Source organism: Betaproteobacteria bacterium, from assembly GCA_016720855.1.
In the GTDB taxonomy this organism is placed as follows: domain Bacteria; phylum Pseudomonadota; class Gammaproteobacteria; order Burkholderiales; family Usitatibacteraceae; genus FEB-7.
Genome location: JADKJU010000001.1, coordinates 693,394 through 808,736 on the forward strand (window position 1 = coordinate 693,394; position 115,343 = coordinate 808,736).

The 115,343-nt window shown below is 67.0% G+C and carries 97 protein-coding genes, 5 pseudogenes and 1 CRISPR repeat array (2 of these 103 only partly in view); of the genes and pseudogenes, 41 read left to right on the forward strand and 61 right to left on the reverse strand.

From position 1 onward, the window contains the following. Positions 1-136, reverse strand: the 5' end (the start) of a protein-coding gene (locus IPP91_03040) for a (Fe-S)-binding protein (GenBank protein ID MBL0141048.1). Its footprint begins 1,841 nt before the window's first position; 136 of the gene's 1,977 nt are visible here — the first part of the coding sequence; its start codon is at positions 134-136; its stop codon lies beyond the left edge, outside the window. Positions 137-348: 212 nt separating this feature from the next. Here IPP91_03040 and IPP91_03045 point away from each other — a divergent pair. From IPP91_03045 to IPP91_03115, 15 genes and pseudogenes are all read left to right on the forward strand, one after another. Further along, a pseudogene (locus IPP91_03045) lies at positions 349-1,988 on the forward strand (electron transfer flavoprotein-ubiquinone oxidoreductase). A 50-nt stretch (positions 1,989-2,038) separates the two neighbouring features. After that, positions 2,039-2,470, forward strand: a complete 432-nt coding sequence (locus tag IPP91_03050; protein ID MBL0141049.1) for a CBS domain-containing protein — start codon at positions 2,039-2,041, stop codon at positions 2,468-2,470. Between the two features lie 37 nt (positions 2,471-2,507). Next, a complete protein-coding gene (locus tag IPP91_03055) occupies positions 2,508-2,645 on the forward strand; it encodes a hypothetical protein (protein ID MBL0141050.1) in 138 nt (45 codons plus the stop codon). A 13-nt stretch (positions 2,646-2,658) separates the two neighbouring features. Beyond that, entirely contained in the window at positions 2,659-3,318 is a 660-nt protein-coding gene (locus IPP91_03060) for an ABC transporter ATP-binding protein (GenBank protein ID MBL0141051.1), read from the forward strand. After that, complete coding sequence (locus tag IPP91_03065) at positions 3,315-5,828, forward strand: FtsX-like permease family protein (protein MBL0141052.1); 2,514 nt, start codon at positions 3,315-3,317, stop codon at positions 5,826-5,828. Before IPP91_03060 ends, IPP91_03065 begins: the two co-directional genes overlap by 4 nt. After that, positions 5,821-6,876: a carotenoid 1,2-hydratase gene (locus IPP91_03070; GenBank protein MBL0141053.1), complete on the forward strand. Its 1,056-nt coding sequence runs from the start codon at positions 5,821-5,823 to the stop codon at positions 6,874-6,876. Before IPP91_03065 ends, IPP91_03070 begins: the two co-directional genes overlap by 8 nt. Beyond that, positions 6,873-8,087: an acyltransferase gene (locus IPP91_03075; protein MBL0141054.1), complete on the forward strand. Its 1,215-nt coding sequence runs from the start codon at positions 6,873-6,875 to the stop codon at positions 8,085-8,087. The genes IPP91_03070 and IPP91_03075 overlap by 4 nt, the downstream gene beginning before the upstream one ends. A gap of 366 nt (positions 8,088-8,453) precedes the next feature. Beyond that, positions 8,454-9,305 (forward strand): alpha/beta fold hydrolase, encoded by an 852-nt coding sequence (locus IPP91_03080; protein MBL0141055.1) that lies wholly within the window; start codon positions 8,454-8,456, stop codon positions 9,303-9,305. Between the two features lie 134 nt (positions 9,306-9,439). Beyond that, entirely contained in the window at positions 9,440-9,880 is a 441-nt protein-coding gene (locus IPP91_03085; GenBank protein ID MBL0141056.1) for a GNAT family N-acetyltransferase, read from the forward strand. 25 nt (positions 9,881-9,905) lie between these two features. After that, complete coding sequence (locus tag IPP91_03090) at positions 9,906-10,568, forward strand: dihydrofolate reductase family protein (protein ID MBL0141057.1); 663 nt, start codon at positions 9,906-9,908, stop codon at positions 10,566-10,568. Positions 10,569-10,607: 39 nt separating this feature from the next. Then, a complete protein-coding gene (locus tag IPP91_03095; GenBank protein MBL0141058.1) occupies positions 10,608-10,982 on the forward strand; it encodes a hypothetical protein in 375 nt (124 codons plus the stop codon). Positions 10,983-11,126: 144 nt separating this feature from the next. Then, positions 11,127-11,534, forward strand: coding sequence for a DUF2087 domain-containing protein (locus IPP91_03100; protein ID MBL0141059.1), 408 nt, complete (start codon positions 11,127-11,129; stop codon positions 11,532-11,534). Between the two features lie 21 nt (positions 11,535-11,555). Then, the gene (locus IPP91_03105) at positions 11,556-12,113 is read left to right on the forward strand and encodes a DNA-3-methyladenine glycosylase I (GenBank protein ID MBL0141060.1); all 558 of its coding nucleotides are present in this window, start codon (positions 11,556-11,558) and stop codon (positions 12,111-12,113) included. After that, the gene (locus tag IPP91_03110) at positions 12,110-12,919 is read left to right on the forward strand and encodes a glutathione S-transferase family protein (GenBank protein MBL0141061.1); all 810 of its coding nucleotides are present in this window, start codon (positions 12,110-12,112) and stop codon (positions 12,917-12,919) included. The genes IPP91_03105 and IPP91_03110 overlap by 4 nt, the downstream gene beginning before the upstream one ends. Continuing rightward, positions 12,802-13,572, forward strand: a complete 771-nt coding sequence (locus IPP91_03115) for a methyltransferase domain-containing protein (GenBank protein MBL0141062.1) — start codon at positions 12,802-12,804, stop codon at positions 13,570-13,572. Before IPP91_03110 ends, IPP91_03115 begins: the two co-directional genes overlap by 118 nt. Before the next feature lie 15 nt (positions 13,573-13,587). Here the strand turns inward: IPP91_03115 and IPP91_03120 are convergent, their stop codons facing one another. After that, on the reverse strand, positions 13,588-14,103 hold the full coding sequence (locus IPP91_03120) for a MaoC family dehydratase N-terminal domain-containing protein (protein ID MBL0141063.1): 516 nt from the start codon (positions 14,101-14,103) through the stop codon (positions 13,588-13,590). A 115-nt stretch (positions 14,104-14,218) separates the two neighbouring features. Continuing rightward, positions 14,219-15,433 (reverse strand): MFS transporter, encoded by a 1,215-nt coding sequence (locus IPP91_03125; protein MBL0141064.1) that lies wholly within the window; start codon positions 15,431-15,433, stop codon positions 14,219-14,221. 296 nt (positions 15,434-15,729) lie between these two features. On the opposite strand from IPP91_03125, the gene IPP91_03130 reads away from it, so the two are divergent. Then, positions 15,730-17,727 carry a DUF1631 family protein gene (locus tag IPP91_03130; GenBank protein ID MBL0141065.1) on the forward strand — a complete coding sequence of 666 codons (1,998 nt, stop codon included), beginning with the start codon at positions 15,730-15,732 and terminating at the stop codon, positions 17,725-17,727. Positions 17,728-18,229: 502 nt separating this feature from the next. Further along, the gene (locus IPP91_03135) at positions 18,230-20,536 is read left to right on the forward strand and encodes a tetratricopeptide repeat protein (GenBank protein ID MBL0141066.1); all 2,307 of its coding nucleotides are present in this window, start codon (positions 18,230-18,232) and stop codon (positions 20,534-20,536) included. Positions 20,537-20,554: 18 nt separating this feature from the next. Here the strand turns inward: IPP91_03135 and IPP91_03140 are convergent, their stop codons facing one another. After that, positions 20,555-22,129: a wax ester/triacylglycerol synthase family O-acyltransferase gene (locus IPP91_03140; protein MBL0141067.1), complete on the reverse strand. Its 1,575-nt coding sequence runs from the start codon at positions 22,127-22,129 to the stop codon at positions 20,555-20,557. Between the two features lie 164 nt (positions 22,130-22,293). Between IPP91_03140 and IPP91_03145 the strand changes: the two genes are divergently transcribed. Further along, on the forward strand, positions 22,294-23,874 hold the full coding sequence (locus tag IPP91_03145) for a wax ester/triacylglycerol synthase family O-acyltransferase (GenBank protein MBL0141068.1): 1,581 nt from the start codon (positions 22,294-22,296) through the stop codon (positions 23,872-23,874). 965 nt (positions 23,875-24,839) lie between these two features. On the opposite strand, the gene IPP91_03150 is transcribed toward IPP91_03145, so the two are convergent. The 6 genes and pseudogenes from IPP91_03150 to IPP91_03175 all read right to left on the reverse strand — a co-directional run bounded on the left by IPP91_03150 (position 24,840) and on the right by IPP91_03175 (position 29,805). Beyond that, positions 24,840-25,001 (reverse strand): hypothetical protein, encoded by a 162-nt coding sequence (locus IPP91_03150; GenBank protein MBL0141069.1) that lies wholly within the window; start codon positions 24,999-25,001, stop codon positions 24,840-24,842. A 196-nt stretch (positions 25,002-25,197) separates the two neighbouring features. After that, positions 25,198-26,455: a CRISPR direct-repeat array (repeat unit 37 nt; unit sequence GTTTCAATCCACGCCCGGCTCGCGAGCCGGGCGATGC). Positions 26,456-26,633: 178 nt separating this feature from the next. Beyond that, positions 26,634-26,924 carry a CRISPR-associated endonuclease Cas2 gene (cas2, locus tag IPP91_03155; protein ID MBL0141070.1) on the reverse strand — a complete coding sequence of 97 codons (291 nt, stop codon included), beginning with the start codon at positions 26,922-26,924 and terminating at the stop codon, positions 26,634-26,636. Positions 26,925-26,969: 45 nt separating this feature from the next. Then, positions 26,970-28,004, reverse strand: a complete 1,035-nt coding sequence (gene cas1c, locus IPP91_03160; GenBank protein MBL0141071.1) for a type I-C CRISPR-associated endonuclease Cas1 — start codon at positions 28,002-28,004, stop codon at positions 26,970-26,972. Continuing rightward, positions 28,004-28,399, reverse strand: coding sequence for a CRISPR-associated protein Cas4 (gene cas4 / locus IPP91_03165; protein MBL0141072.1), 396 nt, complete (start codon positions 28,397-28,399; stop codon positions 28,004-28,006). Before cas4 ends, cas1c begins: the two co-directional genes overlap by 1 nt. Next, positions 28,396-29,476: pseudogene (locus tag IPP91_03170) on the reverse strand (IS3 family transposase). Before IPP91_03170 ends, cas4 begins: the two are co-directional and overlap by 4 nt. Positions 29,477-29,544: 68 nt before the next feature. Next, positions 29,545-29,805: pseudogene (locus IPP91_03175) on the reverse strand (Dna2/Cas4 domain-containing protein). A 59-nt stretch (positions 29,806-29,864) separates the two neighbouring features. Here IPP91_03175 and IPP91_03180 point away from each other — a divergent pair. Both IPP91_03180 and IPP91_03185 read left to right on the forward strand, forming a co-directional pair. Continuing rightward, complete coding sequence (locus tag IPP91_03180; GenBank protein ID MBL0141073.1) at positions 29,865-30,107, forward strand: addiction module protein; 243 nt, start codon at positions 29,865-29,867, stop codon at positions 30,105-30,107. Beyond that, positions 30,104-30,388, forward strand: coding sequence for a type II toxin-antitoxin system RelE/ParE family toxin (locus tag IPP91_03185; GenBank protein MBL0141074.1), 285 nt, complete (start codon positions 30,104-30,106; stop codon positions 30,386-30,388). The genes IPP91_03180 and IPP91_03185 overlap by 4 nt, the downstream gene beginning before the upstream one ends. A 15-nt stretch (positions 30,389-30,403) precedes the next feature. Here IPP91_03185 and cas7c read toward each other — a convergent pair whose 3' ends face one another. The 22 genes and pseudogenes from cas7c to IPP91_03295 all read right to left on the reverse strand — a co-directional run bounded on the left by cas7c (position 30,404) and on the right by IPP91_03295 (position 52,071). Continuing rightward, positions 30,404-31,285 carry a type I-C CRISPR-associated protein Cas7/Csd2 gene (gene cas7c, locus IPP91_03190; protein ID MBL0141075.1) on the reverse strand — a complete coding sequence of 294 codons (882 nt, stop codon included), beginning with the start codon at positions 31,283-31,285 and terminating at the stop codon, positions 30,404-30,406. Further along, entirely contained in the window at positions 31,282-33,075 is a 1,794-nt protein-coding gene (gene cas8c, locus IPP91_03195) for a type I-C CRISPR-associated protein Cas8c/Csd1 (GenBank protein MBL0141076.1), read from the reverse strand. Before cas8c ends, cas7c begins: the two co-directional genes overlap by 4 nt. Then, positions 33,072-33,734: a type I-C CRISPR-associated protein Cas5 gene (gene cas5c / locus IPP91_03200; protein ID MBL0141077.1), complete on the reverse strand. Its 663-nt coding sequence runs from the start codon at positions 33,732-33,734 to the stop codon at positions 33,072-33,074. The genes cas8c and cas5c overlap by 4 nt, the downstream gene beginning before the upstream one ends. Positions 33,735-33,743: 9 nt before the next feature. After that, a complete protein-coding gene (gene cas3, locus IPP91_03205; protein MBL0141078.1) occupies positions 33,744-35,993 on the reverse strand; it encodes a CRISPR-associated helicase Cas3' in 2,250 nt (749 codons plus the stop codon). A 110-nt stretch (positions 35,994-36,103) separates the two neighbouring features. Then, complete coding sequence (locus IPP91_03210; GenBank protein ID MBL0141079.1) at positions 36,104-37,870, reverse strand: hydrogenase maturation protein; 1,767 nt, start codon at positions 37,868-37,870, stop codon at positions 36,104-36,106. Between the two features lie 5 nt (positions 37,871-37,875). After that, on the reverse strand, positions 37,876-38,925 hold the full coding sequence (hypE, locus tag IPP91_03215) for a hydrogenase expression/formation protein HypE (protein MBL0141080.1): 1,050 nt from the start codon (positions 38,923-38,925) through the stop codon (positions 37,876-37,878). Beyond that, positions 38,922-40,109: a hydrogenase formation protein HypD gene (hypD, locus tag IPP91_03220; protein ID MBL0141081.1), complete on the reverse strand. Its 1,188-nt coding sequence runs from the start codon at positions 40,107-40,109 to the stop codon at positions 38,922-38,924. The genes hypE and hypD overlap by 4 nt, the downstream gene beginning before the upstream one ends. Beyond that, positions 40,106-40,336, reverse strand: a complete 231-nt coding sequence (locus IPP91_03225) for a HypC/HybG/HupF family hydrogenase formation chaperone (protein ID MBL0141082.1) — start codon at positions 40,334-40,336, stop codon at positions 40,106-40,108. The genes hypD and IPP91_03225 overlap by 4 nt, the downstream gene beginning before the upstream one ends. 1 nt (position 40,337) lies before the next feature. Continuing rightward, positions 40,338-42,593 (reverse strand): carbamoyltransferase HypF, encoded by a 2,256-nt coding sequence (hypF, locus tag IPP91_03230; GenBank protein ID MBL0141083.1) that lies wholly within the window; start codon positions 42,591-42,593, stop codon positions 40,338-40,340. Positions 42,594-42,665: 72 nt separating this feature from the next. Continuing rightward, positions 42,666-43,535, reverse strand: a complete 870-nt coding sequence (gene hypB, locus IPP91_03235) for a hydrogenase nickel incorporation protein HypB (GenBank protein ID MBL0141084.1) — start codon at positions 43,533-43,535, stop codon at positions 42,666-42,668. Between the two features lie 26 nt (positions 43,536-43,561). Next, complete coding sequence (gene hypA / locus IPP91_03240) at positions 43,562-43,903, reverse strand: hydrogenase maturation nickel metallochaperone HypA (GenBank protein ID MBL0141085.1); 342 nt, start codon at positions 43,901-43,903, stop codon at positions 43,562-43,564. Next, positions 43,896-45,011 carry a hypothetical protein gene (locus IPP91_03245; protein MBL0141086.1) on the reverse strand — a complete coding sequence of 372 codons (1,116 nt, stop codon included), beginning with the start codon at positions 45,009-45,011 and terminating at the stop codon, positions 43,896-43,898. Before IPP91_03245 ends, hypA begins: the two co-directional genes overlap by 8 nt. Continuing rightward, positions 44,995-45,513, reverse strand: a complete 519-nt coding sequence (gene hybE, locus IPP91_03250) for a [NiFe]-hydrogenase assembly chaperone HybE (GenBank protein MBL0141087.1) — start codon at positions 45,511-45,513, stop codon at positions 44,995-44,997. Before hybE ends, IPP91_03245 begins: the two co-directional genes overlap by 17 nt. Then, the gene (locus IPP91_03255; GenBank protein ID MBL0141088.1) at positions 45,506-45,706 is read right to left on the reverse strand and encodes a rubredoxin; all 201 of its coding nucleotides are present in this window, start codon (positions 45,704-45,706) and stop codon (positions 45,506-45,508) included. The genes hybE and IPP91_03255 overlap by 8 nt, the downstream gene beginning before the upstream one ends. Then, positions 45,703-46,566, reverse strand: coding sequence for a hydrogenase expression/formation protein (locus IPP91_03260; GenBank protein ID MBL0141089.1), 864 nt, complete (start codon positions 46,564-46,566; stop codon positions 45,703-45,705). Before IPP91_03260 ends, IPP91_03255 begins: the two co-directional genes overlap by 4 nt. 11 nt (positions 46,567-46,577) lie before the next feature. Continuing rightward, positions 46,578-47,033 carry a hydrogenase gene (locus IPP91_03265; protein MBL0141090.1) on the reverse strand — a complete coding sequence of 152 codons (456 nt, stop codon included), beginning with the start codon at positions 47,031-47,033 and terminating at the stop codon, positions 46,578-46,580. Next, positions 47,030-47,341 carry a HypC/HybG/HupF family hydrogenase formation chaperone gene (locus tag IPP91_03270; protein ID MBL0141091.1) on the reverse strand — a complete coding sequence of 104 codons (312 nt, stop codon included), beginning with the start codon at positions 47,339-47,341 and terminating at the stop codon, positions 47,030-47,032. Before IPP91_03270 ends, IPP91_03265 begins: the two co-directional genes overlap by 4 nt. 3 nt (positions 47,342-47,344) lie before the next feature. Further along, on the reverse strand, positions 47,345-47,968 hold the full coding sequence (locus tag IPP91_03275; GenBank protein ID MBL0141092.1) for a HyaD/HybD family hydrogenase maturation endopeptidase: 624 nt from the start codon (positions 47,966-47,968) through the stop codon (positions 47,345-47,347). Between the two features lie 164 nt (positions 47,969-48,132). Continuing rightward, entirely contained in the window at positions 48,133-48,450 is a 318-nt protein-coding gene (locus tag IPP91_03280; GenBank protein ID MBL0141093.1) for a HigA family addiction module antidote protein, read from the reverse strand. Between the two features lie 38 nt (positions 48,451-48,488). Next, positions 48,489-49,178 (reverse strand): Ni/Fe-hydrogenase, b-type cytochrome subunit, encoded by a 690-nt coding sequence (gene cybH, locus IPP91_03285; protein MBL0141094.1) that lies wholly within the window; start codon positions 49,176-49,178, stop codon positions 48,489-48,491. A gap of 11 nt (positions 49,179-49,189) precedes the next feature. Beyond that, positions 49,190-50,983, reverse strand: a pseudogene (locus tag IPP91_03290) (nickel-dependent hydrogenase large subunit). Positions 50,984-50,985: 2 nt separating this feature from the next. Then, positions 50,986-52,071 carry a hydrogenase small subunit gene (locus IPP91_03295; GenBank protein MBL0141095.1) on the reverse strand — a complete coding sequence of 362 codons (1,086 nt, stop codon included), beginning with the start codon at positions 52,069-52,071 and terminating at the stop codon, positions 50,986-50,988. A gap of 275 nt (positions 52,072-52,346) precedes the next feature. Between IPP91_03295 and IPP91_03300 the strand changes: the two genes are divergently transcribed. From IPP91_03300 to IPP91_03335, 8 genes are all read left to right on the forward strand, one after another. Then, the gene (locus IPP91_03300; GenBank protein MBL0141096.1) at positions 52,347-53,318 is read left to right on the forward strand and encodes a TRAP transporter substrate-binding protein; all 972 of its coding nucleotides are present in this window, start codon (positions 52,347-52,349) and stop codon (positions 53,316-53,318) included. Between the two features lie 3 nt (positions 53,319-53,321). Continuing rightward, a complete protein-coding gene (locus IPP91_03305; protein MBL0141097.1) occupies positions 53,322-53,825 on the forward strand; it encodes a TRAP transporter small permease in 504 nt (167 codons plus the stop codon). Further along, positions 53,822-55,105, forward strand: a complete 1,284-nt coding sequence (locus IPP91_03310) for a TRAP transporter large permease (protein MBL0141098.1) — start codon at positions 53,822-53,824, stop codon at positions 55,103-55,105. The genes IPP91_03305 and IPP91_03310 overlap by 4 nt, the downstream gene beginning before the upstream one ends. 3 nt (positions 55,106-55,108) lie before the next feature. Next, positions 55,109-55,888 carry an enoyl-CoA hydratase/isomerase family protein gene (locus IPP91_03315; GenBank protein ID MBL0141099.1) on the forward strand — a complete coding sequence of 260 codons (780 nt, stop codon included), beginning with the start codon at positions 55,109-55,111 and terminating at the stop codon, positions 55,886-55,888. A 295-nt stretch (positions 55,889-56,183) separates the two neighbouring features. Next, the gene (locus IPP91_03320; protein ID MBL0141100.1) at positions 56,184-57,383 is read left to right on the forward strand and encodes a CoA transferase; all 1,200 of its coding nucleotides are present in this window, start codon (positions 56,184-56,186) and stop codon (positions 57,381-57,383) included. A gap of 56 nt (positions 57,384-57,439) precedes the next feature. Further along, a complete protein-coding gene (locus tag IPP91_03325) occupies positions 57,440-58,192 on the forward strand; it encodes a TSUP family transporter (protein ID MBL0141101.1) in 753 nt (250 codons plus the stop codon). A gap of 49 nt (positions 58,193-58,241) precedes the next feature. Next, a complete protein-coding gene (locus IPP91_03330) occupies positions 58,242-59,072 on the forward strand; it encodes an alpha/beta hydrolase (protein ID MBL0141102.1) in 831 nt (276 codons plus the stop codon). Positions 59,073-59,086: 14 nt separating this feature from the next. Further along, positions 59,087-60,094, forward strand: coding sequence for a pirin family protein (locus tag IPP91_03335; GenBank protein MBL0141103.1), 1,008 nt, complete (start codon positions 59,087-59,089; stop codon positions 60,092-60,094). 9 nt (positions 60,095-60,103) lie between these two features. Here the strand turns inward: IPP91_03335 and IPP91_03340 are convergent, their stop codons facing one another. From IPP91_03340 to IPP91_03350, 3 genes are read right to left on the reverse strand one after another with little or no spacing between them, the layout of a single operon-like run. Next, on the reverse strand, positions 60,104-60,787 hold the full coding sequence (locus IPP91_03340) for a methyltransferase domain-containing protein (GenBank protein MBL0141104.1): 684 nt from the start codon (positions 60,785-60,787) through the stop codon (positions 60,104-60,106). Between the two features lie 41 nt (positions 60,788-60,828). Beyond that, a complete protein-coding gene (locus tag IPP91_03345; protein MBL0141105.1) occupies positions 60,829-62,577 on the reverse strand; it encodes a thiamine pyrophosphate-binding protein in 1,749 nt (582 codons plus the stop codon). Between the two features lie 10 nt (positions 62,578-62,587). Next, positions 62,588-64,282 carry an AMP-binding protein gene (locus IPP91_03350; GenBank protein ID MBL0141106.1) on the reverse strand — a complete coding sequence of 565 codons (1,695 nt, stop codon included), beginning with the start codon at positions 64,280-64,282 and terminating at the stop codon, positions 62,588-62,590. Positions 64,283-64,442: 160 nt separating this feature from the next. Between IPP91_03350 and IPP91_03355 the strand changes: the two genes are divergently transcribed. Then, on the forward strand, positions 64,443-65,408 hold the full coding sequence (locus IPP91_03355; protein MBL0141107.1) for an NAD-binding protein: 966 nt from the start codon (positions 64,443-64,445) through the stop codon (positions 65,406-65,408). 74 nt (positions 65,409-65,482) lie between these two features. Beyond that, the gene (locus IPP91_03360; GenBank protein MBL0141108.1) at positions 65,483-66,337 is read left to right on the forward strand and encodes an amino acid ABC transporter substrate-binding protein; all 855 of its coding nucleotides are present in this window, start codon (positions 65,483-65,485) and stop codon (positions 66,335-66,337) included. 85 nt (positions 66,338-66,422) lie between these two features. Here the strand turns inward: IPP91_03360 and IPP91_03365 are convergent, their stop codons facing one another. Then, a complete protein-coding gene (locus IPP91_03365) occupies positions 66,423-66,650 on the reverse strand; it encodes a DUF1161 domain-containing protein (GenBank protein ID MBL0141109.1) in 228 nt (75 codons plus the stop codon). Positions 66,651-66,737: 87 nt separating this feature from the next. After that, the gene (locus IPP91_03370; GenBank protein ID MBL0141110.1) at positions 66,738-67,061 is read right to left on the reverse strand and encodes a hypothetical protein; all 324 of its coding nucleotides are present in this window, start codon (positions 67,059-67,061) and stop codon (positions 66,738-66,740) included. A gap of 192 nt (positions 67,062-67,253) precedes the next feature. On the opposite strand from IPP91_03370, the gene IPP91_03375 reads away from it, so the two are divergent. From IPP91_03375 to glgX, 5 genes are read left to right on the forward strand one after another with little or no spacing between them, the layout of a single operon-like run. After that, complete coding sequence (locus IPP91_03375) at positions 67,254-69,680, forward strand: glycogen/starch/alpha-glucan phosphorylase (GenBank protein ID MBL0141111.1); 2,427 nt, start codon at positions 67,254-67,256, stop codon at positions 69,678-69,680. A gap of 11 nt (positions 69,681-69,691) precedes the next feature. Next, a complete protein-coding gene (gene glgB, locus IPP91_03380; protein MBL0141112.1) occupies positions 69,692-71,872 on the forward strand; it encodes a 1,4-alpha-glucan branching protein GlgB in 2,181 nt (726 codons plus the stop codon). A gap of 32 nt (positions 71,873-71,904) precedes the next feature. Further along, a complete protein-coding gene (gene glgC, locus IPP91_03385; protein ID MBL0141113.1) occupies positions 71,905-73,248 on the forward strand; it encodes a glucose-1-phosphate adenylyltransferase in 1,344 nt (447 codons plus the stop codon). Then, on the forward strand, positions 73,245-74,702 hold the full coding sequence (gene glgA, locus IPP91_03390; protein ID MBL0141114.1) for a glycogen synthase GlgA: 1,458 nt from the start codon (positions 73,245-73,247) through the stop codon (positions 74,700-74,702). Before glgC ends, glgA begins: the two co-directional genes overlap by 4 nt. A gap of 3 nt (positions 74,703-74,705) precedes the next feature. Continuing rightward, the gene (glgX, locus tag IPP91_03395) at positions 74,706-78,821 is read left to right on the forward strand and encodes a glycogen debranching protein GlgX (GenBank protein ID MBL0141115.1); all 4,116 of its coding nucleotides are present in this window, start codon (positions 74,706-74,708) and stop codon (positions 78,819-78,821) included. Between the two features lie 33 nt (positions 78,822-78,854). On the opposite strand, the gene IPP91_03400 is transcribed toward glgX, so the two are convergent. The 8 genes from IPP91_03400 to IPP91_03435 form a co-directional block, all read right to left on the reverse strand. Continuing rightward, on the reverse strand, positions 78,855-79,181 hold the full coding sequence (locus IPP91_03400; GenBank protein ID MBL0141116.1) for a hypothetical protein: 327 nt from the start codon (positions 79,179-79,181) through the stop codon (positions 78,855-78,857). Beyond that, the gene (locus IPP91_03405) at positions 79,171-80,133 is read right to left on the reverse strand and encodes a DnaJ domain-containing protein (GenBank protein MBL0141117.1); all 963 of its coding nucleotides are present in this window, start codon (positions 80,131-80,133) and stop codon (positions 79,171-79,173) included. Before IPP91_03405 ends, IPP91_03400 begins: the two co-directional genes overlap by 11 nt. A 34-nt stretch (positions 80,134-80,167) precedes the next feature. Next, entirely contained in the window at positions 80,168-80,569 is a 402-nt protein-coding gene (locus IPP91_03410) for a hotdog fold thioesterase (protein ID MBL0141118.1), read from the reverse strand. A gap of 39 nt (positions 80,570-80,608) precedes the next feature. Beyond that, positions 80,609-82,459 carry a gamma-glutamyltransferase gene (locus tag IPP91_03415; GenBank protein MBL0141119.1) on the reverse strand — a complete coding sequence of 617 codons (1,851 nt, stop codon included), beginning with the start codon at positions 82,457-82,459 and terminating at the stop codon, positions 80,609-80,611. 32 nt (positions 82,460-82,491) lie between these two features. Continuing rightward, the gene (locus tag IPP91_03420) at positions 82,492-84,282 is read right to left on the reverse strand and encodes a DUF885 domain-containing protein (GenBank protein ID MBL0141120.1); all 1,791 of its coding nucleotides are present in this window, start codon (positions 84,280-84,282) and stop codon (positions 82,492-82,494) included. A 70-nt stretch (positions 84,283-84,352) separates the two neighbouring features. Continuing rightward, positions 84,353-84,973 (reverse strand): class I SAM-dependent methyltransferase, encoded by a 621-nt coding sequence (locus tag IPP91_03425; GenBank protein ID MBL0141121.1) that lies wholly within the window; start codon positions 84,971-84,973, stop codon positions 84,353-84,355. A gap of 138 nt (positions 84,974-85,111) precedes the next feature. Beyond that, positions 85,112-86,314: an EAL domain-containing response regulator gene (locus IPP91_03430; protein ID MBL0141122.1), complete on the reverse strand. Its 1,203-nt coding sequence runs from the start codon at positions 86,312-86,314 to the stop codon at positions 85,112-85,114. Positions 86,315-86,340: 26 nt separating this feature from the next. Next, on the reverse strand, positions 86,341-89,196 hold the full coding sequence (locus tag IPP91_03435) for a PAS domain S-box protein (GenBank protein ID MBL0141123.1): 2,856 nt from the start codon (positions 89,194-89,196) through the stop codon (positions 86,341-86,343). Between the two features lie 178 nt (positions 89,197-89,374). Here IPP91_03435 and IPP91_03440 point away from each other — a divergent pair, with 178 nt between their 5' ends. Continuing rightward, positions 89,375-89,539: a hypothetical protein gene (locus IPP91_03440; GenBank protein MBL0141124.1), complete on the forward strand. Its 165-nt coding sequence runs from the start codon at positions 89,375-89,377 to the stop codon at positions 89,537-89,539. Between the two features lie 71 nt (positions 89,540-89,610). Here the strand turns inward: IPP91_03440 and IPP91_03445 are convergent, their stop codons facing one another. Next, positions 89,611-90,588 carry a helix-turn-helix transcriptional regulator gene (locus tag IPP91_03445; protein MBL0141125.1) on the reverse strand — a complete coding sequence of 326 codons (978 nt, stop codon included), beginning with the start codon at positions 90,586-90,588 and terminating at the stop codon, positions 89,611-89,613. Further along, on the reverse strand, positions 90,588-92,363 hold the full coding sequence (locus tag IPP91_03450) for an HD domain-containing protein (GenBank protein MBL0141126.1): 1,776 nt from the start codon (positions 92,361-92,363) through the stop codon (positions 90,588-90,590). The genes IPP91_03445 and IPP91_03450 overlap by 1 nt, the downstream gene beginning before the upstream one ends. A 236-nt stretch (positions 92,364-92,599) precedes the next feature. Between IPP91_03450 and IPP91_03455 the strand changes: the two genes are divergently transcribed. Beyond that, the gene (locus IPP91_03455) at positions 92,600-94,360 is read left to right on the forward strand and encodes an acyl-CoA dehydrogenase family protein (protein ID MBL0141127.1); all 1,761 of its coding nucleotides are present in this window, start codon (positions 92,600-92,602) and stop codon (positions 94,358-94,360) included. Here IPP91_03455 and IPP91_03460 read toward each other — a convergent pair. Genes IPP91_03460 through IPP91_03470 form a run of 3 tightly spaced genes read right to left on the reverse strand, consistent with a single transcriptional unit; the run spans position 94,347 to position 97,121 of the window. Next, on the reverse strand, positions 94,347-95,264 hold the full coding sequence (locus IPP91_03460) for a DnaJ domain-containing protein (GenBank protein MBL0141128.1): 918 nt from the start codon (positions 95,262-95,264) through the stop codon (positions 94,347-94,349). The genes IPP91_03455 and IPP91_03460 overlap by 14 nt on opposite strands. An 11-nt stretch (positions 95,265-95,275) precedes the next feature. Further along, positions 95,276-95,947 (reverse strand): glutathione S-transferase, encoded by a 672-nt coding sequence (locus IPP91_03465; GenBank protein MBL0141129.1) that lies wholly within the window; start codon positions 95,945-95,947, stop codon positions 95,276-95,278. Positions 95,948-95,951: 4 nt separating this feature from the next. Then, positions 95,952-97,121 carry an NnrS family protein gene (locus IPP91_03470; GenBank protein MBL0141130.1) on the reverse strand — a complete coding sequence of 390 codons (1,170 nt, stop codon included), beginning with the start codon at positions 97,119-97,121 and terminating at the stop codon, positions 95,952-95,954. A 300-nt stretch (positions 97,122-97,421) separates the two neighbouring features. On the opposite strand from IPP91_03470, the gene IPP91_03475 reads away from it, so the two are divergent. Then, a complete protein-coding gene (locus tag IPP91_03475) occupies positions 97,422-97,925 on the forward strand; it encodes a hypothetical protein (protein MBL0141131.1) in 504 nt (167 codons plus the stop codon). 31 nt (positions 97,926-97,956) lie between these two features. On the opposite strand, the gene IPP91_03480 is transcribed toward IPP91_03475, so the two are convergent. The 7 genes and pseudogenes from IPP91_03480 to IPP91_03510 all read right to left on the reverse strand — a co-directional run bounded on the left by IPP91_03480 (position 97,957) and on the right by IPP91_03510 (position 105,910). Continuing rightward, positions 97,957-98,679, reverse strand: coding sequence for a hypothetical protein (locus tag IPP91_03480; GenBank protein MBL0141132.1), 723 nt, complete (start codon positions 98,677-98,679; stop codon positions 97,957-97,959). After that, positions 98,676-100,265: an anion permease gene (locus IPP91_03485; protein ID MBL0141133.1), complete on the reverse strand. Its 1,590-nt coding sequence runs from the start codon at positions 100,263-100,265 to the stop codon at positions 98,676-98,678. Before IPP91_03485 ends, IPP91_03480 begins: the two co-directional genes overlap by 4 nt. A 12-nt stretch (positions 100,266-100,277) precedes the next feature. Next, positions 100,278-100,751, reverse strand: a complete 474-nt coding sequence (locus IPP91_03490; protein ID MBL0141134.1) for a CYTH domain-containing protein — start codon at positions 100,749-100,751, stop codon at positions 100,278-100,280. Positions 100,752-100,836: 85 nt separating this feature from the next. Continuing rightward, positions 100,837-101,812: pseudogene (locus IPP91_03495) on the reverse strand (manganese-dependent inorganic pyrophosphatase). Between the two features lie 179 nt (positions 101,813-101,991). After that, complete coding sequence (locus tag IPP91_03500) at positions 101,992-102,762, reverse strand: inorganic diphosphatase (protein MBL0141135.1); 771 nt, start codon at positions 102,760-102,762, stop codon at positions 101,992-101,994. Between the two features lie 40 nt (positions 102,763-102,802). Continuing rightward, positions 102,803-104,629, reverse strand: coding sequence for a hypothetical protein (locus IPP91_03505; protein MBL0141136.1), 1,827 nt, complete (start codon positions 104,627-104,629; stop codon positions 102,803-102,805). Between the two features lie 90 nt (positions 104,630-104,719). Then, a complete protein-coding gene (locus IPP91_03510) occupies positions 104,720-105,910 on the reverse strand; it encodes a porin (protein ID MBL0141137.1) in 1,191 nt (396 codons plus the stop codon). Positions 105,911-106,162: 252 nt separating this feature from the next. Between IPP91_03510 and IPP91_03515 the strand changes: the two genes are divergently transcribed. Next, positions 106,163-107,086, forward strand: a complete 924-nt coding sequence (locus IPP91_03515; GenBank protein MBL0141138.1) for a LysR family transcriptional regulator — start codon at positions 106,163-106,165, stop codon at positions 107,084-107,086. Between the two features lie 10 nt (positions 107,087-107,096). Here IPP91_03515 and IPP91_03520 read toward each other — a convergent pair whose 3' ends face one another. The 3 genes from IPP91_03520 to clpB all read right to left on the reverse strand — a co-directional run bounded on the left by IPP91_03520 (position 107,097) and on the right by clpB (position 112,839). Continuing rightward, positions 107,097-109,295: a cyclic nucleotide-binding domain-containing protein gene (locus IPP91_03520; GenBank protein ID MBL0141139.1), complete on the reverse strand. Its 2,199-nt coding sequence runs from the start codon at positions 109,293-109,295 to the stop codon at positions 107,097-107,099. Between the two features lie 105 nt (positions 109,296-109,400). Further along, positions 109,401-110,039 (reverse strand): hypothetical protein, encoded by a 639-nt coding sequence (locus tag IPP91_03525; protein ID MBL0141140.1) that lies wholly within the window; start codon positions 110,037-110,039, stop codon positions 109,401-109,403. Positions 110,040-110,238: 199 nt separating this feature from the next. Next, positions 110,239-112,839 (reverse strand): ATP-dependent chaperone ClpB, encoded by a 2,601-nt coding sequence (gene clpB, locus IPP91_03530; GenBank protein ID MBL0141141.1) that lies wholly within the window; start codon positions 112,837-112,839, stop codon positions 110,239-110,241. Positions 112,840-112,948: 109 nt separating this feature from the next. Here clpB and IPP91_03535 point away from each other — a divergent pair, with 109 nt between their 5' ends. Both IPP91_03535 and IPP91_03540 read left to right on the forward strand, forming a co-directional pair. Beyond that, positions 112,949-113,809 carry a carboxylating nicotinate-nucleotide diphosphorylase gene (locus IPP91_03535; protein MBL0141142.1) on the forward strand — a complete coding sequence of 287 codons (861 nt, stop codon included), beginning with the start codon at positions 112,949-112,951 and terminating at the stop codon, positions 113,807-113,809. Beyond that, positions 113,809-114,507, forward strand: a complete 699-nt coding sequence (locus tag IPP91_03540) for a VacJ family lipoprotein (GenBank protein MBL0141143.1) — start codon at positions 113,809-113,811, stop codon at positions 114,505-114,507. The genes IPP91_03535 and IPP91_03540 overlap by 1 nt, the downstream gene beginning before the upstream one ends. 304 nt (positions 114,508-114,811) lie before the next feature. Here the strand turns inward: IPP91_03540 and IPP91_03545 are convergent, their stop codons facing one another. After that, on the reverse strand, positions 114,812-115,343 hold the end of the coding sequence (locus IPP91_03545; GenBank protein MBL0141144.1) for a threonine synthase. Its footprint extends 890 nt past the window's final position; the window shows 532 of its 1,422 coding nt (coding positions 891-1,422); its start codon lies off the right edge, out of view; its stop codon occupies positions 114,812-114,814.

Sequence of the window (115,343 nt, forward strand, 5' to 3'; positions counted from 1 at the left end):
ATTGCAGGAATCCCATCGTGGCCACGCGCCCGAGACGCCCGGCGGGATGGTCCCAGCGCACTTCCGGCTGCAGCGCGCGGAAGATGGCGACCTTGCGCCAGGCCAGGACGGCGAAGCCGCCAAACCCCGCTATCATTAACACCGTAATCGCCCAGGGTCCCATCGTTCTCCCAGTCTATCTTTCCCGCTGCGCGGCCATCCCACCCCGATTCGGGGGGTGCCCGAGGCACTGTCCCTTGAATACGCTTCGGCCTGCCTCCCGGGCATTCCCGGTATTAGAAAGACGTCCCGTTATCCCAACATGAGCCATATCAATAGTTCCCGATGCGACCGGGTACGGAGCCCCGAATGATCCGCGAATCCATGGAATACGACGTCGTCGTGGTCGGCGGCGGACCTGCGGGGCTCGCTACCGCCATCCGCATCAAGCAGCTGGCCGCCGAGCGGGGAACGCAGGTCACCGTGTGCCTCCTCGAGAAGGGGGCCGAGATCGGGTCCCACATCCTCTCGGGTGCGGTCATCGATCCCAAGGCGCTGGCGGAACTCTTCCCCGACTGGAAGGAGAAGGGCGCCCCCCTCAACCAGCCGGTGACCGAGGACCGGTTCCTGTTCCTGTCGGAAACCGGCGCCACGAAGGTGCCCGACTGGCTCCTGCCCTCGTGCTTCACGAACCGGGGCTACTACGCCGCGAGCCTGGGCAGCCTGTGCCGCTGGCTGGGCAGCGAAGCCGAGGCTCTCGGCGTGGAGATCTACCCGGGCTTTGCCGCGGCCGAGGTGCTCTTCGACGATGAAGGCCGCGTCTTCGGTGTTGCCACGGGCGATGCGGGAATCGGCAAGAACGGCGAAAAGACCGCGCGCTACGCCCCGGGCATGGAACTGCACGCGAAATACACAGTATTCGCCGAGGGCTGCCGCGGTCACCTGGGCAAGTCGCTGCAGGAGCGCTTCAGGCTGCGCGAAGGCCGCGACCCGGCTGTGTACGGCATCGGCGTGAAGGAACTCTGGGAGATCGATCCGGCGAAGCACCAGCCTGGCCTCGTGATCCACGGCGCCGGCTGGCCCCTGGAAAACGACACCTATGGCGGCTCGTGGATGTACCACCTCGAGGGCAACCAGGTGTCGGTGGGGCTCGTCGTCGGGCTGGGCTACACGAACCCCTACCTCTCGCCCTTCGAGGAATTCCAGCGCTTCAAGACGCATCCGGCCATCCGCGGCTTTCTCGAGGGCGGCAGGCGCGTGTCGTATGGAGCTCGCGCCCTCAATGCCGGCGGGCTGCAGGCATTGCCGAAGCTGGTCTTCCCCGGGGGCGTGCTGGTGGGCGACAACGCGGGGTTCCTGAACGCTGCGCGCGTCAAGGGAACCCACGCCGCGATCAAGTCCGGAACGCTCGCTGCGCAGGCGGCGTTCGAGGCCCTTGCCGCCGGTCGCTCCCGCGACGAGCTGCAGGCGTTCCCGGAGGCCTTCGAGAAGAGCTGGCTGCACGAAGAGCTGCACCGCGCGCGCAACTTCAAGCCCCTCATGTCGCGGGGTCTCGTCGCGGGATCTCTGCTCGTGGGCATCGACCAGGTGGTCTTCGGGGGAAGGCACCCTGGACCCTGCACCACCCTGGCCCGGACCACGAGGCGCTGCGCCCCAAGGACGAGTGCGCCCCCATCGCGTACCCGAAACCCGACGGCGTGCTCACCTTCGACCGCCTTTCCTCCGTTTTCGTCTCGAACGTCGCGCACGAGGAGGACCAGCCTGCGCACCTGACCCTCAGGGACCCTTCGGTCCCCATCTCCATCAACCTCGCCCGTTACGATGCCCCGGAAACGCGCTATTGCCCGGCAGGCGTTTACGAGATCGTCACGGACGGGCAGAATCCCCGATTGCAGATCAACGCCCAGAACTGCGTGCACTGCAAGACCTGCGACATCAAGGACCCGACGCAGAACATCCACTGGGTCGTGCCCGAGGGCGGGGGCGGTCCCAACTATCCCAACATGTAGCCGCGGCAGGCACCACTCGCTTCCGAACAGACCCACGAGGAGGAAACGCGATGAGAAACGTCACGGACCTGCTGAAAACCAAGCCTTCGCGCATGGTGTCGGTCAAGCCCGAGGACTCCGTCCTCGAAGCGATCATGGTGATGGCGCGCGAGAATATCGGCGCCGCCATCGTGATGTCGGGCGATCGCCTCGTCGGCATCCTCTCGGAGCGCGACTACGCGCGCAAGGTCATCCTCAAGGGCCGCTCCTCGGAGACGACCCGCGTCGAGGAGATCATGACGGCCAACGTGGTCTGCGTGAGCCCTCGCGCCAAGAGCCGCGACTGCATGGCCCTCATGTCGGAAAAGAACATCCGCCACCTTCCGGTGCTGGACGAAGGCCGCGTGGTCGGCATGGTGTCCGTCCGCGACATCGTTTCCGACATCATCGCCGACCAGGATTTCACCATCTCGCAGCTCGAGAGCTACATCAGCGGGCAGTAGGCCCGCGCGACACCCTCCAGGAAGGGAAGCACCCCGCATGTCCGGACACGGCGTACACGTGCATGGCCCCAACGGCCACGAGGTCGAGCACCAGTCGCAATGGGGGGGCCTTGGCCAGCAGATGGCGATCTTCACGGCGATCCTCGCGGCCATCGGCATCATCGCCTGGTTTTAGCGCGTCCCCGTCCATGCTTGAAGTCCGGGGCCTAGCCAAATCCTGGCCGGGGGGCGCCCCGCTCTTCGAAGCGATCGACCTCGCCGTCGCTCCGGGCGAGCTCGTCGCGATCCTGGGCGAATCCGGGGCGGGCAAGTCAACGCTCCTCAACATCGTCGCGGGCCTCGACCGCGCCGACGCGGGCACCGTCGTGGTTTCAGACACCGTGGTGACTTCGCTCGACGACGACGCCCTCGCCCGCTGGCGCCGGCGCCATGTCGGCTTCGTCTTCCAGTCCTTTCACCTACTGCCCTACCTCACCGTCGAGGAAAACGTGGGGCTCCCGCTGCTCCTGAACGGCGTGGCCGCACCGGAACGCAAATCGCGCGCGCTCGCTGCTCTCGATGCGGTGGGGATGGCCGACCGGGCACAGCGCCGGCCCGCCTCGCTTTCGGGCGGCGAAATGCAGCGCGTGGCCGTCGCGCGCGCCGTCGTGCACCGGCCTTCCCTCGTGCTGGCCGACGAGCCCACGGGCAATCTCGACGAGGCCAATGCCGCCGGGGCGCTCGCCACGTTGCAGGCTGCGGTGAAGCGCGAAGGTGCCGCGGGCTTGCTCGTCACGCACTCCGAGGTGGCGGCTTCCTGCGCCGACCGGGTCCTGCGCCTCACCGGCCGCCACCTCGGGCCCGCATGAACGCCGCGCTCGCCATTACGCTGCTTCGCGGCTCCCTCGCGGGCAACCGCTGGCGCTCGCTCCTGGCCGTCGCCTGCATCGCGCTCGGCGTGGCGCTGGCCGGTGCGGTCCACACGCTGCACGCCTCGGCCCTGGACGAAATCGACCGCGCGGCGCGGCTCCTCTCCGGGACGGCGGATTTGCAGGTGCGCGGCCCGCGCAACGGTTTCGACGACGCCGTGTACGCGGCAATCGCGACGCATCCCGCCGTCGCCGTAGCCTCCCCTGTGGTCGAGCTCGACGTGCGCGCGGCCGGTGCCGAGGAAACCATACGCGTGCTCGGCATCGATCCCTTCCGTGCCGCGCGCCTGCAGCCCGGGTTCCTGGCGCAGGGCGCGACCCTGCGGCCCGAGGGCGTGCCCACCGTGCTCGATGCAAACGCGGCCTTCCTCACGCCCGCGGCCCTCGGCAAGCTCGGTGAAATCAAGAACGACGAGGTCGTCCTGCGCGGCCCCGACGGCGGCGTGAAGCTGAGGATGGCGGGCACGCTGCCAGCCCTGCAGGGGGCAGGCGCCATCGCGGTCGTCGACATCGCGACCGCGCAGCTCGCCTTCGGCCGCCTGGGGTTCATCCATCGCATCGACCTGCGGCTTCGTCCCGATGCGCCCCGGGAGCAAGCCCTGCGCGAACTCGCCGCACTGTTGCCGCCGGGAGTCATGCTCTCGCGCCCGGATGAAGCCGCCACGCGAACCGCGGGGCTGACCCGCGCCTATCGCGTGAACCTCACGGCGCTCGCCCTGATGGCGCTCTTCACCGGCGGCTTCCTCGTTTTTTCCACGCTCGCGCTCCAGGCGGCACGCAGGCGGCAGGAGTTCGCGCTGCTTCGCGCGATGGGCGTCACCGCGGGAGGAGTGGCGGCGTTCCTCGCTCTCGAGGGGGCCGTCCTCGGCGCCGCGGGCGCGGCCGCCGGCACCGCCCTCGGGCTGGCCGCGAGCCGCGCGATGCTGCAGCGGTTCGGATACGACCTGGGCGCCGGCTTCTTCTCCGGGTCGGGCGGGACTTTTGCGCCGGACGCGCAGGCGCTCGCCGTCATCGCATTGCTCGGGGTCGCCACGGCGGTGGCCGCGGCCCTGGCCGTTTCGCGTCCCCTCGCCCGCCTCGATACCGCCCAGGCGCTCAAGGACCGCCACCATGACCTGCCCTCGCCTCCCGGGGGCTGGTCCTGGCCGGCCGCCTTCGCGATCGCCGCCGCCCTCGCCGCAATCCTGCCGCCGGCAGGCGAGATCCCGGTGGGCGGCTACCTCGCCATCGGGTTGGCCCTCGCCGCGGGCGTGATGGCCGTGGGACCCGCCGCGCGCATCCTCCTCGACTGGTTCCCCGCCAGCGACGCGCCGCTGCGAACGCTCGCCCGTGCCCAGGTGCGCAGCCTCCCCGGCCACTTGTCGGCAATGGTGTCGGGCATCGTGGTGAGCGTGGCGCTCACCGGGGCCATGGCCATCATGGTCTTCTCGTTTCGCGTGTCCCTCGACGGCTGGGTTTCCGGAGTGCTCATCGCGGATCTCTTCGCGCGCGCGGCGCCGCAGGGCGAGGCGGTGGTGTTCGGACCCGACGCGCAGGCGAAGATCGCCGCCGTCCCCGGCGTGGCAAGGATCGACCCGATCCGCTTCGACCGGCTGGTGCTCGACGGATATTCCTCTCCCCTTACGGTGATGGCGAGGCCCGTCGACGCGGCGCTGCTGAAGGGCTTCCAGGTGGACCCACCCACCGTCCCGGCGCGCGACGGACTCACCCCGGTGTGGATCTCGGAGGCATCGGTGGACCTGTTCGGCTGGCGAGTGAGTCAGGAGATCGAGGTGCCCATGGCGGGACGCCGGGCATCCTTCCGCATTGCCGGCGTCTACCGCGACTACACGCGCACCTGGGGCGCCCTGATGCTAGACCTGCGCGATTACCGCGCCCTGACGGGAGACCTGCTCGCCAACGACGTCGCCATCCACCTCGTGCCAGGCACGGACGCCCGCGTGGTCGAGGAGCGCCTCGCCACGGTGATCGCGCAGGTGCCGGGTGCCGAAATCCACGACGCGACCTTCATCCACGCGCGATCGCTCGCGATCTTCGACCGCACCTTCGCCGCCACCTACGCGCTGGAGGCGGTGGCCATCCTCATCGCGCTGGCGGGCATCACCTCGAGCTTCGCCGCGCTCGCGTGGTCGCGCCGCCGCGAGTTCGGCGTGCTGCGCCACCTCGGACTCGCGCGCGGCGAGGTGCTGCGGCTGCTCGCGCTGGAGGGAGGCGCGGCGGGATTCGTCGGCGCTACCCTGGGGCTCGTCGCCGGCGCCGCCGTGAGCGTGGTCCTCGTGCGCGTCGTGAACCGGCAGTCGTTCCACTGGGGCATGGAAATACACTGGCCTTGGCTGGCGCTCGCCACGCTGGCCGGCACGGTGATCGCCCTATGCGCGCTGGGCGCGGCGGCGGCAGGCCGGGCGGCCGTGGCGCGCGAAGCGGTGCATGCGGTGAAGGACGATGCGTAGGCTCGCGGTCTTCCTCACCCTCTTCGCTTTCGCCGCAGCGGCAAATACGGCGGACTATGCGCGCGTCCTTCCGGGGCTCAAGCTCGCGTTCCCCGCCGACTACGGCGCGCATCCCGCGCATCGCATCGAGTGGTGGTACGCGACCGGTCACCTCGACACGCCGCGCGGGCCGCTGGGATTCCAGGTGACGTTCTTTCGCCTGCGCAACCGGCAGGCAGACGCGAACCCCTCCCGCTTCGCGCCCAGGCAGCTGCTCTTCGCGCATGCGGCGCTGGCCGACCCTGCCTACGGGAAGCTGCGCCACGACCAGCGCATCGCGCGGGCTTTCCCGGCGCTGGCCGAGGCCCGCGAGGGCGACACGGATGTCTTCATCGACGACTGGTCGATCAAGCGCGTGGACGGGCGCTACCTCGCGCGCATTCCCGGCGAGGGTTTCGCGCTGGACCTCGTGATGACACCGACGCAGCCCGTGCTTGCGCAGGGCGAGGCGGGCTACAGCCGCAAGGGCCCGCAACCTTCGCAGGCGAGCGCGTATTACAGCGAGCCCCACCTCGCGGTGTCGGGCACGGTGACCATCGCCGGTGAGCGCACCGAGGCGAAGGGCTCCGCGTGGCTCGACCACGAGTGGTCCAGCGAGATCCTCGCCGGAGATGCGGTCGGCTGGGACTGGGTGGGACTCAACCTCGAAGGCGGCGGCGCGCTCATGGCGTTCCGCCTTCGCGACGCGGCGGGCGGGACGGCCTGGGCCGCGGCCACGATGCGCGATGACGGCAGGGTGCGAACCTTCGCCCGCAACGAGGTGAAGTTCACGCCGCGGCGCTCGTGGCGATCGCCGCGCACCGGCGTCACCTGGCCCGTGGAAATGACGATCGACGTCGCGGGAGCCACCTGGACCGTCACACCGATGATGGACGACCAGGAAATGGATGCCCGCGGCTCCACCGGCACGCTCTACTGGGAAGGCGCCGTCGATGCCGCTTCGACAGACGGCGCGAAGGGGCGCGGCTACCTCGAGCTTACGGGCTATTCGGAAAGGATCCGCTTTTGAGCGCCGTCGTCGCCACGCCCGTCGCGGCCTGGACCGCCCCCGCGGAATCCGTGCGCTCGGAAGTGGGCCAGATCCCGGCGGTGGAGGGCCTGCGCGGCGTGGCCGTGCTGTGGGTCATGGTCTTCCACTATGTCGTCCTGCGAGACGGCATGCCCGGCGACGCGTTTGTGGCTGCGATGAAGTCCTGGCCGCCGCTGGAGGCCTTCGCCTTCAACGGCTACCTGGGCGTGGACCTCTTCTTCGTGATCACCGGCTTCCTTCTCACGCTGCCCTGGTTCCGCCATGCGCGGGCGGGGCTGCCGGCACCCGCCTGGCGAACGTTCTATTTCCGGCGGGCGCGCAGGATCGTCCCCGCCTACTACGTGCAGTTGGTCATCCTGTTCTTCGTGGTCCTGCCCCTCGTGTACCCGCGGATCTGGATGGAGTCCACGCCGTTCGTGATGGGCAACCTCGGGGCGCATTTCACGTTCCTGCACTACACCTCACCCCTCACGTCTTCCTCGATGACCGTGAACGGGGCGTTGTGGACGCTCGCGATCGAGGTGCAGTACTACCTGCTGCTGCCCATGATCGCCCCGCTCTTCGTGCGCTGGCCGTGGAGGAGCTTGCTTGCCGCCGCGGTCATTGCAGCCGGATGGCGGTGGCTCGCATGGAACGACCTCGATTTTCTCGCCGCCGCGTACCTGAAACTCGGGGCGAAGGCGGGCGTGACGGAGAAGGCGGTGCGCCACCTCATCGAGACGCAGCTTCCGGCCTGGTCGCTGCACTTCGCGCTGGGAATCCTGGCCGGGCGAGCGTGGATGATGCGGCGGCGAACCGTTTCCTCGGGCATTGCCGCGTGGATACCGATCGCGATCGCGGCAGGCGCCGTGTCCGGTCTCGGCGTCATTCTTCGGTACGGCACCTCGACCCTCGGTTCGCTGGGGTGGATCATTTTCCCCCTGCTCATCGCGACCGCGTTCGCCTCGGTGGTGTCGTGGCCTTCGCCGGGGCTTTCGCGAATCGTGGCGGCGCCGCCGCTGGCGGCGCTGGGGAGGATCAGCTACTCCGCGTACCTCTACCACCTGCCGGCGCTGCTTCTGTTCAACGCCAATTTGCCGGGGGCAAGGGGTTGGCTCGCGTTTCCATTGTGGTTTGCTGTGGTCATCCTGGTATCCACGGCTTCGTACCGGCTTGTGGAAGCGCCGTACCTCTTGCGGTGGCGGGGATAGCGCATCCGGTTTTCGCTTCTGATGACGCCGGATATCATCGTGCTTCGAAAGATTGAGTGCGTGACGGCGGTCTCAATCGGTCGTTGCAACACCTTCTGATTCAATCGGATATGGATGTGTTCCGTGGCATCGATTCAAGCGAGGCGGTTTTCGGATGCTCTGCGGTCGGAGCTGTGGCGGCACTGGAGTGCTGCTGGCCAGACTTTGACGATGATTGGCGAAGCTCCTGGCAAGCGCGCCTCGTCGATTCATGGCGTGGTCGCCAGTGATGGCCGCATTGCTCCAAGGTCGCGCTGCAGGCCCGCGCGGGCGCCGGGGCAGGTATCGGCGTGGCTCGGGCGCCGGTATGCTCACCCGATACCCCGCATGCGCCTGACCCTCTCCTTTCTGCTGGCAACTCTTTGCGTACCAAGCCTCTCACCCGCGGCTGTCGTGGAGGAAGTCATGGAGGTGGCCGTCAGCGTCAAGACGATCTACGGCCAGGAGGTCAATCAGCCGATCAAGGTCACCGTCTTTCGCGACACCCAGCGGGAGAAAGCGCCGTACCTGATCCTGAATCACGGCAGGCCCGCATCGCCATCCGGCTTTGCTGCGATGAAGCGGCAGCGCTACTCCGGGAACTCGCGGTATTTCGTCTCCCTGGGCTTTGTCGTCCTCGTTCCCACCCGGGCAGGGTATGGAGACTCCGGTGGGATCGATGTCGAATATTCCGGGCGTTGCGACAACAGGGATTTCGGGCCGGTCTATGCCGCGGCTGCCGATCAAACGGCTGCCGTCCTGGAGGCTGCCAAACGGCTTGCGTACGTCGACTTGTCTCGTGGCATCGTGGTGGGGCAGTCATTTGGCGGGATGACGTCGATAGCGCTATCGGCGAGGCCGCTGCCCGGACTTGCCGGCGCAGTCAATTTTGCCGGCGGCGGGGGTGGCAATCCGACCGACCGTCCCGGCAATCCCTGCAGCGCCCATCGCCTGAAAGCGCTGTACAGGGACTACGGGGCAGCCTCGAAGGTGCCGACTCTCTGGCTTTACAGCGAGAACGACCGCTATTGGGGCCCCGAGCTGCCCAGGGAATGGTTCAACGGGTTCGTGGCGGCGGGTGGAAAGGCCCGGTTCATTCAGCTCCCGCCGTACCAGGACAACGGCCACGGAATCTTCACCGGCAACCCCGGCTCATGGAAGCCCGGATTCGAGAGATTCCTTCACGAGATCGGATTCTGAACGGCCATGATGAGGCAGGTACTGGATGCCTATGTGGACGCGCATGCGCATCTTCCACCGGGTCGCTCATTCGGGACGTCCCGCAAGCGGGCCGCCCGTTAGCTCAATCGTTACGCGCCGTCATTCCCCAACCCATGCCCCCCTACGAATTGCTCACCGGCTACGAAAATATGGACGTGAATGCGATCCACGCCTTCCTGTCGAAGACGTACTGGTCGCCGGAAATCCCTGTCCAGGTCGTCGACCGGGCAGCCAGGAACTCGATGTGCTTCGGTGTCCGCCTGAACGGCGAGCAGGTCGCGTTCGCCCGTGTGGTCACCGACAAGGCAACGTTTGCCTACCTTGCTGATGTGTACGTCCTCGAGGAACACCGAGGCAAGGGCGTGTCCCGGCTGCTGCTCGACTCGGTATTCCAGCATCCCGATCTTCAGGGCCTTCGCCGGTTTCTGCTCGCCACCCGTGACGCGCACGGGCTGTACACCCGGTACGGGTTCACCCCATTGGCAAAGCCGTCACGCATGATGGAGGCGCACAATCCGGATGCCTACGCGAAGCCTGCGCCGGGCCAAACCTGACTACGCGCTCGAATCGGGGAATGTCATGTCCAGACTTCGCGTCCTGAGCTTCGCGCTTTCCCTCGACGGCTACGGTGCCGGACCGAACCAGGATCTCAGGAACCCCCTGGGGGTCGGCGGGCCCGAGTTGATGGAGTACTTCTTGCACACCCGCGCCTGGCGGAAGATGCACGGCCAGGATGATGGAGAGACAGGCGTCGACAATGAAATGGCAGAGCAGAGCTTTGCCGGTATCGGCGCCTGGATCCTGGGACGCAACATGTTCGGCCCCGTCCGCGGCCCGTGGCCGGACGAAAGCTGGAAGGGCTGGTGGGGCGACGAGCCGCCGTATCACAAGCCCGTCTTCGTGCTGACGCATCACCCGCGGGCTCCCCTCAAGATGGCGGGGGGCACGGAGTTTCGCTTCGTCACCGAAGGCATTCACGCCGCCCTGGAGCAGGCGAACGCTGCGGCGGGCGGCCTCGACGTCCGCCTCGGCGGCGGCGTTGCCACCGTTCGGCAGTATCTGCGCGCCGGCCTGGTCGACGAGGTGCATCTGGCCATGCGGCCCGTGCTGCTCGGCTCCGGGGAGCATCTCCTGAACGGAATCGACATGCGCGCGCTGGGCTACGAATGCGCGAAGTCCGTTACCGGCGAACGCGCGGCCCACGTTTTCCTGCGCAAGCACGGTGCAGCTGTCGGCCGCTGATTTCCGACGACCGAAATTCCCACTGGCCGGGACCATCCCTTGTCCGACAAGACCCTCAGATACCTCGTTGCCACGGTCATCGCGCTGCTCCTCATTCATCAGGTCGGCACGCTCATCGCAGGCGCGTTCGGGGCGGCATGGGGGGCCCTATCGGCCTTGGCGGTCATGGCGGTTTCGTTCCTTTCCGCCCGCATGGCGCGAGCGGGTGGCAAGCGCAGCTTCTGGTTCATCCTCCCGACGCTGCTCTTTACCGTGCTGCCCATTGCGTACGTGATCTGGTCCACCCTGGCCCTGGAAACGAGCTGGGTCGACCGGCTGATGGGGCTTGCGCCGTTTGCATTCGGGTTCGCCGCGCCCCTCGTCCTGCTGCTTGTCGTCTACTACGAGCTTCGCAGCAGGACCCGCTATTCCTGACGGCGCACCGCCCGCTTCGCTAGAATCCCCCCTTTACGCGAGTCCCGACGCCCCTCTCGAGCAGGAGTAGCCCATGGCAAGCCTTCGACCGATCACCCCCTGCCTCTGGTTCGACATCGCGGAGATGACGCGGGTTTTCGAGGGATGATTTCGCCCGTCATGCTTCGCGATTCCGCCCTCAAGGCGCTGAAACGAATGCTGGCCAACGGCCCCGTGACCGCGGTGCCGAAGCGCCCGGCCGACCAGGCGCTCCTCGCGGCCCTGGCCGCCTCGCGATTCGACCCTGAGGCGACCTTTCCCGAGAGCGAGGTGAACGACGGTCTCGAGGCCTGGCTCGAAACGATTTCCGTGCCTTATGGAATCGACCACGTGACGCTACGACGGCTCGTGGTCGACACGGGATTCCTCAAGCGCACGAGTTCCGGTTCGGCCTACCGAGTCAACCCGGAAAAGCTTGCGGAACTCGAGGCGATCCGGGAACTCGAGCCCGCGCAAGTGCTGGCCGGGCTTCGCGACGAGCGCCGGCGCCGCAAGCAGAAGAGCAGTGCCTGAGGAGCAATCCCGTTGACTGACATGCGCTGCCCCTGGTGCCTCGGCTCGCCCGATTACATCGCCTATCACGATCGCGAGTGGGGCCGGCCGGTGCATGACGACCGCGTGCTCTTCGAGTTCCTCATCCTGGAAGGGGCGCAGGCCGGTCTTTCCTGGTCCACCATCCTCGCCAAGCGCGCGAACTACCGGCGGCTCTTCGCGGAGTTCGACCCGGCAAAGGTGGCGCGATTCACGCCCGCGCGAGTGGAAAAGCTCCTTCTCGATCCGGGCATCGTGAGGAATCGCCTCAAGGTCGTGGGCACAGTGAAGAACGCGAAGGCCTTCCTTGCCGTGCAGAAGGAATTCGGCAGCTTCGATTCCTTCGTGCGGGGCTTCGTCGGCGGCGCTCCGATCGTGAACCGCCGCAAGTCTATGCGGGATGTGCCCGTGTCGACTCCGGTGTCCGATGCGCTTTCGAAGGACCTGAAGAAGCGCGGCTTCACGTTCGTGGGCTCCACCATCACGTATGCCTTCATGCAGGCGGTGGGCCTGGTGGACGACCATCTCGTCGCCTGCGCGTCGCACACGTCGCGCCGGTGAGCGCCTTGCGGCTGTTCGGCAATCCCTTCAGTCCCTTCGCACGCAAGGTACGCATGGTCCTGGAATTCAAGGGCCTCGCCTTCGAGTTCACCGACGGGCTGCACGAGGACAATCGCGCCGCCCTCGAGGCGGTGAACCCGCGTCGCGAGGTGCCGGTGCTGGTCGAGGGCGCCACCGTGATCGCCAATTCCGCGCACATCGTGGCCTATCTCGAGGATGCGTACCCGGAGCCCGCGGTCCTTCCCGGCGCGCCGGCCGAAAGGGCGCGGATGCGCCACTGGGAGCGCGTCGCGGACACGGTGCTCGACCCGATCGTGGTGGACGTCTCGCTCTGGAGCTGGGCGCACCGGACGGACGAGCCGCCGCCGGGGCTGCGCGAGGCAGCCGCGCGCGACCTCGCCTCGCTCTACTCGGCGCTCGAAGGAACACTCGCGGATGGCCGCGCGTTCCTGTGCGGCGCGATGTCGATTGCGGATATCGCGCTCTTCCCCAACTTGTACGCGACGCGAGCGATGCGTCTGGGGGCGGACGCCAAGCGGTTTCCGTTCACCGCGGCCTGGCTCAGGCAACTGGCGGCCCTTCCCGTCTTCGCAGCCGACCTCGACCGGCTGCGTGCATGGCTGAAGGCGCTCGATTCCAGCACGGGCTTCGAGCGCGAACGCATCTTCTGGCGCGGCGACCGGATCGAATGGCTGCTCGCGAATGGCTTCCATCGCTGGTTCCTCGAGGAAATCGAGCAGGGCCGCGTCCTGTGGCCCGGGACCTGCGCGCGCGACGCCGAGGCGCCGCCATCGCCTGCCCCGTGAGCGAACCGACGCCCCAGCCCGCCGGGGTGATCTCCTCCGGCACGCTCGACCACTACGAGAGGAACGCAGAGAGTTTTCTCGAGGGCACTCGCGACCACGACGTCACCCAGAACATCGCCGCGCTCCTGCGCCACATCGAGGGCGCCCCGCCATTCACGATCCTGGATTTCGGCTGCGGCCCCGGGCGCGACCTGGCCGCCTTCACTGCGCTGGGACACGTGGCCATCGGGCTGGACGGCGCGGCGCGCTTCGTCGAGATGGCGCGCGCCGGGACGGGATGCGAGGTCTGGCGTCAGGACTTCCTCGCGCTCGACCTGCCGCAGGCGCGATTCGACGGCGTGTTCGCCAACGCCTCCCTGTTCCATGTGCCGACCGCGGATCTTGCGCGTGTCCTGCGGCAACTGCACGCGACTCTCAAGCCTGGCGGCGTGCTGTTCAGCTCGAACCCGAGAGGCACGAACGAAGAAGGCTGGAACCGGGGTCGGTACGGCGCCTATCACGACCTGGACGCCTGGCGCGCGGCGATGACCGGCGCCGGCTTCCTCGAACTCGAGCACTACTACCGCCCGCCCGGCCTGCCTTGCGAGCAGCAGCCCTGGCTCGCCAGCGTCTGGCGTCGCCCTGTAATAATGGGGTCAGGTTCGCGAACCTGACCCCATTGTTACAACTCAGGTGACGGCGGCGGCGACAGCGGACATGGACAGCGACGGCAACGTCGCGCGCGGGCGGCGGACCTTCTCGGTGGGCGCAAGCACCTCGGCCTCGCCGGAGATGACCTTCCTGCCGTCCTGGTTGGCGCACAGGCAGTCGAAGAACACGTGCTTGTTGTCATCTACCTTGCGGGTGCAGGTCACCGAGACCGTCAGCACGTCGCCCACCTTCACGGGACGTGAGAACCGCAGCGTCTGCCCGATGTAGACCGTTCCCGGGCCGGGCAGCTCGTTGCCCAGCAGGCTGGAGATCAGCGCGCCGCCCCACAGGCCATGCGCGATCACCTCGTGAAACGGGGTCGAGGCGGCGTATTCCGGATCCAGGTGCGCGGGGTTCACGTCGCCGGACACGATGGCGAAGAGCTGGATGTCCTCCTGGCGCAGCGTGCGCCTGAGCTCGGCCCTGTCTCCGACCTGGATCTCTTCGTAGGTGCGGTTCTGGATGAAGTCGCTTCCGTCGGCAGTCCGGTCCATCGTCGTCCTCCTGGCAATCGACCCATGCTAGCGCTCCGGAGGCAGCGCCCCTTGATCTACGCCAAGTGCGCTTGGGGACAGGGTTTGCGGATGGTTCCGGCGAATCGTCCCCAACCTACCCGCGCGAGCGGGAGCCAACGTTGAGGGCCGTGACAATGGCGAGCGTTTGCAGGATGGCTACGCCCCAGAGGACCTGGGTGTAGCGCCCCGCGTCCATGAGCGGCCCGAAGAGGAGCGGCGCGCAGGCGAGCCCCGCGTCGATGCCGGAATAGACGAAGCCGTAAATGCGCCCGAAGGCAGCCTGGCCGAAGGTGCTGGTGGCCGCGCGGCGCACGAGCATGTCGCGCGACGGCCCGGAGAATCCTGCGCCGAACCCCATGATGCCCATGAGGACCACGATCCCCCAGGCAGGCGCCATGCCCGTGGCGAGCGCGATCGCGCACAACGCCGCCACGCCGAGTGCGACGGCCACGTTTCGTTCCTGCGTGTTGCTCTGCGAGGCGAAGAACCCCCCGGTGCCCGTCCCGGCCGCCGAACCCAGCAGGTAGGCGGTGAGTCCCGAGGTGGCGAGCGCGAGCGACAGGCCGTAGCTGCGCTCGAAGATCGGCGCTGCGAAGTTCTGCAGGATGCCGAACGCCATCACCGTGAAGAAGAAGAAAACGAAACACATCCACACGACCGGCACGCGCAGAAACGCGAGCCTTCCCCCGGCGGCATGCTTCGAGTCCGCGACCGCAAGTGGCGCGTCCTGCAACAGCCCGCGGTTGAACAGCAGGATCGCGAGCGCGGCGAGTCCCACGAGCGCCGCAGCCACTCCAGAAGCCCGCCATCCCCACGCGCCCGCCACGGCGATCATCAGCACAGGCGAGGCCGCCCATCCGAGGCTCCCCGAGAGACCGTGCACGGAGAACGCGTGGCCCAGCCGTGGCGTGGACACGCGCCGGTTGAGGAGCGTGTAGTCCGCAGGGTGAAAGACGCTGTTGCCCAGTCCCGCCACCATGGCCGCCACGAGCAGCATCTCGAAATTCCTGGCGGAAGCGAGCACCAGGCCCGAGGCCGAAAGCAGCGTAATCCCGCCGGCGAGCACCCGCAGCGCCCCGAAGCGATCCACCACGAACCCCGCAAGGGACTGCCCCACGCCGGAGACCACGAAGAACACCGTCATCGCCAGGCCGACCTTCGTGAACGAAAGCCCGAACTCCGCCATGAGCCAGGGGAACAGCGGCGGGATCATGAAGTGGAAGAAATGCGACGTGCTGTGGACGAACCCCACGAGCGAAATCACCGTCGCGTCTTGGCGAAAACTGGTTGCAGGCAAGGCAGCGGACATGACAGGGTCGGGAACGCCGGGGAAGTGACGAATTCTATCCGGTTTGGCCGGACCTTTCTCCCGCCGGTTCCGTTGACCCCAGTCAAAAGCGTTCCCTCCCGGAGGGCTAGGGTAAGGGGGCAACCCCGGAGGTGCCACCATGAACTCGCGCGTCAAGCCGTCGGCTGAAAAGGTCGAGGCGTGCATTGCGCGTGTCCTCCAGGCCGAGCGCGATGCGGCTGGGGCACTGACCCCGGTTGTAGCCGAGCTTGCGCCGGTGGCCTACACTTCGCGGGCACAACCAAGCGATGTGTCCCATGCCCCCTGCGCCCGCCGATCCGGCATTGCTCAGTGCAACCCGTGATTGCCTCGCGGGCCAGTTTGCGCTCGCGATCGACGAGGATGGGGCTGCCGTAGTGGCGGTGCTCCAGCACCAGCTGGACCACTCCAAGGATCGCGAGAAGTTGCGCCCGCTTCACGACGGGATCGAGGCTCTGCGCGCACTGAAGCCGCACTTTCGCGACAAGCTCGATGCCGCGGTCCGCAAGCGCATCGACGCGAAGCTTTCCCCCGAGCCCGACCTGTTTTCGAAAACGGCGCGTTTCACCGCCTCCGCCCTGACCCTCGTCACCGAGGATGAGGTGCAGGAGGAGATCGCCGTGGGCAATACCTCGCGCCGCCTGCGCGAGGCGACGGGTGACGAGCTCTACGCCCTCAACACGCGCCTTGCCGTCGTGATGGGCGTCGAAACGGTGGACGACGAGCGCAGCCCGGTGAATCCTCGCGTGTTCGCCCGCGCCCTTCTCGACGTGCTCGCCGAGATGGCCCCGGACACCGTGTCGCGGCTCGCAACGTTCGCGGCCCACGACTCGACCCTGTTGCAGGCAGTGGCGACTGCCTATCGGGACACCAATGCGATGCTCGCCTCGCAGGGCGTGCTGCCGGATTTCCGGCGCAGCTACGGCGCTCCGCAACAGGTTCCCGGCGTGCACGCCGTCTCGCATTCGGGCACACCCGATACGGCCGACCCCGCCGCCATCGCCCGTCCTGCCGTGCCCCGGGCGCGGCCCGCGGCGCCCCCTGCACCCGTACCTCTTGCCGCCCCGGCGGCGCCTCCGCCCACCTCAAACCTGTTCGACCGGCTGCTGGCCAGCGCCTCCGCCCCGGAATCGCTGGTGACCGACCTCGTGGCCGCGGTTTTCGGCCGCCTCGTCGCCGATCCGCACCTCTCGAATGCCGCGAAGACGCAACTCGTGCGACTGCAGCCCCTGGTGCGCCGGTCCGCTCTCGCGGACCGGCGCTTCTTCACCGACCCGGGCCACCCCGTTCGCGGCCTCATCGACGCCATGGCCGAACTGGGCACCGCGGACGCCTCGCGCCATCACGTCGAGGGCCGGCTTCCGGAAGAATGGCTGGCCGAGGAGACGCAGGCGCTTCTCGCCAGCGATCGGCACGATCCCGCCACGTTCGCCGCGGCCCGCGACCGGCTCGCCGCGCTCGCACAGCGCCACGACGATGTCCTCGCCGAGAGCGACGCCGTGGTGAGATCGGTGCGCCGGGAGGAGGAGGAACGCGCGGCGATCAGGGACTCCGCGCTCGAACTCGCGCACCGCATCTCCGCCGCCGAAATCACGGAGGTGTCCGCGCAGTTCGTCTACCCGATGTGGCGCCCGGTGCTGGTCCAGGCCCACCGCTCCACCGGACTCGGCAGCACGAGATGGAATGCCGATCTCCAGACACTGGACGACCTCCTGTGGACCCTCACGCCGCGGGGCACGGCGGACGAACGCAAGCGCCTCGATGAGCTGGTGCCTTCCGTGCGCGACCGCGTCTGGCAAGGCCTCATCCGCGCGCACCTTCCCCCGACCCAGATCGAGCTGCGGCTGGCGGAAATGGACCACCTGCACGCGCAGATCCGCCACTCGCCCGCTGCGGTAGCGAACGCGATCACGACGACCGCTGGGCTGGGCCAGGGCATCACCGACGAGGTCACGGCCACGCTCCACATCTCCAACCCGGAAATCCTCGACGAGGGCCTCGCGCGCGGCGCGTGGTTCGAGTTCACCCTCGACGACGGAACGCACCTGCGGGCGCGGCTCAACTGGCTGAGCCCCGTGCAGGGCGCATGCGTATTCAAGGACCCGGCGCTCAACCGGTCCTTCGCGATCTCGCTGGCGGACTTCCGCGCCCAGCGCGATGCCGCTCGTGTGCGCGCCGTGGACGGCCCGGGCGTGGCCCTCTCGTGCATCGAAGGGGCCCTCTCGGACCGTGCCCGCGAATTCGGGGTCGACCCCGGTCCCGCGCACTCTGCTTGATCCCGGTCAAAGTCGCGCCGGATTCCTCTCCTAGACTTGCGTGCATGGCGTGAGGATCGCGCCAGTGGCGCTCGAATTGGAACCCGCGCGCAGTCTTCCCCGCCGTTCCCCCAGGTACGGCGATTTCAACCGGCAGTGCCGCCAGGCATTTGCCGGTTTTTCTTTTTCTCGCGGCCCGGATACGCTGCCACTATCGTTGAGATGACGGCGATTGACCGGGCGACCGCGGCCTGGATCCCTTGAGGCAATTCGTGCGGCGAGGCGCTGGCGACGGGTTGGCGCTGGAGCTGACCGCCAACGTAACCAAGTACCATGGCGCCAACGACTGTACTGACCGCGACGCATCCCTGCGTCGGCTGATGGGGCTTGAGTGAGCAATAGGAATCGAGAAACGCCGCCTCATCCGGGCGGATCCCAGGCAACGGGGCAACTATCCGCATCGGCTGCGGCTCCCGGGAGCGCACACCTTCGCATTCCGCCACTCATCTGGCGCGTCTGGGGAGTGGCCGCGCTGATCCTGGTGGGAGCCATCGGCACAGTCCTGTATCGCGCAGGCGCGCCCTCTCGCGGTGCGGACAGGGACTCCGCTTCGGCACCGCCATCGGCCCCGGCCACCTATCTGGGCGCCAGCAACTGCACCCAATGCCACGCGAAGGAATTCTCGGCCTGGCAGGGGTCCCAGCACGATCGCGCGATGCAGCCTGCGACCGACGCGACGATGGCCGGCGACTTCGCGAACGCGAAGTTCACTTACGCCGGCGTCACGTCCACGTTCTTCAGGCGCGACGGGAAGTTCTTCGTCAACACCGACGGCGCGGACGGCAAACTGGCCGACTTCCGCATTTCGTACACCTTTGGCGTGGAGCCGCTGCAGCAGTACCTGGTCGATTTTCCCGACGGGCGCAAGCAGGCGCTGGGCATCGCCTGGGATGCCCGTCCCAAGGCGGCTGGCGGCCAGCGCTGGTTCCACCTTTATCCGGGCCAGAAGGTCAAGGCGGGCGAGCGCCTGCATTGGACCGGCATCGACCAGAACTGGAACTACCAGTGCGCCGATTGCCACTCGACGAACCTGCGCAAGAACTTCGACGAGAAGTCGAACACGTTCAGAACCACCTGGACCGACATCAACGTGAACTGCGAGGCGTGCCACGGCCCGGGCTCGAACCATGTGGCGTGGGCCAGGAAGGAAAGCGACTGGAAGCGATTCGATGCCGGCAAGGGACTCACGGTGGCCCTCGACGAACGACGCGGCATGGGGTGGATCCCGGACGCCGCCACGGGCAGCGCCAAGCGCACGCGACCGCGCGATTCAGCGCGCGAAATCGAGGTCTGCGCGCGCTGCCACTCCCGTCGCGGCCAGTTCACCGACGCACACATGGCCGGCCAGCCCCTGACGGACGCCTTCCGCCCCGCCCTCCTCGAGTCCGGCCTCTACCATGCCGACGGGCAGATGCAGGACGAGGTGTACAACTACGCCTCGTTCCTGCAGAGCAAGATGAATGCGCAGGGCGTCACCTGCTCCGATTGCCACGATCCGCACAGCCAGAAGCTGCGGGCCCCGGGCAATGGCGTCTGCTCGCAGTGCCACGCAACCGCAAAGTTCGATTCCGCCGCGCATCACCATCACCTGCCCGGATCGAAAGGTGCCGAATGCGCGGCGTGCCACATGCCGACCACGACCTACATGGGGGTCGACCCGCGCCACGACCACTCGATGCGCATTCCCCGTCCCGACCTGTCGCCGAAGGTCGGAACGCCGAACGCCTGCAACGGCTGCCACAAGGACAGGAAGCCGGCCTGGGCAGCCGCGGAAATGGCGAAATGGTTTCCGGACCGCAAGCCCGGATTCCAGGACTTCGCCGAGGCGTTTGCCGGCGCCGATCGCGGCGAGCCCGCGGCCATCGCCCGGCTGATCACCATCGCCGCCAATCGCGCCGAGCCCGCGATCGTGCGCGCGAGCGCGATTTCGCGGCTGGGCCGGCATCCCGGGCCGGCGGCGCTTCCCGCCCTGCGGGGCGCTCTCGACGATCCGGACGCCATGGTCCGAGCGGCCGCCGTATCCGCCCTCGGTGGCGCCGATGAAGCGACGCGCGCGAGCGTTCTCGCCCGCATGCTCGACGACCCCGTGCGCCTGGTGCGCATGGAAGCGGCGCGCGAGCTGGCCGGGACCTCCGTGGAAAAGGCAAGACTGGAGAGCGCCACCGCCGAGTTCGTCGCCGAGCAGACCTTCAACGCCGATCGCCCGGAGTCGCACCTGGCGCTCGGCAATCTCGCCGCGGCGCGCGGGGATTTCGACGGCGCACTCGCTGGCTACCGCAAGGCGCTTGCAGTGGATCCCGGCTTCATCGAGGCGGCGATCAATCTCGCCGATCTCTACCGCGCACGGGGCGACGAGAAGCTCGCGGAAGAGACGCTGCGCGCGGCCCTCAGGCGCGATCCCGCATCGGCCGGCGCCCATCACGCGCTCGGGCTGGTCCTCGTGCGGCAGAAGCGCATGCCCGAAGCGATCACCGAGCTGTCCCGCGCCACGACCCTTGCGCCGGCCGATGCGCGCTTTGCCTATGTTTACGGGGTGGCGCTATTCGAAGGCGGCCGGAAGGCGGACGCCTTGCGGACCCTGGATGCGGCGCTGGCGCGCCATCCGTACGACCGCGACATCCTGTTCGCGGCGGCGTCCTATCGCGCGGGGACTGGCGACAAGGCCGGTGCGCTCCCGTATGCGCGCCGCCTGCAGGCGGTCGATGCCGACAACCCGCAGGTCAGGCAGTTCGTGCGCACGCTGGAAGGCGGCAATCCGGCCGCGCAGTAGGCGGCCGGTTCCCTCGTGTCACGCGAGCGATGCGCCTCGACGGGGTTTCGCGGCGGCAACGCGCTTGCGCCGGCGAGGCGCTGGCCGGGGCGGCGTCCCCGGCGTTCGTGCTGCCGTCTTGCGCGTCGACTTGCGTGCAGTGCCGCGCGCAGCCGTGCCCCGGACCCGCTTGGCGGACTTGCCGCCGCCGCCAACCGCCGCCTCCAACTCCTGAAGGGCCTTTTCCGCGTACACGGCCAGCCGCTGCAGGTGCGGCACCGAGGCATGGCAACCGGTGAACCCGAAGTTCATCGTGCCCGCATAGCTCTGGCAGGTGATGTTGAGCGCCTGGCCGTGCGTGACGATGGACGCCGGGTAGATGGCCAGCAGTTCGGCTCCCCGGAAGTACAACGGCTTGTCGGGGCCGGGCACATTGGAGATGGTGATGTTGAACATCGGCCGGATGCGCCCCCCGGTGCCGGTGAGCATCGTGAGGACCGTGGGCGCCATCAGCACCATCGTGTACTGGGTCATGGCCTGCCTGGGCAGGCTCTGCACATGTTCCTTGGCATGGCGCACCGAGGCCTTGATGGCCTCCAGGCGCTCGGCCGGATCGGAGATGTCGGTGCCGAGCCTGGCCACGATGAAGCTGATCGCGTTGCCGGCGCCCTCGTCGTCCTTCAGGCGTACCGATACCGGAATTCCGGCCGTGAGCGTCTTCTCGGGCAGCGCATGGCGCTGCCGCAGGAAGCGACGCAGGGCGCCCGAGCACAGCCCCAGCACCACGTCATTGAGCGTGCAGTCGGCAGCCGCGGCGACGGCACGCAGGCGCTCCATCGGGAATTGCTGCGTGGCAAAGCGGCGCTTCTCGCGCACGCGGCCATTGAGCACGGAGCGCGGGGAGTCGAAAGGAACGGCCAGGCCGTCCTCGCTCTGCCCCACGCGCCTGAAGATCTTGCCGAAGGCCAGTGCCAGTTGCGGCACGGTGCGCGCCTGCCCGCGCAGGGCCTCGACGGCCGCCCCGATCGCGTTGGCAAAGCTCGGTGCGGCTTCCGGGCGCGCGCCCTTCGTGGCGCCGTCCGCGGCCGGGGCGCCCGAGGCCCAGAACGGCGGCATCTTCAGGCTCTTCGCGCGATCCGCGGACATCCCGCGCTGCAGCAGCTTCATGCCGCTCACCCCGTCGATCAGCGAGTGGTGCATCTTGATGAACAGGGCGAAGCGCCTGCCAGCCAGCCCTTCGATGATCGTGCATTCCCAGGGCGGGCGGGTCAGGTCGATGGGCGTGCTTTGCAGGCGGCCGACCAGTTCACCCAGTTCGCGTTCGCCGCCGGGCCAGGGGAGCGCGGAATGCCTGACGTGGTATTCCAGGTCGATATCGTCGTCCTCGACCCACACCGGCATCGGGTTCATGTTGAATGCGTGCTTCAGTCGCCGGTTCCACGGCGACACGAAGGTCTTGTGATTGCGGAAATCCCGCATCATCCGCTGCAGGACATCCTTCGGCGCGTTGTCGGGCAACCGGAACTGAAGCAAGCCGCCGACATGGTTGGGCGCGGCACGCGATTCCGTGATGATCCACGAGGCATCGAGGGGATTGAGACGGGCTTCGCTCATCGTTCATCCTTCATGGCTGCAGGCGGCACGAGGCCGCTTTCGAATCCGGGCGGACCCGGGTGACCCGATCGAAGTCTACAGGGCGCGCGACGGTGCCGCCTTGTGCCGGCCGGCAAGCCGCCCTCGCGCTTGGCCGATCCCATCTGTGGCATGATCGGTTCATCATGCGCCGGCTCAGCGAAAACGACGCGCTCTTCCTCGCCTCCGAGAGCGCCCATGGCAGTTCGAACGTGAGCCTCATCCAGATCTACGACCCATCGACCGCTCCCGAAGGCCGGATGCGGTTCAAGGGCATCCTCTCGCTCGTCGAGAGCCGGCTGCACCTCTCCCCGATCTTCCGCCAGAAGCTGCGCCGGGTGCCCTTCGGACTGGACGAGCCGTACTGGATCGAGGACGAGAACTTCGACCTCGAGTACCACGTGCGCAACATCGCCCTGCCGAAGCCGGGCGACTGGCGCCAGTTCTGCATCCAGGCCTCGCGCATCCATGCGCGCCCGCTCGATCCGAACCGCCCGCTCTGGGAGCTCTACGTCATCGAGGGCCTCGACAGCCTGCTCGACCTGCCGAAGGACAGCTTCGCGCTGCTCACCAAACTGCACCATGCGGCGATCGACGTCGAGCGGGGCACCGAGATCATCACGCTGCTGCACGACACGACGCCGCATCCGCCGAAACCCGAGCCGCCCGAACCGTGGTTCCCCGAGTCGCCCCCGGGCGGTCTCGAACTCGTGTGCCGAAGCGTCCTGCACTCGGCCGCCTCCCCCTTGCGGCTCGCCCGGCCCCTCTGGAGCGCCGTCACGCGCGTGGGCGATGCGGCGCGTTCCTTCGCCACCGACCTGCTGCAGCGCCAGGAGCCGATCACGTCGACGCGGTTCAACACGGTCGTGTCGCCCTACCGGGTATTCGAGACGAGGCGCTTCCAGCTCGACGATTTCCGGGAGATCTGCCGGCTGCTGCCACGCGCGAAAGTGAACGACGCGGTGCTCGCGGTCTGCGCCGGCGGCTTGCGAAGGTACCTGGAAGCCAACGAGGAACTGCCGAAAGCGGACCTCTCGGCGCTTACGCCGATCTACGTGCGCAACCCCGCCGCAGGGCCCGGCGCCAGGCCGGTCGTGGAGTGGGTGCCCATCATGCTCGGCGTGGACATTGCGGATCCGGTCAAGCGCCTCGCCTTCATCAAGGCGCAGACAGCCTCGTCGGAAACCATTTCCCGTGCGATCGGGGCCCGCGAACTCACGGACATCGGCACGTACGCTCCGGCCGCCACGCTCGCGCTGACCGGCAAGCTGCTGGGGAGTGCGCTCCTAGGCGCGGGTCGAAGCGCCCCGCTGGCAAACTGCGCCATCGCCAACGTGCCGGGGCCTTCCGTGCCGCTCTACCTCAACGGCGCGCGCATGACGTACTTCTCCGCGATCATGCCGATCAACGATGGCCTCGGCCTCGTCTTCGCGGTGACGAGCTACGACGGAAAGATCATCGTGTCGCCCACGTCCTGCCGCGAGCAGATGCCCGACCCGGAGGCTTTCGCGCAGTGCGTGCGCGACTGTTTCCAGGAATACCTGGGGCTGGCGCGCGCGCGCCAGGCGTCCGCGAAGACGCCGGCGCAGCGTCGCCCTCCGGAGGCGCGAACCGGTAGGTCAGCAAGCGGTAAAGTCGCCCGATCACGCCCGTCGGCGCGAAAGGCCGCCACTGTCCTTCGGGCGGCGCGAGGCGGTCCGCGAGGATCCAGAGCACGATCGGGTTGAACCCCAGCCCGAGGTGGCTGCCCGGCACGCGGATGTTTTCGTGCAAGGCCCGATTGCCGTCGATCGTCGCTTCCTGCGGCGGCACGACGCCATCCGTCAGGGAATAGATGCAGGAGATCGGCACCGGCAGCGCCTTGGGCAGGCGCAAATTCTTGGCCCGCAGGTGCGAGACGTGCGCCGCGGTCCCCATCGGGTGCGAGATCAGGCGGTAGAGCGCCTTCACGAGCGACGGCGACTGGCTTCCCGCGGGATCGAAGGTCACGGGACTGCCCAGGGTGACCACCGATCGCACGCACTCCGGCGCCTCGTGCGCGCCGTACATGGCGAACATGCCGCCCAGGCTCCATCCCACGAGGCTCACCCGCCGGCCGCTCTTGTGGTGCATGTAGCGGATCTTCTGCTCGAGGGCGCTGGCATGCCGGTTGCTGAAGCCCACGTTGCGCCCGAAGCCCCAGGTCTGGACCTCGTAGCCGCGGTACTCCAGGAAGAGCCTGAGCGCGACCAGCGTCACCTCGTCCGCCATGAATCCCGGCAGCAGCAGCACCGGGTGGCCATCGCCTCGCGGCGCACGTGCGAGGAAGGGCAGGTTCCAGGGTAGCGCCGCCATCTCCAGCAAGGCTCGCGGCTCGATGAGCTGGTGGAACAGCCGGGGCTTGCCGACGTGGGTATGTCTCTTGGTCATGTTCCTCAAGGCCTGGGCGGCGACCTCCTCGGGAGGGCCTTGCACACTCTAGCGCATCGGCGATCCCCCCGCCTTGCCACCCGCCCCGCGCAGACCTACCTGGGCAAGCCCCACTCTCTTACGGAAATTGGACGTCGATGACATTCCATTCGAGGTTCAGTCCACGCCCGGCAATTTGGTGAACCTCCGACCCAGCACCAGAGTTTCAATCCACGCCGGGCTCGCGAGCCGGGCGATGCTTGAGCTTGAACAGATGAGCAAATTGCATCCCCTAGTCCTCGCTTTAAGAGCCAGCCGAATCCTCCAATGGCTTTTCGGACTCCCGTTGCTCCTTGGGAAATCCGATCACGAAGCCACTGCCATGTCCCTTGGGCGCTGGGATTTCTTTCACCCACTCGTCCGATGCTTCGTTGATATTCGTTTCTTGCGTTTTCTCGCCGCTCATTGTCCGACCCTTCCTCGATGTGATTGCCGATGAACTCGGCTGTGCCCTTGTAGAGGGCTACTATCGATCGATATTTCGTTTCGATCCACGCCCGGCTCCCAAGCCGGGCGATGCGCGAATGCCGCGTTACAATATTGTAAGACATGACGTTTCAGTCCACGCCCGGCTCATCCAAATCTTGCGGCCTGGTCCAGTTGTTTCAATCCACGCCCGGCTCGCGAGCCGGGCGATGCCCAACGGAAGGGCCGGGATCATCGTCGGGTTCGAGTTTCAATCCACGCCCGGCTCGCGAGCCGGGCGATGCGCGTCGGACTGGCGCGCGGCGACTGCTGTGGAGCCGTTTCAATCCACGCCCGGCTCGCGAGCCGGGCGATGCCTCCCCGACCTGTTTATGTCCATTCCAGAGTCGGAGTTTCAATCCACGCCCGGCTCGCGAGCCGGGCGATGCCAATGGTTGGGGGCGCTACCGGGCCGGAGGTATTGTTTCAATCCACGCCCGGCTCGCGAGCCGGGCGATGCCGGTCAGCTCTTGGGTGGCCTCGTCTACAAAACAGTTTCAATCCACGCCCGGCTCGCGAGCCGGGCGATGCCGGCAAGCGTGTGGATCAGGCACATGAGTAGGTCGTTTCAATCCACGCCCGGCTCGCGAGCCGGGCGATGCCTCGGCAATGGCTGCGGCGAGCAGGAGGCGCATGGTGTTTCAATCCACGCCCGGCTCGCGAGCCGGGCGATGCCGTCGGCCAGCTCGTTCAAGCCACGGTCCTGCCAGTTTCAATCCACGCCCGGCTCGCGAGCCGGGCGATGCGATCCGGTCCCAGTCAGGAGAACCAGCTTGTCGTTGTTTCAATCCACGCCCGGCTCGCGAGCCGGGCGATGCGTGCTGCGGGGTGATCGCGGCCATCGGCACCTCGTCGTTTCAATCCACGCCCGGCTCGCGAGCCGGGCGATGCAACGCGGGCGGAAAGGTGGCGAAGTGGGCTTCCTTGTTTCAATCCACGCCCGGCTCGCGAGCCGGGCGATGCCCAATGGCGCTACACCGGAGTGATTGCGGACAAGGGTTTCAATCCACGCCCGGCTCGCGAGCCGGGCGATGCCTTGAGCGCGCCGGCCGTGAGGCTCCAGGCGCTCGTGTTTCAATCCACGCCCGGCTCGCGAGCCGGGCGATGCGGGCATGGCGCGCCGTTAACCGCGTCGTTTTTTGGGTTTCAATCCACGCCCGGCTCGCGAGCCGGGCGATGCCACGTCCGGCCTCGTCGGCAATCCCTCCGCCCATGGTTTCAATCCACGCCCGGCTCGCGAGCCGGGCGATGCCAGCCGAAGAAGAAGGCAACCGCATGAACGCCCGAGTTTCAATCCACGCCCGGCTCGCGAGCCGGGCGATGCGCTTTCTCCCGCCCGCCTTGCCATTGACTATCATGTTTCAATCCACGCCCGGCTCGCGAGCCGGGCGATGCTCCACGCTCATAACCTGTTGTATTGAGCGCGTAATCGTTCGATCTTGCGCGAACTCGTTCCGCGCAATAATAGGCGATTGGCCTCGTGAACACGACCATGACATCAATCCGTTCCAAATCAACCCACTGCGACGCGCGCGAACCCTCCCACTGCGAGCCGTACCACCGGGTTCGCGCGTCACAGAAGTAGTGGCCCATCGAAATCGACGGAGCGAAACGCACCGTACTGCTTGACTCGAACGTCAGCCGGTTCCGTGATTCGATAGAAGCGCAAATTGTCCTCTTCCTCATCGATCTCGGCGAGTAGCGATCGCTCCAACGCCTCGAACTGCATTTCGTCGACGCGACACTCGAACACGGATTTCTGTACACGCTGGCCGGTGCTCTCACACGCCTTGGCAACACGACGCAGACGGCGGCGCCCGGCTTTGGTATCGGTGCATACGTCATACGCCACAACGATAAGCATGTCTTCTCTCCGCGCACCGCCATACACGAGATGGTGGGGCAGGCACTACTTGGCGACGTACGGGAGATAAACGTCCATCTCGCATCGAATTGTACGTGCCAAGAAGCGCGCCTGCGTGACGGGCAGCAAGCCAATGGGCATTTTGGCGCCGACCAGCGCATGCGTAACCTCCTCCTGCTTGCGCTCTTGCCATGCAGTGACAACGCTTCGTCGACCATGATCGCTGAGTGCGACCGCCCCGCCCTCTCGGATGTCGAATTCATCCTCCGTAACCTGTCCCCGGTTGATGAGGGTGAGCGCCAGGCGGTCGCACAGAATGGAGCGAAATTCCTCCTGCAGGTCCAGCGCGAGTGCGGCACGGCCGGGACGCACAGCATGCAGAAAGCCAAGCTGTGGGTCGAGGCCGACAACTTCCAAAGCGGAACGGCAGTCGTTCATGAGCATGGCATAGAGGAAGGACAGCAAGGCGTTGAAGCGATCGAGCGGCGGACGGCGAGTGCGCCCATTGAGGGCGAAGTGCTCGCGCATCGGCGCCTTGACAATGAGATTGAGCGCCTCAAAGTACCCACGTGCGGCCTCACCCTCCACGCCGCGCAATACATCGAGTGCGGTGGCCGCGGGGACCGCGCGAAGAGAGGCTGCAAGATTGTCCGCTACGCGGCCGAGAATCGCTGCTTCGTCCAGGTTGGCTGCCTCTCGCGCACCGCGCAGCACCACGGAACGGCTGTTGTTCAACTTGCCGGCCACGCAGGCGCGGGCAATTTCCAGCGCAGCCGTCTCGTCCGCCGCCAGTCGATACTGCGCTTGTCGCAAGAGGATATTGCCGGAGACCGGGCCTTCCAGGCGGGCCTTGAAACGTCCATGTCCATCGAGCAAGACAAGGCTCTTCCCCTCATCCGCCAACCGGTGCATAAGAGCAGGCGAGACCAGGACGTTCCCGAATGTGACCAGGCTTCCAATGTGGTGAAGTGGAACCTGCAGGCGTTTAACGTGGTCCACATCGATTCGCACCGTGGCGTTCTCGAGATGCGCATAGGCGTTGGGCGTCATAACGTAGAGCGTGTTCTGGAAGGTGTGCATCATTCATCCGGTGCGAACAGGCTCGCCCGTTGCTGCTGCTGCCGGGCGCGCCCCGACAGGGCTTCGGGCTGGCAGACTTCTCTCAATGAGCATTCGCTGCAACGGTCATCATTTGAAGGCGGCGGCAGGACCCCGGAAGAGAGCATTGCGCGGATGGCAGTTGCGGTCTTGATAACCAACTCGCGCAAGTCAGGCGTTATGGAAACCTCCCGGCGTCGCCGACTGCTGGCGTGGTAAATGGCGCCATTGGGCACGTGGCGCCCCAGCATGTCTTCAAGGCACATGGCTTGCGCGGCAAGTTGAATGTCGTCGTGGACGTTTTGTCGCTTTCGGCCATGCTTGAACTCGACAGGGAAGACGGTACTGACCTGCATGGGGATTTCCGGGCCATTCATAACTTGGAAATGGCCCCCGCGGTTGTGGAATCGTAGCGTAGCTTGAATTCAACGGGCGTGAGGTAGTCGTGACTCGAATGCGGACGCACATGGTTGAAGTGTCGGCGCCACTGCTCGATCAACGCGGGCCTCCGCGGCTTCGGGAACCACTCGAGGGCTCAGGCACTCGTCCCGGAATTTCCCGTTGAACCTCCGGTGCCGTTTGCCAAGGCTTTCCGGGATCAATGTGGGCCGTATGGATGCCGGAGCGCGTCAGCCACTCGAGAATGGCGCGGCTGACGAATTCGGGGCCGTTGTCGGAACGCAAGGCCGTCGGCGCTCCGTGCAGACTCACCAGGCGCGAGAGCACCTCGATCCTCGATTCGAGCGGATGCTCCCGGCTACGTCGATCGCGAGGCATTCCGGGTAAATTCATCGACTACCGTCAGGCACTTGATCTGCTGGCCGTTGGCGCAGGCGTCGAACACGAAGTCATAGGCCCAGACATGGTTCGGGGCTTGGGGCGGCAAGGGACGCGGGCGGCTCGTCGCAATGCGGCGTCGGCCGGCGCCGCGGCATTGCAGTCCTGCCGACTTCCAGAGGCGATGGCCGTTCTGGCCCCATCCCGGCCCTCGCGTCCCAGAAAGATCCGGATGCGCCGATAGCCATAGCGCGGATACTGCGCCGAGCCTGCGCATGGCCGAAATCGCCGGCACGTCTCTTTCGGCTCGAATCGACTGGTATCCCATCATCGATCGCGCCCGCCAATCAGCCCGCACGCACGTCTGGTCAGTGGCCGCGCTGCACGGCCAACACCTGCTCACGACGCGCCTGCGGCACCACTTTCGCCGGTTGATTTCCTTCAGGGTATCGATCGCCATTTCCCGCTCGGCGAGCATGCGTTTCAACTTGGCGTTCTCGGCCTCCAGGGCGCGCAGCCGTTTGACGTCCGCAGGCTGGAGCTGTCGAAACGCTTGCGCCAGCGTACAACGTCTGGTCGCTGACCTTGTACTTGCGCGATACGTCGGCAATCGTAGTCCGGTCGGCCTCGCGCAACATCGCGACCATCTGTTCTTCTGTAAATCGGCTTTTCTTCATGGGCTCCTCTTGGCAGAGCAGGAGCCATTCTCTCAAGTTATGATCGGTCCGAAAAACCCAGGCAGGTCAGTACCATCCGGATGAAACTCCACGAGGTCGGCCTTGCCGATGAGATTGAGCCGATCGCTCCACAACGGCAGCGCCCGCTCCGCCTTGACGCCGGCTTTCATCTCATAGCCCGGCGTATCGACCAAGTGATGTACCGCCTTGCCGCGCAAGGTATGAACGTTTTCCTCGAACGCCTGTTCCAGATGGATCAGCCCGCACTGGCGCGGGCAATAGGCCCAGTGCTGCAGGGCAGATAGCGGAATGGGGTCTGTTTCGGTCACGGCGTTACTGCTAACATCACTTCAACGTCTGTGATTTCCTGGAGGATTCCGTGAGCGCAATGCTGGAAGAACTCGAAGCCGAGGCCCTCAAGTTGTCGCCAGGGGAACGAAGCGAGTTGATTCATCGCCTTGTCGCCAGCCTGGATGGCGAGCCTGTCGATTCACCGGGCGAAGTTGCCAAGGCCTGGGACGAAGAGATCGCCCGCCGGGTTGCCGACATGGAGGCGGGGCGGACGAAGTGGATTCCCGCCGAGGAAGTCTTCAGGGAAGTCGACGCGATCATCGCCCAGCACGGCAAGTGAAGATCGCGTTCGACCCGGCGGCCCGCATTGAATTCGCGGAAGCCGCGCACTGGTATGCGGCCGAAGCGGGTCGGTTTCTTGCCACTGACTTCAGAAACGAAGTGCATCGGACATTGGCTCTGCTTTGCGACCATCCCCTGATGGGTACGCCGGCCGGGAGCAATACACGACGCATGGTCGTTCATCGATACCCGTACGTCGTCGTATATCGAATCGACCCGGATGTATTACGAATTCTGGCCATAGCGCACCAAAGCCGTAGACCGGAGTATTGGGCGTAGCGGCGTTAGAACGGTTCACGCCTTCTTGATCAGACTGACGCCAACCGGCATCGCGGTCTCGTCCACAGTAACGTTGTAATCCGCAAAGCTGCGCGCCGCTGCGACGCCCTCCTTCAAGCGCGCCTGCACACGATCGAACAGGCTGTGTGCTGGCGCGTTTCCCAGCTCGGATTCGTGTTTGAACACGTACACACCTCGCGTGGTCATTTCGCCGCGTGCCGCGGAGCGGTCGTGTTCGAACATTTGGCCAAGCGCGTCCCAGAGCAACGCAAGATCGACTTCGTCGAAACCGGTCTGCTTGGCGAGAAAGGCGGATACGAAACCATGCGCCATATAAAGACCGTAAGGGACGGTATGCTTGCGTCCCATGGTGCGGTTGTCGCCCTCCTGCTTTTCGGCTTCGGCTTCAGTGGCCACGGCCATTCGCGTGATGGAGTGCTCCTGCGCAATAACCGGATCGAGCGAACGCGCGAAGGTTAGTTGCACAGGACCGCGCACTTGACCGCAGTTGATTCCAGTGGACATTACTGCGCCGAAGGTGCGTACATCGAAGAAGTTGCGACACATCCACTTGCGCGCATCGTCCACCGCATCCCCGCCCTTGCGCTTCTTGTCGCTACCAGCCAGCAAGTCTTCACGGCCGATGCCCAAGTAGGCCCGCTTATGCTGATTGTTCAGGATGGCCTTTTCTTTCACGTAAATTTCGAAGGGCGGCTGTTCTCCTTTGACCAGCGCGACAAAATTGCGCACCTTGCGCTTCAGCGCCACGTCAGTAACCAGGCCATGTCCGGTTTCCGCGTCCAGACGCGGGAGATTGCCGGCATCCGGATCACCATTGGGATTGCCGTCTTTCACATCGAACAGCAACACGAAGTCATAGCGGTTTGAAAGGCTCATTCGGATTTACCCTCGGCGATGTTGGTGTTGTCGACTCTTGTAAAGAAGGCTTGGCGTTGGTGGTAATAGCCCAGCGCGAAGCGGCCCTGATCCGGCAACGCGAGCTGGCGTGGAAACTCGGCGAGGTTTTCCATGATCTCCCCGATGGTTCTTTCCATCTGCACCGCGCGCCCCTTGCCAAGCTTGCCCAGATGATGATTCTTGAGCCTTAGCAAAGTCGTGAAGACAACGACAGGCGTGCTGGAGGCAGCGCCATAGTAACGATCACGAATGGTCGCGTTCAGGCCAGGGCTCGCCTCCTCCTGGATCTTCTCCAAGGTCGCGAACAACCGCCCAAGCCTGTAGGCCGGGTTGGGGTTGGAAATGTCGAGCATGGGCAGGAACTCCATTTCTGTCTTTTGGCGACGGTTGAGGCGGTTGAGATAAGCTTTGAGGATCGCGGCGCGCGCATAGGTTGGCTTCTGCTCTGCACGACAGCGTTGCACGGCCAGATTGAGCAGTGGCACGGGATACGGCAGGGCTTCGAGGATGGCGCGCATGACCTCTCCGCCAAGATTGGGCGGGATGTTGTCGGCCTTGTTCAAGACTGCAAGGCTCGTGAGCAACCGAAACAAGGACAGGTGCTCAGGTTCGTGGGGCGCATGAACGATGCGAATATCTTCGAAGTGCAGCTGGATGCGGCTGGCCAGTTCAATCGCCGTAACGGTTTCCCAGAAGCGGATGGCGATGCGCGCTGCATTGGGAGCCAGCCCAAGGACGTGAAAACGGGTGCTGGCATCGCCTACAGCGAACTTGCCAGATTGAACGGACGAATACAGTGCCCGCACCGCGTCAGCGCCCTGTTCCGGCCCGTCTTTGGACGGCTCACCGAACAGATCAGGCAGCGCTGCTTCAAGGGAATGTGCCTCTTCTGCCCAGAACACCGTGGACGTATCGCCGACCTGGATGCGCTGGCGGGAATCGCGCGCCAGCAAGTGATTGAGCGCAGTGGTGTAGGCGAATACAGCCAGTTTCCCCATGGGCGCGTTGGTGCCCTGCGTCTTGCCGTAGGAATTGAAAGCATCCAGGTTGAACGAAACAATGTTTGCGCCAGAGGTTTGGGCGCCCCACACACCCTTGATTGCAGGGTGCAGGCGCTCGATAGCGACTCGTTCTCCGCTTGCAAGACACATCGCGGTGTGGCTCGGGTCTTCCCCCTCCTCACCGATCTCCGATGCGGGGCGATACGCGGCCTTCACAGCGGGACGCTGGCAAACCAGATCGAGGTCCCGGTGCAAGCGAAAGCTCACCAACGGATTGCTCGCAACGATATCCCGCCAGGCAGGCAGCGCTTCCAGCCGAGTGAGATCGAGACCATTCAGGAAGGAGCGCACGGCGCGCACGCCCTTGTCCGCCAATACCTCGGAAGAAAGCGCATCGATCTGATGCTTGAATTCGGCGTGCATCTCTGCAACGCGTTCCCGATATTCGCCTTCCTTCATCTCCTTGCGTTTGACCTCCAGCTTCTTCGCGTCGGGAACGCCCAATACATACTCGGCGTTGTCCCACAAGAGGTTCGCAGCCACTCCGGACGTCTTCTTCGTCCCCTGTGGCACCTGAAAGCGCTGGCCGACTTTCCTCTTGCCCTCGCCGCTGCGGGTATCGATGAGGTTGACCAGTGCCCCTTCCACGTCGATTTCCAGGACGAAGGGGATTTCCTTGTCTTCCAACCCGAAAGCCGCCAGATGGTTGGCTGCGTCAGGGTCGGCTTGTCTGCGACGGTAGAAATCGCAGAGCGCTTGCAGGATCATCCTCGCACCTCCCCACTATCCCACGCCGGCACATCGACCACGCCGCCTCTCATCGCTGCCCGGAAAAAACGGGGCTGCGGATCGGAGGGATTGGTGAAGTCCAGGTCATGAAGCATGAAGCCCAGGTCACGGGTTTCATCGATTGGCGTTGGTTCGGTGCTGACGTCGCTGATCTGCCGGAAAGCGGCGGCAAATTCGCGGCATCCCAAATAGGGTTGATTTACACATTGCCCTCTACCGGCGCGGCGCTCGAACATTTCCTGGTATTTCACAGCCGTGGCTTCCGGATCGAGCTCGCGCTTGAATTCCAGGTCGGCATGAACGCGATAGGCAACGTCGCGGAGGAACAGCCCGGCGCGCTGCTGGCGCTCGTCCTCGATGTAGAGGGCAAGGTCGCCGCCGCCTCTCATCGCGATTTCCACGTTACGCGTAGAAACCACCGCGGAAACCTCGTTGCGCCGCAAGTTGATCCAGCGAATCGGCTTCAGGACTTCAATTCTGCGGATATGCCAGCGCACCGCGGGCTTCCACAGGATGGCCTCGAAACAAGCTCGGGCGGCGGAAGGCGTCATTACGTCGTAACTTACCCGCTCGACTTTCATTTCCGGACGGGTAAAGCAGGCGTAAGGACCGGCGAGTTCGAGACAGAAGGTCTTCATCGTTTCCTCTCAAACTATCGCGCCGGTGGCCGCGGGCGGCAGACCATCTGGGTTGAGCCCGAGCGCGGGATGGTAGAGCCAGTCGCTTTCTTGCACATAAAGTCCGGGAATCAACTCCGCGATGTCGCCCTGTTCGAGCAGCTTCATCGCTTCCCGCATGTGAATATTGACGGTGTAACGCTGGAGCTTGCGCATAAGCCAACGCTCCGGGCCGCTCGCTCGCAAGGTGTTAAGCCACTTGTCCACTTCATCTTCAATCCCAGCTTCCCCGCGAAACCTGACGACGACCGGCACACTGTCCGCGTCACGGATGAGTCGGAACTTCTCGGCGGCAGTGCGGAAATTCACCGCCAAGGTCGTCCCATCGACCTTGAGCAGGTCGGCGATGCCGTGTTCGTCCAGAGAGCAGGAGTGGTAGAACTGTTCGAAATAGCGCGCGAACAAGGAGCGCTCGAGTGGATTTCCCGTGATGCCATGCAGCGTGCTGCGGCAAGCGTCCTCGCCCTTGCGCAGCAGTCCGGGCGGCGCAGGTTTGGGTGCGACGAACACTACTACCTCTCCGCGTTCCAGTTTCCCTTCCCGATTGCAGCGCCCGGCAGCTTGCGCGATCGAGTCCAGTCCCGCCACCGCCCGGTATACCACGGGAAAATCCACATCCACGCCGGCCTCGACAAGCTGAGTGCTGATCACGCGGGTAGGAACGCCGCCCTTCAGACGCGTCTTGATGTCGGCAATGACCCTTGAGCGATGCGCCCCGCACATCAGCGCGGATAGGTGCAACGTACCTGCCGGCATGCGCTGCCACAGCTCGCGCGCATCCTTCCGTCGGTTAACGATGGCAAGCACGGAATCCTGCCGACAGAGTTCGCGAGCCAAAGTACCCCATTCGGTCGGGCAATTCCAATCGTTGGGCAGCCGAACCTTGACTCGCTCCAGAGCGCGGTAGAGCGCATCCGGGTCCGAGGCGATTTCGCGTACGTCCTGCAGGCCACGCAGGTTTTGCCTGGCGTCGAAGTACTCACGCGTACTCAGGGCAGGCTGCGTTGCAGTGGAAATTATTACTGTCACACCGTAATGCCGGGAGAGCAGGTTGAGCACATCAAGCACAGGTTGCAGAAATTCGGGCGGCAGCAGCTGCGCCTCGTCAAGAACAACGACGCTATCGACGATATTGTGCAGCTTTCGGCAACGGGAGGTTCTCGTGGCGAACAGGGATTCGAAGAACTGCACGCTGGTCGTGACAACAATGGGCGCATCCCAGTTCTCGCACGCAAGACGAGATTGGCTGCTTTCCTTGTCGGGATCCGCTTCCGCGTTGCTGTGGTGCTCGATCACCGCGTCATCGAAGATGCCGCGGAATATGTCGGCAGTCTGCTCGATGATGCTTGTATAGGGAATCACGTAAATGACGCGCCGCTTTCCGTGGGCGTTGGCGTGCTCCAGGGCGAAGGCGAGGCTGGACAAGGTCTTGCCACCACCTGTGGGCACGGTGAGCGAAAACAGCCCGGGGCTCTCGATCGCCTTGGCGCGGCATTGCGCAAGGATGTCGGCACGCAGCTCGTTGATCGGAGTGCGCTGAGCGCGAGCGGCGAACTCGGCCATGTGTTTGTTGAATTGCGTCAATAACGCGGGTATCACCGGCCATTCGCCTCGACTCGCTGCCTTGCCCGGGTTCATGTAGGCCTCGGTGTCGAGGAAATCGGCGTCCACCAAGCAGGAGAACAGCATACGTACCCAAAGAGCGAATCCTTCCTTGCCTCCTGGAAGCGCGCGAAGATCGGGCTCGAAAGTGCCGGGGCGAAGAATGTGGTCCGGAGGGTTGGCCGCCCGCGATTCGTCGAGTTCGTCGCGGCTGGCCGGCAGGGACAAACGTGCTTCCAGTCCCCCATGCCAGTCATCCAAACCGGCGTGGTGTCCTGCAATGACATAAGCCAATACGCGACCGGGTTCCTTGAATCGCTCGCAGGCCAGTAACGCACCCGCCGTGGAATGGGGAGCCCTGCCCGCTTCGCCAGTGATGTGCGCATCTGCGTCGAATCCGCTGGCCCGCCGTATGTAGTGCTGGAAGCGCGTTCGGTACTTGCCCAGGTCGTGCCACAACCCGGCAAGGTGCGCCCAATCCGCCGCGCCAAATGACCGCGCATGATCGGCCGCCAAGGCGCCGACTCCAGTCAGGTGTTCGGCCAGATCGTGTGGCGGACGCCAGCCTCCACTCTCGTCGCGCGCGGCATGCGCGATGGGTTTCAGGCTATCGGTCACTGACTATCCCGATCTGCATTGACATTCATCAGGCTCATCGTACAGGCGCGATGGCTCATCACGTGAGCCACGTCGATCGTTCATGACGGGACGCCGTCGAGTCCCCCTATTCAGGCCTGCCCTGCGGGATTCCTCTCCGGTTCCCTCAAATTCAATCTGGCCCGATGCCTTGCCAGGTAGTACGGCGTGCGCGCCTTGGGCAGCTTGTACACGAAGTGATAGCGCGCCACGTGGTAGCTGGGATCGAAGCCGTAAAAGTTGAGCTTCATGCGCGCGAGTTCCTCTTCGCGGTAGCGTTCGAGGGGCTTCGCGGCCTCGTCGGCCTCGCGCTGCGCGCGCTTGTCCGCAAGGGTCGCCGCGTAGGACGTATCGGATGCCATGGCCTGCGCACGCTTCACGACGGCCGCCAGGAACGAAGCGGGCTCGTGTGCGAAGCTCGCGTCGGCCAGGCCCAGGTCCACGGCTTCCTTCGCCCCCATCGGCAGGCGCCGCGCCGTAATGTCGCGCGCCCTCGCCTCGCCCACGCGGCGCGGCAGGAGGTAGGTCCAGTACTCCGACCCGTAGAGGTTGCCCATGCCCCTGTAGTGGGGATTGAGCACCACGCCCTTGCGCATCCACACGCGATCGGCGGCCAGCGCGAGGAAGACGCCACCCGCGCCGGCATTGCCCGAGAGCGCCGAGATGACCATCCGATCCGTGATGGTGACGATCTCGCGCGCGATGTCGTCGATGGCGTTGATGTTCTCCCAGGATGCGTCCGCGGGGCGGCCCGTGGCCTCGATGGCGTTCAGGTGGATGCCGTTGCACCAGAAGTCCGGGCCGCCCGCGAGGACGAGCACCTTGGCCGGCCGCGACTTCGCGTACCGGATCGCCTCGAGGAGCCGGTGGCACTGCGCCGTCGACATCGCGCCGTTGTGGAACGCGAAATGCAGCACTCCGACCTCGCCTTGCTGCTCGTAGCGGATCTCTCGCCACGTGGCGCTGTCCTCGTGCACGTCGATGGTGAGCGGCGCCTCGGGAACGTCCGCGAGCGCGTCACCCAGCACCTCGGCCGCCGGGAGCTTGAGCGTCGGATCGCCGCCCTCCGGCACGGCCTGGAGGTGCGTGATCCACACCGCGCCGTCCACGGTCGCGCGCAGGATGGCGCCGTCGCGCGTGGCAATCACCGCACCAGCGGAAAAGGGGACAGCCCCCCGGAAAAGGGGTCTGTCCCCTTTTCCGTCGTGCGCGCCGAAGAGGTGCACGGCGCGGCCGAACAGTTCGTCTCGAACCCCCGGGAACCCGTCGGCCGAGTGGATCTTGCGCAGGACGGTGACGGTGCTGTCCCTCGCCCAGTCGATTTCGCGATCGACCTGCCTCATGGGCGGACGCGTCCTGCCCCGCGCCACGGCGCCGAGTTCCTCCGCCGGCACGGGAGATTCGCCGCGCGCAAATTTCTGCACCGCTTCGAGCACCGCCTCCACCGCGGCCTGCGTCACTTCGCGGCGGTAGAGGCTCGACTTCGGCGCAAGGCGCATCGGGAAGGACCGGTGCGCCCATATCGGCCCCGCATCCATCTGCGCCTCGGCCTGCAGGACCGTCACGCCCCAGGCGCGCTCGCCCTGGAGGATGGCCCAGTCGAGGGCGGATGGCCCGCGGTCGCCCGGCACGCCCGGGTGGACGATGAGGCACGGCACGCGCGACCAGACGCTCTCCGGAATGGCACGCTTGAGAAACGGCGCGATGACGAGGTCGGGGTTTGCGAGGGCCACCGCCTCGAAGGTGACCGCATCGTTCACGTCGAACTCGATGGCGACCTCGTGGCCGATCGCGGCGAGCTCCAAAAAGAGCCGCTGCGCGAGCCCGTTGAAGGCGTGAGCGAGGAAAAGAATCCTCATGGCGATCAGCAGATGCGCGGCAGCTGCTCGCCGGCCAGCCAATCGACCATGCGGCTGCCCCCGAAACCGGTTCGCATCTGCACGAAATGATGCGCATCCTCCACGACCTCGCCCACCTTCGCGGCATCGCGGCCCAGCGGGTGAGCGCGCATGGCTTCCAGCAGCCGCTGCGCATCGTTCCGCGCGCAGATGGCGACGAGCTTGCCCTCGTTGGCCACGTAGAGCGGGTCGAGGCCGAGAAACTCGCAAGCGGCCGCGACTTCGGATCGCACTGGAATGGCCGATTCTTCCAGGCGCATGCCGCAGTCCGACTGGCGCGCGATCTCGTTCAGGGTCGTCGCCAGGCCGCCGCGCGTCGGATCGCGCAGGCAGTGGATCGTCGGAACGGCCGCGATCATCGCCGCCACCAATCCGTGCAGGGCCGCCGTGTCGGAGCGGATCGTCGTCTCGAAAGTGAGGTTCTCGCGCAGCGACATGATCGCGACGCCATGGTCGCCCATCGTGCCGGAGACGAGGATCGCATCGCCCGGCCGCGCGCGGTCGCCGGAGATCTCGATGCCCTCGGCCACCACCCCCACGCCCGTCGTGTTGATGAAGACGCCGTCGCCCTTGCCCCTTTCCACCACCTTGGTGTCGCCGGTGACGATCGCCACACCGGCTTGCTTCGCCGCGGCCGCCATGGAATCCACGATGCGCTTGAGGTCCGCCAGCGGAAAGCCTTCCTCGAGGATGAATCCCGAAGTCAGGTAGAGCGGCCGTGCCCCCGCCATCGCCACGTCGTTCACCGTGCCATGCACCGACAGGCAGCCGATGTCGCCGCCCGGAAAGAAAAGCGGGGAGACGACATGGCTGTCGGTCGCCACGACGAGGCGCCCCGACGGCATGGGCAACCGCGCCTGGTCGTTCATCTCGCGCAGCCACGAGTTGTCGAAGGCCTCGACGAAAAGCTCGTCGATCAACTGCGCCATGGCGCGCCCGCCGCTGCCGTGGCTCATGTCCACGAGGCCGCGCTTGAAGTCGATGGGGCGGACGTACCCCTTGCGAACGGCACTCATGCGGTGCTCGCCTCCGACCGGAATCGCCCGTACGTGTAGTGCGCCGCGCAGGCGCCCTCGGAAGACACCATGCACGAACCGATGGGCGTCTCGGGCGTGCAGACCGTGCCGAACACCTTGCAGTCCGTGGGCTTCTTCACGCCGCGCAGGATCGCCCCGCACTCGCAGGCCTTGTTGTCGGCGACGCTGCGTTCCGTCATCGTGAATCGCCGTTCGGCGTCGAACGAGGCCCACTGCTCCTTGAGCCTGAGCGCGCTGTAGGGCACCTTGCCCAGGCCCCTCCACTCGAAGGCGCGCCGCAGCTCGAACACGTCGGCCACCAGCGCCTTGGCCCTGGCATTTCCCTCGGGCGTCACGGCGCGCGTGAATTCGTTTTCCACCTCGGCGCGCCCGTCGTTCACCTGCCGCACCAGCATCTCGATGGCCTGCATCACGTCCAGCGGTTCGAACCCGGCGATGACCACGGGCTTGCGGTATTCCTCGGCGAAATAGTCGTAGGGCTGGCTGCCGATGATGGTGGAGACGTGCGCCGGGCCCACGAAGCCGTCGATCACCACCGTGCCCAGGTCCCTCACCTCGGGCGACTCCAGGATGTGCGCGATGGCCGATGGCGTCAGGACGTGATTGCAGAAGACGGTGAAATTCGTGAGGCCCAGTGCCGCGGCCTCCCGCACCACCAGCGCCGTGGGCGGCGTCGTGGTCTCGAAGCCGATGGCGAGGAACACCACCTCGCGATCCGGCTCCTCCCGGGCGATGCGAAGCGCGTCGGAGGCCGAATAAACCATGCGGATGTCAGCGCCCTTCGCCTTGGCCTTCATGAGCGACAGGCCGCCCGAGGCGGGCACGCGCATCGTGTCGGCGTAGGTGCAGAGGGAACGGGATGGCCCTCTCCCGGATGGCCCGCACCCCGCCTTCCGGAGAGGGGTTGGGGGTGAGGCAAGCACCAGTTCGATCGCCATGTCGATGCGCCCGATGGGCAGCACGCACACCGGGCAGCCCGGGCCGTGCACCATCACCACGTTGGCGGGCAGCAGGTCCGTCACGCCGTAGCGCGAGATCGCGTGCGTGTGGCCGCCGCAGAACTCCATGAAGTGGTAGGTGCGGTCGGGACGCACCTCGGCCGCGATGCGCGCGGCGATCGTCCTCGCCAGCCCGCCGTCGCGGAATTCGTCCACGTACTTCAAGCGACAGCCTCGGAGGCGGCGAGGCCCGCGAAGAGGGCCAGCGTTTTCTGCGCCTCCACCGGATCCAGCTTCTGGAGCGCATAGCCGACGTGCACGATCACGAAGTCGCCGGGCCAGACATCCTCGACCAGGGCAAGAGAGATTTCCTTGCGCACGCCGCCCAGGTCGATCACGGCCAGGTCGCCGTCGCGCAGCTCCACTACCTTCGCCGGAATGGCTAGACACATGTCAGGAGACCTCCTGCATCGCGGCCCACGCCTGCCCCAGCGCGATGCCGCCGTCGTTGGCCGGGGCCTCGCGGGCCTCCAGCACCGTGAGGCCGCCGGCGGCGAGCGCGCGCCGAAGCCCCGTCGAAAGGATCTCATTCACGAAGCAGCCGCCACCCAGCGCCACGGTGGCAAGCCCCTCGCGCGCCGCCCATGCGACCACCCATTCGGCCAGCGCCTCGACCAGCGTCGCGTGGAAGAGGGCCGCGCCGAAGCGCATGTCCTTCGTGCCGGCCAGGCGCCCGGCCAGCGGGAGCAAGTCCAGCGTGCCGTCGCGGCCGATGCGCCACAGGGAGCGGTCGGCCTCGAAGGGACCGAACTCTGCGGCCAGCGCTTCGAGCTGCATCGCCGCCTGTCCCTCGAACGCCGTCACCTCGCGCACGCCGAGCAGCGCCGCCGCCGCGTCGAACCAGCGACCGGCGGAAGTGGTGACGGGAGAATTCGTGCCGACCCCAAGCATCTCGGCCACGACAGGAGCGCCGGCCCTCGGGAAGCGCTGCGCGATCTCGCTGCCCCGGCCCAGCTCGTGCAGGACGGACGCCGCCATGCGCCAGGGTTCCCGCGCCGCGCGGTCGCCACCGGGAAGACGCAGTTCGCGCAAGTGCGCGAGGCGCGAGAATCGCGCACCCTCCACGCGAAGCAGCTCTCCGCCCCACGCGGTGCCGTCCGTGCCCAGCCCCACGCCGTCGAGCGCGAGGCCGATCACGGGCGCCGCATGGCCGTGCTCCGCGCACACGGCCGAGATGTGCGCATGGTGGTGCTGGATGGCGATGGCGGGAATGCCGCGCTCGGCCGCGAATGCAGCGGCGAAGCGGGTGGAATAGAAATCGGGATGCAGGTCGTGCGCGCAGGCCGAAGGCTCCACCTCGAGGATGGCGAGCAGGTGCGCGACGGCCTCGTCCAGCGATTCGCAGGCCGGCACGTTGTCGAGGTCGCCGATGTGCGGCGAGAGGAAGGCCTCGTCGCCACGCGTCACGCAAACCGCGTTCTTGAGCCATGCGCCCGTGGCGAGGACCGAGGGGCCCGGACGCGGCAACCTGATTGCCCGCGGCGTGTATCCACGCGCGCGCCGCACGAAGGCCGGGCCCGCAGCCGTCGCGCGAACGAGGCTGTCGTCGCAGCGCACGGCGATGTCGCGGTCGTGGACGAGCCAGGCGTCCGCGATGCCGGCCAGGCGCCGCACGGCCTCCTCGTTGCCGATGACCAGCGGCTCGCCGCCCGGGTTGGCGCTCGTCATCACCAGCAGGAGATCCTGGGGCACGCCCATCCAGCCCGTGCCGCCGGACGCCCCGGAGGCCTCGAAGAACAGGAGCCATTGCAGCGGCGTGTACGGGAGCATGGCGCCCAGGGACGAGACGCCGTTGGCGATGCCCGCGAGCGCCTCGTCGCAGCCGGGGCGCTTTTCGAGCAGGACGATGGGACGCTCGCGCGATTCGAGCAACTGCTGCGACTGCCTGTCGATTCGGGCATAGGGCGAAAGCGAGGCGGCGTTGGCCGCCATCACGGCGAAGGGCTTCTCCTCGCGGTGCTTGGAGGCCCGCAGGCGCGCCACGGCGCGCACGTTCCTGGCATCGCACACGAGGTGGAACCCGCCGAGGCCCTTGAGGGCGACGACCTTGCCGGCACGGATCCGGGCGAGCGCTGCGGCGATGACGTCACCCTCCTCCCGCCGCGCGCCATCCTCGCCGAGAAGAGCGATGGAGGGGCCGCACGCCGGGCAGGCGTCGGGCTGCGCGTGAAAGCGGCGATCGGCGGGATCCCGGTATTCGCGCTCGCACGCCGGGCACATCGCGAACGGCGCCATCGTCGTGCGCGGGCGGTCGTAGGGAACGCCTCTCGTGATGGTGAATCGCGGGCCGCAGTGGGTGCAGTTGATGAACGGATAGCGGTAGCGCCGGTCCGTGGCGTGAAACAGTTCGGCCAGGCATTCCGGGCAGGTCGCGGCATCGGGCGTGACCGGCGTCGCGGCCTTTCCTCCTTCGCTCGCGTTGATGGCAAAGCCGTGTCCCGATGCCACCGGGCACGCCTCCGCCTCGACGGCGCTCACTCGCGCAAGCGGCGGTGCGTCGCTCTCCACGCGGCGCAGGAACTCCAGCAACGCGCGCGGATCGCCCTGCACCTCGGCCAGCACCCCCTGGGCGTCGTTGCACACCCAGCCATCCAGGGCGAGATCGCTCGCCAGCCGCCACACGAACGGCCTGAAGCCCACGCCCTGCACCGTGCCGCGCACGCGCGGCGGCGCTCGGTCATGAGGGCGGCAACGGGGGTGTCCATCAAGGCTTCGCCTTCCTCAGCTTCGCGCCGCTTCGGCGCAGGCGCAGGCGCCACCGCAACCGGCAGAAGCGGCGCTTCGCTGGCGGCGCGCCCTCGCCTCGCGTGCCCCCCCGCGCACCCACTCGATCCAGGCATCCAGGCCGTCGCCCTTCGTGGCCGAGACGCGCAGCACCTGGATGGACGGGTTGATGCGACGCGCATTCGCCTCGCAGAGGTCCGCGTCGAATTCGAGGTGCGGCAGGAGATCGCACTTGTTGAGGAGCATGAGGTCTGCCGCGGCGAACATGTCGGGATACTTGAGCGGCTTGTCCTCGCCCTCGGTCACGGAGAGCACCACCACCTTGTGCGCCTCCCCCAGGTCGAAGGCCGCGGGGCAGACGAGGTTGCCCACGTTCTCGATCATCGTCACGGAATCATCCGCGGGGTCGAGATGCCCGAGCGCGTGACCGACCATGTGCGCGTCGAGGTGGCAGCCCTTGCCGGTGTTCACCTGCACCGCCTTGGCCCCCGTGGCGCGGATGCGATCGGCGTCGTTGGAGGTCTGCTGGTCGCCTTCGATCACGGACAGGGAGAGGTCCCCGGAAAGGCGCTTGATCGTCTCCACGAGGAGCGTCGTCTTGCCCGATCCGGGGCTGGAGACGAGGTTCAGCGCGAAAATGCCTTTCGCGGTGAAGCGGCGGCGATTGGCGTTGGCCTCCGCATCGTTCTTCGCGAGGATGTCGCGTTCCACGGCCACGGCGCGCTCCGCCGGCACGCCGGCTGCGTGCGAATGTGCCGGCTGGTGATCGTGGCTGTGGTCGTGTCCATGACCGTGGTCGTGGCCATGGGCATGCGCCTTCCCGTCGATCTTCACGTCGTCCGTTCCGCAACCGCAAGTCGTGCACATCGCCATCTCTGCGGCATGCTCCACCCTCAGACGCCCACCAGATCCTTGACCCGCATTTCGGTGCCGCCGCTCACCTGCAACTGCGCGCTGCCGCAGCGAGGGCACAGGTCCACTCGCGCCGCGACGGGCACCGACTCCGAGCATCCGAAGCACCACGCCGCGCCGGGTGTCTCGTCGATCGCGAGCATCGCCCCCTCGGCGACGCTGCCGCGCACCACGACATCGAAGCAGAAGCGCAGGGATTCGGTCTCAACCGCAGCCAACTGCCCGATCTCCAGCCGCACTTCCTTCACGCGCCGGAACCCCTCGCGGCGCGCGCTTTCCTCGACGATGCCGAGCACGCTCTCGGCGATCGACATCTCATGCATGGCCCACCTCCAGGCGCACGCCGACGCAGGGGTCGAGCGAGGCCACCAGCCAGCGCACCTGGCGCTCGAGCCGGCCCGCATCCGCGGCCGGCATTCCCAGTGCCCCGCGCGCGAAGGCCCCCGCGGGATGGAAGTTCCACTCGGTGGGGGCGACGATCCGGTAAGCGCAGATGCGCTCGCCATCCAGCGCCGCCTGGTGAACGAGGAGGCCGCGCGCCGTCTCCACCCAGGCGATGGCCGAGGCGCCATCCAGCCGCGCCGCGCCGTGGCCGGCACCGCGCCCCTGCGACATCGACTCGAGCGCGAGCGCCATCTCCACGAGTCGCGCGGCCAGGCGCGCCCCCACGCCCCTTCCCCACGCCGCGATGGCGTCGGCGACCAGGGGATGCGCGGCGGTGCGGGCGAGCGGCCCGGTTTCGCGCGCTTCCCCATGCCAGTGCGGGGTATCGTCGAAGGCCGCATCGTCGAGCGCGGACGCCAGATCGCGCGCCACCCACACGTCGCCAGGCGGAAGAAACGCAACGTCGCTCGCGCCCAGCGCCGGATCGCCTTCGAGGATTTCCGCCACCAGGCGCGCAACGTTCGTGTCGCCCTTGCGCGCCCATTTCCGCAGCGCCATCGTCGAACCCACCGCAAGAAAGTCCGCCGGGGCAGTGCCGAATATCGCCTGTCCCGCCCAGGCTTGCGCGCCGCGCGCTGCGTCGCGCAGGTCTTCACCCTCCGCGGCAGCCAGCAGCGGTGCCAGCGCCTTGCGAGCGCCCGCCAGCGCCTCCACTTCGGGAGCGCGGCCCGCGAGCTTGGGCCAGTCCACGAGAAGCCGCCACGCGTGCTCGTGCACGGTTTCAGCGGCAATGCGCACATCGCGCGCACGGCGCTGCGCCTCGCGTTCGCCCTCGCCCTTCGCGGCTTCGATCGCAGCGGCGGCGGCGATCGACTGCGAGCGGCCGCAGATGGCGAAGAGCGCACCGGCGAGCGGGGCGGCGTCCGAGGCTGCGCGTCCGGTGAAGAGCTTGCCGGCGACGCGCGGCCGCTGCGCGCGCGCTTGCGCGCCCGTCACCCGCCCGGCCGTCGTCGAGATGCGCACCATCAGCTCACCCTCGATCGGCATCGCCCGCCCCGGAAAACCGCCCGCGCAGGAAATCGCGCTTGGAGATCGTCGCCGGCGTGGCCGCCTGCGACGGCTGGTAGCCGTCCGCACCCGGCGCATTGGCCGAATCGAAGAGCGCTTCGAGCGCAGCGTCGGCCGTGGCGCGAGCCGTTTCGTGGTCGGCGAATTCAAGCGCCGGGGAGAAGAGCGAGCAGGCGTGGTATTCACCCAGCTCCTCGTCGACCCCGGCGATGAAGCGGAAGCGCCCCGCCGGGAGTGCCATGAAGCGCTCGCCGCCCACGGGGAGCGTCATCCACTCGCCATCGCCGGGCATGAGCACGAGGTTCACGAACCACGGCGTCACCAGCGCGCCCAGCCATTCGCCTTGCCAGGGGCGGAAGCCGACCGCCTCCACGCGCAGGGCCGCGTTGACGAACGGGAGCCCGTCCATGCGCGTCTTCCAGATGCGCGTGAAGGCCGCTTCGAGCCGCGGCGCCGGACTGGTCATGGCCGTTTCAGTCATCGGCCAGCTCCAGGAACCTCGTCCGCTCGGCAGCGCAGTTGGGGCAGCTCCAGTGCTCCGGGAGCGCCCCGAAGGGTGTGCCCGGCTCGACCTGCCACTCGGCGTCTCCCAGCGCCGGGTCGTAGACGTACCAGCAGACGCCGCATTCGTAGCGGCGCGCCACGGCAGCCTTTCGCCCTGCCGCACCGCTCAGCCCTCGCGCAGCCAGGCCAGCAGGTCGCGCAGGCGCACCTGGCTGTCCTCGATGTCCTCGACGGCCGCGCGCGCGGCTTCCGGAATGTTCACCACCTCGAACGTGTCGAGGATGAGCGTGTTCATGGTGTTGAAGTAGCGCACGCGCCACACGCCCTGGGCGCGGGTGGAGGTGATGCGGCAGTTGCCGAAGCCGCGCGAGAGGATCGCCACCGATCCCTCGCCCAGCATCGCGTCGAGTCCCTCGTGATCCGCGCGCGACAGCGGCAGGAGCGAGAGGTTGACCACGTGTGCCGGCCTGCCGGGACGGAATGCGCCGGCATGATGACGCAACTCGTTCACGATCGACGGCGCGTTCATGACGCCCTCGGGCAGCTGCGCCACGTCCAGGCGCGCGCCTTTCGCCTGCGCAGCGGCTTCCTTCAGGACGGCGGGCATGTCGTCGGCTTCGAGGATGTCCTCGGCCAGGCCTCCGCGGCCATCCTCGCGCTGCACGCGCCAGACGCCGGCGAAGGCCGTCTCCTGCACGTGCCAGCCGGCAGTGCCGTTGCCGGAGCCCACGACCGCACTTACCTCGCCCTGACCCAGCGATTCGTTGAGCGCCCGAAGTGCCCCGGGCGCCATGGCCTTGAGCGAGAAACGCGGCGCACTGCCGTTGCCGGGCCGGAATCCCTGCATCGATTCCAGCAACTGCTCCACGACATCGGCGGCGGCGGCAAGCTCGCCGGGCGCGGCGTCCTCGGGCGGAATGGGATTGACGAGTGGCTCCGCCTTGGGCATCGACAGGAATTCCAGGCCCTCGTCCTCGGGGGGATGCGAACCGGGGCCGGTGGCGACGACGGGAATCGGGAAGGATTTCATGGGCGGGCCTTTCAGGCACAGGAGCCCGCGCCAGCCGCGGCGACGGGAATCACTTTGGGAGGAAGCGGCCGGGTCTCGCTCTCGAGGAGCCCGTTGGCGAGCGAAACGTATTCGGACCAGTCGCGAAGTGCCTCGATATTGCCGAGCCAGTGCCCGTCGCGAAGAAAGACCAGCGCGGGCCAGCGGCGCACGCCGTAGGTCGCGGCCTTCGCATTGGCGATCGGCGGGGGAAGCACCCCGATGCGGAAGGGGCGCGAGGCGGCCGCGCGGATCTCGGGCAGGATCACCGCGAGATCGGTGACCTCGCGAAAGCGGATCGGGTCCTCGGTGAAGAAGAGCACTGCCTCGCCGGGCGTGGCCAGGAAGGCGTCGAAGGAGGCCTCGTCCAGGCGCACGGCGCCGTGCAGGTTCACGAGGCTCGTGATGAGTGGCGGCTCCGTGGGCGTCGGGCGCGCGATGGCGTTCATGTGGACTCCTTGGGACGTAGATGTTCGGGAAGTTCCGGAGTTCGGCCGATGAGGTCGGCAAAGGCATCGTCAATGCCCGTGGCATCCCCCGCGAGGACGGCGGCCAGGGCGTCAAGGGCGCGGTCGGTATTGCCGGCCATCTCCGCGGTGATCACCTCGCGCGCGGCGCCGAGGAACGTGAGCAACCAGGCGCCCGCCGGCTGCGGGCCGACGAGCGCGAGGTCGATGATCTGGCGGCCATCGCGGCCGGTGCACCAGGCGGTGTCGCCCAGCGGGATCTCGACCTGCATCGGAATGGCGATGCACATGGGTCAGGACTCGTTGGCGGCGCGGCGCGCCAGCAGACGCGCGTCGCCGATGCGGCAGGCCTCCTCGGCGCTGGGGCGTTCCGCTTCGTAGCGGTCGAGGGCGAGGCTTGGGTCGAAGAGCGATTCGGTTGCGCCATCCTCGCGCGGCGTGCCCGGTACCCCCCATTGGGCGAGCGTCCGCAGGCCGATGGCGAGCGCGTCGGGCACCTTTGCGCGCACCACCTCCGTGAGGCTTCCGCCGTAGTCCATGAGCACTGCAGGCTGCACGCCCACCAGCACCGCGCGCTCCGGCGCCCGGCCGGAGAGCTTGGCGAGGGCGAGCACTTCCTGGAAGCTCGACTGGTGCAGGCTCATCTTGCCGATGCCCAGGTAGGACGGGATGTCGTCGTCCCGGATCACCTGCAGCGTGCCCGGCTCGAGCCCGTAGTCGATCGCGTCGAAGACCAGCATCTGCCGGGCATCCTGGACGTGGGGCAGCAGGTAGAGGCCCTGCGTGCCGCCGTCCATGAGGGTGACGGAATCGGGGAAGCGCCAGCCTTCGTTCAGCGCTGCGACGGCACGCACGCCGAACCCCTCATCGGCCCAGAGGACGTTTCCGATCCCCAGCACCAGCGTTTCCGTCGCCATCCCGACCCCTTCTCTGTAACTTTTACGGTTACATCGAGGTCATCTTGGCGCCACTGGAATGGCGGCTGTTGATGAGGGTCAAGTAACGACGAACGTCACACGGGAAAAGGGGACAGACCCCTTATTCCCCAAAACGGGTCTGTCCCCTTTTTCGACCACCCTGGTCAGCCCTGGGCTGCCTTCAGGCTCTTCAGGGCCTGGTGCACGTCCCAGGCGCTCTGCAACTGCATCCAGAACTCCGGCTCGGTGCGGAAATAGGCCGCCAGGCGCACCGCCGTGTCGGGCGTGATGCCCCGCTTGCCGCGGATCAGCTCGTTCACCCGCCGGCGCGAGACGCCCAGGGAATCGGCCAGGGCAAGCTGGGTGAGCTTGAGGGGCTTCAAGTACCGGGTGTCGAGGAAATAGCCCGGGTGAACCGGCTCCCGGCGCGATCGCGGACGGCCGGAACCGCCAGCCCGGGCTTTCCCCGGGCGCGCCGTCATGCCCCCTGCTCCCATGGCCGCAACGACCATCATCGGCTCTAGTTCTTCACGTCCCGCCAGCCGCTGATCATGCTCGAGACCACCGTGAGGCCCGAGGTGATGTCCTCGCGGATCACGAAGTACAGGTGGACGATCGTGAACCAGACGAGGTACCACATCCCGAAGTGGTGCCAGGTGTGCACGTCCTGGCTCTGCCCGAAGAGCGGGATCACCCAGCCCGAGAAGAGCGCGTAGGCCCAGCTCTCTCGCCCCAGCCCCTCGCCGTAGAGCGTGAAGCCGGTGACGATCATGAAGATGCTGCCCAGGAGGTACATCCCGAACATCGCGGCCATGGCGAGCTGGTTGTGCCCCTGGTGCCAGTCGTTCTTCGGCCGGATGAAGAGGTAGTGCCCCAGCACCCGGAAGAAGCTGCGCCACCAGGAGGGCTGGAACACGAACAGCGGCACGAGGAACATCTCGCGCGCGTGCTTGTTGCCCACGATCGCCCAGTAGGCGCGCATGAGCAGCATGACCGCGAACACGTACGCGGCGGAGAAGTGCGCGAAGCGGATGTAGCCCATCAGGAAGTTCTCGCTCGCCTCCCCCGGAACCGAGGGCAGCGGCGACCCGATGAAGTACCCCGTGACGCACAGCACCACCATCGCGAGCGCCATCACCCAGTGCCACACCCTGACCGGCGCTTCCCATACGTAGACCGGAAACTTGAGGTCCCTTCCATCGATCGACATGGCGGTCTCCGTTAACGAACCTGTACGCGGGTGATCTCCTCGCCTTCCGGCGAGATGACATGGGTCGCGCACGCAAGGCACGGGTCGAAGCTGTGGATCGTGCGCAGGATCTCCAGCGGGTGCTCCGGCTTGGCCATCGCGGTGTTCATGAGGCTGGCCTCGTAGGGGCCGATCTGGTTCTTGCCGTCGCGCGGTCCCGCGTTCCACGTGGTCGGCACGATGCACTGGTAGTTGTCGATCTTCGTGTCCTTGATCCTGATCCAGTGCCCGAGCGCGCCGCGCGGTGCCTCGCAGAAGCCGGCGCCCTTGGCCTCCTTCGGCCAGGTGGAGGGCTCCCACTTCTCGACGTTGGCGGTGTCGAGCTTGCCGGCCTTGATGTTGGCCATGAGCTTGTCGAAGAAGTACTTCATCTTGTGGGCGCCCCAGGAGGCCTCCAGCCCGCGCGCGGCCGTGCGGCCGAGCGTGGAGAAGAGCGCCTGGATGGGCACGTCGAGCTTCTTGAGCACCATTTCCACGGGCTCCTTGAACTCCGGGTTGCCCGACGCGTAGCCGATGATGTAGCGGGCGAGCGGGCCCACTTCCACCGGCTGGCCCTTGTAGCGCGGGCTCTTCACCCACGAGTACTTGGCGCTCTCGTCGATGTTCTCGATGTTGGTCTTCGAGCCCTTGGTGCCCGGCGCCGAGCACGTAGTTGGGCTCGGTCACGCCGTCCCACGGGTGCAGGCCCTTCGACTCGTCGGCGTACTTGTACCAGGAGTGGGTGACGAACTCCTGGATCATGGCCGGGTCCTTCAGGTCCACGGCATGGATGTTCTTCAGGTCCCCGCCCAGGATCGCGCCGCGCGGCATGAGCAGCGACTTGTTCGACTGGTCGTTGGCGATGTCCGGGAACTCGCCGTAGCTCATCACGTTCATGCTGGAGATGCCGCCGCCGATGGCGCCCCAGTGCTTGTAGAACGAGGCGATGGCGAGCAGGTCCGGGATGTAGACGTTGTCGATGAAGTCGATCGTGTCGTCGATGATCTTGCCGACCATGTTCAGGCGTTCCATGTTGATCGCGCCCACCGCGCCGACGCGGTCGACGTTGATCGAGCACGGCACGCCGCCCACCAGCCAGTTCGGGTGCGGGTTCTTGCCGCCGAAGATCGTCTGGATCTTCACGATCTCCTTCTGGAAGTCCAGCGCCTCGAGGTAGTGGCCCACCGCCATCAGGTTCGCTTCCGGGGGCAGCTTGTAGTCCGGGTGGCCCCAGTAGCCGTTCCTGAACGGGCCGAGCTGGCCCGACTCGACGAACTTCGTGAGGCGCGCGGCGAGGTCCCGGTAGTAGCCCGGGGAGGAATTCGGCCAACTGGAGATCGACTGCGCCAGCTCGATGTCTTCTTCGGGTCGGCCTTCAGCGCCGAGACCACGTCCACCCAGTCGAGCGCGTGCAGGTGGTAGAAGTGCACGAGGTGGTCCTGCGCGTAGAGCGTGGAGTGCATCAGGTTGCGGATGATGTTCGCGTTGTCTGGAATCGCGATCCCGAGCGCGTCCTCGACGCAGCGCACCGAGGCGAGCGCGTGCACGCCGGTGCAGACGCCGCAGATGCGCTCCACGAAAGCCCACGCGTCGCGCGGGTCGCGGCCCTTGAGGATCACTTCCAGCCCGCGCCACATCGTGCCCGTGGACACGGCGTTGGTGATCACGTTCTTCGCGTTGAGGTTCACTTCGACGCGCAGGTGGCCCTCGATGCGGGTGACCGGGTCGACGACGACCCGCTTTCCGCTGTTGTCGAGCTTGAAGCCTTGGGTCTCGATGACGGCCATGGTCACTTCTCCTCACTCTTCGTGGTCGGGCGCTTCTCGGAAGCATTCTTGATGGCGGTCACCGCGGCGTGCGCCACGACGGCCGCGCCGACGACACCGGCGACCACGAGACCCACCTTGTCGGCGTTCGCTTCCACCCCGAAGGCATTGATGTTGGTGAGGCGGTCGTAGAACGAGCCCTTGTCCCAGAACCCGTCCTCGGAACAGCCGATGCAGCCGTGGCCCGACTGGATCGGGAAGGACGTGCCCTCGTTCCAGCGCGTGGTCGAGCAGGCGTTGTAGGTCGTGGGGCCCTTGCAGCCCACCTTGTAGAGGCAGTACCCGGCGCGCGCGCCCTCGTCGTCCCACTTCTCGACGAACTGGCCGGCGTCGAAATGCGGGCGGCGGTAGCACTTGTCGTGGATGCGCTGGCTGTAGAACATCTTCGGCCGGCCCTGGCGGTCCAGCTCGGGGATGCGGTCGAAGGCGACGACGTAGGTGACCACCGCGCTCATCACCTCGGCGATCGGCGGGCAGCCCGGCACCTTGATGATGGGCTTGTCGGTGATGACCTTGTCGATGGGCACCGCGCCCGTCGGATTCGGTTTGGCGGCCTGCACACAGCCCCAGGAGGCGCAGGAGCCCCAGGCAATCACCGCCTTGGCGTCCTTGGCGACATGCTTGAGCTTCTCGACGAAGGGCTTGCCGCCGGGGATGCAGAAGGTGCCGTCGTTGCCGAGCGGCGGGTTGCCCTCCACGGCGAGGATGTAGTTGCCCTTGTACTTGGTCATGACCTCTTCCAGCGCCGCCTCGGCCTGGTGGCCGGCGGCCGCCATGATCGTGTCGTCGTAGTCGAGCGAGATCATGGAGAGGATCACGTCCTTGGCGAGCGGGTGCGCGGAGCGGATGAAGCTCTCCGTGCAGCACGTGCACTCCAGGCCGTGCAGCCACAGCACCGGGGTGCGGGGCTTGGTCTCCAGCGCATGCGCAATCTGCGGCGCAAGTGTGGGTCCCAGGCCCAGGGAGGCGGCCGTGAGGCTGCAGAATTTCATGAAGCTGCGCCGCGTGACGCCCTGCCGGCGGAGCACATCGTAGAAGGTTTCGGTCATGGTCTCTATCTCCTCGGTCGGAGGCTGGGGTCCGGATGCTTCCGGTGACTGTCCCCCAGCGGCCGAGGGGCACTTTTGACCTGCATCAAGCGCAGGGCGCAAGCGCGATACCAGGTAACGGGGACCGTTACACCGCCATACTCCGCCAGCGCCCCCGGGTCTCCGGGTAGCCCACGCCGGTCATCGACGCCGCAGCCCCGTTATGCCTAGACTAGTGCCGTCCGGTCCGCACCCCTTGCGGGCCGAGCCCACGAAACCAGAACTGGAGGAGTTCCATGACCATCCGACGACTCGCCGGCGCGCTCTTGGCGTGCCTGTTTTCGACCGTTCCCCTTGCCCAGACCGAGATCAAATTCGGCCACGTGGGCGAGCCCGGCTCGCTATTCGCGGCCTCTGCCGAGGAGTTCGCCAGGCGCGCCAATGCCAAGCTTGGCGACAAGGCCAAGGTCGTCGTCTTCGGCTCGAGCCAGCTGGGGGGCGACAAGGAACTGGTCCAGAAGCTCAAGCTGGGCACGGTGGACATCGCCCTGCCCTCCACCGTGATGACCTCCGAGGCGGACATCTTCGGCGTCTTCGAGATGCCGTACCTGGTCAAGGACAGGAAGCACATGGCCCGCATCGAGAAGGACGTCTTCTGGCCCACTATCGCCCCGGAGGCCGAGAAGAAGGGCCTCAAGGTGATCGCCGTCTGGGAAAACGGCTACCGGCACATCACCAACAACAAGCGCCCGATCAACACCCCTGAAGACCTCAAGGGGATCAAGCTGCGCGTGCCCGAGGGCAAGTGGCGCGTGAAGATGTTCCAGACCTACGGCGCGAATCCCTCGCCGATGAAGTTCTCCGAAGTGTTCACCGCCCTGCAGACAGGCGTGATGGACGGGCAGGAGAACCCCTTCACGCAGATCTACAGCGCCAAGTTCCAGGAAGTGCAGAAGTACATCTCCCTCACAGGGCACGTCTACACGCCGGCCTACGCCACCGTGGGCACGAAGAAATGGGCCACGCTCCCGGCCGACGTGAGGAAGATCCTCGAGGACACGGCCAAGGAGACGCAGGCCTACGTCTACGAGCTCGCCGAGAAGGGCGACACCGAGCTCCTGGGCAAGATCACCGCCGCGGGCGTGAAGTCGAACGTCCCGAACAAGGACGCCTTCGTGGCCGCGTCCAAGCCCGTCTACGACGAGTTCGCCGCCGCCGTCCCCGGTTCGCGCCAGGTGATCGACCGCGCCATCGCCCTCGGCAAGTAGCAGATGACTTTGCGGTCGTTCCGCCGGGGATACGAGCGCTTCCTGGAGTGGATCTGCATCGCGCTCATGACCGCGCTCGCCGCCGAAGTGACGGCGGGCGTGGTCTTCCGCTACTCGGGCCACTCCCTCGTCTGGTATGACGAGGTCGCCACCATCCTGCTGGCCTGGGTGACGTTCTACGGCTCCGCGCTGGCGGTTCTCAAGCATGCGCACATGGGCGTGCCCGAGATCGTGAGGATGCTGCCGCCCGGGCCGCGGGTGGTCGCCGCCGTCGTTGCGCAGTTGTGCACGCTCGCCTTCTTCGTGCTGCTCGCGTGGGTGGGCTATGAGGTCCTCGAGGTCCTCGCGACGGACCAGCTGGTTTCGCTGCCGGAGGTCTCGGTGGCCTATACCATGTCCGTGATCCCGATCAGCTCCGTCCTCTTCGTGGTTGGCCAGCTGCTGGTGTTTCCCGAGGTGCTGCGCGAGGCGCGCTGCGAGCCCGCCCTCGTGCAGGTGCCGGCATGATCGGCTTCCTCGTCCTGCTCTGCGTGGTCGGGCTGGTATTGATCAACGTTCCGATCGCCGTGGCGCTTTGCATCGCGTCGGTCGCGGCGATGCTCGCGAGCCAGGGTACCGGGAGCCTGCCCAACGTGGCGATCGCGCTCTACCAGGGCGCGACCAGCTTCCCGCTCATCGCGATCCCGCTCTTCATCCTCGCGGCCGCGATCATGAACACCTCGGGCATCTCCCACCGGCTGATCGACTTCTGCCAGGCGCTCGTCGGCTGGATGAGAGGCGCTCTCGCGCAGGTGAACGTGCTCAGCCACATGTTCTTCGCGGAGATCTCGGGCTCGGCCGTGGCGGGCGTGGCCGCAACCGCGTCCATCATCATGCCGGCCATGAAGGCGCGCGGCTACCCGGGACCCTTCACGGCCGCGGTGACCTCCTCCACGGCCACCCTCGCGATCATCATCCCGCCGTCGATCCCCATGATCCTCTACGCGGTCATGGCGGGGACGTCGGTGGTGCAGATGTTCGTCGCGGGCATCGTGCCCGGCCTGCTCACGGCATTCGGCTTCATGGCGCTGTGCTACTGGTATGCCGTCCGGTACAACTGGCCGGTGGAGGAGATCTTCCAGTGGGGCAAGCTCTGGCGCGCCTTCAAGCATGCGTTCTGGGCGCTCACGCTTCCCATCATCATCCTGGGCGGGATCTTCGGGGGCATCGTCACCGCGACCGAGGGAGCGGCGCTCGCCGTCGTCGCCTCTCTCTTCGTGGGGGGCGTGGTGTATCGCGAGCTCGACGGGAAGCGGCTGCGCGAGGCGATCATCGACGGGACCGTGCAGACCGGCACCGTGATGCTGCTGGTCGCCGCCTCGGCCCTCCTGGGCCTCTATCTCACGGAGGTGCAGCTTCCGCAGCGCATCGCGGCGGCGATGCTCTCCTTCACGAGCGAGAAGTGGGCCATTCTCGCGATCATGAACGTCTTCTTCCTGATCATCGGCATGTTCCTGCACTCGGCCGCCGCGATCATCCTGGTGGTGCCCATCGTGATGCCGGTCGTAACCGCGGCCGGGATCGATCCGGTCCATTTCGGCGTGATCGTGACGCTCAACCTCGCCATCGGCCAGCAGACGCCGCCCGTGGCAAGCGTGCTCCTGCTCACCTGCTCGATCGCGAAGGAGAGCGTCTGGGACGTGACCAAGGCGAACCTTCCGTTCATCGGGATCCTCCTCTTCACGCTTCTTCTGATCACCTACGTGCCCGTCGTCACACTGGGCCTGGTGAACGTGTTCTACCGCTAGCCGATGGTCGAAACCATACTCGTCGAACGCGACGGAACGATCGCCACCGTCGTCCTCAACCGTCCCGAAAAGCTGAACGCGCTCACCAAGCCGATGTGGCAGCGCTTGGGCGATGTCTTCCTCGAACTGGACGCCGACGACGACGTGCGCTGCATCCTGCTGCGCGGCGCGGGCGAGAAGGCCTTCGCGCCCGGCAACGACATCTCGGAATTCGACCGCGAGCGCTCCAACGTCGACCAGGCTCGCGCCTACGGGAAGATCATGACTCGCACCATCGACGCGATCGGCCATTGCCGCCACCCGGTGGTCGCCCAGATCCACGGCATCTGCGTGGGCGGGGGCCTGGAGATCGCCGGCCTCGCGGACATCCGCATCTGCGGGGAGTCGAGCCGGTTCGGCGTGCCCATCAACAAGCTCGGACTGGTGATGGCCTATGCGGAGATCGGCGCCCTCATCTCGCTCGCCGGCGAGGCGGTGGCGCTCGAGATCCTGCTGGAGGGCCGCGTGTTCGACGCGAAAGAGGCGAAGGACAAGGGCCTGGTCACGCGTGTCGTTCCCGATGCCGATGTCGAGGCGGAGGCGAAGGCCACCGCGCGGCGCATCGCGGACGGGGCGCCGCTGGTGGCGCGGTGGCACAAGAAGTTCGCGCGCCGCCTGCGCGACGGGCAGCTCCTCACCGCCGAGGAACTGGACGAGGGATACGCGTGCTATGGCACGGAGGATTTCCGCATCGGGCGGGCGGCTTTCCTCGCGAAGGCGAAGCCGGAGTTCAAGGGGCGGTAGGGAGTTACGCGACTCAAAAGCAGGGACACGGAGAACACGGGGGAGGTGCGCGCCCCAAAAAGGGGGGGGGGGGGAGGAAGGCAAAGAAGCTATGAGGGTTGCCAGAGCCCGGACTCGCAAGAATGAATGCGGATGAACACGGATAAGTGCAAATGAAAACAATCAGGGTTGCCAGAGCCCGGGCTTGCGATGAAGTGGCCACAACTCGCCATAACTCCATTCGTTCTTATCCGTGTTCATCCGTGTTCATCCGTGTCCCTGTTTTTGAGTCGCGTAACTCGCCCACCCTTCCATCATGAGCGGACCCCTGAAAGGCATCCGCGTCGTCGAGCTGGCCCAGATCATGGCCGGCCCCACCTGCGGCATGCTGCTTGCCGACATGGGCGCCGACGTGATCAAGGTGGAGAAGCTCCCCGGCGGCGACGACACGCGCTCCTACTCCCGTCCTTCGGTGAACGGCGAGTCGGCCGCATTCATGATGCTCAACCGCAACAAGCGCGGCATCGCGGTGAACCTGAAGATGGCCGAGGGACTGGAGGCGGTGAAGAAGCTCCTGCTGACGGCGGACGTGGTCACGGAAAACTACCGCAAGGGCACCCTGGAAAAGCTGGGCCTGGGCTGGGACGTGCTGCGCGCCCTCAACCCGCGGCTCATCTACTGCGTCGTCTCCGGTTACGGCCGCACCGGACCCTACGCCGACAAGGGCGGATTCGACCTGATCGCGCAGGGCTTCTCCGGGCTCATGTCGATCACGGGCGAGCCCGGCGGGCCCCCGGTCAAGGCGGGCTCGCCTATCGCCGACATCAACGCCGGCATCTTCGCCGCGCTGGGCATCGTCTCCGCCCTGCACGCACGGCATGCGACGGGGCGCGGCCAGATGGTGGATACCTCGCTCATGGAAGCGGCCATCCAGCAGACGTACTGGCAGAGCGCGATCTACTTCGCCACGGGCGAGAATCCGGGGCCCACGGGCTCGGCGCACATCCTCACCGCGCCCTACCAGGCTTTTCCGACGGCGGACGGCTGGATCAACGTGGGCGGCGCCAACCAGTCCAACTGGGAGCGCATCGCGAAGGTGATCGGCCGCGAGGACCTCTTGGCCGACCCGCGCTTCGCCACCAACGGCGACCGCATGAAGCACCTGGCCGAGCTCACGCCCCTTATCGCCCAGTGCATGAAATCGCGCCCCTCGGCCCACTGGATTCGCGAGTTCGAGGCGGCCGGCGTGCCGGTCGGCCCCATCAACCGGATCGGCGACATGCTCGCCGACCCGCAGGTCGCCGCGCGCGAGATGGTGATCGAGGTCGAGCACCCGGTGGCCGGCAGGACGAAGGCGCTGGGCATGCCGGTGAAGTTCTCGGATACACCCTGCGCCGTCACGCGCGCCTCCCCCCTGCTCGGCCAGCACACGCGCGAGATACTCGATTCGCTCGGCTACGACGCCGCCGCCATCGACCGCCTGGCCGCCTCCGGTGCCGTCGCCCTGGGAGCCTGATTCCGAATGGCGCCGGTCACCGCAGGCAACTCCCGCGCAAGGTGCAGGCCGAAACGATGAATTCCGCGCTCCTCCTCGCGATCCTGGCCGTCTCCGCGCTCGTCACCTCGTTCATTTCCGGCATCCTCGGCATGGCCGGCGGCATGATCTTCCTGGGCGTTCTGCTGGCGCTGCTCACCGTGCCGAAGGCGATGGTGCTGCACGGCGTGACGCAGCTCGCTTCCAACGGCTGGCGCGCGGCCCTCTGGCGCGAATCGATCGACTGGCGCGTCTTCCGCGGCAATGCCTACGGGGCGTTAGCGGCGCTCGCGGCGTTCACCCTGGTGCAGCTCGTGGTGAGCAAGCCGGTCGCGCTAATCGTGCTGGGCGTCACGCCCTTCATCGGCCTCGCGCTGCCCGGGAAACTCATCCTCGACGTGAAGAAACGCGGGCATCCGTTCGCCTGCGGCTTCATCTGCACCGCGTTGCAGCTCATCGCCGGCGTCGCCGGACCCATCCTCGACCTGTTCTTCGTCCGCTCGCGAATGGACCGGCGCGCGGTCGTCGCGACGAAGGCCGCGACGCAGAGTCTCGCGCACATGATCAAGATCGCCTATTTCGGCGCACTCGTGGGCGCGGCCCAGCGCGGCACGGTGGACTTCTGGCTGGGCGTGCTGATGGTGACGCTCGCCATCGCCGGCACCTCGCTCTCTCGAACGATCCTGGAACGTCTCACCGACGCATCCTTCCGCCTGTGGACGAGGTGGACGGTCATGGTGACGGGCGTGGTCTACCTGGGCAGCGGCGCGTGGATGCTCGCGGCACGCTGAAGCTGGCACGGTCTCGTTTCGCCTCATCGCCGCGCCTCCGGGACGGCCCGTGAAGACCTTCATCGCCGACGATGGGGAGACGATCCGCGTCGCCGTCTCCGGCAGCGGCGCGCCGATCGTGATGCTGCACGGCTGGACGGCCAGTCACACGGAGTGGGCACCCCTCGTCCACGGTCTCGCGCGTGTCCATGCAGTGCATCGCTGGGATGCGCGCGGGCATGGCGGGCACACGCCCGCGACCGCCACCGTCCCCACGGTGCAGCGCATGGCGCGTGACCTCGCCAATCTCCTCGAGCGTTTTGGCTTGCGCGATCCCGTTCTGGTCGGCCATTCCATGGGCGTGCTCACGATCTGGGAGTACATCCGGACTTTCGGCACCGGCGGCCTCGGGCGGCTTTGCCTCATCGATCAGTCGCCCCGGCTCGTGACAGACGCGGCATGGGCGGACGGCATCTACGGGGATTTCGACCGGGCCCGCGCCGATGCCTTCGTGGAGGAGCTGGAGGCCGACCTTCCCGAGGCCGTGCTTCGTCTCGCCGCGCACGGTCTCAATGCCCGGGCCGGGCGCAAATACGACGAGAATTCGCGCGGCTGGCAACTGGCGCGCGAGGCGCTGCGAAAACTGCGTCCCGGACCGCTCATCGAAACGTGGCAGAGCCTCACCGCGGCCGATTATCGCGACGTCCTGCCGCGAATCGACGTTCCGGCACTCCTCGTGTACGGCGGCGAAAGCAATTTCTACCGCCTCGAGACCGCGCGACACGTCCACGACTGGATCCGGGATTCGGAACTGCTCGTTTACGAAGGCGCCGACCATTCGCCGCATCTGTGCGAGCCGGACCGGTTCGAGCGCGACCTCCTCGCGTTCATCGCGCGTTGACCGGAGTGCCCTCCATGTCCTCGACCCCGATCCTTCGAACGGAACCCCTCGGGTTCGTCTGGACGACACCGGATCCCTTCCTTTTCTGCGTGCACCACGACGATCGCTACCCGGCGGGCAACGAGGCACTCGGGCCTGCCGCATCGCTGGACGGCCGCAACCTGGGCCGGGATTTCGAGCCGAAGGACGGCTGGCGCATGTATCACGGCCATCGGGTGCCGGGATTCCCGCAGCATCCCCATCGCGGCTTCGAGACGGTGACCTTCGTCCGGCGCGGGCTCATCGACCACGCCGATTCGATGGGGGCCGCGGCGCGCTACGGCGCAGGCGACGTGCAGTGGCTCACCGCCGGCCGGGGCATCCAGCACGCGGAAATGTTCCCGCTCCTCGATCGCGCAAATGCCAATCCGCTGGAACTCTTCCAGATCTGGCTCAACCTGCCGGCCGCGGACAAGATGGCGCAGCCGCATTTCTCGATGTTCTGGGACGACCAGGTTCCGCGATTGCGCGAAGGCGGCGTCGAGGTGACCCTCATCGCGGGCCGGCTGGGTGAGTGCGAGGCGCCCCGGCCGCCGCCCAGCTCCTGGGCTTCGCGGGCCGACTCCGACGTCGCGATCTGGATCATCCGCCTGGCCCCAAACGCGACATGGACGCTGCCTGCCGCCGCGAACGGGTCGAATCGGCACCTCTACCACTTCGAGGGCAGCGGGCTGCGCATCGGTGGTGCACCGGTTCCTGACCGGCACATGGCCGTGGTCGGCGGCGAGGTGGCGCTGGAGCTGGCGGCAGGCGCGAACGAATCGCAGCTCCTGATGCTCCAGGGTCGCCCCATCGGCGAGCCTGTCGCACAGGCCGGTCCTTTCGTGATGAACACGCGGACCGAGCTGCAGCGCGCCTTCGACGACTACCAGCGCACGCAGTTCGGGGGATGGCCCTGGCCCTCGGCGGACCCGGTGCACGGGTGCGAGGGTCGCTTCGCGCGCCACGCCGATGGCCGCATGGAGCGACCGGCCGAATCCTGACTGCCGGCGTCAGGCGTCCAGCGCGCCCGCCTTGCGCACGATGCACTGGATCTGCGCCAGCGTATCGGGGAAGGCCGTCTGGTCGATGGGGCGGATGAAACGGCGCTTGAGGGCTTCCTTGTCGCCCCCCAGGAGCCGCAGCACGCCGTAGGCGACGCGTCCCGCCGCACGCTCGAGCTTCCAGCGGATCGTCCCGGCCATCCGGCCGTTGCTCTGCAGGCGCCGGTCGTAGGCCGTGTCGAAAAGACGGATGTCGAGCACCTTGCCTCCCGGCAGGCAGTCCGCCAGCTCCCGCAGGTTCACCGATACGGGCGACCAGCTCGCCCTCCCGGCGATCGTGAAGGTCCATTTGTGGTCGCGATTGAAGCGGCTGGGCCAGAAGCCCTGCTCGTAGAGATCCTCGTCCGGGACGATCACGAACAGCACCCCGCCGGGTTTCACCAGCGCCCACCACTGCGCGATGGCCGCCCGGGGATCGCGCATGTGCTCGAGGCAGTGGGAGGCATAGACAAAGTCGAACTGCCGGTGGACGTGCTGCAGGATCTCGTTGGCGTCGCCCTGCGCCAGGTCGAAGGGCATGACGTGCGGGAACACCGGATCGGCGCCGCAGCCGATGTCGATGCCCTCGCCCCGGAGCACGGCGTGCTCCAGCTCGCCCCATACCTTCTTCGTCTTGGAGGATTCGTCGGCCATTTGTTTCGGTGCCAGGCGCCGGTGCCAGGCACCACAATTCCCTACATCGAGATCGAGCCCTCGCGGAATTCGGTCTTGTCGAGCCAGACGTTCACGAGCACGGGCTTGCCGGTGGCCGCGATGCGCCGCGCTTCGGCGAGCCCCGCGTCCACTTCCGCGCCGGTGCGAATCTCCACGCCCGCGGCGCCAAAGCCCCGGGCGACCTCGTGATAGGCGGTGCGCGCGAGCACGGTGCCCACATCGTCGCCCAGCATCTTCACCTGCTCGCGCGCGATCTGTGTCCAGCCGGCATCGTTGCCGACCACGGCAATCACCGGGATGCCATGGCGCACGAAGGTATCGAACTCCGAAAGCCCGTAGCCGCAGGCGCCGTCGCCCCAGACGATCCACACCTCCGACTGCGGCTTAACGACGGATGCGCCGAGCGCAAAGCCGGCGCCGACACCCAGCGTGCCGAAGGCACCCGGGTCGAGCCACGCCAGCGGTCCTCGTGGCCGCAGGATGTAGGACGCCGTCGCCACGAAGTCCCCCCCGTCGGCCACGAACACGGCGTTGTCGCCGGCCACGCGATCCATCGCGCGGAAGAAGGCGACCGGGTTCACGTGCGCCCCGGAGGCCCTGGCCTGTTCGTCGATTTCTCCCTCGCGCTCGGCATCCCGCGCGTGAAGGGTGGCGATCCAGTCGACGCGCTTCGCTCCTCCTCCCGCTCGCTCGGCCACGGCGGTGATGAAGCGACCCGCATCCCCGATGGCCTCGATCGCGGGCTTGCGGTTCAGGCGCGCATCCTTCGTGCTGCGGTTCGCGGCGATGAGCGTCGCCGAGCGCCGCACGTGCTTGCCGTAGTCGAGGCGAAAGTCGCAGGGCACGCCCGCGAGCAGTACGCAGTCGGACTCGCGAAGCGCCTTGCGGCGCGCGTGGCGCATCTGCAGGCCCGAATCCCGGCCCAGCAATCCGCGCGCCATGCCCGACAGGTACACCGGCACGCCGAGCCGCTTCACCGCTTCGGCCACCTGCGCGGCCGCCGCGGCCTCGACGATCGACTGGCTTCCCAGCACCATGAGCGGCCGCTCGGCCTTCGACAGGGCGTCCGCCGCGTGCGCCACGGCCCCGTCGCCCGCGAGGGGCACGGGCACCGCCCGGCCGGTCGGCGAATAGGGCTGGTCGCTGCCTGCGAACATCCGGCTCGCATGGCGATTGAGGTACCAGCGCAGGAACCGGTCCGCGATCGACGTGCCCTTCCCCGCTGCGTCCGAGTACCAGCCGCGGATGAGTTTCTCGTCGTAGAGGAGATCGACCGGACATTCGACGAACGTCGGGCCGGGCACGCCCTCGAGCGACGCGACGAGCGCTTCTTCCACCGCCGGCCCCAGGTCGGCCACTCGCCGCACCTGCTTGATCAGCTTCACATGCGGGGCCACCAGCGGCTTCTGGTCGATGTCCTGCAAGGCGCCGCGTCCCTGCAGCGCCGTGGGGGCCGCGCCGCCCAGCAGGAGCACGGGCGATTGCGCCATCTGCGCGTTCTTGAGCGCGGTGATCGTGTTGGTGACGCCCGGGCCCGCCGTCACCGCCGCCACGCCCGGCGTCCCGGTCAGTCGGGCCACGGCGTCGGCCGCGAAGACGGCCGTGACCTCGTCGCGCGTGTCCACGATGCGGATGCCGCGGCGCTTGGCCGCCACGAGGATGGGGGAGATGTGCCCGCCGCATAGGGTGAAGATGAATTTCACCCCGTGCGCGGCCAGCGCGGCCGCCACGCGTTCGCCGCCGTGGGCCGGGATGTCGGATGCGTTCATGGGAACCTTTCTATGTTTCCTTCGTTGCATGCTGGCGCGTGAGCTCGCGGTAATCGATCTTGCCCACGCGCGTGAGGGGGAGCGCGGTCACGAACTCGACTTCGCGCGGGCACGACCACTTGATGAGCCGCTCGCGGCAATGCGCGATGATCGCCTCCTGCAGCGCCGCGCTCGCCTGCGCGGGGTCGCGCAGGACCACGCACGCCTTCACGCGCTCGACCTGCGCGGGATCGGGCACGCCGATGACGCACACCTCGGCCACCGCCGGATGTTCCCGGATCACCGCCTCCACCTGCGCCGGATACACGTTGAAGCCGGACGACTTGATCATGCGTTTCAGGCGCACCGAGAAATACGTGTAGCCGTCGGCGTCCATCTTCCCGAGGTCGCCGGTGTGCAGCCACGTGCGGCCATCGGCGTGCACGCGCAGCGCCTGCGCCGTGGCCTCCGGGTCGTCGAGGTAGCCGATCATCACCGCGGGGCCGGCGATGCAGATCTCGCCCTCCTCGCCGGTTGGCGCCTCCTCGATCGTCCCCGGCTTCACGATCCTGGCCAGCATGTCGGGAAACGGGATGCCGACGGAGCCTTCGCGATACTCCGTGAGGGGGGTGGCCATGATGCCGGTCACTGCCTCGGTGAGCCCGTAGCCCTCGAGGAGCTTCACGTTCCCGCCGCCGGCCTGCACCATCGCCTCGAAGCGCTCCTTCACCGCGCGCGGCAGCGTGTCGGCGCCGCAGAAGCATGCCGTGAGGCAGGAAAGGTCCGCCCTGGCGAGCGAAGGATCCCTGGTGAGCGCATCGAAAAGCGTCGGCACGCCCACCAGCACGTTGGGCCGCTGCGCGCGCAGGAGCTTCGAGACGATCTCGGCGCTGAACTGCGGCACGAGGATCGACTTGCCTCCCGCCATGAACACCGCGTTCACGCAAACGCCCAGTCCGAAGCCGTGAAAGATCGGGAGGATCGCGAGAATGGCGTCCTTCTCGCCCATGCCGCACCACGAGGCGGCCTGCAGTCCCTGGGCGATGAAGTTGCGGTTCGACAGCACGATGCCCTTGGGCAGGCCGGTCGTGCCGCCCGAGAAGAGGATGGCGGCCGCATCGTTCGTCTTGCCCACCGGGGACGACGTCAACGGATGCGCAGCTTCGAGGATCGCGGACCAACGGCGCACTCTCGGTTCGTCGGGGACGGGAGGGATCTTCCTGCCCTTGGTCACCCAGAAGCCCAGCTTCTTGAGCGGCGAAAGATATTCCGGGATGCACGCGATCACGATCCGGTCCAGCGCCCGCTTCGGCGTCGCGGCCGCGAGCGGGCCGTAGAACGCGTCCAGCACAAGCGCCATCCGCGCGCCCGTGGCATCGAGGAAGTGCGTGATCTCCGGCGCCGTCGACAGCGGATGGATCAGGGCCGGAAGCGCCCCGAGCCGGTTGGCCGCGTAGAAGGCGATGACGCCCTGCGGCGACGTGGGCATGGAAATGAGGAGGCGATCCCCCGCGCGCAGCCCCTCTTGCGCGAGCGCGCAAGCGCAACGGTCCACGGAGTCGAGTAGCTCGCGGTAGGACGCCTGCGTGCCGAAGAAATCCCACGCCACCGAATCCGGCACGCGCCGCGCCGTGGTGGCGAGAGCCCCGTGCAGCGTGACCTCGGGGTAGTCGATCGTGGCCGGAACGCTTCCGTAGAATCGCAACCAGGGGTGCGCGGTTTTCATGGCGGGATCGCCGGCGCGCTACTCCGGCAGGGCCGGGATGGCAAAGGCGATGCGCAGCGTGTCATCCGGCGGCGCGGCCCGGGAGACGAAGACCGGCTTGCCCCGGAGGCGAGCAGCAGCAGTACGATGGCGATCAGTCTCATGGCGTTCATTGCGTCGGATGACGCAATTCTATAGGAACCCTCGCATGGCAAATCCCAGGACTTGCGCCGTCATCGGCGGCGGCACGATGGGCGCGGACATCGCGCTAACTCTCGCGCGCGCCGGTTGCCCGACCCACCTCGTCGAGACGTTCGATGCCGTCCGGCAGACCCTCCCCGCGCGACTTTCGGCAGGTCTCGCTGCCCTCGGCAGCCCGCAGGCGATCGAGCGAATCACCGTCCATGGGAGTCTGGACGAGGTGCCTTGGCCGGCGGTGGATCTCATGATCGAAGCAGTGCCGGAAAGCCTCGAGCTCAAGCGCCGGCTCTTCGCGGACCTCGTGGCACGCATGCGCGCCGACGCACTGCTTGCCAGCAACAGCTCGAGCTTTCCCATCAGCGCCATCGCGGAAGGCCTGGCCGGCCCGGGCCGGTTCCTCGGGCTGCACTACTTCATGCCGGCCCACCTCGTGCCGCTGGTGGAGGTTGTGTGCGGCGCGCAGAGCGACCCGGCCCTCGCTGCCGACCTGGCGTCCTTCATGCGGACAACCGGCAAGGTGCCGGTGATCGTGAGGAAGGACCTGCCCGGTTTCCTCGCCAACCGGCTGCAGCACGCGCTCGCCCGGGAGGCCTACGCGCTCATCGATGCCGGCGTGGCCACGGCCGCCGACGTCGACGCGGCCGTGCGTTTCGGGTTCGGTTTCCGGTACCTCGCGGCAGGACCGATCCTGCAGAAGGACCACGCGGGGCTGGACGTCCATGCGGCTGCCGCCGCGACGATGTATCCGTCGCTGGCCTCCAACACGGTGCCGTCGAAGACGCTGTCCGGCCTCGTTGCCGCCGGGCGCCTGGGCATGAAGTCGGGAGCGGGGTTCTTCGACTGGACGCCGGAGTCGATCGCGAAGGAGCGCGCACGCTACCAGGCGCTCCTGCTCGCCGGGCTCGCCCTTCTCGAGCCGGAGTTGCCGAAAGCCGGCGGCGGCTGAGGGCTGTCCACGCCCGGCGAATGCGGGTATTGTTCCGGGCCGCTTCCGCTCACCACCCCCAGGAGTCTCCCGCCATGCTGCGCACCGCCTCGCTACTCGCCCTGCTCCTCGCCGCCACGGGCATCGTGGCCGCCCAGGGTCTCGACGGCCGACTGAAGAAGATCGCCGACAGCAAGACCCTCACCATCGCCTACCGGACGGATGCGATCCCGTTCTCGTTCGTGAACGAGCAGAAACAGCCGGTCGGCTACACGATCGACCTGTGCAAGCGCGTGGCGACCCTTATCGAGGATCAGATCAAGGTGAAGCTGCAGGTGAAGTGGATGCCGGTGACGACCCAGAATCGCTTCGACACGGTGGCTAAGGGCCAGGCCGACATGGAGTGCGGATCGAGCACGGTCACGCTCTCGCGCCTGAAGCAGGTCGACTTCTCGAGCTTCACGTTCGTGGACGGCACGGGGCTGCTCACCACGACCAAGACGGGCATCCACTCCATCTCCGACGTGGCGGGCAAGCGCATCGGCGTGGTCGCCGGAACGACCAACGAGCGCGCGGTGAACGACCTGGAGAAGCGCCGCAAGCTGGGCCTCACCATCGTCACGATGAAGACTCGCGACGAAGGGCTCGCGGCGCTGGAGGCGGGAACGATCGACGCCTACGCGAGCGACAAGGTGCTGCTCGTGGGCGGGGGCCTGAAGCTCAAGGACCCGAAATCCCTCGTGCTGCTGCCCGAGGACCTGTCCTTCGAGCCCTACGCGATCACGCTGCCGCGCGGCGAGGCGGGGTTGCGCCTGGCGGTCAACACGGCGCTCGCGCACATCTACCGCGACGGCGAGATCGCCTCGATCTTCGGCAAATGGTTCGGGGGTCTCGGCGAGCCTGCCGCGCTCACGCGCGCCGCCTTCATCTTCGGGACGCTGCCCGAGTAGTAACCGCAGCAATCGCGAAAAAGGGGACAGACCCCATTTCCCTGTTTCCGGGAAATGGGGTCTGTCCCCTTTTTCGCCTCTTGTCCTACTTGCCGCGGTTGTAGACCAGCTTCTTCGCGCCGCCGTCGCAGGTGCCGACGATCCGGCCGTCCTTCTGCTCGTCCTTGCCGACGATGTCGATCGTCCAGGACTTGACGCCCTTGGCCTTGAGCTTCGCCTCGATCTCGCCCTTGAGATCCTCGCAGGACTTCTTCGCGAAGGCGGGCGCGGCCACCAGCGCGAGCACGGCGGCAAGCACGACGGATCTGTTCATTTCCTTACCCCCCTTTGGCAATCCTCCCGGATAGCATAGTCGAAAAAAGAGGACAGACCCCATTTCCGGAAAAGGGGTCTGTCCCCTTTACTTGGCTGGGGGCGCTGGCGCGCGACGGGGCCGCGGAAAGACCACGAAATTGCGGATGAGACCGCCGACCGAGACGACCACGAGAACGGCCGCCCCGCCTGCCATGGCCGCCAGGTAAGCCGACATGCCCCGCTCGCCCGACTTGAGCAGGACGGCATCGGCATAGAGCCAGAGTCCCACGGTGATCGCAGCCGGCACCGCCGAGGCCAGGACAACCACGTTGAAGGCGAGCAGCTTTCGCCGATCCACGCCGTGCGGGTTGGTCTGCAGGAATGCCATCACCGCGATGACCAACAGCGCAACGAGAACGATCAGGCCCATGGGGTGCTCCGGTTGTCGATCCCCGTTGACTGCAGACTACGGAAAATGCCACGGGGCAGGTAAACTCTACCTGAAGTGGCGCTACGCCCCGCAACCCGATCTGGTCGCACTCCCGTGAACAACCCCGAAGCCCCCCCCCGGCAAGACCCGGGCGAAAGCACGCGCGTCGCAGCAGAAGACGGCGTCCCGGCCATTGGTGTCGCCGCGTTCCGCGAGGCGATCGTCCACAAGCTCGTCTATGCCGTGGGCAAGGACCGCCGCCACGCCCTGGACCACGACTGGCTCATCGCCACCGCGCTCGCCACCCGCGACCAGATCGTGGAACGCTGGATGGAGGCCACGCGCCGAACCTACCGCGACGGCCGCAAGCGCGTGTACTACTTTTCCCTGGAATTCCTCATCGGCCGCCTGCTGCTCGATGCCCTCAGCAACCTCGGGCTGGTCTCCACCGCGCGGGAGGCGCTGGCCGAGCTGGGCATCGACCTGGATCGGTTGCGCAAGCTCGAGCCCGACGCCGCGCTCGGCAATGGCGGCCTGGGCCGCCTCGCCGCCTGCTACATGGAGAGCCTCGCCACGCTGGGCATACCCGCGCACGGCTACGGGATCCGCTACGACCACGGCATCTTCCGCCAGGCGATCAAGGACGGCTGGCAGATCGAATTGCCCGAGAACTGGCTGTCGTCGGGAAACCCCTGGGAATTCGAGCGGCCGGAGGTCACCTACACCATCGGCTTCGGCGGGACCGTGGACGCCGTGCCCAACGCCGACGGCTCCCTGCGCTCGGCCTGGCATCCCGCCGAGAGCGTCAACGCCGTGGCCTACGACACGCCGATCGCCGGATGGCGCGGCTCCCACGTCAACACGCTGCGGCTGTGGTCGGCCCGGGCCGACCACCCGCTCCTGCTCGAGGACTTCAATCGCGGCGATCACGTCGGCGCCCTGGCCGACCGCGTTCGGCTGGAGGCCATCTCGCGGATCCTCTACCCCAGCGACGACACGCCCGCCGGCCACGAACTCAGGCTCAGGCAGGAGATCTTCTTCGCCTCCGCCTCGCTCCAGGACCTGCTGCGCCGCCACAAGACGCAGCACGGCGAGCTCTCGTCGCTGCCGGACCACGTGGCGATCCAGCTGAACGACACGCACCCGGCCATCGCGATCCCCGAGATGATGCGCCTCCTGGTCGACGAGCACGGGATGCCCTGGGACTTCGCCTGGCGCATCACGACCTCCGTCTTCAGCTACACCAACCACACCCTGCTGCCCGAGGCGCTGGAGAAGTGGTCGGTTCCGCTCCTGGAAGGCCTCCTTCCGCGGCACATGCAGATCATCTACCTGATCAATGCGCAGCACCTGGCCCGCCTGAAGGCCGCGGGTCACGAGGACGCGCAACTGCTCGCATCGCTCTCGCTCATCGAGGAGAACCACACGCGCCAGGTGCGCATGGGAAGCCTTGCCTTCCTCGGCTCGAGGCGAGTGAACGGCGTCTCGGCGCTGCATACCGACCTCATGCGCAAGACCGTGTTCCGCGAATTCAACGCCGTGTATCCGGATCGCATCGTCAACAAGACCAACGGCATCACCTTCCGGCGCTGGCTCTTCCAGGCGAACCCGGGGCTCACCAGCCTCATCGCCGAGGCGATCGGGCCGGCCTTCATGGACGATCCGGAGCGGATCGCGGACCTTGCCCCGTTCGCCGACGACCCCGCCTTCCGCGCGCGCTTCGCTGCCACGCGCCGCGCCAACAAGGTGGCGCTGGCCCGGCTGGTCTCGGAGCGGCTGGGAGCGAGCATCGATCCCGAGACGCTCTTCGACGTCCAGATCAAGCGCATCCACGAGTACAAGCGCCAGCTCCTGAACCTTCTCGAGACCATCGCGCTCTACAACGAGATACGCGAGAATCCGGCACACGCGTGGGTGCCGCGCGTGAAGATCTTCGCGGGAAAGGCCGCGGCGGGCTACCACCAGGCCAAGCTCATCATCAAGCTCGCGAACGACGTCGCGCGCATCGTGAATGCCGACCCTTCGCTGCGCGGCCTCCTCAAGGTCGTGTTCCTGGCCAACTACAACGTGAGCCTCGCCGAGTCGATCATCCCCGCGGCGGATCTCTCCGAGCAGATCTCGACGGCCGGCATGGAAGCGTCCGGCACCGGCAACATGAAGCTCGCCCTGAACGGGGCGCTCACCATCGGCACGTACGACGGCGCCAACATCGAGATGAGCGAGCACGTGGGCGAGGAGAATCTGTTCATTTTCGGCCTGCGCGCCGCGCAGGTCGCCGAACGCCGCAGCGCCGGCATCGACGCGACGGCGGACCTCCAGGCCTCGCCCGCCCTGAATCGCATCCTCGAGGCGCTCGAGGCGGGAACGTACTCGCCGGACGATCCCGGGCGCTATCGCGGCCTGGTCGAGAACCTGCGCCATCACGACTACTTCATGGTCTGCGCGGACTTCGAGGCCTACCGCACGGCACAGGCCGGCGTGGCGGAGCTCTGGCGCCACCCCGACGCCTGGTGGCGCCGCGCCATCCTCAATACCGCCGGCATGGGCTGGTTTTCGGCCGACCGCGCGGTCCTCGACTATGCGCGCGAGATCTGGCGCGCCGCTCCGGGGACAGGCTGACGCAGGCCCTCATGACCCCGACCCTCTCCTCCGGCGTCATCGAGGCGATCGTGGCGGGCCGTCATGGCGACCCGTTCGCCGTCCTCGGGCTGCACGAGGAGGCCGGGAAGCCCGTGATTCGCGCCTTTGTCCCCGGCGCCGAGTCGGTCGAGGCCCTCACGCGCCGCGGGGAGCCGCTGGGCCAGCTCGCGTGCCTGCACGGCGGCGGGTTCTTCGCCGGCGGGATTGCGCGGCGCGAACGCTACCTGCTGCGGGCCAGACGCGGCAGCGACACCTGGACGATCGACGACTCATACGCCTACGGGCCCGTGCTCGGCACCCTGGACGACTGGCTGCTCGGCGAGGGAACGCACACGGCCCTCTACGAGCGGCTGGGCGCGCACACGATGGTGCACGAGGAAACCGCGGGCGCGCATTTCGCGGTCTGGGCGCCGAATGCGCAGCGCGTCTCCCTGGTCGGCGACTTCAACGCCTGGGACGGGCGCCGCCACGCGATGCGCCGCCGCGTCGACACCGGCACCTGGGAGATCTTCGTTCCGGGACTCGGCGAGGGCGCGCTCTACAAGTACGAGATCGTCGGCCCCGACGGCGTGCTGTTGCCACTCAAGGCGGACCCGGTGGGATTCGGCATGCAGCTGCGGCCCGGAAATGCGTCGGTCGTGCACGACATCTCGTCGTTCGCCTGGACCGACGGGGACTGGCTGGCCGCCCGCGCCTCTCGCGACCCGCGCCGCGCCCCGATGGCGATCTACGAGGTGCACGCCGGCTCCTGGCGTCGTGGTGAGGGGAACCGCTGGCTCAGCTGGGGCGAACTCGCGGACGAGCTGCTGCCCTACGTGACCGGCATGGGCTTCACGCACCTGGAGCTCATGCCGGTGAACGAGCACCCGCTCGACGCCTCGTGGGGCTACCAGCCCATCGGGCTCTTCGCCCCGACTGCACGCCACGGCAAGCCTGCCGATTTCGCGCGCTTCGTCGATCGCTGCCACGCCGCCGGGATCGGCGTCCTCCTCGACTGGGTGCCGGCGCACTTCCCGATGGATGAGCATGGCCTGTCGCAGTTCGACGGCACCGCTCTCTACGAGCACGCCGACCCGAGGAAGGGCTTCCATCCGGACTGGAAGACCGCGGTCTTCAACTTCGGGCGGCGCGAGGTGGCCAACTACCTTATCGCGAACGCGCTCTTCTGGCTCGAGCACTACCACGTGGACGGCCTGCGCGTGGATGCGGTCGCCTCGATGCTCTACCTCGACTACTCGCGCAAGGCCGGCGAGTGGATCCCCAACCCGCAGGGCGGCAACGAGAACCACGAAGCGGTCGCCTTCCTGCGCCGTCTGAACGAGGTCGTGTACGCGCGCCATCCGGGCGCGATGACGATCGCGGAGGAATCCACGGCGTGGCCCGGCGTCTCGCAGCCAACCTGGTCCGGGGGCCTGGGCTTCGGATTCAAGTGGAACATGGGCTGGATGAACGACAGCCTCGCCTACGTGCGCGAGGACCCGGTTCACCGGCGTCACCACCATGACCGGATGACCTTCGGCCTGGTCTATGCCTACTCCGAGAATTTCGTGTTGCCGATGTCGCACGACGAGGTGGTGCACGGCAAGGGCTCGCTCCTGGCGCGAATGCCGGGCGACTCCTGGCAGCAATTCGCCACGCTGCGCGCCTTCTACGCGCTGATGTGGGCGTACCCGGGCAAGAAGCTGCTCTTCATGGGCCAGGAGTTCGCGCAGGGCCGAGAGTGGAATTTCGACGCAGCGCTCGACTGGCACCTCACCGGGATCGACTGGCATCGCGGCGTGCAGTCCCTCGTCCGCGACTGCAACCGCCATTACCGCGAGCAGCCCGCACTGCACGGCCGCGATTGCGAGCCCTCGGGCTTCCGCTGGATTGTGGTGGACGACCGCGACAACAGCGTGTTCGCCTGGCTGCGCGAGTGCGAAGGCGCGCCTCCCGTGGTGGCCATCGCGAACTTCACGCCGGTCCCGCGGCTGCGCTACCTCATCGGGCTGCCGCTGCCCGGGCGCTGGCGGGAGATACTCAACTCGGACGCGGACGCCTATCGCGGGTCCAATGCCGGCAACGCCGGCGGTGTCGTCGCCGAAGCGATGCCCGCCCACGGGCTGCCCCATTCGGCAACCGTCACGCTGCCGCCGCTCGCCACGCTCTGGCTGGTGCATGAAGGGCCTTGAGGCCATGCGCCAGAAACCGTGAAGGAAACGCCATGGAAACGAATCCGACTCCCCCCCCGCATCCCGCGAACACACCGGGTCCGGCCGGCGCCGCGCCCCGGACGCAGGAACGACGCAAGCATTCCTACACCACGCCACTGGCTCGCTCCGCAATGGCCTACGTACTCGCCGGGGGCCGCGGCACGCGGCTGATGGAGCTCACCGACCGGCGCGCCAAGCCGGCCGTGTACTTCGGGGGCAAGTCGCGCATCGTGGACTTCGCGCTTTCGAACGCGATCAACTCCGGCATCCGGCGGCTTGCGGTGGCCACCCAGTACAAGGCGCACAGCCTCATCCGCCACCTGCAGCGCGGATGGAACTTCCTGCAGCCGGTGCGAAACGAGAGCTTCGACATCCTGCCCGCCAGCCAGCGGCTCGGCGTCAACGACTGGTACGCGGGCACGGCGGACGCGGTTTTTCAGAACATCGACATCATCGACGGCTACGACCCCGAGTACCTCGTGATCCTTGCCGGCGACCACATCTACAAGATGGATTACGAGCGAATGCTGGTGCAGCACGTGAACTCGGGCGCCGACGTGACCGTGGCCTGCCTTGAAGTGCCCGTGGCCGACGCCAAGGGCTTCGGCGTGATGCACGTCGATGGCGAGGGCCGCATCGTCTCCTTCCTCGAGAAACCGGAAAACCCGCCCGAGATGCCGGACCGGCCCGGCTGGGCACTCGCGAGCATGGGCATCTACGTCTTCCGGCGGAACCTGCTCAACGACCAGTTGCGCCGCGACGCCGCCGACCCGAACTCGAGCCGCGACTTCGGCAAGGACATCATTCCGTTCATGGTCGCCAATGGCAAGGCGATCGCACACCGGTTCGCCGATTCCTGCGTACGCTCGCGGGAGGAATCCGAGGCGTACTGGCGCGACGTCGGCACGCTCGACGCCTATTGGGAAGCGAACATCGACCTGACCGACGTCGTGCCGCAGCTCGATCTCTTCGACCGCGACTGGCCGATCTGGACCTACGCCGAGATCACCCCGCCCGCCAAGTTCGTGCACGATGTCGAGGGACGACGCGGCATAGGCGTCGCCTCCCTCACTTCGGGCGGGTGCATCGTGTCGGGGGCATCGCTCAGCCATTCGCTCCTCTTCACGGGCGTGCACATCCATTCCTGGGCAACCGTCACGAACGCCGTGGTGCTCCCCTATGTGGACATCGGTCGCCATTGCCGTCTCGCCAACGTCATCGTGGACGCGGGCGTGAGGATTCCGCCGGGCCTGGTGGTGGGAGAGGACCCGGACCTGGACGCCAGGCGCTTCCGGCGCACCGAGCGGGGCATCTGCCTCATCACCCAGCCGATGATCGACCGCCTCGCGGCATGAAGGGCCCCCGCGTCCTTTCCGTCGCCTCGGAGGTCTTCCCGCTGGTGAAGACCGGCGGCCTGGGAGACGTGGCGGGCGCGCTGCCGCCGGCGCTTGCGGCCGAAGGCATCGCGGTGCGAACGCTCGTGCCCGGCTACCCGGCCGTCATGCAGGCCGTTCGCGCCGCCGAGACGGCGCGGGAATACGCAACGCTCCAAGGGGGAACGGCCCGCATCCTCGCTACGCGCGCTGCGAACCTCGACCTCTTCGTCCTCGACGCGCCCCACCTGTACGCGCGTCCCGGCAATCCTTACACGGGCCCCGACGGCCAGGAATGGCCGGACAACGCGCAACGCTTCGCCGCGCTGTCGCGCGTTGCGGCCGACATCGGAGGCGGCGCGGTGGCGAGCTTCGTTCCCGACATCGTGCACGCCCACGATTGGCAGACGGGCCTCGCGCCGGCCTACCTGCACTACGGCGCCTCGCCTCGCCCTCGAACCGTGATGACGGTGCACAACCTCGCCTTCCAGGGGCAATTCCCCAAGGCGCTCCTGGCCGACCTGGGCCTGCCAGATTCCTCGTTCTCGATGGGGGGTGTCGAGTACTACGGCACGATCGGCTACCTCAAGGCCGGGCTCGCCCTCGCCGACCGGATCACGACGGTTTCGCCGCGCTACGCGATGGAGATCCGCACGCCGGAATTCGGGATGGGACTCGACGGCCTGCTGCGCGAGCGCGCCGGCGTGCTCCGGGGAATCCTCAACGGCATCGATACGGACTACTGGAACCCCGCAACCGATACGCGAATCGCGGCGCGTTACGACGCAAAGCGCCTCGAAGCGCGCGCGGCCAACAAGGCCGCGCTGCAGGCCCGCCTGGGCCTCGAGGTGGATGCCCGCGCGCCGCTCTTCGGCGTGGTGAGCCGGCTGACTTGGCAGAAGGGCATGGACGTGCTGCTCGATGCCGTGCCCGCCCTCATCGGGCACGGCGCCCAGCTCGCGCTGGTGGGCTCCGGCGAGGCGAACATCGAGGAGGGATTCGAGGCCGCGGCCCTCGCCCACCCCGGACGCGTAGCAGCGTTCCTCGGTTTCGACGAGGACCTCGCACACCAGATCCAGGCCGGGGTGGACGCGCTCCTCGTGCCCTCGCGATTCGAGCCCTGCGGCCTCACGCAGCTTTGCGCCCTTCGCTACGGGGCGATTCCGGTGGTCGCCCGCGTCGGTGGGCTGGCCGACACGGTGATCGACGCCAACCAGATGGCGCTCGCCGCGCAGGCGGGCAACGGCGTGCAGTTCGCGCCGGTGACGCAGCAGGCGTTGTCGCTCGCCCTCGAGCGCACCGTTGCCCTGTGGCGCGACCGCAAGACGTGGCGCCGCCTGCAGGGGCACGCGATGGCCGCCGAAGTGGGCTGGCGACGCCCGGCACGGCAGTACGCGACGCTCTACCGCGAGCTCGCCGCCCTCCCCGCGGCCTGAGGCATGCGCCGCCTCGCGCCCGGCAGCCCCGAGCCGCTCGGCATCACGCTCGTCCCGGGCGGAGCCAACGTGGCCGTCTTCTCGGCGCACGCGTCGGCGATCGAGCTCTGCCTCTTCGATGCCGCGGGAAATGCGGAACTCGAGCGCATCCCGCTACCCGGGCGCACAGGCGACGTTCATCACGGTTTCGTCGCCGACATCGTCGCCGGCCAGCGCTATGGGCTTCGTGCCCACGGCCCCTACGAGACGCAGGCAGGCCATCGCTTCAACCCGGCCAAGCTCCTCGTCGATCCCTACGCCACAGCCATCGACCGGGCGTTCCGCCTCGATCCCTCGCTATACGGCGAACAGGCCGATGGCTGGAGGCGCAGCGACACCGACAGCGCGGGCGCCGTCCCCAAGGGCATCGTGCAGCCACCGTTCGCGCCGGCACCGGCGACGCGGCCGTGCATCCCATGGGCCGACACCGTCGTCTACGAGCTGCACGTCCGCGGCTTCACCCGCAGCCACCCGGACATTCCGCCCTCCCTTCGCGGAACCCTTGCCGGACTTGCGCATCCGGCGGGCATCGCGCATTTCGTGCGCCTGGGCGTCACGACGCTCGAACTGATGCCGGTGGCCGCGGCGGTGGACGAGCCGCACCTGGCCAGGCACGGGCTCACGAACTATTGGGGCTACAACCCGATCGCGATGATGGCTCCCGATCCGCGGCTGGCACCCGGCGGCATGGGGGAGCTGACCGCCTGCGTGGCCGCCCTGCACCAGGCCGGTATCGAAGTGCTGCTCGACGTCGTTTTCAACCACACGGGCGAAGGCGAGGAATGGGGCCCGGTCCTGTCCCTGCGCGGCCTGGACAACGCGAGCTATTATCGCGCGCGCGCCGACGACCGCGCGCACTACGCCAACGACGCGGGCTGCGGAAACACGCTGGCCCTCGACCGCCCGCCGGCGCTCGGCCTCGCGCTCGACACGCTGCGCCATTACGCAACGGTCGCGGGCGTGGACGGATTCCGATTCGACCTGGCCACCACCCTGGGCCGGCGCGCCGACGGGTTCGATCCCGATGCACCGCTGCTGGCGGCCATCGCGAGCGATCCGGTGCTGCGGGACCTGAAGCTCGTCGCCGAGCCCTGGGATGTCGGGCCCGGCGGCTACCAGCTCGGCGCCTTCCCCGCCGCGTGGGGCGAATGGAACGATCGCTACCGCGACACCGTGCGCCGCTTCTGGCGCTCGGACGCCGGCATGGTCGGCGAACTAGCCACGCGCATCGCCGGGTCGTCGGATTTCTTCCCCACGCGCGCCCCTTCGCGTTCGGTGAATTTCGTCTGCGCGCACGACGGCTTCACGCTCGCGGACCTCGTGGCCTACGAGCACAAGCACAACGACGCCAATGAGGAAGCCAACCGCGACGGCACGGACTCGAACTTCTCCTGGAACCACGGCGTCGAGGGTTTCACCGACGATCCCGCGATCATCGCAGCCCGCAGCCGCGACGTGCGCAGCCTCATGGCCACCCTCCTTCTTTCACGCGGGACGCCGATGCTGTCGATGGGCGACGAGCTGGGCCGCACGCAGCACGGCAACAACAACGCGTACTCCCAGGATAACGCGCTCACCGCGATCGACTGGGCGAACGCGGACACGGGCCTCGTCGATTTCGTCGCCACCCTCATCGACCTTCGGCGCCGCCACCCCGCCCTTCGGTCCGACCATCGGCTCTCGGGCGAGCCGATTGACGCGAGCGGCTTTCCGGACGTGGAGTGGCGCCTGCCGGAGGGTCGGCCCCCTGCCAGCGGCGATTGGGCGGACCAGAATCTGCGCACGCTCGTCGCCGCGCTTTACGCCGCCCCCGAAAAAGGCGTGGCCGGCGACCGCGTCGCGATCGCCTTCCATGCCGGCCACGAGTCGATCGCCGTGCGCTGGCCGGATCCGCGCGACGGCTTTCGCTGGCGGCGCGCCCTCGATACCTCGATGGCCGGCGGCAGGCCGGACCCTTCGTCGGACGATGTCGGAGACCTGCTCGCGCCGCGCTCGGCCGTCCTGCTCGTCGAGGAGGCCGAACCGTCGCCCCGGGCCCACGCACGCGGCATCGAACCTGCGGTGCTGGACCGCCTTGCAAGGGCGGCCGGCATCGGCGCGCAATGGCACGAGGTATCCGGAACGCTGCACGTCGTCGGGGACGACACGCGCCGCGAACTGCTCGCGGCCATGGGCCTGGAGGTGTCTTCGACGGGCCAGGCGCGCGAGCGGCTCGCCGCACTGGTCTCGGCGCGCGAGGGCCGCCGGTTGCCGCGCACGCAGGTCGTGGCGGAGAACGAAACAACGTGGCTGCCGTTGTCCGCCGTCGGGCATCGTCCGGAGCGTGGCGTGCTTTGCCTTTGTGCCGATGATGGCACGACGCTTCGCGTGCCGTTCGCGCGCGGTGATTGCCAGGGCCGCGCAACCGTGGCGGACGACGGCCGCGTCGTGCAGCGCCTCCTGGTGGCCTTGCCCGCGCTCGCGGCCGGCCATTACCTCGCGACACTGGAGGGGGAACCCGAAGCCTGCCATCTCGTCGTCACGCCGCGCCGGTGCTTCCTGCCCCCGGAGCTTCTGGAAGGACGTCGCCGGTTCGGGCTCGCCGCGCACCTGTACGCCTTGCGCAGGCCGGGCGACCAGGGCATCGGCGATTTCACGACGCTCGCGCAGGTGGCCAATGCCACCGCACGGGCCGGAGGCGCTCTCGTCGGGCTCAACCCGCTGCACGCGATGTTCCCCGGGGACCGCGACCGCGCGAGTCCCTATCACCCCTCCGATCGACGCTTCCTCGATGCCCTGTACCTCGATGTCGAGGCCGTTCCCGATTTCACGGACTCGCAGTCGGCGCGCCGCGCGCTGGAGCAGAATTCCGTGCCTCTCCTCGACCTGGCGGCGAGCCCCACCGTCGAGTATCCGGGCGTCTGGGCCGTGAAACGTCGGGTCCTCGAGGCATGCTTCGAGGCCTTCGTGCAGCGCCCGGCCGGTGATGCCCTCGTCGCCGAGTACGGCCGGTTCGTGGCGCAGGGCGGGGACAGGCTTCGGCGGTTCGCCGCGTTCGAAGCCATCGCGGCCACGCGGCCGGGGGTGCCTTGGCAACGCTGGCCCGCGGAGCTGCGCCGGCCCGACGACCCGGGCGTGGCGCGCTTCGCTGCCCGCAACGCGCGCGCTGTGGATTTCTCGATCTATCTGCAATGGCTCGCGGACCGCCAACTTGCGCACGCTGCCCGGTCGGCGCGGGAGGGAGGGCTCGGCATCGGGTTCTATCGCGACCTCGCCGTCGGCGCGGCACCGGACGGTGCGGAGGCGTGGTCCAACCAGGCCTTGCTCGCACGCGGCGTTTCGATCGGCGCGCCGCCCGACCCGTTCTGCCTGACCGGGCAAGTGTGGATGCTCCCGCCGCCCCGTCCCGACGCGCTGGCTGCCGGGGGCTACGAGGATTTTCGCGCGCTCATTGCGGCCAATGTCCGCCACGCCGGGGCGCTGCGCATCGACCACGTCATGGGGCTCACGCGCCAGTTCTGGGTTCCCGAAGGCGCAACGGCGACCGAGGGCGCCTATGTGCGCTTCCCGCTCGAAGACCTCCTTGGCGTGCTGGCGCTGGAAAGCCGCCTCGCGCGCTGCCTCATCGTGGGGGAGGACCTGGGTACCGTACCGGATGGATTTCGCGAACGCCTGGATGCCTCCGACGTGCTCTCGTACCGCGTGCTGTGGTTCGAACGGGACGGCGCGAAGTTTCGTGCGCCCGGGCAATATCCCGCGAAGGCCATCGCGTGCGTCTCCACGCACGACCTGCCGACGATCCGGGGCTGGTGGAAGGACGCCGCGCCCGAGGAGCGGCAGGCGCTGGGACCGGCGGGCGGGGATCCCGTGGCGACGGCTCACGCCCTGCACCGCCTCATCGGCGCGACGCCCTGCGCGCTGGCGCTGGTCCAGGCCGACGACCTGGCCGGCGAGGAGACGGCGCTCAACCTGCCGGGAACGGACCGCGAGCGCCCCAATTGGCGGCGCAAGGTGGGCGTCGAGGCCGCAGAGCTGTGGAAGACGCCCATCGGCGCGCAGGCTGCGCAGGACCTCTTGCCCGGTCGCGGCCCGGCGTCGTGAATTCCGGCGCGCTCGGCGCGGAAGCCGGGATTGCTACCGGTCGGGCACGCCCACCTGCGCGCGAAGGAGCCGCACCTGGACCTCCAGGTCGTGAATGCGCTCGACATAGGAAAGCACGAGCGCGAGCGTGCGCGCTTCCAGCTCGAGGTCCTGGCACACGCGCGCGGCCGTGCGCACGCTCACCACGCATTCGGCGCTGAAAGTCCATTCGACCGCGAGCGGGTCGGCGGGCGCGAGCGCCCCGTAATCCACGAGTTCGCGAAGCGTCGCCACCGGTATCCCGGAACACTCCGAGAGTTCCACGAGCGAGACCTGCCCGCCTGCGTCGAGCCACAGCGCATCGTCGCGTTCAGCCGCCATCGGGCGTCCCTCCTGCAAAATGTCCGCGCGGATCGAAGCGCGACGCCTGCGCAAGTTGCCGGAAGAGCTCCCGCTCGCGTTCGTCCGTCACCGTGGGATTCACGATCTGCACGATGGCGTAGAGGTCGCCTTCTCCACCGCCTGGCCTGGCGAGGCCCTTTCCCGCAAAGCGCAGCTTGCGGCCCGAGGGCGTTCCCGGCGGTACCGTGAGACTCACCTTGCCGGAAAGCGTCGGCACCTCGATCGTCGCGCCAAGGACGGCTTCCCAGGGGGCGAGCGGAAGGTCGAGATACAGGTCGTGGCCGCTGGGGCGGAAGAACGGGTGCGGATGCAGCGCGATGTTCAGGTACAGGTCCCCGGCGCGGCCGCCGTTGGCGCCGGGCCCGCCCTGGCCGCGCAGGCGCAATCGCTGCCCATCCGTCGCCCCCTTCGGGATGCGCGCCTTGATCGCCTTCGGGACATGGCGCAGGCGTCCTTCGCCATCGACCTCGGGCATGCTCAGGTTCAGGTCCACCTGCGTGCCGCTGTGCGCCTCCTCCAGCGTGAGGTGCACGGCGACCTCGAAATCCGCCCCCGGAATGGGCATGTTCGCGCGCGAACGCGAGCGCGCGTGCCCGGCCCCCTGGATGCTCGCGAAGAGGTCCGAGAGGTCCAGGTCGTCGAACGAGGCAGCCCGCCCGTCGCCGCGGAACTGCTGCTCCCAGTCCGGAGGAGGCCGAAAGTCCTGCCCGGCGCGGAATCCGCTGCCCAGATTGTCGTAGGCGGCGCGCTTCTCCGGATCCTTGAGCGTCTGGTATGCCTCGGCGATCTCCTTGAATTTCTCCTCCCCCTTGGGATCCTTCGTGACGTCGGGGTGGAATTTCTGCGCCAGCTTGCGATAGGCCGCCTTGACGACGTCCGCACTCGCGTCGCGCGCAACGCCGAGAATGGCGTAGTAGTCCTTGTATTTCATGCCGGCCGGGGCAATGGCGCGCGGGTCACGGAAGTCACTGCGGCTTCGGGACCACCGCCAGCGTGCAGCGCGAGACGCACACGGACTTGCCCGCCTCGTCCTCGATGCGCACATCCCACACCTGCGTGCTCCGGCCCACATGCACCGGCGTAGCCGTCGCGGTGACCACGCCATCGCGCTTGGCGCGCAGGTGGTTCGCGTTGATCTCGATGCCCATCACGATTTGCGTGGCCTGGTCGATGTTCATCCAGCCCCCCGTCGAAGCGACGGTCTCCGCGAGCGCGACCGAGGCGCCACCGTGCAGCACCCCGAAAGGCTGGTGCACCTTCGGGCCGACGGGCATGCGGGCGACCACGCGCTCCTTCGTTGCCTCCGTGATCTCGATGCCCAGCGTCGAGAGGAGGGTTTCGTGCTGCGGCGCTGCGAAAGAAGTCATGCGGCGGCCCCTGAATGCGATGAGGAACCCAGTTTACCGTTACCAGCCAATACCGTAGTCCTCGCCGTGGTTGCTGGAGGCGCCCCACAACGTGCCGTGCCTGCGATCGATGAAGATCGCGTTCACCGGCCCCGAGGTCCGGGCGCGGTAGAACGCGTCATAGCCCATGGCCTCCAGTTCTTTGCGCACATCCGGCGGCGTGGAGTCGTTCAGCATGATGCGGCCGGGCCTCGATTCGTGCGCCTCGAAGGAGGCGCGCATCTGGTAGCTGTTGAACCCCGGCGCCTCCGCCGCCGCCTGCGGCGTCATGCCGAACTCCACCACGTTGAGGAAATATTGCAGCAGGTCCTGGTCCTGCGCGTCCCCGCCCTGCACCGCAAACGCGAGATAGGGGTGCCCGTCCTTCAATGCAAGGCTGGGCGTGAGCGTGACTCGCGGGTGCTTGGCCGGCGCGACGACGTTGAACGGGTTCTCCGCGGCATCCATCACGAAACTCTGCATGCGCTGGGACAGGCCGACGCCCGTCTTGCCGGCGATGACGGCCGGGATCCAGCCGCCGCTGGGCGTCACCGACACGACCCACCCTTCCTTGTCGGCGGCGATCACCGAGGTGGTGCCGGAGTAGAACGCGCGTTCGAACGCGGCGTCATTGGCCGCGACCGGCGTGCCTCCCGTTCCAGGGCGACCCTTTCGGGGTTCATCCCATCGCTTGAGGAGATCGAGCCACGGATTCTTCATCCGCTGGTACGGATAAGGGTCGCCCGGGGCGATCTTCGGGTCGTTCGTCTTCGCGTCGATGAGCCGTGCGCGCTCGCGGGCGTAATCCTTCGAGAGCAGCCCCGCTACCGGCTCCTCCGGCGGCGTGTAAGTGTCGCCGTAGTAGAAATCGCGGTCGGCGAAGGCAAGGCTCATCGCCTGGTACACCGTGTGGATGTAGCGCGGGCTGTTGTAGCCCATCGCCTTCAGGTCGAAGTTCTCGAGGATATTGAGCGCCTGCAGCATGACCGGGCCCTGCGTCCACGCCGTGAGCTTGTACACGTCGATGCCCCGGTAATTCGTCGCGACCGGTTCTTCGAGATGGACCGTCCAGTTGGCGAGATCGCTCTGCGTGAACAGCCCGCCCTGGGCCCGCACGCTGTCCACCAGCTCCTTCGCGATGTCGCCGCGATAGAAGCGATCCTGCGCGGCCTGTATCGCCTGTTTGCGGTCCTTTCCCGCCGCAAGCGCATTCCTTTCCGCCTCGACGAGCTTGCGTAGCGTGGCCGCGAGATCGGGCTGACGGAAGATTTCGCCCGCCTCCGGAGCGTGGTCGCCGGCGCGGGGCAGCATCACGCGCCGCGAATCCGGCCACTGCATCAACTGCTTGCGTTCGCGCTCGATGTAGCCTGCGGTCTGCGCCTCGATCGGGTAACCGTCGGCCAGGCGGATGGCCGGCTCCAGCACCTCGGCGAGGGAAAGCGTTCCGTATTCCGCGAGCATCGTGAGGATCCCGCCGGGCGTGCCGGGCGTGACGGCCGCGAGCGGCCCGTAGGCGGGCGGGTAGTCCAATCCCCGGGAGCGGAAGAACTCCGGCGTGGCGCCGGTCGGCGCGACGCCCAGTGCGTTGATCCCGATGACCTTCTTCGTGTGCGGGTTATAGACAAGCGCCTGTGTCTCGCCGCCCCAGTGCAGAACGTCCCACATCGTGGCGGTGGCGGCGATCATGGCGCACGCGGCATCCACCGCATTGCCGCCCTTGAGAAAGACCTTCGCGCCCGCTGCGGCGCCGAGCGGCTTGCCGGTGACGGCCATCCAGTCCTGGCCGTGCAGGGGTGGCTTCTGGGTGCGTTGGGCGACGGTGGCAGCAGGAATCGCCGCGACGAGTAGGGCAGCAAGAATGCGGGATAACATGCGGGCACTCCGTCTTCGGTTCGGTCGGAAAGTTACCTGGCGAGCTTTTCGCGCGCGATCCACTCGTCGATGCGGGAATCGAGCACCGTGAGCGGGAGCGCGCCGTCGTCGAGAAGCGCATTGTGGAAGCGGCGCAGGTCGAAGCCCTCTCCCAGGGCCTGCTGCGCCCTCGCGCGCAGTGCCTTGATCCGAAGTTCCCCGATCTTGTAGCCCAGGGCCTGGCCGGGAGTCAGGATGTAGCGGTCGGTCTCCGCAATCGCCGCGCTCTCCTGGATGCCCGAATTGTCGGCAAGATAGCGGATCGACTGGTCGCGCGTCCAGCCGAACGCGTGCAGGCCCGTGTCCACCACGAGACGGCAGGCACGCCACATTTCCGCCGAAAGCCGGCCGAACTTCGAGTAGGGATCGCGGTACATGCCCATTTCCTCGCCCAGGCTCTCGGCGTAGAGCGCCCAGCCCTCGCCGTAGGCCACATAGTGGGCGGCACGGCGAAAGGATGGCAGGCCCTTCAACTCCCGCGCCCGGGAGGTCTGCAGGTGATGGCCGGGCACCGTCTCGTGTAGAAGGACCGCTTCCATGTCGTACTTCGCGCGCCGCGAGAGGTTATTGGTGTTGGCCTCGAAGAAACCGGCGCGGCTGCCGTCGAGCGCACCGCTCGTGTAGTGCTCCGCGTTGTCTCCCTCGTAGGCCTCCATCGGCCGGATGCCGTAGGGCAGCCGGGGCAGCTCGGCGAAGAGCCGCGGCAGCTCCGCGTCCGCGCGCTTGGCGATGTCGCGGTAGTGCATCAGCATCTCTTCGGCGCTCTTGTGATAGAAGCGCGGGTCCGTGCGGATGGATTGGACGAATTGCGCGAACGACCCCTTGAACCCGGTGGAGGCGATCACCTTGTCCATCTCGGCGCGGATGCGCGCAACCTCTCGCTTGCCGGTCTCGTGGATCTCCTTCGCGTCCAGATCGGTCGTCGTGTTCGCGGCGATCATCATCTCGTAATAGCGCTTGCCCGCGGGAAGCGTGGAGGCCGCGAGGTCGATCCGGCACGCCGGCAGGTATTTCTCCTCGACGAATTGCTTCAGGGCGGCGAACGCGGGATGGACGCGCCGGGCCAGGACGGTTCTCGCCGCTTGCGCGAGGCGGGCCTGCTCGTCCGGCGCGACTGCCGCCGGGAATTTCAGGAAGGGCACGTAAAGCGGCGTCGCCATCACGTCGGCGCCCGCGAAGACCGCAAGCTGGCCGGGCACTCGCACCATGGCTGCCCGGGGCGGCATCCAGCCCGACTTGATCCCCGCCTCCATCACCGCCTGGCTCTGCTCCAGCACACGTGCAATGGCATCGAGGCGCTTGAGGTAGTTCTCGTAGTCGCGCGTGCTGCGGAACGGCGTCGCCTTGACGAGCATGGGATAGACGGAATGTGGACCGGAAGAGGGCGAGAGCTGCATCCAGCCATCTCCGAAACTGGCCCCGAATGGCAGGTCCCCATAAAGGGCGTTCAGCGCATCCGTGCGGCGCAGATTGTCCTTCATCACCTCGACCGAGATGCGGTCCTGCGTGGAAAGCTGCTTCGGATCGAAGCGGGCGAGCTCGCCGAGCACCGTCTTCACGTGCGCCTTGCGGCGTGCAATCGCTTCCCGGGAGCCGTCGTGCAGGCGATCGTTGAACGCGGGATTGCCCAGCATTGTCGCGAACTCGGGGGACTCCTCCTGCCGGCGCAGGAATTCCCGGTCGAACAGCGCATGGAGCGCCGGATCGGGCGGGGGCTCGGCGGCGAACGCACTGCCGAGGGGAGCGATTGCAAGGACAGCGAGGACAAGAAGACGGCGCGGCATCGAGAGGCTTTCCGGAATGGCAGGGCGAAGTGTAGCGGTCCGACGCATTCCGTGCCGGATCACGGACGCGTCAGTCCGCGACCGCTTCGCCCCAATAGTGATAGGACAATATCCTGGGGCCGGGAAGATAGCGCGACTGCACTTCCAGCCTGAAGCCTGCCGCGCGCAAGAGAGAGGGAATGTCGCGGTCGAGCATGCAGCCGCCCGAGACCTTGCTCCAGTACGGCTGGAGGCGGGTCTGCCACTTGCGGACGCTCGCATCCGGCGAACGCCCGTGCTCGGAAAACAGGAGCTTGCCGCCGGGGACGAGGACGCGGCGCATCTCGCGAAGAGCGGCGATCGGATCGGCGATCGAGCACAGGGTGTAGGTGCTGACGACGGTATCGAAACTGGCGTCGGCCGCGTGAAGCCTTTCGGCGGACATGCCCACGAACTCGACCGCAATTCCCGCGCGCCGGATCCGTTCCAGGGCCAACCGGTGCATGCGCAGCGAAGGATCGACGCCCACGATCGCCGTGACGCGCGAGCGGTCATAGAAGGGCATGTTGAGGCCGGTGCCGATTCCCACTTCGAGGACGCGACCTTGCGCCCGCGGTATGACCTTCAATCGCTGCTTCCTGATCGGCTTTCCTGCGCAGGCGAGGTTCACGAGGTAAGGAAGCAGGTTGCGGTCGTACCAGGATTCAGTCATGCGATTTCGAGGAGTCGGGGAAGACGGAAGCTACACACTACCGGATGCGATCGATTGGCACGACATGCCGGACGATACTCGGATGCGGACTGCCGGGCCGCGATCCGGCTCAAACGGGACGGGGAGGAAATTCCGAACTCAGGGTCCCGCTCCGAGAAGCTCGGCCCGCCGTTTTCCCCACCCAAGCATCCACCGATCCAGCTCCTCCCCCGGCATCGGCACCCCGATGAAGTACCCCTGCGCCAGGTCGCAGCCGCACCCGCGCAGGAAATCCCAATCCTCCCGATTCTCGACTCCTTCGGCTACCGAGCGCATCCCGAGCTGGCGGGCCATGGCCAGGCTCGCCTCGAAGATCGCCCGGAGGGAGGCGTCCCTGCAGGCGCCGTGGACAAAGCTCCGGTCCACCTTGAGTTCGGTGAAGGGGATATCGCGCAACTGGGCAAGCGACGAATGTCCCATGCCGAAATCGTCGATGGAAAGGCCAATGCGCTTCAGGCGCAGGCGGGTGAGGATTTCCAGCGGCGTGAGCACGTCGTCCATGAGCCGGCTTTCCGTCACCTCGAGCATCAGGTTCTGCAGGGGTTGTCCCGCCTCGAGGGCCGCGCGCTCGACCCGGTCGGGAAACTCGAGCGACACCAGGTTTTCCATCGACACGTTCACGGCGATCTGGAGGCCGAGGCCCGCATCCTGCCAACGCCGTGACTGGCGCAAGGCTGAATTCAGCACGTGGTGCGTCAGTTCGTCGATGAGTCCGCTTTCCTCCGCCATGGCGATGAAATCGTCCGGCATCACCAGGCCGTTCCCGGGATGGCGCCAGCGCACCAGCGTTTCCACGCCCACGAGCTCGCACGAGTGGATTTCCACCTTGGGTTGGTAGAAATTGACCAGTTCCCCACGCGCGATCGCGAGGGCCAGTTCCTGCGGGGAGTACTGCTTCTTCGGGCCATGCGTCGCCGTCGCATGGCGGGCGAACGTGCCTTCCATGATCGCGCACAGCGCCCCCGGCTCGACGGGCTTGCGCAGGGATCCCAGCACATGGAGTCCGTGGCCCCGGGCCACCCGGTACGCAGTCTCGATGATCCGGGTGTCCTCGCCGCTCACCAGGACGAGGGCGCCCGCATAGCCCAGTCTCACGAGATGGCGCACGACCTCCACGCCATCCATCTGCGGCATTTGCAGGTCGCAGAACACCAGGTCGGGGCGACTTGGCGCGTACTCGAGATGCGTGACGGCTTCAATGCCGGACTCGAAGGCCATCACTTCAGGGAACCCCAGCCTGTCCAGTTGGCGCTCGAGGAGCGTCAGGGCGAACTGATCGTCATCGATCAGCAGGATGCGCATGGACCGGATCCGCACGTCGGACTTCATCACCGTGCCAGGATTCGGGCGATGTCGGCTTCGACGGCCTCCAGTGTGGTCTCGAAGCCGGGGAGCTCCTTGAGGACCGCCTGCATGTCGCCATTGGTGCCCGCTTCGTCCATCCGGGCACAGAGTTCTCCCAGCGTGAGGGCCCCCACGGAGCGCGACGAGGACTTGAGCCGATGCGCGATGAGACCGACAGACCGCGGATCTCCTGCGGCCAGCCCCGACCGCAACTTCTGCGCGAGCTCCCGCGTCGAGTGGAGGTACCTGGCGAGGAACTCGCGCGCCTGCCCGGCATCGCCGCCGATCAGCCCCTTCAGCACCGACTCGTCCACGACAGGCGACGGTCGCGGGAAGCGATTCTCCTGGAGCGAAACAGATTGCGCGTCCAGTCCGCCCTCGGCGCCGAGCCAGCGCTCCAGCGCGGCCCTGAGCAGGCGCAGTTGCACGGGCTTGGTCAGGCATTCGTCCATGCCGGCCGAGCGCGCGCGGTTGGCTTCCTCGCGCAGGGCATTCGCCGTGAGTGCCAGGATCGGCATGCCCTTCCTGCCATTCTCCTCGCGCCGAATGGCCTCCACCAGCGAATACCCGTCCCTGTCGGGCATGTGCAAGTCGGTTAGCAGCAGCGCATGGCCGCCTTCGCGCCACTTGCGCAAGGCTTCCTCGCCGCTGCCCACGATCTGCGCCGCATACCCCAGAAACTCGAGCTGCCTCGCGATCACCCGCCGGTTGGTTTCATCGTCTTCCGCCACGAGGATGAGACGTCCCTCGGCACGTGCCTGGGCGATGGTCGGCGCGCAGGCAGCAGCCTTCGGCATCCCCTCCCCCGCCCCCGAGTCCAGGACTTCTGGAGACGCACGCCCGGCCGCAACTGCCACTGCCCGCAGCAATGCCTGCCGGCGAAGTGCACCATCATCCAGCATGACCACCTCCGCCTGCTCCACGCGAGCCTGATTGCGCCTTCCTCGCGTGATCAGCAGGTGCCGCGCCTTCGGAGCGCCGGCGAATGCGGCGCATGTTCCCTCCGGCGGCGACCGGTCGTCTCCGGCGTCCCGCAGTACCACCGGCGACCCCAGCTCAACCGCCAATCGCACTGCGTCCTCGAGCCTGTCCGCCACATACACCCGCGCGCCGGCGTGCTCGAGGTAGGCCCGGATATCGTCCGCGCGCAGTTCCCGGCTTCGCAGGACAACGCAGTCCAGGCCTTCGAGCGCGCGTGACGGATTCTCCTCCCCCCCGCGGACGACTTCCACCGGAAGGCGCACCGTGAATGTGGCGCCTTCTCCCAACGCCGTGTTCACCGCGATGTCCCCTTTCATCAAGTCCACCAGGCGCCGGCAGATCGCGAGCCCCAGGCCGGTGCCGCCGAAGCGGCGGGTCGTGGACACCTCGGCCTGCACAAAGGGCGTGAAAAGCCTCCCCAGCGCATCCGGCGACATGCCCACCCCGTTATCGGCGACCGTGAAGACCAGGCGCATCGGCGAAGCCGTGTCGATCTCCGCCCGCACCGACACCCGGCCCGGCATGCCCGCCCTGCCGGAGGAGAACTTGATCGCGTTGCCCACCAGGTTGTAGAGCACCTGTCGCAGCCGTACCTCGTCCGTGAGCACCTTGGCAGGAATCCCGGGAGAGATGAAAACCGCCAGGTTCACGTCGTCGCGAGCGGCCACGGGAAGCATCGAGCTGCACAGCCCCTCGACGAGATTGGCCACATCCACGGGCGCGCGTTCGATCTGCAGCTTGCCGGCCTCGCCCTTCGAAAAATCGAGGATATCGTCGATGATGTCCAGGAGCGCCGTCGCGGAGTCGCGGATGGTCCTCACCAGCTCGGCCTGGCGCTCGGGCAGGTTGCCGTGCGCCAGCAGCTCGACCATGCCGATGACGCCGTTCATGGGCGTGCGGATCTCATGGCTCATGGTCGCGAGGAATGCCGACTTCGTGCGGCTCGCCTCTTCCGCGTCGGCCCTCGCCTCGGTCAGCTCGGCGATCAGCCGCTTGCGCTCGCGGATGTCGCGCATCAGGCCGAGATAGACACGCTCGCCGCGTACCACGTACTCGGAGACGGCCAGTTCCAGGGGGATGCGCTGTCCGTCCTTGTGCAGGCCTTCGACTTCGCGGCTCGACCCGATCACGCGCGCCTTGCCCGTGCTCAAGTAGCGTTCCAGGTGGGCGTCGTGACCGCTGCGCTCGGGCTCGGGCATGAGCATCGCGACGTTGCGGCCGACCACTTCCTCCGCCCTGTATCCCAGCACGCGCTCGAGGGCCGGATTCGCGCTTCGCACGACGCCGCTCGAGTCGATCGCGATGACGCATTCGGCCAGGTTGTCGACGATGGCGTGGATCTCCTCGTCCTTGCTCTGCAGGGCTTCCAGGGCGGCGGCTCGCTGCTCCTCGGCCTCCACGCGCGCCGTGATGTCCTGCAGCATGACCAGTGCGCCGGGGACTCCGTCGTACGTGTAGGGCACCGCGGCGGACTCGCCGTGAAACATCGTGCCGTCGAGCCGCAGCCATTTCGCGGCGATCAGAGGGCCGAGGGCGCGCTCGTGGTTGATGCGGCGGCCGCGTTCGCGGATGGCTTCGCGGTCATCGGGATGCAGGAAATCGAGCACCGGCCGGCCCAGCAGGTCGGCCTCCAGGCTTCCCCCGAACATCGCCACGGCCTTCGGGTTGAGGAAGGCGAGCCGGCCTTCGCACTGGACGAACACCCCGCTGGGAGACAGCTCGATGAACTGCCGGTACCGGATCTCGCTTGCCTGCAGCGCGACCTCTGCCCTCGCGGCCGCGTCGGCGTCGGTACGCCTGGGCGAGACTCGCGCGGGGTCCGGTCGATTTGAATCATGATTGCGGGTGCCGGTACGCATTCCTGCCCAGGTTGGGTTGCAGTACGGTGGGTCGGGGCGACCCGGAAGCGCTGGTAACTGGTTTTAGTTAGTGTATCCCATAAAACCAATTACCATATGAAATGCTACATATGAAATACTGTTGCCCGGGAGCGCCGCCGGCCTCCCGCTTCAAGTACCCAAATCGAAAGGAAACATCATGGAAAAGACCATCATCGCGCGCGCCCTCGCCATCAATGCCCATGAGGATCTCGGGATTTCGCGGGCCGGCGCGGATCAGGCGAACAGCGACATTCGCTTGCTGGCGGACTGGGAATTGGTGCTGGCCGCTGGCGGGGAAGGTTCCGGCGACTGGATGCCTTAGCATCACAAGGCAGAACTGCGCATCGCGGCGGGCGTGACCCCGCCGCGATAAGGACACTCGGGCCGGCCCTGCTAGGCCAGGACCGTCGCCCGGGACTTCGCCCCCTTGACCTTGACCGGCCGCGATGTCTGGGTCTTGCCGGCCAGGGACGCGGGCTGCGGCATCGAGGCGTCCCGGTAGAGCGGGCGCTCTCCCATGGCTTGGAGTTGCTGCCGGACGGCCTCCGCCTCTGCAAACAGGGCGTTGGCTGCCCCCAGGGCCCGTTCCCGATCCTTGCGCGCCAGGTAGGTCCAGTACAGCGACGCCATTGCGGCGTGCCGGGGGATCGGTTTGACCGAGTTTTCCGTGGCAAGCCGGTAGATGCTGGCCAGCCCGGATTCGGCGTTACCCTCGAGTGCTTCGCGCAGCGCGGCGAGGAGAGCGATCTCCTTGGCCGAAATGCTCAGCCGGCCCTTCTTGCCGCGCGTGAGCTGGGCCATGACCCGATCGGCCGCGCGCGTGTACCCGCCGATGCGAACGAGGCATGCGAGCAGCACGCAGTCGGACGAGGAATCGACGAAAAGCCGCGCCATGGCGTCCTCGTCGTGGAGTTTCTTGCCGTAGGCGAAGTCTCCCTTCAGGAGCGCCTCCCACAGCAGGCGCGATTGCCTGCGGCGGCGATCGACCTTTTCGTCGGGCGCGGCGCCCTTGAGGCGCAAGGCGACCTCCCACATGCGCCCATAGGGCCCGAGGAACATGTTCATCGCCCCCAGCGCGTCGCCCGGGCTCGAGCGCAGCGCGATGTCACCGAACGACTCTTCCCGGCCCGGCTCGGCAACAGGCGATCGGGACTCGTCGGTCGTCCTGCCCTCCGCCTTCAGACGATCGAAGTACCAGATCACCGCGCTTGTCTTGTTCGGGACGCCGATCTTCCGGTACAGGCCGTGCAGGTACACCCGCATCGTGCCTTCCCGGTAACCGAGGCTTTCGGCAATGGACCGGTTGGAAACACCCTGGGCGAGCAACTCGAGCATCTTCCGGTCGCGATCGCTGATTTCGACGATAGTCATCAAAGGAAACCCCTGTCTTCTTGGAGGGAAAGCACGAGTTCCTGGAAGCTCTCCAGGCCCGCGGTGGTTGAGGGATCGATGCCGCGATCGGCTGTCTCGTCGCGAATCACCGACACGAAGCAGGTCACGAGTTCCGGGTCGAACCGCGTCCCGCTCCCGCTCTGCAGTTTTTCCAGCGCCTGGTCCATGGTGATAGCCGGCCCGCCGCACAGGCCGCAAACCATCTCGTCGTAGGCATCCGCTACCGCGCATATTCGGGCCGGCAAGGGAATGAACCGGCCGCCGACGCGCGCAGGGTAGCCCGTGCCGTCCCACCGGGCATGGTGGTACTTCGCGATCTCGCGGGCCATGAGGATGCGCGGGTGCCGATCGTCACGCAGGATCTCCGCGCCAGCATCCGTATGCTTTTCGAACAAGCGGCGCTCGACATCGTTCATCGTTCCCTGCTTCGAGAAGATGGCCTCCGGTACCGACGCGAGCCCGATATCGTGCAGTTCTGCGGCCAGCCCGATTTCCAGTGCCTCCAGCGGCACGCAGCCGCTTGCGAGCGCCAGCGCCTTGGCGAGCGCGCCCACACGCAATCCGTGCCACCCGGTGCTATCCATGCGCAGCGCGGCGGCAATGGCGAGTCGCTGCAGGGCCTTCCAATCCTCCGGCTCTCCGGGGGGCCTAAGGTGCGATACCAACCGCGCCCGGGCCTGTTCCTGCGCGTGATCGGCGCCCCGGCCGGGCGCGTCGAAGAGGCTCGACAGGTCGAGATGCTGCCGCGCGCGGTTGATGGCCAGGCGATAGACGTGCTCCGAAAGTTCGTGAAGGCGAAGCAACGCGCGTTCCGTGTTGCCGGCGGCCTCCTCGGCCCTCGCGACGTATGACAGCGTGTCGTGCAACGCGGACGGCACTTGGCGGGCGCGTCCCAGCGCTTCATCCAGCCGGGTCAGCGCGATATCGACATGGCCCGTCGCCAGTTCCCAGGCCGCCCGGGTGGTCGCCGCGGCGACCTGTGCGCGGGGCGTACGGAACCGCTCCACCAGCGCTGCCACCACCGGCAGGTGCGACCCCGCCTCCGCGACACGTCCCGTCGCGATCAGGAGCCGCACCACGTTCCGGCGCAGCAGTATGGCCGCGTAGGGATCCCGTTCGGTGAACGACGGCGTCGCCGCTTCCAGGGCCAGGCTGCCGAATCGAAGCCCTTCATCGAATTCGCCGATCTGGTACAGGGCGTGGGCAAGGTTCAGGAACGACGTGTACCGGCCGTAGACGGGCCCGGGCTCATCCTCGACCATCGCGATCGCCCGGTGGTAGCACGTGACCGCCAGTTCGTAGTTCCCGGCAACAAGGAACGCGAGCCCGATGTTGTTCCACGTGCGGCCCTGGTCGATCCGGCTGCCTTCGGCTCTCGAAAGCGCGAGCGTTCGGCATTGGTAATCGATCGCGCCGACGATATCCGCGGTATCGGCAGCCAGGAGACCGCACGTGCTCGATGCGCGGCGCTCCAGCGCCCCATCGTCCGTGAGGATCGCCTGGGCCAGGAGAGCGCGCGCAAGCGGAAGCGCATCGCCCGAGCGGGCATGGTCATAAAGACGCCGGCATAGCGACAGTATCAAATCCGAGACGGGCCCCGACTCTGAGGGCGACAATCGTTCCTGCAGGCGGGCCAGCAAGGGCGCCGTCGCGTCGGCGAGCTCGCGGCGATCCAGCGACGGAAGTCGCGGCTCGAGTTGCTGGACGAGTTCCGGGATGGATGGCTCGATCCGGATTTCCTGATCGGACGTCACGGGTGCGGTTGCCGCCTGTTAATAGCGATGCCAGGGGATTCTACGCATGCAGACCAGAAACGGGAAGGGGCCCTTGTCACACCCGTAACATCCGGTCCCAGACGCTCCCGCGACTCCCGGACGGAGCCCGATGAGGCCGGGACCCCCTTGCGCGAGGGATTTTCAACCACCAATCCCTACGGCGCACAGGGTTTTCGGGCTACAGTCTTTCTTCGCTACCTCTCCGGTGTGGAATCATGGCCGCCCATCTTGCCGATCCCGATCACAACCCCTCCTTCACCAAGGGCATCTTCCTGGGCGAACTTCGCGAGGATCTCGTCTTCCCCTTCCCGGAACTGGCCCCGGGCGACAAGGAAAATCTCACCGCCATCCTCGATTCCTTCCGCGCCTGGGCGGCCGGCACGGTCGACTCCGCCCGGCTCGATCGCGAAGGCCGCTTCGGCGACGACGTGCGGGCGGGGATGGCCGACCTGGGGATGATGGGGCTCAACATACCGGCGGAATACGGCGGCTTCGGCGCTTCCGCCCTGCTCTTTGCGCGTGTCTTCGGGGAGGTCGGCACGACCGATGCCGCGCTCGCCGTGTACTTCGGCGCCCACCAGTCCATCGGGTGCAAGGGCATCACGCTCTTCGGGACCGAGGACCAGAAGCGGCGCTGGCTCACCCCTTGCGCCACGGGCGAGCGCATCGCCGCGTTCTGCCTGACGGAATCGGGCTCGGGCTCCGATGCGCAGGCGATGCGCACCACCGCCATCCCCAGCGCCGACGGCTCGCATTACGTGCTCAACGGCGAAAAGATCTGGATCTCGAATGCCGGGTACGCCGGCGTCTTTACCGTCTTCGCGAAGGTGCCCGTCGAGATCGAGGGCAAGGCGAAGCATCGCGTCACCGCGTTCATCGTGGATGCGCGCGCCCCCGGCGTCTCGCTGGGAAAGATCGAGGAGAAAATGGGCATCAAGGCGAGCGACACGCGGACGGTGTCGTTCGAGAACGTGCGCGTGCCGGTCGAGGACCGCCTGGGCGAGGTCGGCGGCGGCTTCCGGATCGCCCTCGAGATACTGAACTCCGGGCGGCTGGGGCTGGCGGCGGGGTCGTCCCGCGGCGCTCGCGCGATTCTCGACCACGCCCTCGCCTATGCGAAGGAGCGCAAGCAGTTCGGGCGCCCCATCGGCTCCTTCGAGATGATCCAGCGCAAGTTCGCCCTGGCCGCCGCCGACTGCTACGCGGCCGACGCGGGCTGGATGATCTGCGCCTCGATGGTGGATCGCGGCGGGATCGACTTCTCGCTGGAGACGGCCGCGTGCAAGGTCTTCGCCTCCGAGCTTTCCTTCCGCGCAGCCTGCGACGCGCAACAGATCGCCGGCGGCCTGGGCTATTCGAAGGAATACCCGTACGAGCAGGCCGTTCGTGATTCGCGGATCATGCTGATCTTCGAGGGGACGAACGAGATCCTGCGCGCGCTCATCTCGCTCTCGGCGATGCAGCAACCGGGCGAGCAGTTGAAAGAACTCGGGAAAGCCTTCCGGGACCCGCTGCGCTCCCTGGGCGCCATCGGCAGCTACATGGCCGGGCGGGTGAAGCGGCAACTCGTGAAGCCCGACTTCACGCGCGTGCACGAGGCGCTGAAGGAAGAAGCCGAGATGGTGGCGGGGGCCGTCCACGACGTGGCGCTCGCCGTGGAGAAACTCCTCATCGAGCACGGCAAGGACGTGATCGAGCGCCAGTTCCACCAGGAACGACTGGCGAACGTCGCGATCGACATCTACCTTTCGACGGCGGCCCTGTCCCGCGCCACCTGGGCGATCGCCAGGGCCGGCAGCGTGGAAGGCGCGGCGGCCGACCTCGACAACGCGCGCATCTTCATCTCCATGGCGATGCGGCGGACGCGGCGCGCCTTGCGCGCGCTGGAGCGAAACCAGGATGCCCGGCTCAAGGTGCTGGCCGAGCGCGCCCTCGAGAGTGGCACGCTGACGGTGGCTACGCCTACGGACGCCTGACCGCGGACGCCTCGGCGGCCCACGCGGCCGGAAAAATCACGTGCCGCGCCGCGCCCCCCAACTGCGACGCGGTTGCGACCGCCACGACCCGGCCCTGGTTGTCCAGCAAGGGCCGGCCACCGTTGCCGCTCGCGGCAGGGAACCCGGCATCCACGATCCTGACCTGGGATTCGGCTGCGATGTGCTTCACGAATCCTTCGGTCAGCACGACGTCCCCGGCGGAATTCACGTCCGCGGCGTAGACCTTGTCCCCGACCTTGGGCTCGGTCCCACCCACGCGCAGGGGCCAGCTTCCGGCGCCGTCCACCGCGAGCTTGCACAGGCCCAGGCCCTCGTCGGCCATCGCGATCCGTGCCGGCACGGTGCGCTTCCCGATCGTCACCACGATCTGGGCGCCCGGCGCGAGCCCCTCGCACGTGGTCGCCATGACGCCATTGGCAATGGTGAACGCAAGCCCGGTTGCCGTGGCTGTCCCGGAAAGATCGATGCTCTGCACCCGCCCCACGGAGTTCACCACGTCAGACTCGATTTCCTGCACGGTGCGGCCCGCAGGGAGCGAGGGAGCGCCCCGGCCAAGGTAGAGGTATGCCGCCAGCGCGACAAGCGCGGTGAGGACCGCTGCAATGGCACCGGCAGGCCGGCGATCGGAGGCCGAGGGAGCGGCTGCAAGCGAACGGTCGTATTCCGCCCGCCTTTCCTCGTCGGAGAGCACCTCGAACGCCTCGCGGATTCGCGTCTCTCGCCGCGGATCCGGCGGCGTCGTGTCCCGGCGGAATTCGGCGACGAGACCGTCATGGGCGCGGACGATCTCGCCATGCTTCGCGTCGCGGGGCACGCCGAGCGCGTCATAGAGCGTTTCCCTGGAAGTCCCCATCGGGTTGCGTCCCGTCCCTGTCGCCGACATTGTGCCTCCCGTTACCGGGCCAGCGCGTACTCCCCGCCACGCTCGAGGGCGCGGCGGTAGGCAGGCCGCCCATGGACTCGCTCGAGGAAGGCCATGAGATTCGGCCGGTGTGAATCCAGTCCGGCCCGCGCAGCCGCCGCTTCCAGCGGAAAACTCATCTGGATGTCGGCGGCGCTGAATTTCCCGCCGGCGAACCATTTGTTCCGGGCAAGCTCGGCCTCGAGGTAGTCGAGGTGGCGCGTGATCTGTGGCATGACGAACGTGCTCTTCACGCGGCCGGCGATGGCGCGCGCAACGGGGCGCACGAGGAACGGCATGGGCCCGCTCTCGATGCGGTCGAAGACGAGCTTCATCAGCAGCGGCGGCATGGCCGAGCCCTCCGCGTAATGCAGCCAGTAGGTGTAGCGAAGGCGCTCCGGGCTGCCTTGCGCAGGCGCCAGCTTTCCGCCGCCGTAGCGGTCGACGAGATACTCGACGATCGCGCCCGATTCCGCGATCGTGAGCGCGCCGTCGGTGATGACGGGCGACTTGCCGAGCGGATGGACCTGGCGCAGGGACTCGGGCGCCAGCATCGTCTTCGGGTCGCGCTCGTAGCGGACAATCTCGTAGTCGAGACCAAGTTCCTCCAGCAGCCACAGCACGCGCTGCGATCGCGAGTTGTTGAGGTGATGGACGGTGATCACCGGCCTACCCCGGCTTGCCGTCGAGCCGCGGCCGCGTGAGCACGGGCCAGTACCGAACCGCGTAGATTGCAAACGCGGACGACCACAGCGCGGCCGAACCCACAACAGTCGCGACGTAGGCGCCCGGCAGGAGAATGCCGCCCGCCACGCGCGCGATCGCGGCGGCCATCACGAGGCCATAGGCCAGGACCTCCCAGCCATCCGCCTGGAGAGGACGCCCCGTGTGGCCCTTCGCGGTGCGCGTCATCATGCCCAGCGTAAGCCCGCCGATGGCCCCGAGCGTGAGCGCGTGAAGCGCAAGGGACTCGCCCACCAGGCCCACGGCCGAGAGCGCCCTCAGAACCAGGTGAACGACGATCCACCCGTAAGCCACATGCAGAACCCAGACCAGCGGCGTACGGACCGTTCGCCACGGCTGCCACAGCCAGAGTCGCGCGGCCTGCGCAATGGCGGCAATCAGGGCTACCGCGCCGACCACGGTGGCCGGTGCCTGTGCCAGGTCCACCGCCAGGAGCACGAGAACGCTGGCCAGAGCCAGTCTCTCGGTCGGCATCGTGCGCCGCGCGTTGGTGCCTGGCACGCCGTTGTTGGTGAACATCGGGATGACGCGACCGCCCATCACCGTCATCACGAAGAGCACGATGTCCAGGCCCGCCAGCAGCCCCAGTCGCGAAGGCAGCGCGAGGATGCCCTGATACGCCAAGTGGAACGCAAGCACGGCCATCGACATGAGGGCCAGCACCACCACGAAGAAATAGTTGCGGCGGTTGGCGCTGCGCACGAGCGGGACGGCGATCGCAACGGCCACCGCCAGGGGAAAGGCCGCATTCACCCACGCGGCGGCGATACCATTGGGCGTCAGCACCAGCACCCGCCCCGCCACCCACAGCAGGGCGAGGAGCATGAGCGGCAGTCCGTCCGGCGTCGTCTGGCCGGTCCAGTTCCTGACCGCAGTAAGGAGGAATCCCGCCACCACCGCCACCGTATAGCCGAAGAGCATCTCGTGGGCGTGCCAGAGGTGCCCCTGCAGGTAGGCTCCTGCCGGAAGCCATCCGGCGAACTGTGCGGCCCACACCGCAATGCTCGCGGCGCCGAACGCGCTGGCGAGGAGGTAAAACGGCCGGAAGCCCAGGTTCCAGAGGGCGAATCCGGCCGTCGGGCTGGGCGGGTTCAACCGCGCATCTTCTCTTGCTTCTTGAGTTTCTTGGCTTCCTTCTTTTCCTTCGGTGTCTTCAGCGGTTCCTTTTTCACCATCTTCTTCGTGTCCTTGTCCTTGCTCTTGGCCATCTTCCTGCCCTCCACCGGTGAGTAACGCTGCAACTATATCGCGGATGCCGGCGCCTTTCGACTTGTAACAATTTGTCGCCCGTTCAACCGATACCGCCCAGGCGCGTTAAGGGATTCAGGCGCTGCGAAGGGCGCCTCCCGGGAAACGCCCCGGTCCGACCGTCAAGATCAAGTCAAGGAGACGACGATGCTGAAGAAAACCCTGGTGATCGCCGCCATGGCTACTGCCACCGCCCTCGCGCCCATGCAAGCTGCTGCCGGCGATCCCGGCTTGGGCGCCCTGTTCGGAGGAGCGATCGGCGCGGCGATCGGGCACAACGTGAACGGGCGCAATGGCGCCGTCGTGGGCGGCATGCTCGGCGCGGTGACCGGTGCGGCACTCGCGGCAAATTCAGGTGGCTATTACGATCCGGGTTACTACGCGCCGCCCGCGACCTACTACGCACCTGCGCCCGTGGCGTACGCGCCGCCCGCGACCTACTACGCACCCGCGCCCGTGGTTTACGCGCCGCGCCCCTACTACGCGCCGGCACCCGTGTATTACGCGCCATCCCCGGTCGTGGTCCGGCCGCGCCCCGTCGTCGCGTACAACCCTGTTGCGCATCGGCCGGTGCACAGGGCCGTCATCGCGGAATCGAGACACGATTGGCGCCAGGACAGGCGCAACGACTGGCCCGGCGTGCGCCATTGAGGTGAAGTGCGCCGATGACCCGGGTTGCTCCTCAACCGCCGCCGGTCTTCACGAGGTCCCGGAAACCGACGAGATAGCCGGCCGCGAGAACCAGACCGACCAGCAGCCAGCCGAGTGAGCGCCGATCCCCGACGACCTCGAGTTCCATCGAGGTTCGATCCCCCTGCTTGATGCCGGCGAGCTGCAGTAGCGCGCCCTGCCGGCCGTCGTAGCGATCGAGCTCCACACGCGGGGTGAATTCCTTGCGCCTGGCCTTCGGAAGCTGCTCGCGGATCTTCTGCACCATGGTTTCTTCCGGCAACCGGACCTGCATGGTGTACCGCGAAATCGGCGCCGGTTGCGTGTTCACGAAGCTATGCCTCAGCAGCCGGGACCCCTTCGGAAGGGCCGACTTCTGCCCCGCTTCGGGCTTGGGCACGAACAGTACGCCCGGAACCCGGAAGCTGAAACCGATGTTGACCGCGGCCGAGACGCCGTCCGGCAGTTCGATCTCGACGGACGACTGCTCCTTGGTCGTGAGGGGCTTGAGCACCACGCCTGCCGGGACATCAAGGGGCTTGAATTCCTCGATGGCCCCGAAACCCACCGGCAACTTGAACCGGCCCGCCTGGGCGCCGTCCACCTGCAGGTCCACGACCGCTTGCGCCGCTCCATCCAGCGCCACCTCGAGTCGCGTGTCATAAGCCTTGATCTCGACCGCTCCGACTCCGGCACAGGCGAATCCGAGAACGAGGAACAGCAGGGTCCGTTTCATGGCGCCACCGCCCAGAAGTCGGGCGTGAGCCCGATCCACGGGAACCACGTGAGCGCGAACAGCACCAGCAGCGCGACGCCCACGGTGCAGGTGACGATGCCGTACTTGAAGTTGTCGCCGACCGAGTACTGGTTCGTGGAGAACAGGATCACATTGGGCTTGCCGCTGATGGGCAGGCCGACGACCCAATCGATGCACAACGCCGCCGGCAGGGCGAGGGAGATGGGATTCCAACCCAGCGCCTTGGCGAGCGTGATGATGATGGGCAGCATGATGAGTGTGCGGACCGTCTTGGACGTGGTGAGCAGGTGGCTGTACATCATCACCGCGATGATCACCGTGTAGGCGACGCCGAACGGCACCCCCTTGAGGTTCATGCTGCCGAAGAGCGCCTTCACGCCCCAGGCGGCAGCGCCCGTGTCGTCGAGGGCGAGGCCCCCGGCATAGGCGCCTGCGCTGAAGATGAGCAGGTGCCAGGGAATGTCGGCCTCCGACCACTGCAGCACGCCGTAGCGCGGGAACAAGGCGATGACCGCGCCGAGCAGCGCCGCGAAGGGCGCGCTGATCTCCACGCCGAACCAGTCCATGTGGAAGATGTCGGTCATCCACAACGCCAGCACCAGGGAGAAAATGGCGATCGCCTTCTTTTCCTCGCGATGGAGCGGCCCCAGCTCCTCGTACTGCACCTGCACGATCCCGAGCCCGCCCTCGAGCTGCGGCACCTGCTCTGCCTTGGGAATCCGGAACAGGATCTTCTGGCCTACGATCCACATGATCAGCATCGTCGTGACGGCGAGCGGCGTCCCGACCTTCACCCAATCCATGTAGTAGACGCGCTGGTCCGCCATCGTCTGGATGAGTCCCACCGCGATGAGGTTGGCCGCGGACCCCGTCATGGTCATCGACGAGAGCACCGAGATGCAGCACAGGTTCAGGAGCAGCAGGTTGCGGCCGAAGTTGTTGTTCGTGTCCTCCGTGGCGCCATAGATGGCCGCGACCACGATGATGAGCGGCAGCGTCATCACCGTACGGGCTGCCGTGGCGGGGATCAGCGGCGCGAGGATCATGTGCAGGATAAGGAAGGCGAGCAGCGCCCACGACGCCTTCTTCCCGAACCTGAGGATGAGCCAGAAGGCCATGCGCTTGGCGAGGCGCACCTTGACCAGCATCGAACTGAGGATGAAGGCAAGGAGGTTCAGCCAGATCACGTCCATGCCCAGCACGTACATGATCGTCTTGTCGGTGGCCACCCGCGTCACGAGCAGCAGGAACATGAGGACGAGCGAGGTGACGTAGGTGGGGAAAGGCTCGGTCACCCACCACACAAGCGCGAGCATGAAGCACGCTGCGCCGGCTTGCGCCCCCGCGCTCAGCCCCGCCCCGGCCGGCAGGTACAGGATCAGCAGGAAGAGCGCGATGCCCCCCGGGAATCCGAGGTAGCGCATCCACCGCTCGGTCGGGCTCTGCGCAGGCCGCGCTTTGGAGGACAGGGCCATCTTGTCCATCCCCAGAAGCTCCATGAGCTTCTGGTTCTGGGCGTGGACCGCAGTCAGTGCGGGATCGGAGGCGGGGGCGTTCGCGGACATCATTCTGGCAGGTCAGGCCTTGGGCCAGTTCCTGTAGGGGTTCTTCAGCAGGTTCGAGTTGAAGTAACGCGAGTCGCTCGACACTTCCCTGACCGCCCAGTCCGGGACGGGAAACTTCTCGTCCTCCGACCCGAGTTCGATCTCGGCGACCACCAGGCCTTCGTTGTCGCCGTGGAAGACGTCGATCTCCCAGGTCTTGCCGCCGTGCACTTCCTTGTGGCGATGCTTGTCGATCAACGGCTTCTCGCACAGGTTGTCCAGGAGGACCGCGGCGTCCTCGACGGGTATGGCGTACTCGAACTCCGAGCGCGTCACGCCGACGCTCACGCCCTTGATGGTGAGTTTAGCCTGCGTGCCTTCGATGCGCACGCGCACCACGCGCTCCTTCTGCGCATTGAGATAGCCTTGCTTGAAGTGAATGCCGGCGTCCTGCGGCGTCCACTTCGAAAGATCCACGAGATACTTGCGTTCGATTTCCTTGCCCATGCGGTTCTCCTTCCAAGGTGAGGTTTCCGTCGCGGCGTTTGCGCCCGCCGGGGGGGGGGCGGCGGACCCGAGCTACCTGCAAGCCTTCGAGACCCGGAATCACCTGCTTCTTCCGGCTTACGACACCCGGGAGCCACTTCGAACTTTCAAGCCCCTTCAATCCAAACGCAGACTCGACAACGGTGATGTCGTCCGAGACGACCAGAAGGTCCGTTCCTTCTTTCAGTATGTCGGTCAGCATCAGGAGGACGGTGTGGTAGCCCTGGCCCTTCAGCTCCACCATTGCCTTGAGGAACTCGTCCTTCATGGGCGTGACGATTGAAAGGTCCATCAACTCCAGCTGCGCCACGCCGACCTTGCGGCCATTCATGTTGAAAGTCTTGAAATCCTGCATCAGGAGCTTCGTCGCCGGCAGGCCCTTGATCGCGGACTTGACCTCGAACTGCTTCAGTCCGAAGGCCCGGATATCCTCGACACCCGCGATTTCGGCCAGCTTGGCAGCAGCATCGCGGTCCTCCTGCGTGGTCGTGGGAGACTTGAACAACATCGTGTCCGAAATGATGGCGCCGAGCATGCCACCCGCAATGGGCTTGGGAATGGCCACACCGGCGGCGGCGTACATCCGGGTAGCGATGGTTGCGGCGCATCCGACCGGGAACACATAGGCCTCGATGGGCTTTTCGGTAGACAGGCCACCGAGCTTGTGATGGTCGACCAAGCCCCACCACCTCGGCCTTGCGGATGTCATCGGGCGCCTGCGGATAGTCCGAGTGATCGACCAGATACACCTTGCGTCCGGCCACGCTCGTCTGCACGGGAGGCGCGGCCAGCTGGAAGTAGTCCAGCACATACCTGGTCTCCAGGTTCGGCACTCCCTGGGCGATCGGAATCGCCGGGATCCCCTGCTGCGATTTCAGGTGAGCCACGGCAATGACTGTCGCAATGGAATCTGTGTCCGGATTCTTGTGTCCGACCACCAGGACCGGCTCGGCCGCCGCGACAACAACGCCCCAGGCGAGGGACAGTGCGGCTGCAAGCAGCCATGAAGTGAATCGTTTCATGAGACATTTCTCCTGTCAGAAGACGAGTTCGGAAATGCGAAGGCACCGAATTCGGGCGTGTGAACAATCCTTCGGGCGCCTTGCGGGCGTTCCGTGCGCGCGCCAGTTCGGCCTCGGGCGCGCGCACGGTAACCACCCCCCCCCGGTTGGGAGTGCCCGGGGGACCTTCCAATCGGGCCCTATTCGCCGATGTTCTTGGCGAGCGGCGAGCGGTACAGGTACGGGTTGCCCTTCGGGTCCAGCGGCCGCTTGTCCGCCTCGGTGACGACGGTCATCTCGTAGTCGAGGATGGCGTCGCCGATCAGCTTGATGGCGGCGGCGCGATCCTTGAACCCGGACGAGGAGAGCATCAGTTTGCCGTCCTTGCCGTAGCCCTTGTAGGAAGTGAACCAGGTCTGCAGGATGGTCGCCACGCCCGGAAACTTCGTTTCGAGGTCGGCGATGCTCTTCACCTTCGCAAAGGCAGAGTTCTCCATCACGATGATGGCCTTGTCGTCCACCTCGCCCGTGTCGATGAGGCTCAGCACGCCGATTGCGCGCCCGCGCACCACGGAACCGCGCGGCACCGCCTGTCCCAGCACGAGCACGTCGACGCTGTCGCCGTCGCCGCCCTTGGACTTCAGCATGACGGACCGCGGAATGGCGCCGTAGTTGACGGGATAGCCCAGGTACTGCACGTAGCGCGGGGCGCCGTTCTTCTGCTCGAGCTCGAGCATGCCCGTCTGGCTGTTCGTCTCGTACTTGGCCGTGGTGCCGGCGGGGATCTCGATCACCACGTTGTAGGTGCCGTCGCGGTTGATCGGGTCATAGCCGGTCAGGTAGTTCTTCTCCCCGCGGAGCACCGAGACCTGGTCGGTGGCGATGCCCTGGGCAGCGGCCGGCGCGGGCGCCAGGGTCCAGCCCAGCGCGAGGGCGAGGCAGGCCTGGAGTGCGATTCGTTTCGTGTTCATGGTCGGATTCCTCGATTCTTCGTGGCAGTGGTCGGCGTGCTCAGGACGGATCGTCGTTCTGCGCGGCCTTCGCCTTCTTGACCTTGGCGGGCTTCGCCGGCGCGGTGGCCGCCGATGCGGCCGGCGCCGCGGAAGCAGCGGCGGAGGCCGGGGCCGCGATCTTCGGCATTTCCTCCGGCTTGAAGGTGGTCACCCCGCCTTCCATCACGACGAGGTGCGGGCGCGACTTCTTCGCCGGGTCGTCGTACTGGACCTTCGGGCTCTGCATCAAGGCGGTCCGCATTTCCTGGGAGGAATACTCGATCAGGAAGAACACCTGGCCCCAGGGCGTCTTGCCCGGATCCACCACCTCTCGAATGAGCGTGGCGGCATTGACCAGTTGCTCCGGCGAGCGGTCGAAGTTGTGCTTGCTGTAGCGCCCCGACTTGTTGTTGATGACCCAGGTGTCGGTATCCTTGTCGTAGTTGATCTCGCCGCTGATCCGCCCGGGCATGCCGGCGAGGATCGAGACGTGACCGAAGTTCTCACGCGTGCCGGGCTTGCGCTTGGACTGATCCTCGGGGCGGAAGAAACCCTTCGGGTATGTGCGTCCGTACGGGTGGGCGGCCTCCGGAGTGATCGACACGTTCCCGCCGACGTCGATGACCCAGTTGTAGGGCGCTTCCTTGACCACCAGGACCGCCGGGAAGTCCTTCGACCCGACCTGGAGGTAGGGGGTCAGCATGACCTTGCCCGTCTTGTCCGCCTCGTAGTGCTTGATGTAGGCGGGCGGCGAGGCGACACCGTACTTCGCGTCGAGCGGGTCGACGGGTGGCGTGGGCGAGGTGATGAAGGTGACGGGCGCCTTCGGACCGGCGGCTTTCGCCGGGGCCGCGGCCGGGGCGGCTGCGGCGGCCATGGTGACCGGCCGGTTCATCAACAGGCGGACCTTGGATCCGCCCCACTTGCCGCTGTCGGGTGCGATGAGCGCGGCGAGCTCGCCCTTGACGACCTTCTCCATGAACCGCTCGCCGGAGGCGTGCGTTTCGGCGGAGGTGTAGAAGTCGAGGTCGCTGTAGCCGAACGAGAAGTCGTACACGAAGGGGGTGCCGCCTTCAGTGCGGCTCCAGGCCTCCATGGAAATGCCGCAGGGCGCCGTGCCCGCGATCACCACGGCCCCCGGGCGGATCCGGTAGGTGTAGGCCTTGGTGGAGACGAGCGCCGTGTCGGCCGGCAGGCCGAGCTCGAGCAGTTCCGGCACGTACTTGCCGAAGTCGCCCAGCGTGAACTTGCCCACGGAGGCGAGCGGGACGCTGAAGCTCGATCCCTTCTCGACGTAGCCGCGCAGCGTTCCGTCGGGGCCGTAGCCGACGTTTTCCTCTGCCTCGGTCTTGACCTTCTCGACGCCGATGACGGCGAGTGGTGCCGCGAGAGAGCGCTCCGCGTTCTCGAAGACGCTCTTCACCGTGACGGTGGCCTTATCGCCCGGCTTGCCGTCCTTGTAGCGCATCGTGATGCGGATCAGGTAGCCCTTGCCCCACAGGGCCTGGTCCTTCGTGTCGAAGTACTCCTTGGTCGCCAGCTCGATGGCGAGAGGGTTCTTTTCCTTCTCCTTGATCGTGAAGCCCTGTTTCGCCGCCGCGGCCTTGACCTTGCCCCAGAGATCCTTGTAGGTGGCGCTCACGTCGGGGTTCAGGCGGGAGGCCTCGAAAAGGACCTTGTATTCGCGGCCCTCCACGTCGGCCAGCTTCGGCGAGGGGTACTTCTCGATGGTCGTCGCGTAGAGCGCCTTGGGCGACTCCTTCGCGAGGATCGGGGTCGCCGGTGCCGCGAGCAGTGCAGCGGCAATCATCCCGGTCAGGATCCGGGCCAGCAGTTTCTTGTCCATGGTTCTTTCTCCAGTATTGCGGCGTCCTCGTCGATCGGCCCGGCCCGGGCATCGCTTGCATCACCGGGCCGGACCGTCGTGTCGGTCGCCTCAGAAGTTGTAGCGGATCGCGATCGCGAAGACGCTCGGGTCGAGACCGGCCGCCGGCGAGTAGGTGTTCTCGCCTGCCGCGAACCGGCCGCGGGCGAGGGCGTCGTTCGTGATCTTGGAGTAGTACGCGTAGAGCGCGGTGTGCTTGTCGAGCAGGTAGTCGGCCTCGAGAGCGACCATCTTGATGCCGTCGTTGGCTCCGTTCGCGGTCTCGCTCGAGGCCGCATAGGATGCCTTCAGGACGATTTTCGGAGCCACCTTGTAGGTTCCGGCCAGGCTCCAGTTGTCGGTCGACTTGCCCACGTCGTTGTCGAGACGGCTCCACAGGAAGCCGAGGGTCGCATCGCCCAACTTCCCGCCGGCCGAGAACTTGTAGCCCCACAGGTCCTTGCCCATGCCGTTGAAGTTGTTCGTGTTCTGGTAGGCGAACCCGGCCTCCCACGCGCCGTTGTCCCAATCGACCGAGCCGGCCCAGGACGGCTTCTTCACCGTGCCGGGTGCGCCATTGACCTCATCGGTCTGGTAGGCGAGACGCGCCTGGGTGTTGGCCCACACGGGCGTGCCGTATTGGATGACATTGGTGTAGCGGGTGTGGAAGTTGGCCCAGGTCGAGCCGGAGGCGACCGCCGTGCCCTTGCCGTGAACGATGACTTCCATCTGCTCGCCGCTGCCCCACATCGGGGAGCCGTAGCCTTCCAGGTCCTTGAAGGGGGAATCGATCTTGCCGACCCGGGTGGTGCCGAACGTGCCGCTCCTGATGCCCGCATAAGTCTCGCGGCTGCCCCACGTGCCACTGTTGGCGTTGTCGTCCGGGGCAACGCCGGTCTCGATCTGCATGACGCCCGTAAGGTCTTCGGTGAGGATTCGCGTTCCCTTGAAGCCGATTCGCGACGAATAGCTGTTGAGGACCTTGCGGGAGATGGCGCCGTCGTAGTTGGATTCATACCCGAGGTCGAACCGGCCGTAGATCGTGGCGCCCGTGCGCGCACTGGTGGCCGGCGCCTCGCCCGTGGGCACGGCGGCGAACCACTTCCTCCACGTCGCGACTTCATTCTGCGTCAGCGGCGCGCCGGTGGCCGCGGGCGCGGGCGCCTTCTGCTCGGCCTGCACCTTCTGCACCTGCGCCTTCAGCGCGTCGATCTCCTTCTGCAGGGCTTCGATCTTGTTCAGGACGTCGGCCTCGGATGCCAAGGCCGGCGCCGACACGAACGCCCCACCCAATGCTGCACAAACCATCGTTGCCAGGACACGTGCACGAAATTGCCGAGGCTTACCCATTCTCATCTCCCAATCGAAAATTTCACGGTTTACCCATTTGCTGGTCAAATTCTGGGATTGCCCCGGCAGAGCGTCCAATCAATCATGGGGATCGCCCATATAATGTTTTACCTATATGGACCCGCAACACCCGAAAGCGCGTAGCGCTTCCCCGAGGCCGAACGCATGCTGACGCTCTCCCAACTGAAGACCTTCCAGACCGTGGCCCGCCTGAACAGCTTTTCCCGGGCCGCGCAGGAACTGCACCTCACGCAGCCTGCCGTCAGCGCCCAAGTGGTCGCGCTCGAGACGGCGCTCAAGGTCAAGGTGTTCGATCGGGTCGGCAAGAAGATCAGCCTGGCGGCACCCGGACACGCCGTGCTCAAGGCGGCCGGGGAGATCCTCGAGCGCGTGGCCGAGCTGCAGCGGGAATTGCGCGACCTGGGCGAGCTGAAGGCCGGAAGCCTTTGCATCGGCGCGAGCCAGATCGTCGGCGGATACCTGCTGCCCGAGCTGCTGGCCGGATTCCGGCAGAAATATCCGGAAGTCGACCTGTCTGTTCGCGTCGAATCCGCGCGGCAGATCGTGGACCTGCTCGTGCGCAACGAGCTGGACGTCGCCATCATCGGCGAGGGCACGCCGATCCACGACGAGCGCATCGCCGTCAAGCCGATCATGCGCGACGAACTGATCGTCATCGTGCCGAGCAATCACGCCTTCGCCCAGATGAAGAGCCTGCGGCCCGAAAGCCTCGCGCAGATGCCCTTCATGCTTCCGCGCAAGGACTCCGCAAGTTCGGCTAGCATTTTCGAGCAGCTCGCCGCCAAGGGCCTCGCGCTCAACTCGGTCCTGGAACTCGGGAACGTCGGCGCGGTGAAGCGGGCCGTGGAAGCCGGCCTGGGGATCGCCATCGTGTCGCGATGCACCGTCCTTCACGAGCTGGAGGATGGACGCCTCAAGTCCGTGCCCGTAAAGGGCCTCAAGCTGGAGCGGCAGATCTCGCTGTGCTGGCATCACAGCAGGCCCTTCTCGAAGCCCACGACAGCGTTCGTCCAGTACATCACGATCCGGATGAACGCCGCGGGCGCCGCGCCACCCGCAGCGCATTGAGCGCCCGACTTCAGTATTCCTGGAGCGCGGTCAGCTTCATCTCGGTGCGCCTGAGGCGCATGGCCAGCGTGCGCGCCATGGCGGACGCCAGGTTGAAGGCCAGCTTCTTGTGCAGGCTGGCGATTTCGTTGAAGTTCTCCCGGGTCAGCACGTAGACCTGCGTCGGTGTGACGGCAACGGCATCGTTGGGCCGCGGCTCGTTGTCGAGGAAGGCCAGCCCGCCGAAGAAATCGCCGCGCCCGAAGCCGGCCACCTGCTTCGCCCCCTTTTCCCCGAACGACGCCACGAGGCGCACCGCGCCGCTGCGAACCCAGTAGAGTTCGTCGCCCGCCGATCCGCGGGAATAGATCGTCTCTCCCGCGGCATAGCTGCGCACCGACATCCGGGCCTCGAGGTCGTTGAGCGTCTCGTCCTTGTATTGCGCGAACAGTTCCATCTCCTGCAGGCGCATCGGAGGCTCAACCGGCGGCGCGATCTCGCTTTCGCCGAGGAGGCGCTTCTCGACATGGGCAATGGCGCTGTCGAGGTCGGGGAATATCCTGACCGTCCTGCTCTCCGGATCGATGAGCCCCATGTGGTCCAGCAGGTTGCCGAGGTTGCTGCCATTGGCCCCGTTCCTGCGAACACCGCTCAGCAGGAGCTTCGCGCCCCGCTCCTGGATGGCGTCCCGGATCTGGTTGAAGAGCTGGGCCGCGGTCACGTCGATGGACTGCACGCGCTTCATGTCGATGATCACGAAGCGGCGCGTGCGGATCTCGTGCTCCAGGTCGAAATAGAGCCGGTAGGTGTTGCCGAAGAAGAGCGTCCCCTGCAGTTCGAAGATGACCGCCTCGGAAGCCTTCTTGGCGAGCAGCGCCACCTCCACTTCGGGACGATGCCAGGTCGAGGACGTCTGGCCCAGTTCCATCTTGTGGCGCACGACGGCCCCGCCGCTCTGCTCGCGGACGAACAGGACCATGGCCATCCCGACGCCGACAGCCGACGCGGCCATGAGGCCGACGGTGACGGTCACGATGACGACCGATGCCACCACGATGAAATCGAGCATCGTCGCGCGCGACCGCAGGAAGCGAAGCGGCTCGCGGTCGATCATGCGAATGCCGATCACGACCAGGATTCCCGCCAGCGACGCCACCGGGATCCACGCGATCAACGAGCCCAGCATCAGTGCGGCGAGCAGCGCGAACAGGCCCTCGAGCAGCCCCGCCGTGCGCGACACGGAGCCGCTGTTCAGGGCCACCAGCGTCGGCCCTATCGTCCCGGCGCCGGTGATGCCTCCGCAGGCCGACGAGGCCACGTTGGCAACTCCCTGCGCGATCAGCTCGCGATCCGAGTCATGGCGGCTGTGCGCGAGCTTGTCCAGGACGACGCAAGTCTTGAGCGTGTCGATCGACATCAGCGCTGCCAGGGTGACGGCGCTGCCGAGCAACCCCACCACGTGCCCGAAGCTCATCTGGCCGATGGCGCGCCAGCGCCCCGCAACCGACTCCACGAAGCCGACGCCCGGAGCGCCCAGGGGACCGATGATCAGGGTGTTTGCGTCGAACACCAGCATTCGGGGATCGTGCATGGCGAGAGCGAAATACATGAGCACGCCGGCGGCGATCCCGAGAATGGTGCCGGGCACGCGAGCCGTCCATCGCGGCGCCGTCAAGGCAACGCTCGCCGTGGCGATGGCGACCGCCATGGCCCGCCAGTCCCAGAGTGCCGGTGACGCCAGCGAATGCCACCACGTGGTCCCGTCGGGCACGCCAAGCGCCTTGGGGATCTGGCTGCCGACGATGATGAGTCCGACGCCGGACAGGAAGCCGCTGACCACCGGATAGGGGATGTACTTGATGAGCTGGCCGACGCCGGCCAGCCCCAGCAGCACCTGGATCAGGCCGGCGAGGACCCCGACGATGAGCAGCAGGAGAACGATGACGCTGGGGTCATCGCCGCGCCGCACCATCTCGATGGCGAAGGCGGAAAGGACGGCGGTAGCCGGTGCGCACGGTGCGCTGATGAGGCGTTCGGTGCCCCCCAGGGAGGAGGCCACCAGTCCGATCAGGATTGCCCCGATGATGCCGGCCAGCGCTCCGTGGCCCGCAAACGATGGATCGATCGCCGAATAGACGGTGACGCCGAAGGCGATCGCCGCCGGGAGCGCGACCAGCATGCCGGCGAGCCCGCCCCAGAGATCGCCACGGGCGGGCGGAAAGGCAGACATCGCCGTTTTCCAGGGCATGTGCCGCCTCCCGATACCTCGCGCCGTCATGTCGCCCGGGCCTGTCATGCACGTCAGGCCATGGGGAGAGGAAAGGCTGCCGGGTGCTCAGCCCAGCCCGACCACGCGCTTGGCGGCGCGCAGGTAGTTGGTGTTCGGCATCCCGGAAATCCCGAGTTCGTCGACAACCTGCTTCATCCCCGCGTAGTTCTCGCTTTCGGCGCAGGCCGTTTCCAGCAAGGCGCCGTTGAACCACACCTGTGCGTACTCGCAGATGATGCCGTCGACGGTAAAGCCGTAGCGCATCTTCTCGATGGCCACGACCCGCAGTTCGGGATGCTTGCGTGCCATGGCGACGAATTCGTCGATGCCGTACGTGTCCTTGTCCAGCGCCAGTCGCACCTTGAGGTGGGAAAGGATCGTCTCCAGGTCCGCCCGGGGCACGGGGAACTTGAATTTCCCGCGCGGCTGGAAGATCTCGTAGCCTTCGGGGGTTTCGCCGACCTTGGTCTTGATGTCGAGGAGGCCATCGCGCACCTTCACGTTGGCTTCGTCGGTATTCACCGACAGGAAGTACGTTTCGGCCGGCATGCGGCGGGCCTGGAACAGCACGGTCTTGCCGTTGTACATGTGGGCACGGACCGTCTCGATGACGCCCTGGCCGAATACACGGAACTCCGCGCGCGGGACGATCTTGGCTGCCTCGTCGGCCGAGGTTGCCTGGTTCTTGGCAAATACGTCATTCATGGATGGTCTCCTTGTCGTGGACGGCCGGGGCGATTCCGGCCTTGCGGAAGGAATCAGGACCGGACGCGCTTTCCCGCGCGCGTCATCGAGCAACCCCGGGAACGGCTTGAATTCTAGGAAGGGACCGTCGGATCCGTCCAATAAATCGTGGAGATCGGCGATATAAGCTTTTACCTATATGCCGGCCGCGCAGCACGCGCTACGCGACCTTCTTGCCTTTCGCCCCCGCTTTCTCGAACACGATCCCGCCCTTGCCGGCATCCACGACGATTGTGTCCCCGGCCGCGAATCGCCCTTCGAGGATCTCCCTGGAAAGCGGATTCTCGATCGACTGCTGGATCGCCCGCTTGAGCGGCCGCGCGCCATAGACCGGGTCGAAGCCGGCCGTCGCCAGCTCCGCGAGCGCCGCGTCCGAGACCTCGAGCCCCAGCTCGAGCTTGGCAAGCCGCGCCTTGAGGAACTGCAACTGGATCTTCGCGATGCTCCTGATGTTCGCCTCGTCGAGGGCGTGGAAGACCACGATCTCGTCGATGCGGTTCACGAACTCGGGACGGAAGTTCGCCTTCACCTCGCCCATGACCGCGAGCTTCACGACCTCGTAGTCGCTGCCCGACATCTGCTGGATCATCTGGCTGCCGAGGTTGGAGGTCATCACGATCACCGTGTTCTTGAAATCCACGGTCCGGCCCTGCCCGTCGGTCATGCGCCCGTCGTCGAGAACCTGGAGAAGGACGTTGAACACGTCCGGGTGCGCCTTCTCCACTTCGTCGAAGAGGATCACCGAGTAGGGCTTGCGGCGCACCAGCTCCGTGAGGTGGCCGCCCTCCTCGTAACCCACGTATCCCGGGGGCGCGCCGATGAGGCGGGCGACGGAGTGCTTCTCCATGAACTCGCTCATGTCGATGCGGATGAGGTGGTCCTCGCTGTCGAAGAGGAAGGAAGCCAGCGCCTTGCAAAGCTCCGTCTTCCCGACACCCGTGGGCCCCAGGAAGAGGAACGAGCCGTAGGGCCGGTTCGGATCGGACAGCCCGGCGCGGGAACGGCGGATCGCGTCCGAGACCAGCCGGATCGCCTCATCCTGGCCGACAACCCTTTCGTGCAGCTTCGCCTCCATGGTGACGAGCTTGTCGCGCTCCCCCTGCATCATCTTGGACACCGGGATGCCGGTGGCGCGCGAGACCACTTCCGCGATCTCCTCGGCACCGACCTCGGTGCGAAGGAGCGTGTGCCGGGGCTCGCCCTGGCCCTTGTCGGCCTTCTTCAGCTGCGCCTCGAGGGCGGGAAGCTTGCCGTACTGCAGCTCGCTCATCCGCGCCCAGTCGCCCTTGCGGCGGGCTTCCTCCATGGCGAGCTTCAGCCTCTCGATCTCTTCCTTGATCTGCGCGGAGCCCTGCACCGCATGCTTCTCGGCGCTCCAGACCTCCTCGAGGTCGGCGTATTCCTTCTCGAGCTTGCCGATCTGCTCCTCGATCAGCGCCAGGCGCTTGCGGGAGCCCTCGTCCTTCTCCTTCTTCACCGCCTCGCGCTCGATCTTCAGCTGGATGACCCGCCGGTCGAGCTTGTCCATCACCTCGGGCTTGGAGTCGATCTCCATCTTGATGCGCGCGGCGGCCTCGTCGATCAGGTCGATCGCCTTGTCGGGCAGGAAACGGTCGGTGATGTAGCGGTGCGAGAGTTCGGCCGCGGCGACGATGGCCGGGTCGGTGATATCGACGCCGTGGTGGACCTCGTACTTCTCCTTCAGCCCACGCAGGATCGCGATCGTCGATTCCACGCTGGGCTCGTCGACGAGCACCTTCTGGAAGCGGCGCTCGAGCGCGGCATCCTTCTCGATGTACTTGCGGTATTCGTCCAGCGTCGTCGCGCCCACGCAGTGCATCTCGCCACGGGCGAGCGCGGGCTTGAGCATGTTGCCCGCGTCGATGGCGCCCTCGGCCTTGCCGGCGCCCACCATCGTGTGCAGCTCGTCGATGAAGACGATGATGCGGCCCTCGTCCTGCGCGATCTCCTTGAGGACGGCCTTCAGGCGCTCCTCGAACTCGCCGCGGTACTTGGCGCCCGCCAGCAGCGCGGCCATGTCGAGCGAGAGCACGCGCTTGCCCTTGAGCGTCTCGGGCACCTCGCCGTTCACGATGCGCTGGGCCAGGCCTTCCACGATCGCGGTCTTGCCCACGCCCGGCTCGCCGATGAGCACGGGGTTGTTCTTGGTGCGGCGCTGCAGGATCTGGATGGTGCGGCGGATCTCGTCGTCGCGGCCGATGACGGGGTCGAGCTTGCCCTGCCGCGCGCGTTCGGTGAGGTCGAGCGTGTATTTCTTGAGCGCTTCCCGGCTGCCTTCGGCCTCGGGATTCTCGACGCCCTGGCCGCCCCGCACGGCCTTGATGGCGGTGTCGATGGCGGCCGCGGTGGCGCCGTGCTGCTTCAGGATCCGCCCCGTGTCGCCCTTGTCCTGGGCCGCCACGAGCAGGAACAGCTCGGAGGCAATGTACTGGTCGCCGCGCTTCGTGGCTTCCTTGTCGGTGAGGTTGAGCAGGTTGTTGAGGTCGCGCGAGAGGGACATTTCCCCACCCTGACCTTCTACCCTGGGAAGGCGTGCGACAGCCTCCTCGAGGGCCTTGCGAAGCGGCGCCACGTTGACCCCGGCGCGTTGCAGGAGCGAGCCGGCGCCCCCGTCTTCCTGGTTTAGGAGGGCAAGGAGGAGGTGCTGCGGTTCGATGAAGCCGGAATCGTTGGCGAGGGCCGCGCTCTGGGCGTCCGCAAGAGCCTGCTGGAATTTGGTGGTCAGCTTGTCGATGCGCATCGGTGGTATCCTTTTTCCAACGGATTTCCTCGGGAATTCTCCCAGAAATCTCCGGTTCACCCCTCAAAATGGGGGAAACCCGGCCTCTTTCAAGCCTTTTCCCGCCCCAATGCCCGATTCCCTCCACGCCCTCGAAGAATCCATCACCACCGACGTCCGCCGTGCCCTCGCCGAGGATGTCGGCACCGGCGACCTCACGGCCGCCCTCCTGCCCGAGGGCAAGGTCGTGCACGCCCGCCTCATGACCCGCCAGGACGCCGTCCTGTGCGGCACGGAGTGGTTCAACCGCACCGTCGAGCTGCTCGATCCGGAGGCGGAGGTATTCTGGCATCACGAGGATGGCGACGACGTGGTGGCCGGCTCTTCCCTTTGCGAGCTGGAAGGGGATGCCCGCGCGATCCTCACCGCCGAGCGCACCGCCCTCAACTTCGTGCAGCTCCTCTCGGCCGTGGCCACGCGCACCCGCGTGTTCGTGAAGCGGGTGGAGGGCACGCGCGCGAAGATCCTGGACACCCGCAAGACCCTGCCCGGCCTTCGCGTCGCGCAGAAGTACGCGGTGAAAGTGGGCGGCGGCGCCAACCATCGCATCGGGCTCTACGACGGCATCCTTCTCAAGGAAAACCACATCGCGGCCGCCGGCGGCGTGACGGCCGCCGTGCACGCGGCCCTGCGCGTGGCCACCCCGGGAACCCTGGTGCAGGTGGAGGTGGAGACCATCGCCCAGCTTCGCGAGGCGCTGGAGGCCGGCGCGAAGCTCATCCTGCTGGACAACTTCACGCTTCCCCGCCTGCGCGAGGCGGTGGACATCGCGGGCGACCGGGCGGAACTGGAAGCCTCCGGCGGCGTCGATTTCGCCACCGTGCGCGAGATCGCGGAAACAGGCGTGCATCGCATCTCCGTGGGTTCGCTCACGAAGGACGTGAAGGCGGCGGACCTGTCGCTGCGCATCCTGCACCACGGAGCCGCGTGATGAGAGGGCTCCTCCTTCTGGCCGTGCTGGCCATCGCGTCGGGCTGCGCCACCGTCTCGGGCCCGCCCAACCCCAAGGACCCCTGGGAGGGCTACAACCGCAGCATGCACGCCGTCAACGAGACGGTCGATCATGCCGTGCTGAAGCCCGTTGCGATCGCCTACGAGGCCGCCGTGCCCGGGTTCGCGCGCACCGCCGTCGCCAACTTCTTCGGCAACATCAACGACGTGGCCACGGGCCTCAACAACCTGCTGCAGGGCAAGGTCGAGGAGGCCGTGGCGGACATGGGCCGCGTGCTCATCAACACCTCGTTCGGGATGGGGGGCCTCTTCGACATCGCCAGTGCGGGAGGCATCGAAAAGCACAACGAGGATTTCGGCCAGACGCTGGGCTGGTGGGGTGTGCCTTCGGGGCCCTACTTCATCATCCCCTTCCTCGGCCCCTCGACGCTTCGCGACGCGCCGGCCCGCTACGTCGACCCGACGTTCTACAACCGCTGGATCGATCCCCAGGGCCTGCGCTACGGGCTTACCGGCCTCGATGTCGTGCAGGTGCGCGCGGCGCTGCTCAAGGCCGAAAAGGTGCTGGACGAGGCCGCGCTCGACAAGTACTCGTTCACGCGCGATGCCTGGCTGCAGCGGCGCCGCCACCAGGTGTACGACGGGCGTCCGCCGAAGGACCCGGACGAGGACGAATGACGCTGGGCACCAGGCTCCCTGCGAATCCTGAAGGTCCGACGTCGCCCACCCTCCCTGCGAATCCTGAAGGTCCGACGTCGCCTCACTCGGAAAGAGGGAAAAAAGTTGGTCGGGGTTTTTTTTGGCTTTCGGCCAGATGACGGTGCGGCCAGAGTCGCTGTCCCGCACATTTCGACAGGATTTCGAGTATCGATGCCCGACGCCCCTTGACCTGGCCGAAAACCAAAAAACAACCCCGGCCAACTTTGTTTCCCTCGCTGGCAGCTCGAGCGCCTGACCCACCAGAACCCGCAACTCCAGAGATTCAGCCGGCAGCCTCGGTCCGCGCGGCGATGTAGGCCTTGAGCGCCTCGGCGTCGATGCCCATGACGTCGAAGCGCTGGGGAAGGTCCTCGATTCCCACGAGGCCCGCCGGCCGGGACGGGACCTCGCCAAGCGCCTCGACGATCGTGGCCTCGAACTTGGCCGGGAGAGCCGTCTCGATGCAGATCATGGGGTAGCGGCCTTCGCGGTGACGATGCGCGATACGCACGCCATCGGCGGTGTGCGGGTCGATCACGACGCCGTAGTCCTTCCTTACCCGGCGGATCGTCTCGATGCGGTCGGCGTGCAGGCTGCGGCCGGAGATGAAACCGGAATCCTCCTCGATTCTCTCCCACGCCCGGTCCGCGGACAGGTCGAAGCCGCCCTTGTCCTCGATCTGGTTCCACAGCCAGGCCACCTTCTCCCCGTCCTGGTCCACCATGTCCCAGATGAAGCGCTCGAAGTTGGAGGCCTTCGAGATGTCCATGGACGGGCTCGAGGTGGCGTGCGTCTCGGCGGTCCTGCGGGGCCGG

Bases quoted from the DNA above. Each gene is read 5' to 3' on its own strand.
- IPP91_03050 (MBL0141049.1), top strand. From the start codon at position 2,039: ATGAGAAACGTCACGGACCTGCTGAAAACCAAGCCTTCGCGCATGGTG.
- IPP91_03055 (MBL0141050.1), top strand. From the start codon at position 2,508: ATGTCCGGACACGGCGTACACGTGCATGGCCCCAACGGCCACGAGGTC.
- IPP91_03060 (MBL0141051.1), top strand. From the start codon at position 2,659: ATGCTTGAAGTCCGGGGCCTAGCCAAATCCTGGCCGGGGGGCGCCCCG.
- IPP91_03065 (MBL0141052.1), top strand. From the start codon at position 3,315: ATGAACGCCGCGCTCGCCATTACGCTGCTTCGCGGCTCCCTCGCGGGC.
- IPP91_03070 (MBL0141053.1), top strand. From the start codon at position 5,821: ATGCGTAGGCTCGCGGTCTTCCTCACCCTCTTCGCTTTCGCCGCAGCG.
- IPP91_03080 (MBL0141055.1), top strand. From the start codon at position 8,454: ATGCGCCTGACCCTCTCCTTTCTGCTGGCAACTCTTTGCGTACCAAGC.
- IPP91_03085 (MBL0141056.1), top strand. From the start codon at position 9,440: ATGCCCCCCTACGAATTGCTCACCGGCTACGAAAATATGGACGTGAAT.
- IPP91_03090 (MBL0141057.1), top strand. From the start codon at position 9,906: ATGTCCAGACTTCGCGTCCTGAGCTTCGCGCTTTCCCTCGACGGCTAC.
- IPP91_03100 (MBL0141059.1), top strand. From the start codon at position 11,127: ATGATTTCGCCCGTCATGCTTCGCGATTCCGCCCTCAAGGCGCTGAAA.
- IPP91_03105 (MBL0141060.1), top strand. From the start codon at position 11,556: ATGCGCTGCCCCTGGTGCCTCGGCTCGCCCGATTACATCGCCTATCAC.
- IPP91_03115 (MBL0141062.1), top strand. From the start codon at position 12,802: ATGGCTGCTCGCGAATGGCTTCCATCGCTGGTTCCTCGAGGAAATCGA.
- IPP91_03120 (MBL0141063.1), bottom strand. From the start codon at position 14,103: ATGGACCGGACTGCCGACGGAAGCGACTTCATCCAGAACCGCACCTAC.
- IPP91_03125 (MBL0141064.1), bottom strand. From the start codon at position 15,433: ATGTCCGCTGCCTTGCCTGCAACCAGTTTTCGCCAAGACGCGACGGTG.
- IPP91_03130 (MBL0141065.1), top strand. From the start codon at position 15,730: ATGCCCCCTGCGCCCGCCGATCCGGCATTGCTCAGTGCAACCCGTGAT.
- IPP91_03140 (MBL0141067.1), bottom strand. From the start codon at position 22,129: ATGAGCGAAGCCCGTCTCAATCCCCTCGATGCCTCGTGGATCATCACG.
- IPP91_03145 (MBL0141068.1), top strand. From the start codon at position 22,294: ATGCGCCGGCTCAGCGAAAACGACGCGCTCTTCCTCGCCTCCGAGAGC.
- IPP91_03150 (MBL0141069.1), bottom strand. From the start codon at position 25,001: ATGAGCGGCGAGAAAACGCAAGAAACGAATATCAACGAAGCATCGGAC.
- cas2 (MBL0141070.1), bottom strand. From the start codon at position 26,924: ATGCTTATCGTTGTGGCGTATGACGTATGCACCGATACCAAAGCCGGG.
- cas1c (MBL0141071.1), bottom strand. From the start codon at position 28,004: ATGCACACCTTCCAGAACACGCTCTACGTTATGACGCCCAACGCCTAT.
- cas4 (MBL0141072.1), bottom strand. From the start codon at position 28,399: ATGAATGGCCCGGAAATCCCCATGCAGGTCAGTACCGTCTTCCCTGTC.
- IPP91_03180 (MBL0141073.1), top strand. From the start codon at position 29,865: ATGCTGGAAGAACTCGAAGCCGAGGCCCTCAAGTTGTCGCCAGGGGAA.
- cas7c (MBL0141075.1), bottom strand. From the start codon at position 31,285: ATGAGCCTTTCAAACCGCTATGACTTCGTGTTGCTGTTCGATGTGAAA.
- cas8c (MBL0141076.1), bottom strand. From the start codon at position 33,075: ATGATCCTGCAAGCGCTCTGCGATTTCTACCGTCGCAGACAAGCCGAC.
- cas5c (MBL0141077.1), bottom strand. From the start codon at position 33,734: ATGAAGACCTTCTGTCTCGAACTCGCCGGTCCTTACGCCTGCTTTACC.
- IPP91_03210 (MBL0141079.1), bottom strand. From the start codon at position 37,870: ATGAGGATTCTTTTCCTCGCTCACGCCTTCAACGGGCTCGCGCAGCGG.
- hypE (MBL0141080.1), bottom strand. From the start codon at position 38,925: ATGAGTGCCGTTCGCAAGGGGTACGTCCGCCCCATCGACTTCAAGCGC.
- IPP91_03225 (MBL0141082.1), bottom strand. From the start codon at position 40,336: ATGTGTCTAGCCATTCCGGCGAAGGTAGTGGAGCTGCGCGACGGCGAC.
- hypB (MBL0141084.1), bottom strand. From the start codon at position 43,535: ATGTGCACGACTTGCGGTTGCGGAACGGACGACGTGAAGATCGACGGG.
- hypA (MBL0141085.1), bottom strand. From the start codon at position 43,903: ATGCATGAGATGTCGATCGCCGAGAGCGTGCTCGGCATCGTCGAGGAA.
- IPP91_03245 (MBL0141086.1), bottom strand. From the start codon at position 45,011: ATGCCGATCGAGGGTGAGCTGATGGTGCGCATCTCGACGACGGCCGGG.
- hybE (MBL0141087.1), bottom strand. From the start codon at position 45,513: ATGACTGAAACGGCCATGACCAGTCCGGCGCCGCGGCTCGAAGCGGCC.
- IPP91_03260 (MBL0141089.1), bottom strand. From the start codon at position 46,566: ATGAAATCCTTCCCGATTCCCGTCGTCGCCACCGGCCCCGGTTCGCAT.
- IPP91_03265 (MBL0141090.1), bottom strand. From the start codon at position 47,033: ATGAACGCCATCGCGCGCCCGACGCCCACGGAGCCGCCACTCATCACG.
- IPP91_03270 (MBL0141091.1), bottom strand. From the start codon at position 47,341: ATGTGCATCGCCATTCCGATGCAGGTCGAGATCCCGCTGGGCGACACC.
- IPP91_03275 (MBL0141092.1), bottom strand. From the start codon at position 47,968: ATGGCGACGGAAACGCTGGTGCTGGGGATCGGAAACGTCCTCTGGGCC.
- IPP91_03280 (MBL0141093.1), bottom strand. From the start codon at position 48,450: ATGACGGCGCGCCCGGGGAAAGCCCGGGCTGGCGGTTCCGGCCGTCCG.
- cybH (MBL0141094.1), bottom strand. From the start codon at position 49,178: ATGTCGATCGATGGAAGGGACCTCAAGTTTCCGGTCTACGTATGGGAA.
- IPP91_03295 (MBL0141095.1), bottom strand. From the start codon at position 52,071: ATGACCGAAACCTTCTACGATGTGCTCCGCCGGCAGGGCGTCACGCGG.
- IPP91_03300 (MBL0141096.1), top strand. From the start codon at position 52,347: ATGACCATCCGACGACTCGCCGGCGCGCTCTTGGCGTGCCTGTTTTCG.
- IPP91_03305 (MBL0141097.1), top strand. From the start codon at position 53,322: ATGACTTTGCGGTCGTTCCGCCGGGGATACGAGCGCTTCCTGGAGTGG.
- IPP91_03310 (MBL0141098.1), top strand. From the start codon at position 53,822: ATGATCGGCTTCCTCGTCCTGCTCTGCGTGGTCGGGCTGGTATTGATC.
- IPP91_03315 (MBL0141099.1), top strand. From the start codon at position 55,109: ATGGTCGAAACCATACTCGTCGAACGCGACGGAACGATCGCCACCGTC.
- IPP91_03320 (MBL0141100.1), top strand. From the start codon at position 56,184: ATGAGCGGACCCCTGAAAGGCATCCGCGTCGTCGAGCTGGCCCAGATC.
- IPP91_03325 (MBL0141101.1), top strand. From the start codon at position 57,440: ATGAATTCCGCGCTCCTCCTCGCGATCCTGGCCGTCTCCGCGCTCGTC.
- IPP91_03335 (MBL0141103.1), top strand. From the start codon at position 59,087: ATGTCCTCGACCCCGATCCTTCGAACGGAACCCCTCGGGTTCGTCTGG.
- IPP91_03340 (MBL0141104.1), bottom strand. From the start codon at position 60,787: ATGGCCGACGAATCCTCCAAGACGAAGAAGGTATGGGGCGAGCTGGAG.
- IPP91_03345 (MBL0141105.1), bottom strand. From the start codon at position 62,577: ATGAACGCATCCGACATCCCGGCCCACGGCGGCGAACGCGTGGCGGCC.
- IPP91_03350 (MBL0141106.1), bottom strand. From the start codon at position 64,282: ATGAAAACCGCGCACCCCTGGTTGCGATTCTACGGAAGCGTTCCGGCC.
- IPP91_03355 (MBL0141107.1), top strand. From the start codon at position 64,443: ATGACGCAATTCTATAGGAACCCTCGCATGGCAAATCCCAGGACTTGC.
- IPP91_03360 (MBL0141108.1), top strand. From the start codon at position 65,483: ATGCTGCGCACCGCCTCGCTACTCGCCCTGCTCCTCGCCGCCACGGGC.
- IPP91_03365 (MBL0141109.1), bottom strand. From the start codon at position 66,650: ATGAACAGATCCGTCGTGCTTGCCGCCGTGCTCGCGCTGGTGGCCGCG.
- IPP91_03370 (MBL0141110.1), bottom strand. From the start codon at position 67,061: ATGGGCCTGATCGTTCTCGTTGCGCTGTTGGTCATCGCGGTGATGGCA.
- glgB (MBL0141112.1), top strand. From the start codon at position 69,692: ATGACCCCGACCCTCTCCTCCGGCGTCATCGAGGCGATCGTGGCGGGC.
- glgC (MBL0141113.1), top strand. From the start codon at position 71,905: ATGGAAACGAATCCGACTCCCCCCCCGCATCCCGCGAACACACCGGGT.
- glgA (MBL0141114.1), top strand. From the start codon at position 73,245: ATGAAGGGCCCCCGCGTCCTTTCCGTCGCCTCGGAGGTCTTCCCGCTG.
- glgX (MBL0141115.1), top strand. From the start codon at position 74,706: ATGCGCCGCCTCGCGCCCGGCAGCCCCGAGCCGCTCGGCATCACGCTC.
- IPP91_03400 (MBL0141116.1), bottom strand. From the start codon at position 79,181: ATGGCGGCTGAACGCGACGATGCGCTGTGGCTCGACGCAGGCGGGCAG.
- IPP91_03405 (MBL0141117.1), bottom strand. From the start codon at position 80,133: ATGAAATACAAGGACTACTACGCCATTCTCGGCGTTGCGCGCGACGCG.
- IPP91_03410 (MBL0141118.1), bottom strand. From the start codon at position 80,569: ATGACTTCTTTCGCAGCGCCGCAGCACGAAACCCTCCTCTCGACGCTG.
- IPP91_03415 (MBL0141119.1), bottom strand. From the start codon at position 82,459: ATGTTATCCCGCATTCTTGCTGCCCTACTCGTCGCGGCGATTCCTGCT.
- IPP91_03420 (MBL0141120.1), bottom strand. From the start codon at position 84,282: ATGCCGCGCCGTCTTCTTGTCCTCGCTGTCCTTGCAATCGCTCCCCTC.
- IPP91_03425 (MBL0141121.1), bottom strand. From the start codon at position 84,973: ATGACTGAATCCTGGTACGACCGCAACCTGCTTCCTTACCTCGTGAAC.
- IPP91_03430 (MBL0141122.1), bottom strand. From the start codon at position 86,314: ATGCGCATCCTGCTGATCGATGACGATCAGTTCGCCCTGACGCTCCTC.
- IPP91_03435 (MBL0141123.1), bottom strand. From the start codon at position 89,196: ATGCGTACCGGCACCCGCAATCATGATTCAAATCGACCGGACCCCGCG.
- IPP91_03440 (MBL0141124.1), top strand. From the start codon at position 89,375: ATGGAAAAGACCATCATCGCGCGCGCCCTCGCCATCAATGCCCATGAG.
- IPP91_03445 (MBL0141125.1), bottom strand. From the start codon at position 90,588: ATGACTATCGTCGAAATCAGCGATCGCGACCGGAAGATGCTCGAGTTG.
- IPP91_03455 (MBL0141127.1), top strand. From the start codon at position 92,600: ATGGCCGCCCATCTTGCCGATCCCGATCACAACCCCTCCTTCACCAAG.
- IPP91_03460 (MBL0141128.1), bottom strand. From the start codon at position 95,264: ATGTCGGCGACAGGGACGGGACGCAACCCGATGGGGACTTCCAGGGAA.
- IPP91_03475 (MBL0141131.1), top strand. From the start codon at position 97,422: ATGCTGAAGAAAACCCTGGTGATCGCCGCCATGGCTACTGCCACCGCC.
- IPP91_03480 (MBL0141132.1), bottom strand. From the start codon at position 98,679: ATGAAACGGACCCTGCTGTTCCTCGTTCTCGGATTCGCCTGTGCCGGA.
- IPP91_03485 (MBL0141133.1), bottom strand. From the start codon at position 100,265: ATGTCCGCGAACGCCCCCGCCTCCGATCCCGCACTGACTGCGGTCCAC.
- IPP91_03490 (MBL0141134.1), bottom strand. From the start codon at position 100,751: ATGGGCAAGGAAATCGAACGCAAGTATCTCGTGGATCTTTCGAAGTGG.
- IPP91_03500 (MBL0141135.1), bottom strand. From the start codon at position 102,762: ATGAACACGAAACGAATCGCACTCCAGGCCTGCCTCGCCCTCGCGCTG.
- IPP91_03505 (MBL0141136.1), bottom strand. From the start codon at position 104,629: ATGGACAAGAAACTGCTGGCCCGGATCCTGACCGGGATGATTGCCGCT.
- IPP91_03515 (MBL0141138.1), top strand. From the start codon at position 106,163: ATGCTGACGCTCTCCCAACTGAAGACCTTCCAGACCGTGGCCCGCCTG.
- IPP91_03520 (MBL0141139.1), bottom strand. From the start codon at position 109,295: ATGTCTGCCTTTCCGCCCGCCCGTGGCGATCTCTGGGGCGGGCTCGCC.
- IPP91_03525 (MBL0141140.1), bottom strand. From the start codon at position 110,039: ATGAATGACGTATTTGCCAAGAACCAGGCAACCTCGGCCGACGAGGCA.
- clpB (MBL0141141.1), bottom strand. From the start codon at position 112,839: ATGCGCATCGACAAGCTGACCACCAAATTCCAGCAGGCTCTTGCGGAC.
- IPP91_03535 (MBL0141142.1), top strand. From the start codon at position 112,949: ATGCCCGATTCCCTCCACGCCCTCGAAGAATCCATCACCACCGACGTC.
- IPP91_03540 (MBL0141143.1), top strand. From the start codon at position 113,809: ATGAGAGGGCTCCTCCTTCTGGCCGTGCTGGCCATCGCGTCGGGCTGC.